This window comes from Belnapia sp. AC561, from assembly GCF_979252845.1.
Genome location: NZ_CEEDBP010000013.1, coordinates 1 through 109,944, shown reverse-complemented (window position 1 = coordinate 109,944; position 109,944 = coordinate 1). Strand labels below are relative to the sequence as shown.

Annotated in this window: 113 protein-coding genes and 1 tRNA gene (1 of these 114 only partly in view); 56 read left to right on the top strand and 58 right to left on the bottom strand. The window is 70.1% G+C overall.

Features of this window, described 5'->3' with window-relative positions; all coding sequences use genetic code 11:
* Positions 1–913, top strand: partial view of a M20 family metallopeptidase gene (locus AC0IW9_RS13255; RefSeq protein ID WP_471648730.1) — the 3' portion only. 218 nt of this gene lie to the left of the window's left edge; only the last 913 of its 1,131 coding nucleotides appear in the window; the start codon falls outside the window, past its left edge; it ends in the stop codon at positions 911–913.
* Here the strand turns inward: AC0IW9_RS13255 and AC0IW9_RS13250 are convergent, their stop codons facing one another.
* Positions 914–1,204: a hypothetical protein gene (locus AC0IW9_RS13250; RefSeq protein WP_471648729.1), complete on the bottom strand. Its 291-nt coding sequence runs from the start codon at positions 1,202–1,204 to the stop codon at positions 914–916.
* 53 nt (positions 1,205–1,257) lie between these two features.
* Here AC0IW9_RS13250 and AC0IW9_RS13245 point away from each other — a divergent pair, with 53 nt between their 5' ends.
* Both AC0IW9_RS13245 and AC0IW9_RS13240 read left to right on the top strand, forming a co-directional pair.
* Entirely contained in the window at positions 1,258–1,926 is a 669-nt protein-coding gene (locus tag AC0IW9_RS13245) for an SDR family NAD(P)-dependent oxidoreductase (protein ID WP_471648728.1), read from the top strand.
* Between the two features lie 251 nt (positions 1,927–2,177).
* A complete protein-coding gene (locus AC0IW9_RS13240) occupies positions 2,178–2,405 on the top strand; it encodes a hypothetical protein (protein ID WP_471648727.1) in 228 nt (75 codons plus the stop codon).
* Between the two features lie 45 nt (positions 2,406–2,450).
* On the opposite strand, the gene AC0IW9_RS13235 is transcribed toward AC0IW9_RS13240, so the two are convergent.
* Positions 2,451–3,335, bottom strand: coding sequence for a hypothetical protein (locus AC0IW9_RS13235; protein ID WP_471648726.1), 885 nt, complete (start codon positions 3,333–3,335; stop codon positions 2,451–2,453).
* Between the two features lie 240 nt (positions 3,336–3,575).
* Between AC0IW9_RS13235 and AC0IW9_RS13230 the strand changes: the two genes are divergently transcribed.
* From AC0IW9_RS13230 to coaBC, 9 genes are all read left to right on the top strand, one after another.
* The gene (locus AC0IW9_RS13230) at positions 3,576–4,484 is read left to right on the top strand and encodes a sulfite exporter TauE/SafE family protein (protein ID WP_471648725.1); all 909 of its coding nucleotides are present in this window, start codon (positions 3,576–3,578) and stop codon (positions 4,482–4,484) included.
* Positions 4,481–5,239, top strand: a complete 759-nt coding sequence (locus AC0IW9_RS13225) for a TIGR02186 family protein (RefSeq protein WP_471648724.1) — start codon at positions 4,481–4,483, stop codon at positions 5,237–5,239. Before AC0IW9_RS13230 ends, AC0IW9_RS13225 begins: the two co-directional genes overlap by 4 nt.
* Positions 5,239–5,739, top strand: a complete 501-nt coding sequence (locus AC0IW9_RS13220; RefSeq protein ID WP_471648723.1) for a universal stress protein — start codon at positions 5,239–5,241, stop codon at positions 5,737–5,739. Before AC0IW9_RS13225 ends, AC0IW9_RS13220 begins: the two co-directional genes overlap by 1 nt.
* A gap of 129 nt (positions 5,740–5,868) precedes the next feature.
* Positions 5,869–6,423 (top strand): TRAP transporter small permease, encoded by a 555-nt coding sequence (locus AC0IW9_RS13215; RefSeq protein ID WP_471648722.1) that lies wholly within the window; start codon positions 5,869–5,871, stop codon positions 6,421–6,423.
* Positions 6,423–7,700, top strand: coding sequence for a TRAP transporter large permease (locus AC0IW9_RS13210; RefSeq protein ID WP_471648721.1), 1,278 nt, complete (start codon positions 6,423–6,425; stop codon positions 7,698–7,700). The genes AC0IW9_RS13215 and AC0IW9_RS13210 overlap by 1 nt, the downstream gene beginning before the upstream one ends.
* Positions 7,701–7,711: 11 nt before the next feature.
* Positions 7,712–8,689: a TRAP transporter substrate-binding protein gene (locus AC0IW9_RS13205; protein WP_471648720.1), complete on the top strand. Its 978-nt coding sequence runs from the start codon at positions 7,712–7,714 to the stop codon at positions 8,687–8,689.
* Positions 8,689–9,588, top strand: a complete 900-nt coding sequence (locus AC0IW9_RS13200) for a TauD/TfdA dioxygenase family protein (protein ID WP_471648719.1) — start codon at positions 8,689–8,691, stop codon at positions 9,586–9,588. Before AC0IW9_RS13205 ends, AC0IW9_RS13200 begins: the two co-directional genes overlap by 1 nt.
* A gap of 77 nt (positions 9,589–9,665) precedes the next feature.
* Positions 9,666–10,544, top strand: a complete 879-nt coding sequence (locus AC0IW9_RS13195) for a TauD/TfdA dioxygenase family protein (protein ID WP_471648718.1) — start codon at positions 9,666–9,668, stop codon at positions 10,542–10,544.
* Positions 10,545–10,552: 8 nt separating this feature from the next.
* Entirely contained in the window at positions 10,553–11,758 is a 1,206-nt protein-coding gene (gene coaBC, locus AC0IW9_RS13190) for a bifunctional phosphopantothenoylcysteine decarboxylase/phosphopantothenate--cysteine ligase CoaBC (RefSeq protein WP_471648717.1), read from the top strand.
* A gap of 239 nt (positions 11,759–11,997) precedes the next feature.
* Here the strand turns inward: coaBC and AC0IW9_RS13185 are convergent, their stop codons facing one another.
* Genes AC0IW9_RS13185 through AC0IW9_RS13175 form a run of 3 tightly spaced genes read right to left on the bottom strand, consistent with a single transcriptional unit; the run spans position 11,998 to position 15,080 of the window.
* Positions 11,998–12,291, bottom strand: coding sequence for a hypothetical protein (locus AC0IW9_RS13185; protein WP_471648716.1), 294 nt, complete (start codon positions 12,289–12,291; stop codon positions 11,998–12,000).
* Between the two features lie 15 nt (positions 12,292–12,306).
* Positions 12,307–12,750, bottom strand: a complete 444-nt coding sequence (locus tag AC0IW9_RS13180; protein ID WP_471648715.1) for a DUF488 domain-containing protein — start codon at positions 12,748–12,750, stop codon at positions 12,307–12,309.
* Positions 12,751–12,758: 8 nt separating this feature from the next.
* A complete protein-coding gene (locus tag AC0IW9_RS13175) occupies positions 12,759–15,080 on the bottom strand; it encodes an NADP-dependent malic enzyme (RefSeq protein ID WP_471648714.1) in 2,322 nt (773 codons plus the stop codon).
* Positions 15,081–15,235: 155 nt separating this feature from the next.
* On the opposite strand from AC0IW9_RS13175, the gene mutS reads away from it, so the two are divergent.
* Genes mutS through AC0IW9_RS13160 form a run of 3 tightly spaced genes read left to right on the top strand, consistent with a single transcriptional unit; the run spans position 15,236 to position 21,095 of the window.
* Entirely contained in the window at positions 15,236–17,926 is a 2,691-nt protein-coding gene (gene mutS, locus AC0IW9_RS13170; protein WP_471648713.1) for a DNA mismatch repair protein MutS, read from the top strand.
* A 20-nt stretch (positions 17,927–17,946) separates the two neighbouring features.
* Positions 17,947–20,763 carry a [protein-PII] uridylyltransferase gene (locus AC0IW9_RS13165; protein WP_471648712.1) on the top strand — a complete coding sequence of 939 codons (2,817 nt, stop codon included), beginning with the start codon at positions 17,947–17,949 and terminating at the stop codon, positions 20,761–20,763.
* Positions 20,764–20,813: 50 nt separating this feature from the next.
* On the top strand, positions 20,814–21,095 hold the full coding sequence (locus AC0IW9_RS13160; RefSeq protein WP_471648711.1) for a hypothetical protein: 282 nt from the start codon (positions 20,814–20,816) through the stop codon (positions 21,093–21,095).
* A 16-nt stretch (positions 21,096–21,111) separates the two neighbouring features.
* Here AC0IW9_RS13160 and AC0IW9_RS13155 read toward each other — a convergent pair whose 3' ends face one another.
* From AC0IW9_RS13155 to AC0IW9_RS13145, 3 genes are read right to left on the bottom strand one after another with little or no spacing between them, the layout of a single operon-like run.
* Entirely contained in the window at positions 21,112–22,896 is a 1,785-nt protein-coding gene (locus tag AC0IW9_RS13155) for a chloride channel protein (RefSeq protein WP_471648710.1), read from the bottom strand.
* A 53-nt stretch (positions 22,897–22,949) separates the two neighbouring features.
* The gene (locus tag AC0IW9_RS13150; protein WP_471648709.1) at positions 22,950–23,171 is read right to left on the bottom strand and encodes a hypothetical protein; all 222 of its coding nucleotides are present in this window, start codon (positions 23,169–23,171) and stop codon (positions 22,950–22,952) included.
* Between the two features lie 14 nt (positions 23,172–23,185).
* Positions 23,186–23,932: a TSUP family transporter gene (locus tag AC0IW9_RS13145; RefSeq protein WP_471648708.1), complete on the bottom strand. Its 747-nt coding sequence runs from the start codon at positions 23,930–23,932 to the stop codon at positions 23,186–23,188.
* 80 nt (positions 23,933–24,012) lie between these two features.
* On the opposite strand from AC0IW9_RS13145, the gene AC0IW9_RS13140 reads away from it, so the two are divergent.
* Together AC0IW9_RS13140 and murJ are read left to right on the top strand one after the other, a co-directional pair.
* Positions 24,013–24,888 carry a LysR substrate-binding domain-containing protein gene (locus AC0IW9_RS13140; RefSeq protein WP_471648707.1) on the top strand — a complete coding sequence of 292 codons (876 nt, stop codon included), beginning with the start codon at positions 24,013–24,015 and terminating at the stop codon, positions 24,886–24,888.
* A 48-nt stretch (positions 24,889–24,936) separates the two neighbouring features.
* A complete protein-coding gene (murJ, locus tag AC0IW9_RS13135) occupies positions 24,937–26,484 on the top strand; it encodes a murein biosynthesis integral membrane protein MurJ (protein ID WP_471648706.1) in 1,548 nt (515 codons plus the stop codon).
* Here murJ and AC0IW9_RS13130 read toward each other — a convergent pair.
* The 5 genes from AC0IW9_RS13130 to AC0IW9_RS13110 form a co-directional block, all read right to left on the bottom strand.
* A complete protein-coding gene (locus AC0IW9_RS13130) occupies positions 26,481–27,305 on the bottom strand; it encodes a class I SAM-dependent methyltransferase (RefSeq protein ID WP_471648705.1) in 825 nt (274 codons plus the stop codon). The two genes, murJ and AC0IW9_RS13130, sit on opposite strands and share 4 nt — an antisense overlap.
* On the bottom strand, positions 27,298–27,807 hold the full coding sequence (locus AC0IW9_RS13125) for a hypothetical protein (protein ID WP_471648704.1): 510 nt from the start codon (positions 27,805–27,807) through the stop codon (positions 27,298–27,300). The genes AC0IW9_RS13130 and AC0IW9_RS13125 overlap by 8 nt, the downstream gene beginning before the upstream one ends.
* A 461-nt stretch (positions 27,808–28,268) precedes the next feature.
* Positions 28,269–30,884, bottom strand: coding sequence for an MMPL family transporter (locus tag AC0IW9_RS13120; protein WP_471648703.1), 2,616 nt, complete (start codon positions 30,882–30,884; stop codon positions 28,269–28,271).
* A 3-nt stretch (positions 30,885–30,887) separates the two neighbouring features.
* The gene (locus tag AC0IW9_RS13115) at positions 30,888–32,543 is read right to left on the bottom strand and encodes a copper resistance D family protein (protein ID WP_471648702.1); all 1,656 of its coding nucleotides are present in this window, start codon (positions 32,541–32,543) and stop codon (positions 30,888–30,890) included.
* Complete coding sequence (locus AC0IW9_RS13110; protein WP_471648701.1) at positions 32,544–32,960, bottom strand: copper resistance CopC family protein; 417 nt, start codon at positions 32,958–32,960, stop codon at positions 32,544–32,546.
* Positions 32,961–33,188: 228 nt separating this feature from the next.
* Between AC0IW9_RS13110 and ispH the strand changes: the two genes are divergently transcribed.
* From ispH to AC0IW9_RS13090, 4 genes are all read left to right on the top strand, one after another.
* Complete coding sequence (ispH, locus tag AC0IW9_RS13105) at positions 33,189–34,133, top strand: 4-hydroxy-3-methylbut-2-enyl diphosphate reductase (protein ID WP_471648700.1); 945 nt, start codon at positions 33,189–33,191, stop codon at positions 34,131–34,133.
* A gap of 11 nt (positions 34,134–34,144) precedes the next feature.
* Complete coding sequence (hpnH, locus tag AC0IW9_RS13100; RefSeq protein WP_471648699.1) at positions 34,145–35,320, top strand: adenosyl-hopene transferase HpnH; 1,176 nt, start codon at positions 34,145–34,147, stop codon at positions 35,318–35,320.
* A gap of 112 nt (positions 35,321–35,432) precedes the next feature.
* Positions 35,433–35,993 carry a NifU family protein gene (locus tag AC0IW9_RS13095; RefSeq protein ID WP_471648698.1) on the top strand — a complete coding sequence of 187 codons (561 nt, stop codon included), beginning with the start codon at positions 35,433–35,435 and terminating at the stop codon, positions 35,991–35,993.
* A 109-nt stretch (positions 35,994–36,102) separates the two neighbouring features.
* Complete coding sequence (locus tag AC0IW9_RS13090) at positions 36,103–36,687, top strand: malonic semialdehyde reductase (RefSeq protein ID WP_471648697.1); 585 nt, start codon at positions 36,103–36,105, stop codon at positions 36,685–36,687.
* A 6-nt stretch (positions 36,688–36,693) separates the two neighbouring features.
* Here AC0IW9_RS13090 and AC0IW9_RS13085 read toward each other — a convergent pair whose 3' ends face one another.
* Positions 36,694–37,413, bottom strand: coding sequence for a response regulator transcription factor (locus tag AC0IW9_RS13085; protein ID WP_471648696.1), 720 nt, complete (start codon positions 37,411–37,413; stop codon positions 36,694–36,696).
* 199 nt (positions 37,414–37,612) lie between these two features.
* Here AC0IW9_RS13085 and AC0IW9_RS13080 point away from each other — a divergent pair, with 199 nt between their 5' ends.
* From AC0IW9_RS13080 to AC0IW9_RS13070, 3 genes are all read left to right on the top strand, one after another.
* Positions 37,613–38,776 (top strand): GTP cyclohydrolase II, encoded by a 1,164-nt coding sequence (locus AC0IW9_RS13080; protein WP_471648695.1) that lies wholly within the window; start codon positions 37,613–37,615, stop codon positions 38,774–38,776.
* Positions 38,773–39,297 carry a L,D-transpeptidase family protein gene (locus tag AC0IW9_RS13075; protein ID WP_471648694.1) on the top strand — a complete coding sequence of 175 codons (525 nt, stop codon included), beginning with the start codon at positions 38,773–38,775 and terminating at the stop codon, positions 39,295–39,297. Before AC0IW9_RS13080 ends, AC0IW9_RS13075 begins: the two co-directional genes overlap by 4 nt.
* A 95-nt stretch (positions 39,298–39,392) precedes the next feature.
* Complete coding sequence (locus AC0IW9_RS13070; protein ID WP_471648693.1) at positions 39,393–39,566, top strand: hypothetical protein; 174 nt, start codon at positions 39,393–39,395, stop codon at positions 39,564–39,566.
* Between the two features lie 11 nt (positions 39,567–39,577).
* Here the strand turns inward: AC0IW9_RS13070 and AC0IW9_RS13065 are convergent, their stop codons facing one another.
* Positions 39,578–40,252 (bottom strand): YggS family pyridoxal phosphate-dependent enzyme, encoded by a 675-nt coding sequence (locus AC0IW9_RS13065; RefSeq protein WP_471648692.1) that lies wholly within the window; start codon positions 40,250–40,252, stop codon positions 39,578–39,580.
* Between the two features lie 46 nt (positions 40,253–40,298).
* On the opposite strand from AC0IW9_RS13065, the gene AC0IW9_RS13060 reads away from it, so the two are divergent.
* From AC0IW9_RS13060 to AC0IW9_RS13050, 3 genes are all read left to right on the top strand, one after another.
* The gene (locus AC0IW9_RS13060; RefSeq protein ID WP_471648691.1) at positions 40,299–40,889 is read left to right on the top strand and encodes a thiamine phosphate synthase; all 591 of its coding nucleotides are present in this window, start codon (positions 40,299–40,301) and stop codon (positions 40,887–40,889) included.
* A 245-nt stretch (positions 40,890–41,134) separates the two neighbouring features.
* Positions 41,135–42,523: a porin gene (locus AC0IW9_RS13055; protein ID WP_471648690.1), complete on the top strand. Its 1,389-nt coding sequence runs from the start codon at positions 41,135–41,137 to the stop codon at positions 42,521–42,523.
* A gap of 108 nt (positions 42,524–42,631) precedes the next feature.
* Positions 42,632–43,168: a DUF3576 domain-containing protein gene (locus AC0IW9_RS13050; protein WP_471648689.1), complete on the top strand. Its 537-nt coding sequence runs from the start codon at positions 42,632–42,634 to the stop codon at positions 43,166–43,168.
* A gap of 65 nt (positions 43,169–43,233) precedes the next feature.
* On the opposite strand, the gene AC0IW9_RS13045 is transcribed toward AC0IW9_RS13050, so the two are convergent.
* The gene (locus tag AC0IW9_RS13045; protein ID WP_471648688.1) at positions 43,234–46,380 is read right to left on the bottom strand and encodes an efflux RND transporter permease subunit; all 3,147 of its coding nucleotides are present in this window, start codon (positions 46,378–46,380) and stop codon (positions 43,234–43,236) included.
* Between the two features lie 230 nt (positions 46,381–46,610).
* On the opposite strand from AC0IW9_RS13045, the gene AC0IW9_RS13040 reads away from it, so the two are divergent.
* Together AC0IW9_RS13040 and AC0IW9_RS13035 are read left to right on the top strand one after the other, a co-directional pair.
* Entirely contained in the window at positions 46,611–47,294 is a 684-nt protein-coding gene (locus AC0IW9_RS13040) for an AzlC family ABC transporter permease (protein WP_471648687.1), read from the top strand.
* The gene (locus tag AC0IW9_RS13035) at positions 47,281–47,604 is read left to right on the top strand and encodes a hypothetical protein (protein WP_471648686.1); all 324 of its coding nucleotides are present in this window, start codon (positions 47,281–47,283) and stop codon (positions 47,602–47,604) included. The genes AC0IW9_RS13040 and AC0IW9_RS13035 overlap by 14 nt, the downstream gene beginning before the upstream one ends.
* Here AC0IW9_RS13035 and AC0IW9_RS13030 read toward each other — a convergent pair.
* Positions 47,596–48,018: a DUF1489 family protein gene (locus AC0IW9_RS13030; protein ID WP_471648685.1), complete on the bottom strand. Its 423-nt coding sequence runs from the start codon at positions 48,016–48,018 to the stop codon at positions 47,596–47,598. The genes AC0IW9_RS13035 and AC0IW9_RS13030 overlap by 9 nt on opposite strands.
* A 113-nt stretch (positions 48,019–48,131) precedes the next feature.
* Here AC0IW9_RS13030 and AC0IW9_RS13025 point away from each other — a divergent pair, with 113 nt between their 5' ends.
* Positions 48,132–49,091 carry an isocitrate lyase/PEP mutase family protein gene (locus AC0IW9_RS13025; RefSeq protein WP_471648684.1) on the top strand — a complete coding sequence of 320 codons (960 nt, stop codon included), beginning with the start codon at positions 48,132–48,134 and terminating at the stop codon, positions 49,089–49,091.
* Between the two features lie 4 nt (positions 49,092–49,095).
* On the opposite strand, the gene AC0IW9_RS13020 is transcribed toward AC0IW9_RS13025, so the two are convergent.
* On the bottom strand, positions 49,096–49,482 hold the full coding sequence (locus AC0IW9_RS13020; protein ID WP_471648683.1) for a hypothetical protein: 387 nt from the start codon (positions 49,480–49,482) through the stop codon (positions 49,096–49,098).
* Positions 49,483–49,588: 106 nt separating this feature from the next.
* Entirely contained in the window at positions 49,589–50,698 is a 1,110-nt protein-coding gene (locus AC0IW9_RS13015; protein WP_471648682.1) for a hypothetical protein, read from the bottom strand.
* Between the two features lie 124 nt (positions 50,699–50,822).
* Between AC0IW9_RS13015 and leuS the strand changes: the two genes are divergently transcribed.
* Genes leuS through holA form a run of 3 tightly spaced genes read left to right on the top strand, consistent with a single transcriptional unit; the run spans position 50,823 to position 55,013 of the window.
* The gene (leuS, locus tag AC0IW9_RS13010) at positions 50,823–53,453 is read left to right on the top strand and encodes a leucine--tRNA ligase (RefSeq protein ID WP_471648681.1); all 2,631 of its coding nucleotides are present in this window, start codon (positions 50,823–50,825) and stop codon (positions 53,451–53,453) included.
* A 19-nt stretch (positions 53,454–53,472) separates the two neighbouring features.
* The gene (gene lptE / locus AC0IW9_RS13005; protein WP_471648680.1) at positions 53,473–53,994 is read left to right on the top strand and encodes an LPS assembly lipoprotein LptE; all 522 of its coding nucleotides are present in this window, start codon (positions 53,473–53,475) and stop codon (positions 53,992–53,994) included.
* Positions 53,994–55,013 carry a DNA polymerase III subunit delta gene (gene holA / locus AC0IW9_RS13000; RefSeq protein WP_471648679.1) on the top strand — a complete coding sequence of 340 codons (1,020 nt, stop codon included), beginning with the start codon at positions 53,994–53,996 and terminating at the stop codon, positions 55,011–55,013. Before lptE ends, holA begins: the two co-directional genes overlap by 1 nt.
* A gap of 3 nt (positions 55,014–55,016) precedes the next feature.
* Here the strand turns inward: holA and AC0IW9_RS12995 are convergent, their stop codons facing one another.
* From AC0IW9_RS12995 to AC0IW9_RS12965, 7 genes are read right to left on the bottom strand one after another with little or no spacing between them, the layout of a single operon-like run.
* Positions 55,017–55,862 (bottom strand): ParB/RepB/Spo0J family partition protein, encoded by an 846-nt coding sequence (locus AC0IW9_RS12995; RefSeq protein ID WP_471648678.1) that lies wholly within the window; start codon positions 55,860–55,862, stop codon positions 55,017–55,019.
* Positions 55,859–56,638 (bottom strand): ParA family protein, encoded by a 780-nt coding sequence (locus AC0IW9_RS12990; RefSeq protein ID WP_471648677.1) that lies wholly within the window; start codon positions 56,636–56,638, stop codon positions 55,859–55,861. Before AC0IW9_RS12990 ends, AC0IW9_RS12995 begins: the two co-directional genes overlap by 4 nt.
* Before the next feature lie 7 nt (positions 56,639–56,645).
* Entirely contained in the window at positions 56,646–57,260 is a 615-nt protein-coding gene (gene rsmG / locus AC0IW9_RS12985) for a 16S rRNA (guanine(527)-N(7))-methyltransferase RsmG (protein ID WP_471648676.1), read from the bottom strand.
* A complete protein-coding gene (gene mnmG, locus AC0IW9_RS12980; protein ID WP_471648763.1) occupies positions 57,257–59,128 on the bottom strand; it encodes a tRNA uridine-5-carboxymethylaminomethyl(34) synthesis enzyme MnmG in 1,872 nt (623 codons plus the stop codon). The genes rsmG and mnmG overlap by 4 nt, the downstream gene beginning before the upstream one ends.
* Positions 59,129–59,167: 39 nt before the next feature.
* Positions 59,168–59,773 carry a DUF7986 domain-containing protein gene (locus AC0IW9_RS12975; RefSeq protein ID WP_471648675.1) on the bottom strand — a complete coding sequence of 202 codons (606 nt, stop codon included), beginning with the start codon at positions 59,771–59,773 and terminating at the stop codon, positions 59,168–59,170.
* Between the two features lie 2 nt (positions 59,774–59,775).
* Positions 59,776–61,083: a tRNA uridine-5-carboxymethylaminomethyl(34) synthesis GTPase MnmE gene (mnmE, locus tag AC0IW9_RS12970; protein WP_471648674.1), complete on the bottom strand. Its 1,308-nt coding sequence runs from the start codon at positions 61,081–61,083 to the stop codon at positions 59,776–59,778.
* Between the two features lie 13 nt (positions 61,084–61,096).
* Entirely contained in the window at positions 61,097–61,483 is a 387-nt protein-coding gene (locus AC0IW9_RS12965) for a (2Fe-2S) ferredoxin domain-containing protein (RefSeq protein WP_471648673.1), read from the bottom strand.
* 89 nt (positions 61,484–61,572) lie between these two features.
* Here AC0IW9_RS12965 and AC0IW9_RS12960 point away from each other — a divergent pair, with 89 nt between their 5' ends.
* Genes AC0IW9_RS12960 through AC0IW9_RS12950 form a run of 3 tightly spaced genes read left to right on the top strand, consistent with a single transcriptional unit; the run spans position 61,573 to position 64,032 of the window.
* Positions 61,573–62,100, top strand: coding sequence for a methylated-DNA--[protein]-cysteine S-methyltransferase (locus AC0IW9_RS12960; RefSeq protein ID WP_471648672.1), 528 nt, complete (start codon positions 61,573–61,575; stop codon positions 62,098–62,100).
* A complete protein-coding gene (locus tag AC0IW9_RS12955) occupies positions 62,097–63,065 on the top strand; it encodes a quinone oxidoreductase family protein (protein WP_471648671.1) in 969 nt (322 codons plus the stop codon). Before AC0IW9_RS12960 ends, AC0IW9_RS12955 begins: the two co-directional genes overlap by 4 nt.
* Before the next feature lie 58 nt (positions 63,066–63,123).
* Positions 63,124–64,032 (top strand): LysR family transcriptional regulator, encoded by a 909-nt coding sequence (locus AC0IW9_RS12950; protein ID WP_471648670.1) that lies wholly within the window; start codon positions 63,124–63,126, stop codon positions 64,030–64,032.
* Between the two features lie 11 nt (positions 64,033–64,043).
* Here the strand turns inward: AC0IW9_RS12950 and AC0IW9_RS12945 are convergent, their stop codons facing one another.
* The 9 genes from AC0IW9_RS12945 to hemE all read right to left on the bottom strand — a co-directional run bounded on the left by AC0IW9_RS12945 (position 64,044) and on the right by hemE (position 72,240).
* Complete coding sequence (locus AC0IW9_RS12945; protein WP_471648669.1) at positions 64,044–64,790, bottom strand: GNAT family N-acetyltransferase; 747 nt, start codon at positions 64,788–64,790, stop codon at positions 64,044–64,046.
* Positions 64,790–65,755: a tripartite tricarboxylate transporter substrate binding protein gene (locus AC0IW9_RS12940; protein ID WP_471648668.1), complete on the bottom strand. Its 966-nt coding sequence runs from the start codon at positions 65,753–65,755 to the stop codon at positions 64,790–64,792. Before AC0IW9_RS12940 ends, AC0IW9_RS12945 begins: the two co-directional genes overlap by 1 nt.
* Before the next feature lie 314 nt (positions 65,756–66,069).
* Positions 66,070–66,639 (bottom strand): HD domain-containing protein, encoded by a 570-nt coding sequence (locus tag AC0IW9_RS12935; protein WP_471648667.1) that lies wholly within the window; start codon positions 66,637–66,639, stop codon positions 66,070–66,072.
* A 52-nt stretch (positions 66,640–66,691) separates the two neighbouring features.
* Complete coding sequence (rho, locus tag AC0IW9_RS12930; protein WP_471648666.1) at positions 66,692–67,966, bottom strand: transcription termination factor Rho; 1,275 nt, start codon at positions 67,964–67,966, stop codon at positions 66,692–66,694.
* A gap of 301 nt (positions 67,967–68,267) precedes the next feature.
* Positions 68,268–68,720: a protoporphyrinogen oxidase HemJ gene (hemJ, locus tag AC0IW9_RS12925; protein ID WP_471648665.1), complete on the bottom strand. Its 453-nt coding sequence runs from the start codon at positions 68,718–68,720 to the stop codon at positions 68,268–68,270.
* A 4-nt stretch (positions 68,721–68,724) separates the two neighbouring features.
* Positions 68,725–69,333 (bottom strand): MORN repeat-containing protein, encoded by a 609-nt coding sequence (locus AC0IW9_RS12920; protein ID WP_471648664.1) that lies wholly within the window; start codon positions 69,331–69,333, stop codon positions 68,725–68,727.
* A gap of 11 nt (positions 69,334–69,344) precedes the next feature.
* Positions 69,345–70,007, bottom strand: coding sequence for an HAD family hydrolase (locus tag AC0IW9_RS12915; RefSeq protein WP_471648663.1), 663 nt, complete (start codon positions 70,005–70,007; stop codon positions 69,345–69,347).
* Positions 70,007–71,104, bottom strand: coding sequence for a ferrochelatase (hemH, locus tag AC0IW9_RS12910; RefSeq protein WP_471648662.1), 1,098 nt, complete (start codon positions 71,102–71,104; stop codon positions 70,007–70,009). Before hemH ends, AC0IW9_RS12915 begins: the two co-directional genes overlap by 1 nt.
* A 77-nt stretch (positions 71,105–71,181) precedes the next feature.
* Entirely contained in the window at positions 71,182–72,240 is a 1,059-nt protein-coding gene (gene hemE / locus AC0IW9_RS12905; protein ID WP_471648661.1) for a uroporphyrinogen decarboxylase, read from the bottom strand.
* 313 nt (positions 72,241–72,553) lie between these two features.
* On the opposite strand from hemE, the gene AC0IW9_RS12900 reads away from it, so the two are divergent.
* Both AC0IW9_RS12900 and AC0IW9_RS12895 read left to right on the top strand, forming a co-directional pair.
* Positions 72,554–73,459 carry a pyruvate, water dikinase regulatory protein gene (locus tag AC0IW9_RS12900; RefSeq protein ID WP_471648660.1) on the top strand — a complete coding sequence of 302 codons (906 nt, stop codon included), beginning with the start codon at positions 72,554–72,556 and terminating at the stop codon, positions 73,457–73,459.
* Positions 73,456–74,067 (top strand): Maf family protein, encoded by a 612-nt coding sequence (locus AC0IW9_RS12895; RefSeq protein WP_471648659.1) that lies wholly within the window; start codon positions 73,456–73,458, stop codon positions 74,065–74,067. Before AC0IW9_RS12900 ends, AC0IW9_RS12895 begins: the two co-directional genes overlap by 4 nt.
* 1 nt (position 74,068) lies before the next feature.
* Here AC0IW9_RS12895 and AC0IW9_RS12890 read toward each other — a convergent pair whose 3' ends face one another.
* From AC0IW9_RS12890 to AC0IW9_RS12860, 7 genes are all read right to left on the bottom strand, one after another.
* Complete coding sequence (locus AC0IW9_RS12890) at positions 74,069–74,440, bottom strand: helix-turn-helix domain-containing protein (protein ID WP_471648658.1); 372 nt, start codon at positions 74,438–74,440, stop codon at positions 74,069–74,071.
* The gene (locus AC0IW9_RS12885) at positions 74,437–75,009 is read right to left on the bottom strand and encodes a Smr/MutS family protein (protein ID WP_471648657.1); all 573 of its coding nucleotides are present in this window, start codon (positions 75,007–75,009) and stop codon (positions 74,437–74,439) included. The genes AC0IW9_RS12890 and AC0IW9_RS12885 overlap by 4 nt, the downstream gene beginning before the upstream one ends.
* Before the next feature lie 9 nt (positions 75,010–75,018).
* Positions 75,019–75,783, bottom strand: coding sequence for a LutC/YkgG family protein (locus AC0IW9_RS12880; protein WP_471648656.1), 765 nt, complete (start codon positions 75,781–75,783; stop codon positions 75,019–75,021).
* Between the two features lie 55 nt (positions 75,784–75,838).
* On the bottom strand, positions 75,839–77,260 hold the full coding sequence (locus tag AC0IW9_RS12875; protein ID WP_471648655.1) for a LutB/LldF family L-lactate oxidation iron-sulfur protein: 1,422 nt from the start codon (positions 77,258–77,260) through the stop codon (positions 75,839–75,841).
* Between the two features lie 49 nt (positions 77,261–77,309).
* On the bottom strand, positions 77,310–77,681 hold the full coding sequence (locus tag AC0IW9_RS12870; protein WP_471648654.1) for a low affinity iron permease family protein: 372 nt from the start codon (positions 77,679–77,681) through the stop codon (positions 77,310–77,312).
* A gap of 65 nt (positions 77,682–77,746) precedes the next feature.
* Complete coding sequence (locus tag AC0IW9_RS12865) at positions 77,747–78,619, bottom strand: phytanoyl-CoA dioxygenase family protein (protein WP_471648653.1); 873 nt, start codon at positions 78,617–78,619, stop codon at positions 77,747–77,749.
* Positions 78,620–78,693: 74 nt separating this feature from the next.
* A complete protein-coding gene (locus tag AC0IW9_RS12860) occupies positions 78,694–80,022 on the bottom strand; it encodes an ABC transporter substrate-binding protein (RefSeq protein ID WP_471648652.1) in 1,329 nt (442 codons plus the stop codon).
* A 112-nt stretch (positions 80,023–80,134) separates the two neighbouring features.
* Here AC0IW9_RS12860 and AC0IW9_RS12855 point away from each other — a divergent pair, with 112 nt between their 5' ends.
* Positions 80,135–81,382 carry an alpha/beta fold hydrolase gene (locus tag AC0IW9_RS12855; RefSeq protein ID WP_471648651.1) on the top strand — a complete coding sequence of 416 codons (1,248 nt, stop codon included), beginning with the start codon at positions 80,135–80,137 and terminating at the stop codon, positions 81,380–81,382.
* Positions 81,379–81,831: a GNAT family N-acetyltransferase gene (locus AC0IW9_RS12850; protein ID WP_471648650.1), complete on the top strand. Its 453-nt coding sequence runs from the start codon at positions 81,379–81,381 to the stop codon at positions 81,829–81,831. Before AC0IW9_RS12855 ends, AC0IW9_RS12850 begins: the two co-directional genes overlap by 4 nt.
* On the opposite strand, the gene AC0IW9_RS12845 is transcribed toward AC0IW9_RS12850, so the two are convergent.
* From AC0IW9_RS12845 to AC0IW9_RS12825, 5 genes are all read right to left on the bottom strand, one after another.
* Positions 81,803–82,621, bottom strand: coding sequence for a sugar phosphate isomerase/epimerase family protein (locus AC0IW9_RS12845; RefSeq protein ID WP_471648649.1), 819 nt, complete (start codon positions 82,619–82,621; stop codon positions 81,803–81,805). The two genes, AC0IW9_RS12850 and AC0IW9_RS12845, sit on opposite strands and share 29 nt — an antisense overlap.
* Positions 82,618–83,775, bottom strand: coding sequence for a dihydrodipicolinate synthase family protein (locus AC0IW9_RS12840; protein ID WP_471648648.1), 1,158 nt, complete (start codon positions 83,773–83,775; stop codon positions 82,618–82,620). Before AC0IW9_RS12840 ends, AC0IW9_RS12845 begins: the two co-directional genes overlap by 4 nt.
* A gap of 3 nt (positions 83,776–83,778) precedes the next feature.
* On the bottom strand, positions 83,779–84,933 hold the full coding sequence (locus AC0IW9_RS12835) for a Gfo/Idh/MocA family protein (protein WP_471648647.1): 1,155 nt from the start codon (positions 84,931–84,933) through the stop codon (positions 83,779–83,781).
* Between the two features lie 127 nt (positions 84,934–85,060).
* Complete coding sequence (locus AC0IW9_RS12830; RefSeq protein ID WP_471648646.1) at positions 85,061–85,696, bottom strand: TetR/AcrR family transcriptional regulator; 636 nt, start codon at positions 85,694–85,696, stop codon at positions 85,061–85,063.
* 15 nt (positions 85,697–85,711) lie between these two features.
* Entirely contained in the window at positions 85,712–87,400 is a 1,689-nt protein-coding gene (locus tag AC0IW9_RS12825) for an acyl-CoA dehydrogenase family protein (protein ID WP_471648645.1), read from the bottom strand.
* Positions 87,401–87,512: 112 nt separating this feature from the next.
* Here AC0IW9_RS12825 and AC0IW9_RS12820 point away from each other — a divergent pair, with 112 nt between their 5' ends.
* A complete protein-coding gene (locus AC0IW9_RS12820) occupies positions 87,513–87,947 on the top strand; it encodes a CBS domain-containing protein (RefSeq protein WP_471648644.1) in 435 nt (144 codons plus the stop codon).
* 66 nt (positions 87,948–88,013) lie between these two features.
* Positions 88,014–88,958 (top strand): SMP-30/gluconolactonase/LRE family protein, encoded by a 945-nt coding sequence (locus AC0IW9_RS12815; RefSeq protein WP_471648643.1) that lies wholly within the window; start codon positions 88,014–88,016, stop codon positions 88,956–88,958.
* Here AC0IW9_RS12815 and AC0IW9_RS12810 read toward each other — a convergent pair.
* Positions 88,930–90,207 (bottom strand): family 1 glycosylhydrolase, encoded by a 1,278-nt coding sequence (locus AC0IW9_RS12810; protein ID WP_471648642.1) that lies wholly within the window; start codon positions 90,205–90,207, stop codon positions 88,930–88,932. The genes AC0IW9_RS12815 and AC0IW9_RS12810 overlap by 29 nt on opposite strands.
* A gap of 30 nt (positions 90,208–90,237) precedes the next feature.
* On the bottom strand, positions 90,238–90,582 hold the full coding sequence (locus tag AC0IW9_RS12805) for an AtuA-related protein (RefSeq protein WP_471648641.1): 345 nt from the start codon (positions 90,580–90,582) through the stop codon (positions 90,238–90,240).
* A 124-nt stretch (positions 90,583–90,706) separates the two neighbouring features.
* Between AC0IW9_RS12805 and AC0IW9_RS12800 the strand changes: the two genes are divergently transcribed.
* Positions 90,707–91,060 carry a hypothetical protein gene (locus tag AC0IW9_RS12800; protein WP_471648640.1) on the top strand — a complete coding sequence of 118 codons (354 nt, stop codon included), beginning with the start codon at positions 90,707–90,709 and terminating at the stop codon, positions 91,058–91,060.
* Positions 91,061–91,083: 23 nt separating this feature from the next.
* Here the strand turns inward: AC0IW9_RS12800 and AC0IW9_RS12795 are convergent, their stop codons facing one another.
* Positions 91,084–92,457: an acyclic terpene utilization AtuA family protein gene (locus tag AC0IW9_RS12795; protein WP_471648639.1), complete on the bottom strand. Its 1,374-nt coding sequence runs from the start codon at positions 92,455–92,457 to the stop codon at positions 91,084–91,086.
* Positions 92,457–93,938, bottom strand: coding sequence for a glycerol kinase GlpK (glpK, locus tag AC0IW9_RS12790; protein ID WP_471648638.1), 1,482 nt, complete (start codon positions 93,936–93,938; stop codon positions 92,457–92,459). The genes AC0IW9_RS12795 and glpK overlap by 1 nt, the downstream gene beginning before the upstream one ends.
* A gap of 70 nt (positions 93,939–94,008) precedes the next feature.
* Here glpK and AC0IW9_RS12785 point away from each other — a divergent pair, with 70 nt between their 5' ends.
* Positions 94,009–95,181, top strand: a complete 1,173-nt coding sequence (locus AC0IW9_RS12785; protein WP_471648637.1) for a M20 aminoacylase family protein — start codon at positions 94,009–94,011, stop codon at positions 95,179–95,181.
* 44 nt (positions 95,182–95,225) lie between these two features.
* On the opposite strand, the gene AC0IW9_RS12780 is transcribed toward AC0IW9_RS12785, so the two are convergent.
* Positions 95,226–96,155 (bottom strand): 3-hydroxyacyl-CoA dehydrogenase family protein, encoded by a 930-nt coding sequence (locus AC0IW9_RS12780; RefSeq protein ID WP_471648636.1) that lies wholly within the window; start codon positions 96,153–96,155, stop codon positions 95,226–95,228.
* Between the two features lie 212 nt (positions 96,156–96,367).
* On the opposite strand from AC0IW9_RS12780, the gene AC0IW9_RS12775 reads away from it, so the two are divergent.
* Both AC0IW9_RS12775 and AC0IW9_RS12770 read left to right on the top strand, forming a co-directional pair.
* Complete coding sequence (locus AC0IW9_RS12775) at positions 96,368–96,817, top strand: hypothetical protein (RefSeq protein ID WP_471648635.1); 450 nt, start codon at positions 96,368–96,370, stop codon at positions 96,815–96,817.
* 7 nt (positions 96,818–96,824) lie between these two features.
* Complete coding sequence (locus AC0IW9_RS12770; protein WP_471648634.1) at positions 96,825–97,481, top strand: arylsulfatase; 657 nt, start codon at positions 96,825–96,827, stop codon at positions 97,479–97,481.
* On the opposite strand, the gene AC0IW9_RS12765 is transcribed toward AC0IW9_RS12770, so the two are convergent.
* Positions 97,478–98,299 carry a hypothetical protein gene (locus AC0IW9_RS12765; RefSeq protein ID WP_471648633.1) on the bottom strand — a complete coding sequence of 274 codons (822 nt, stop codon included), beginning with the start codon at positions 98,297–98,299 and terminating at the stop codon, positions 97,478–97,480. The genes AC0IW9_RS12770 and AC0IW9_RS12765 overlap by 4 nt on opposite strands.
* 172 nt (positions 98,300–98,471) lie before the next feature.
* Here AC0IW9_RS12765 and AC0IW9_RS12760 point away from each other — a divergent pair, with 172 nt between their 5' ends.
* The 7 genes from AC0IW9_RS12760 to AC0IW9_RS12730 all read left to right on the top strand — a co-directional run bounded on the left by AC0IW9_RS12760 (position 98,472) and on the right by AC0IW9_RS12730 (position 104,071).
* Positions 98,472–99,242, top strand: a complete 771-nt coding sequence (locus tag AC0IW9_RS12760; protein ID WP_471648632.1) for an MBL fold metallo-hydrolase — start codon at positions 98,472–98,474, stop codon at positions 99,240–99,242.
* Complete coding sequence (locus tag AC0IW9_RS12755; protein ID WP_471648631.1) at positions 99,243–99,857, top strand: hypothetical protein; 615 nt, start codon at positions 99,243–99,245, stop codon at positions 99,855–99,857.
* A 39-nt stretch (positions 99,858–99,896) separates the two neighbouring features.
* Complete coding sequence (locus AC0IW9_RS12750) at positions 99,897–100,904, top strand: methyltransferase (protein WP_471648630.1); 1,008 nt, start codon at positions 99,897–99,899, stop codon at positions 100,902–100,904.
* Between the two features lie 89 nt (positions 100,905–100,993).
* A complete protein-coding gene (locus AC0IW9_RS12745; protein ID WP_471648629.1) occupies positions 100,994–101,593 on the top strand; it encodes a metal-dependent hydrolase in 600 nt (199 codons plus the stop codon).
* Between the two features lie 74 nt (positions 101,594–101,667).
* A complete protein-coding gene (locus tag AC0IW9_RS12740; RefSeq protein WP_471648628.1) occupies positions 101,668–102,702 on the top strand; it encodes an NAD-dependent epimerase/dehydratase family protein in 1,035 nt (344 codons plus the stop codon).
* Entirely contained in the window at positions 102,699–103,661 is a 963-nt protein-coding gene (locus tag AC0IW9_RS12735) for a tripartite tricarboxylate transporter substrate binding protein (RefSeq protein WP_471648627.1), read from the top strand. The genes AC0IW9_RS12740 and AC0IW9_RS12735 overlap by 4 nt, the downstream gene beginning before the upstream one ends.
* 5 nt (positions 103,662–103,666) lie before the next feature.
* A complete protein-coding gene (locus AC0IW9_RS12730; protein WP_471648626.1) occupies positions 103,667–104,071 on the top strand; it encodes a nuclear transport factor 2 family protein in 405 nt (134 codons plus the stop codon).
* Here the strand turns inward: AC0IW9_RS12730 and AC0IW9_RS12725 are convergent.
* The 4 genes from AC0IW9_RS12725 to AC0IW9_RS12710 all read right to left on the bottom strand — a co-directional run bounded on the left by AC0IW9_RS12725 (position 104,028) and on the right by AC0IW9_RS12710 (position 107,539).
* A complete protein-coding gene (locus AC0IW9_RS12725; RefSeq protein WP_471648625.1) occupies positions 104,028–105,368 on the bottom strand; it encodes an MATE family efflux transporter in 1,341 nt (446 codons plus the stop codon). The two genes, AC0IW9_RS12730 and AC0IW9_RS12725, sit on opposite strands and share 44 nt — an antisense overlap.
* Positions 105,361–105,855 (bottom strand): winged helix-turn-helix transcriptional regulator, encoded by a 495-nt coding sequence (locus AC0IW9_RS12720; protein WP_471648624.1) that lies wholly within the window; start codon positions 105,853–105,855, stop codon positions 105,361–105,363. Before AC0IW9_RS12720 ends, AC0IW9_RS12725 begins: the two co-directional genes overlap by 8 nt.
* Before the next feature lie 310 nt (positions 105,856–106,165).
* Positions 106,166–106,816: a CoA transferase subunit B gene (locus AC0IW9_RS12715; RefSeq protein ID WP_471648623.1), complete on the bottom strand. Its 651-nt coding sequence runs from the start codon at positions 106,814–106,816 to the stop codon at positions 106,166–106,168.
* Between the two features lie 12 nt (positions 106,817–106,828).
* On the bottom strand, positions 106,829–107,539 hold the full coding sequence (locus AC0IW9_RS12710; protein WP_471648622.1) for a CoA transferase subunit A: 711 nt from the start codon (positions 107,537–107,539) through the stop codon (positions 106,829–106,831).
* Between the two features lie 143 nt (positions 107,540–107,682).
* Between AC0IW9_RS12710 and AC0IW9_RS12705 the strand changes: the two genes are divergently transcribed.
* The 3 genes from AC0IW9_RS12705 (at position 107,683) to AC0IW9_RS12695 (ending at position 109,448) form a co-directional block, all read left to right on the top strand.
* Positions 107,683–107,758: transfer RNA gene (locus tag AC0IW9_RS12705), tRNA-Ala, on the top strand.
* 86 nt (positions 107,759–107,844) lie between these two features.
* Entirely contained in the window at positions 107,845–108,045 is a 201-nt protein-coding gene (locus tag AC0IW9_RS12700; protein WP_471648621.1) for a hypothetical protein, read from the top strand.
* A gap of 293 nt (positions 108,046–108,338) precedes the next feature.
* Positions 108,339–109,448, top strand: coding sequence for an enolase C-terminal domain-like protein (locus AC0IW9_RS12695; protein ID WP_471648620.1), 1,110 nt, complete (start codon positions 108,339–108,341; stop codon positions 109,446–109,448).
* Position 109,449: 1 nt separating this feature from the next.
* Here AC0IW9_RS12695 and AC0IW9_RS12690 read toward each other — a convergent pair.
* A partial coding sequence (locus AC0IW9_RS12690) for an invasion associated locus B family protein (RefSeq protein ID WP_471648619.1) occupies positions 109,450–109,944 on the bottom strand: 495 nt, incomplete at its 5' end.

The window sequence follows — 109,944 nt, the reverse complement described above, 5'->3', positions numbered from 1 at the left end:
GCTGGTGGTCGCCGGCCATGTCGATACCGTCTGGGACCATGGCACCCTGGCCAAATCCATGCCCTGGCGGGTCGAGGGCGACCGCGCCCATGGCCCCGGCATCTACGACATGAAGGCCGGCAGCTTCTTCGCCTTCCACTCGGTGCGGGAGATCCTGCGTCAGGGTACGCGGACCAAGCGCCCCATCACCCTGCTGCTCACCCCGGATGAGGAAGTCGGCAGCCCCACCAGCCGCGCGCCCATCGAGGCCGCCGCCCGCGACGCCCGCGCCGTGCTGATCCCCGAGCCAGCCGGCGGCACCCAAGGCGCCTGCGTCACCGGCCGCAAGGGCACCGGTGGCTTCCGCGTCACCATCGAGGGCCGCAGCGCCCATGCCGGCGGCAACTGGTCGGAAGGCCGTAGCGCCGTCGTCGCCATGTCCCGGCTGGTGCTGGCGGTGCATGCGCTGACCGATCTCGACCGGGGCATCACCACCAACGTCGCCCCGGTCTGGGGCGGCACCCGGCCCAATGTCATCCCGCCCGAGGCCGGCTGCCGGATCGACTTCCGTGCCCCGAGCCTGGAAGCGGCCGAGGAGGTGGTCGCCGCCATCCGCGCCTTGGGAGTGGAGGAGGATGGCATCCGCATCACCCTCAAGGGCGGCCTGAACCGCCCACCCTTCCCGGAAACTCCGGCCGGGCTGGCGCTGTTCGAGACGGCGCGCGGGATCGCCGCCCGCCAGGGCTACAACCTGCCCAAGCAGCATCGCGGCGGCGGCTCGGACGGCAATTTCACCGCGGTCATGGGTATCCCGACCCTCGATGGCCTCGGTTGCACCGGCGCCGGGGCGCATGCACCGGAGGAGCATATCCGCTGGGCGGATCTGGCGCCGCGCTGCGCCACCCTGTGCGAGCTGTTGGAAACCCTGGACTAGCTAGAACAGGTCGACCTGATCCCGCGCCAGCAGCAGCGGATAGGCGCGGTCGGCCCGGTTGTTGCCATCCAGCCGGTCGGCGAGGCCATCCAGCCAGCCGGCAAACCAGGCCCGGCCGTAATGGCCGGTATTCGGCAGCGGGTTCTCCACCACGGAGGCGCCAGCCAGAAAGGCCGCCCGGCCCGCGGCATAAAGGTCATCCGTCACCCGGACATTCTCGGGATCGACGCTGATCGGCATGGTCATGTCCTGCTTGCTGGGGCCCCGCGCATCGCGCACCGTGGCCATCATGACACGTCCCGGGGCCGGAACTTTGTTTCCGGCGCCACTTGATGGAGATCGCCATGCCGAAAGCCCTGATCATCGGCGCCGGGGACGGGCTATCCGCATCCCTCGCCCGGCTGCTGTCCCGGAACGGCTATGCGGTGGCGTTGGCTGCCCGCGACACCGCCAAGCTCGCAGCCTTGTCGGCCGAAACCGGGGCCAGCCTGCACCGGACGGATGCGGCCGATGCCGCCGCCGTCGCCGCCCTGTTCGCCACGGAAGGCGATGCCGAGGTGGTGGTCTACAATCCCAGCTACCGTACCCGCGGCCCTATCGCCGAGCTCGATCCGGCTGAAGTCCAGAAGAGCCTGCAGGTGTGCGCCTTCGGAGCCTTCCTCACGGTGCGCGAGGCGGCCCGGCGCATGCTCGCGGCCGGGCGCGGCACCATCCTGCTGACCGGCGCCAGTGCGGGGGTGAAGGGCTTCCCTCTCAGCGCACCTTTCGCCATGGGTAAATTCGCCCTGCGCGGACTGGCCCAGTCGGCCGCGCGGGAACTGCATCCCAAAGGTATCCATGTCGCGCATGTCGTCATCGACGGCGGGATCCGCAGCAGCCGGCGGCCGGAAACCGGCGACGATAACCTGCTCGATCCTAATTCCATCGCGGAGAGCTACCTCCAGCTCATCCAACAACGGCGCGACGCCTGGAGCTGGGAACTGGAACTTCGCCCCTGGGTTGAGAAATTCTGATGCTGTCTCAAATACTCGCGATGACAGGTTTAGCCACCATGAAACGCTGTCAAGCGGGCTTTACCAAACGAAGATGGCCTCGATTTAATCAGTGGTAGAAGACCCCGCCGACTAAACATCGCAGGGATGAAACCCTGTCTGAATGCTAGAAACAGTGAGAAACACCGCAACCAACCAACGATTTCCGTGTTGCTGTCTTTGCCTGTCAATAGTATGTGTTTTGGCCAATCACGTTAGCTGGAGCCTGCGGGATGCGCGTCGCTATCGAGCCTTTCGAGGCTGAGGCTGACACCGAAAATGCTGACTACGCTGCGCTTCGCCTGATGCTGTCCTACGTCGAGGCCGAGTGCCTGCGCATCGGTGCCACGGATGCGGCACGCCATGCAGCTCTGGCCGCTTCGCTCATGCCGCAAACGGCCGCTCCGGCCGCCGCCCATCCTCCCTCGGTGACCCGTCCGCGCAGCGTCCGGCTGCACTGATAAATACATGGCAGCCCCCGGACCGGGAGCTGCCACCGTCAGCCTTCAGGCGTAGCGCCGCGTCGGTACCACCGTCCGCGTCCCCATGCGGGCACCCAGGACCGCCGCTACCGCCCCCAGCAACATCGCCGCGAAGGCCCAGTAGGCTGCCACGGCACCTGCCGTTGCCGCGGCATCGGCAGCCTCGCGCGCCTGCCGCTCGGCCGCCTGCGCCGTTTCCGTCGCCTGCTGCTCGACCTGCTGCAGCCGGCGGGTCGCCTCATCCGGGCTGATGCCATACTCGGCCGCCACCAGATGGCTCAACCGATCACGATCGGCCTGCGGCAAGTTGCCGTCCGTCACGCGGCGGGTCAGCAATTGCCCGATCTCGGCATTGCGCTGGTCGCTGTTCATCTGTGCCGGGTCACCACCGGTCCGCAGCGCCACCTGCGCCCGCTCGATCAGTTGCCGCGGATCCACCTGGCTGGCCATTTGCCCTGCCGGACCGGAGGCCGCGCCGACCGCCTCGCCCGCCGCCCGGGTCACGCCGCCCAGCACCGAGCCCGCGCCCTGCACCGCCGTGCTCGCCGTGCCGGCAACCACGTTGCCCAGCAGCACCGCCGAAAGCAGGTATCCGATCGCCCAGACCGATAGCCCGTGCAGCGCGCTATCCGTGCCATCCGCCGTGCCGGACAGCCGTGCCGCGACATAGCCGCCGGCCAGCAGGCCGATCAGGTTGGCAACCAGCAGCCAAGCCCCGGCGGCGATGCTGAAGTGGCCGGCCTCGGGCGTCGCCGCATGGGTGGCGTCGACCGCGCCGGCGCCGATCGCCACGCCCAGGATCGAGAGCATGGTCCCGACCGCCACGGCGACGACGCCGCCCGCGAGGACCGAGCCCCAGGACATGCGAGGCGGGAGGGCCGGGGCACCTTCAGGCAGGCCAGTGCCCATCGTGCTTTCCGTACCCATGGTTTGTATGGCCAAAGCTCGATCCCCCTTGTGGTTCGCGCAGGGGTGAACGCTGCGTCCCGAACACAGTTCGCGAGGCAAAGCGTGGCGCATCCGCTTTGTGCCTTGCTCCCGCCACACCCCCGGTTCAAACCCGCCCCGCGCCATGGCCCCGGCCTGCGCGTATCCCTTCGCTGAGCCCTTCCCCGGCCTTCCGGCCTTTCGTCTGATGCGGATCCCGCGATGCAGGTCTACCTGCCGATCGCCGAAATGTCGGTGGATGCCCTGTTGCTGGTGGGCATCGGTTTTGGCGTGGGTTGGCTCTCGGGCCTGTTCGGCGTCGGCGGCGGCTTCCTGCTGACGCCCCTGCTGATTCTCATCGGCATACCCGCCCCGGTCGCCGTCGCCTCCGGCGCCAACCAGACCCTGGGTGCTTCCGTCTCGGGTCTCATCGCCCAGTGGCGGCGCGGCAACGTGGACGCCAAGATGGGTGGTGTGCTGCTGGTCGGCGGCGTGCTCGGCTCCCTCGCCGGCGTCCAGCTCTTTGCCCTGCTGCGACGGGTCGGCCAGGTCGACCTGGCCGTCTCGCTGTTCTACGTCGTCGTCCTCGGCACCGTCGGTGCGCTGATGGTGATGGAAAGCCTGCGCGCCATCCTTCGCCGCCGCAGCGCGGTGAAGCGCAAGCTGCACGAGCATTTCTGGATGCACGGCCTGCCGCTGAAGATGCGGTTCCGCAAGTCGCGGCTCTATATCTCGGTCATACCGCCCTTCCTGGTCGGCTTCGGCATCGGCGTGCTCTCGGCCGTCATGGGTGTCGGCGGAGGCTTCATGCTGGTGCCGGCGATGATCTACCTGCTTGGCATGCCGACCTCGGTGGTCATCGGGACCTCGCTGTTCCAGGTCGTCTTCGTCGCCGCCAATGTCACCATGCTGCAGGCGGTCCAGCTCGGCACGGTGGATATCCTGCTGACCATGCTGCTGCTGCTGGGCGGCGTGGCCGGGGCGCAGTTCGGCGCCGCCATGGGGACCAAGCTGCGTGGCGAAGAGACCCGGGCCCTGCTTGGCCTGCTGGTCCTGTCGGTCGCGCTCAGCCTGCTCTGGGGCCTGTTGCGGACCCCGGCGAACCTGTTCAGCAGCGGCCCCGCGCTGTGATCCCCTGGGCGAGCCGCTGGCTCCTCGTCCTGCTGCTGCTGGCCGCTCCGGCCGGCCGGGCCGCCGCGCAGGATGCCCCGCTGGTGGTTGCCCTTTCGCAGACCGCGGTCGAGGTGACCACGGGCTTCACCGGCGCCTCCCTCATGGTCTTCGGCAGCACCGAGGCCCCGATCGGCCCGGGTGGCGACGAGATCCTGGTGGTCGCCCGCGGCCCGACCCGGCCGGTCGTCGTGCGCCGCAAGGTGCCGGTCGCCGGCATCATCTGGGTCAACGGCCCCTCCGCCCGCTTCGCGGAGGTGCCTGGCTTCTACTTCATCGCCGGCAGCCGCCCCGCCTGGCAGCTGCTGCCCGAGGAGGAGCGCCAACGGAACAGCCTCGGCCTGGATAGCCTGCCGCTGACCAGCACCGGCGCCCGCTCCCCGGCCTTCCGTGCCGCCTTGCTCGGCCTCGAAAGCACCAGCGGGCTCTGGCTGGAGGATACCTCCGCCATCGAGATCGCCGGCAGCCGCCTGTTCCATGCCCGGCTGCCGCTGCCCGCCGCGGTGCCGACGGGCGACTACAAGGTGGAAGTCCTGCTGGTCCGCTCCCGACGGATCGTCGCCCGACAGGAACTCGCCTTCCGGGTGGACCGGGTCGGCACCGCCGACCGCATCGCCACCGTCGCGGAGGACCTGCCTTTCGTCTATGGTCTGGCCTGCATCATATTCGCCGCGCTCGCCGGCTGGCTGGGCAGCGTCCTGTTCCGGAGGGGTTGATGAGCGAGACCAGGGAACAGCAGGAAGCCGCGAGCAAGCGCGACCGCGTCTTCCTGGTCATGGTGGACGACAGCCCGGAACGCGCCGTAGCGCTCCGTTATGCCTGCCTCCGCGCCCGCAACGGCGGCGGCCGGCTGATGCTGCTGCGGGTGATCGAACCCGAGGGCATGACCGAATGGGCCGGCGTCGGCGCCATGATGGCCGAGGAACGGCGGGAGGAGGCGGAGAAGCTGCTCTCCGGCCTTGCCGCTCAGGTGAACGAGGTGACCGGCGGCCTGCCGATCCTGATGATCCGTGAGGGCCAGGCGCGGGACGAGTTGCTGGCGCTGCTCGAGGAGGATCCGCGGATTTCCATCCTGGTGCTCGCCTCCTCCTCCACCGGCGGCGGGCCGGGGCCATTGATCGCGGCGCTGACCGGGCGCTACGCCTCGAGCGTACGGGTACCGATGACCATCGTGCCCGGCAATCTCGACGACAAGGAAATGGAACGCGTCACCTGACGCGCTGCCTCTGACGCAGGCAGCCAAGGCGGGGGGTGCCGGCGGCTTGGGCTGAACCGGCTTGGCAGCGCCTGGAACTGCGGCCATGGGCCTTGCATACGCCGCGCCCGGCCGGGCAGCCTTCGGTGCATGACCGAAGCAACCCTGCAGACGCCGACCCTGGCCCCGCCTGCCCTGCGCCTGGCGCGCGGCATGGTCGCCGGCCTGCGCCGGGTCGTCGATCTCACGCTGATCCTGCTGCTGGCGCTGATGGTCGGCATCGTCTTCGTCCAGGTCGTCGCCCGCTATGTCTTCAACCAGTCCATCCCCGGCGCGGATGAGGCGGCGACCTTCGCGCAGATCTGGATGGTGCTGCTCGGCGCCGGCTATGCCATGCGCCAGCGGCTGCATGTCTCCATCGAGTTGGTGATCGAGCGGTTGCCGGTCGTCATGGCGCGGCTGCTGCTGATCCCGGTCTCCGGCCTCTGCCTCTGGTTCCTCTGGGTGGTGTTCCAGGGCGGGCTGCAGCTGATGCAGGTGGGGTCCTGGCAGACCAGCCCCGGGCTGCAGGTGCCGATGGACATCCCCTATGCGATGATTCCGATCGGCTCGGCCTATTTCGCGCTGGAAGCCGGCCTGGCCTTCGGCGCGGTAATCCTCGGCCTGGAGAAGGTTACCACCGGCGGCGGCGTGAGGGTGGACTGATGGGTCTCACCTTCGGCTCCTTCACCCTACTGCTGGTCGCCGGCGCGCCGATGGTCTTCGTCCTCGGCGTCGCCGCAGCACTCACCCTGGTGGTCGCCACCGAGGTGCCGATGGTGGTGGTCGCCCAGCGGCTCTACAACGGGCTCGACAGCTTCCCGCTGATGGCCATCCCCTTCTTCATCCTCTCCGGCCTCATCATGGAACATGGCGGGCTGGCCAAGGCGATCGTCGGGCTGGCGGCGGCCCTGGTCGGCTGGGTGCGCGGCAGCCTGTTCATGGTGGCGACCGTCACCTCCACCTTCCTCTCGGGCATCTCCGGCAGCGGCAGCGCGGATACCGCCGCCGTCTCCTCGATATTACTGCCGGAAATGCGGCGGCGCGGCTACGACATCGACTATTCCGTCGCGGTGGTCGCGGCTGCCGGCGCCCTCGGGCCGATCATCCCGCCCTCCATCATCATGGTCGTGCTGGCCATGGTCTGCGACCTCTCGGTCGGCGCCATGTTCCTCGGCGGCATCATCCCGGGGCTGATCGCCTCGCTTGGGCTGATGGTGACCCACTACCTCTACGCCAGCCGCGACCCGGCCCGCTACACGGATACCCAGCCCTTCAGCCTGCCCCGGCTGCGCACCGCCTTCATCCAGGCGATCCCGGCGCTGGTGCTGCCGGTCATCATCGTCGGCGGCATCGTCGGCGGGGTGGTGACGCCGACCGAGGCGGGGGTGCTGGCGGTCGCCGCCGGCCTCGCCATCGACCTGCTGATCTACAAGGAGCTGAAGCTCTCGGCCCTACCGGACCTGATGCTGCGTACCGTCGGCATCTCGGCCGCGGTGATGATCATCGTCGGCACCTCCTCGATCTTCGCCTGGCTGGTCGCCATCCAGAACGTGCCGGAGATGATCGCCGGCTGGTTCGATGCCGCGGGCGGCAGCCAGGTGCTGTTCCTGCTGATGGTCAACCTGCTGATGCTGTTCGTCGGCATGTGCTTCGAGGAAATCTCGGCACTGCTGATCCTGATGCCGGTGCTGATGCCCGTCGCCATCAAGCTCGGCATCGACCCACTGCATTTCGGGCTGATCATGTCCATCAACCTCAGCATCGGGTTGGTCGCGCCACCCTACGGCATCTGCATGTTCGTCGCCTGCGCGGTGGCGCGGCGGCCGGTCGGCGCCGTGGCCCGGGTGATCTGGATCCCGCTGATCCCGCTCGTGCTGGTGCTGATGCTTTGTACCTACGTGCCTTCGGTCGTGCTCTGGCTGCCGCGGGCCTTGCTGTGATGGGGACAACCATGGACCGATTGACCCGCCGCGCCCTTGGCGCCGGCCTGACCGCCGCCTGGATCGCCCGTCCCGCAATGGCCCAGACCATGCAGCTGCGCGCCGCCCATACCAATGCGATCGGCGAGGTCCAGGACGAGGGCCTACGCTTCATGGACCGCCGGCTGCGGGAGATCACCGGCGGCAAGCTCGGCCTGCAAATCTTTCCCAATGGCCAGCTCGGCAACGAGCTCCCGATGGTCGAGGGCGTGGCGCTCGGCACCATCGACCTCGCCGTGCCCTCCCACGCCGCCTTCGCCAATTTCGTCAAGGAGTACCAGCTCCTCGACATGCCCTTCCTGATCCGCGACTACGGCCATCTGGCCCGCGTCGCCGGCACCCCGGCCATCGCCCAATTGGCGACGGCGGCCCAGGCGCGCGGCTTCCGGGTTCTCGGGCTCTATTCCTCCGGCGTGCGGCACCTGATGACCCGTGACGCGGTCACCACCATGGCCGAGCTGCGCGGCAAGAAGATCCGCACCCAGCAGAACCCGGTGCATGTCGCCGCCTTCAACGCCTTCGGCGCCAATGCCACGCCGCTGGCCTATGGCGAGCTCTACAGCGCCATCCAGGTCGGCGTCGTCGATGGCGCCGAGGCCGCCTATACCAACTTCGTCGCGCAGAAATTTTTCGAAGTCGCCAAGTACTGGACCACCGTCGGCTGGCTGAGCCTGACAGCGCCGGTTGTGCTGTCCGAACGCAAGTTTCAGTCGCTGACCCCTGACTTGCGCAATGCGCTGATGCAGGCCGGCGAGGAAAGCGCCGTCTTCGAGCGTCAATTCGTGGTGGACGGCGAGGCCAGGCTGGTCGAGGAGGTCCGCGCCCGCGGCGTCACCATCACCGACCCCGACAAGGCCCCCTTCCAGGCCGCAGCCCGCCCCCTCTATGACCGCTTCCTCCAGACCGCGGCCGACAAGGCCCGGCTGAAGCTGGTGCAGGAGACCGCCTGATGGGTGCCGGCCTCGCCTTCTGGCGCGCCGCCGCCGCGAACCGCGGCTTGGGCATCCGGGAGTTGGAACCGGCGATCGGGGTCGAGATCACCGGGCTGGACCTGATGGCCCCGGCCGATCCCGAGATCACCGCCATCCTCCGCGGCGCCGTGGTGGAACGCACCCTGCTGCTGATCCGCGGCCAGGACCATCTGACGCCGGCCGGCTACCTCGGCTTCGCCCGGCACTTCGGCGAGGACATGGATCTGCACAGCCGGCGCGACCTCTGCCACCGCGACCACCATGAGATCTTCGTCGTCGGCAACGTGGTGGAGGACGGCAAGCCGGCCGGTGCCCCCAAGGTCGGGCTTAACTGGCACACCGACCATTACCACCTGGAACACGCGGCGCTTTTCACCTTCCTCCATGCCATCAGCATCCCGCCGGTGGCCGGGGAGACGAAATACGCCAATGGCATCGCCGCCTATGAAGCCCTGCCGGAGGCGACCCGCCAGCGCATCGGCAGCCTCAAGGTCCTGCATAGCCGCGCCCGGCTGTACCGGGAGCTCTTCCCCGACGCCACCGAGGAGCAATGCCAGGCCGAGGCCGCCCGCTTTCCCGACGTGATCCACCCCCTGGTCCGCACCCACCCGGAATCCGGCCGGCGCGGCTTGTACCTGGGCGGCGAATGGGGATCCGAGATCCTCGGCCTGCCGCCCGAGGAAGGCCAGGCGCTATTCGCCGAACTGCTGGCGCATATGATCCAGCCGCCGTTCGTCCATGAGCACCACTGGCAGGCCGGCGACGTGCTGATGAGCGACAACCGCTGCAGCCTGCACCGGGCCACCGAATGGGACGAGGGCAAGTACAGCCGCCGTCTCCATAGGCTGATCCTGTTGGACGACCGCCGCCCGGAGTAGGCCGCCGCAGCAGGGCTTGGCGCCCGGGCCTCGGCGGGTTTAGCTTCCGGCCACGGCCTGGGAAGGAAAAACCGCCAATGTCCCTCAATGCCCTCAGCGGCCCCCGCATCAAGCAGCTCAGCGAGGCCGGCGCCCCCTACGAGACCATCCAGCTCGACAAGCTGACGCCGGTCATCGGCGCCGAGATCAGCGGCGTGAACCTCGGCGGCCCCATCTCGAACCGGCAGATGGACGAAATCCACCGCGCCCTGGCCGAGAACCTGGTCATCTTCTTCCGCGACCAGCACATGAGCCAGGAGCAGCATCTGGATTTCGGCCGCCAGTTCGGCCCGCTCCACCTGCACCCCGCCGCCCCGAGCGAGCCCGGCCACCCCGAGCTGATGATCATCAAGGCCGATGCCAATTCGGTCCGTGCCAATGGCGAGGGCTGGCATTCCGACGTTTCCTGCGACGAGGAGCCGCCGCTGGGCTCCATCCTCTATATCAAGGAATGCCCACCGGCCGGCGGCGACACGCTGTTCGCCAGCATGTACGCGGCCTATGAGGCGCTGTCGGACCGGATGAAGACCTATCTCGCCGGCCTCACCGCCGTGCATGACGGGGAGCACGTCTATCGCGGCATGTTCGCCAACGACGGCGTGGCGGACAAGGCGCGCTATCCGCGGGCGGAACACCCGGTGATCCGTACCCATCCGGTGACGGGCCGCAAGGCGCTGTACGTGAACAAGGGCTTCACCACCCGCATCCTCGGCATCCCGGTGGACGAGAGCGAGGGCATCCTCCGCTACCTCTATGAGCACATGGAAAACCCGCTGTTCCAGTGCCGCTTCCGTTGGCAGGCCAATTCGGTCGCCTTCTGGGACAACCGCTGCGCCCAGCACCGGGCGATGTGGGACTACTGGCCGAACCGCCGCTACGGCAACCGCGTCACGGTCAAGGGCGCCCGGCCGGTCTGACCCAGCCCATGCTCCTGACCCAGCCTGGGCTCACGGATCGCCGCATCCTGCTGATCGTCTCCGGCAGCATCAGCGCCTACAAGGCGCTGGAGCTGACCCGGCTGCTGCGCAAGGCGGGCGCCGCCGTCACCGGCGTGCTGACCGCCGGCGGTGCCCGCTTCGTCACCCGCGAAGCCCTGGCCGGCATCACCGGCCAGAGGGTGCATGACGACCTCTGGGCCGCGGAAGCCGAGATCGGCCATATCCGCCTGGCCCGGATGCCGGATGCGGTGGTGGTCGCCCCCGCCTCCGCCGACCTGCTGGCCAAGATGGCGCATGGGCTGGCCGATGACCTGGCGAGCACCATCCTGCTGGCGACCCGTGCCCCGGTGCTGGTGGCGCCGGCGATGAACCCCGCCATGTGGGACCACCCGGCGACACGGGCGAATATGGCCGCGCTACGCGCCCGTGGCGTCGCGGTGGTCGGCCCCGGCACCGGTGCCATGGCCGAGCCCGAAAGCGGCCCCGGCCGGCTGGCCGAACCCGACGAGATCTTCGCCGCCGTTGCCAGCCTCCTGACCCCGGCGTCCCGCCCCCTGGCTGGCCGCCACGCCCTTGTCACCTCCGGCCCGACGCATGAACCGATCGACCCGGTCCGCTACATCGCCAATCGCAGCAGCGGCAAGCAGGGCCATGCGATCGCCGCCGCGCTGGCCGCGCTGGGCGCCAAGGTCACCCTCGTCTCCGGCCCGGTGACCGTGCCGGACCCACCGGGCGTGACCGTCAGGCGCATCGAATCCGCGCGGGAGATGCTGGCCGCCTGCGAAGCCGCCCTGCCGGCCGATATCGCGATCATGGCCGCCGCCGTCGCGGATTGGCGTGTCGCCCGCGAAGCCACGCAGAAGCTGAAGAAGGAACCCGGGGCCGATGCGCCGACCCTGACCATGGCGCTGAACCCCGATATCCTCGCCGCTCTGTCCCGCCATGCCCAGCGTCCCGGCCTCGTCGTCGGCTTCGCGGCGGAGACGGAAAAGGTGGTGGAACATGCAACGGCCAAGCGTCTCCGCAAGGGCTGCGACTGGATCGTCGCCAACGACGTCTCGGGCGATGTCATGGGCGGCGACGTGAACCGGATTCATCTCATCACCGCCGCCGGGGTGGAGGATTGGCCGGAAATGCCCAAAGGCGCCGTGGCCGAACGCCTTGCCACCCGCATCGCGGCAGCCCTGGGCTGAGACGCAGTCGTCTCAAAAAGTCATGGGCCGCCATGGCGAAAGGAACAGGAAACACTTATCCGCGAGTTTGGCTTCAGCGCGGGACCCATTCCGGTAGAAATGGTTAACCCCACGCCCCCGCCCGAAGCCCTCGCGCCGGAAGCCTGTTTCATGGTCCAGTTGCTGGTTACCCGCCTTCGCCGTTGGCTGACCTATCGGCCGGAACGCCGATACATGCGCGGCCGCGCCTGAGCCAGACCTCAGTCCTCCAGCATATCCCGCATCCAGGTCTCGCCTTCGGCCGGCAGGTTGTGCCAGGCGGCATCGGCGGACACGCGCGTGACGGTCAACACCACATCGGGTGCATCTTCCTTCTTCAGCGCCCGCAGCAGGTGGTCGCGCAGGTAGCTGGGGGAGACCCCGGTCGCCACCATTGTGGCTCTGGGGGTAATCGGCCAGTGCTCGGGGGCGATCTCGAAGATCGCCTCAAAGAACACCTTCTCCGCCGCCGCCGGCGCAGTGCCGAGGTCATGCAGGACGAGGCAGAGCGACATCGCTTTCAACGCTCCTTAAACCGGATGCAGATGGCTGACCGCAGCACCGGTTTCCGCGGCTACCGCTTCGGCGACCAGGGTCCGATGACAGTGCTGCGGATCCGCCTCCAGGCATAGCAGACAGATTGTTTCACGTCCCGTACGTTCAGCCAGCCCTGCCAAGGCCGCCTGCGCTTCCAGGCCGGTGAGATGAGCGCCGAAGATGCGCCGCATCTCGGCCGGGCGTCCAGCCCGTACCGCCGCCCTGCCCTCGGCGGGCGTGCCCAATGCCTTCAGATGCGCATAGCCGATCCCCGCTTCCGCCAATGCGGCGGAAAGCGCCGTCTTGGCAAAGCCGGGTCGCCGGCTATTCGCCAGCGCCCGGACATCCACCAGGGTCGCCACACCCGCCTCGCGCAGGGTCCCGATCAGCCGCGCCGGCGTCGCACCTTCGTAGCCGATGGTGAACAGTGGCGGCACCACCAGGCTCAGCGCGCGATCGCGGCATGCGCCGCCAGGCAGGCCATGTCCATCAACTGCGTCACGCTGGCATCCATCGGCACGATCTGCACCGGCCGGGACAGCCCCATCAGCAGCGGCCCGATCGCCGTGCCGCTGGTCAGCCGCGGCACCGCCTTGGTCAGGATATGGGCGGCATGCAGGCCCGGCATGATCAGCACGTTGGCTGGTCCGGTCAGCCGGCAGAAGGGATAGAGCCGCGCCCGCAGCTCCGGGTCCAGCGCCACGTCGGCCGCCATCTCGCCGTCGTACTCGAAATCGACCTTGCGCTCGTCGAGCAGCTTCACCGCCTCCCGCAGGCTGCCCGGGATATGGCCCTTGGGGTCGCCGAAGGTGGAGAAGGACAGGAAGGCGACCCGCGGCTCATGCCCCAGGCGGCGGGCGGCGGCGGCGGATTGCACCGCGATCTCCGCCAGGGTCGCCGCGTCCGGCCGTTCATGGATGGCGGTATCCGCCACGAAGACCGTTCCCGAAACCCGCGCCAGCAGCAAGGTCAGCCCGAACATCACCCCATCCGGCGCCGGGTCGATCGCGGTGGTGATCCCCTCCAGCGCCACCGCATAGCTGCGGGTCACGCCGGTGACGACGGCATCGGCATCGCCCAGCGCCAGCATGCAGCCGGCGAAGACGTTGCGGTCCTGGTTCACCAGCCGCTGGCAGTCCCGCAGCAGGAAGCCCTCGCGCTGCCGGCGGGCATAAAGGTATTCGGCGTAGCGGCGGTTGCTGTCCGAATTGCGCGCGTTGCGGATGGTGATCCCCTCCGGCAGCGGCACGCCGAGCGTCAGCAGCGTCGCGCGGATCCGATCCTCCCGCCCGACCAGCACGGGCGAGCCGTAGCCCGAATTGTGGAAGGCGATGGCGGCGCGGATAACCTTCTCCTCCTCGCCCTCGGCGAAGACCACGGTGCGCGGATTGGCCCGCACCCGCTCGGTGATCAGCTCCATCGCATTGGCCGTCGCATCCAGCCGTCCGGCCAGGGCGCGGGCATATTTGCCGAGGTCGGCGATCGGCTTGCGCGCCACGCCGCTGGCGATGGCCGCCTTGGCCACGGCGACCGGCACGCGGGAGATCAGCCGGGGGTCGAAGGCATTGGGAATGATGTATTCCGGGCCGAAGCGCAGCGAGGTTCCGGCACCGGCGCCGGCGGTATTCACCTCCTCCGGCACATCCTCCCGCGCCAGCATGGCCAGGGACTCGGCCGCAGCCACCTTCATCGCGTCGTTGATGGTGCTGGCCCGAACGTCCAGCGCGCCGCGGAAGATGAAGGGGAAGCCAAGGACGTTGTTCACCTGGTTCGGGTAGTCGCTGCGGCCCGTCGCGATGATGCAGTCCGGCCGCACCGCCTTGGCTTCCTCGGGCGTGATCTCGGGGTCCGGATTGGCCATGGCGAAGATGATGGGCTTGTCGGCCATCGCCCGCAGCATCTCGGGCGTGACGGCGCCCTTCACCGAGAGGCCGAAGAAGCAGTCGGCGCCGGCCAGCGCCTGGGACAGGGTGCGGGCTTCGGTATCGACCGCATGGGCCGACTTCCACTGGTTCATGCCCTCGGTGCGGCCGCGATAGACCACGCCCTTGGTGTCGCACATGATGACGTTGCGCGGCGTCACGCCCATCGCCTTCATCAGCTCGGCGCAGGCGACCGCCGCGGCCCCGGCGCCGTTGATGACGATGGTGGTGTCCTTCAGGTTGCGCCCGGTCAGGTGAACCGCGTTCAGCAGCCCGGCGGCGGCGACGATGGCGGTGCCATGCTGGTCGTCATGGAAGACCGGGATGTCCATCATCTCGCGCAGCCGCTGCTCGATGACGAAACACTCGGGCGCCTTGATGTCCTCGAGGTTGATGCCGCCGAAGCTCGGGCCGAGGTAGCGGACCGCATTGACGAAGGCGTCCACGTCCTCGGTGTCGATGCAGAGGTCGATGCCGTCCACGTCGGCGAAGCGCTTGAAGAGGGCGACCTTGCCCTCCATCACCGGTTTGCTCGCCAGCGCGCCCAGGTTGCCGAGGCCCAGCACCGCCGTGCCATTCGACACCACAGCAACGAAATTGCCCTTGGATGTATAGTCATAGGCCAAGGACGGATCGCGGGCGATATGCAAGCAGGGCTCCGCCACCCCGGGCGAATAGGCGAGCGACAAATCGCGTGCGGTGATCAGCGGCTTGGAGAGCCGGATCTCCAGCTTGCCAGGCCGCCCTTCGGCATGCAGTGCCAGCGCCTCCTCCGGGGTGACCCGCGCGGTGCGCACATCCGCCAGCGAAATTGGGGGCATGGTGCCCTTGTGCGCGTCGTCCATACTCGTCTTCGTCCCTTCGGTCGGTCCTGGCGGCGCGGGGCCTGCCTTCGGTAAACCGCCAGTGTCGCAGCCATGCGACAAATGGGAAAGACTGCGGCTTCGCGGCTGCGAAGGGGTAGGTGGAAGCGGCAGCGATCCAGGCTAGGTTGTCCCGGATGGCCAGCCCCACCGAACATCCGCCCGCCCCGCTTCCGATGACGGCCGAGGGCGCCTCCCCCGCCATGGCCCAGTGGTTCGCCGCCAAGGCGGAGAATCCCGATGCCCTTCTCTTCTTCCAGATGGGCGATTTCTTCGAGATGTTCTTCGCCGATGCCGAAGCCGCATCGGAAGTGCTCGATATCGCGCTGTCGCACCGTGGCGAACACCAGGGCCGCCGCATCACCATGTGCGGTGTTCCGGCCCATAGCCATGAAAGCTACCTCGCCCGGCTGATCCGCCGCGGCTTCCGAGTGGCGATCTGCCAGCAGATGGAAACGCCGGAGGAAGCCAAGCGCCGCCGTGCCCCCGCGGTCCATCGCCAGGTCGTCCGCCTCGTCACCCCCGGCACCGTCACCGAGGAAACCCTGCTGGAGGCTGCCCGCCCCGCCTGGCTCCTCGCCCTCGCCCCTGCCGAGGCCCCCGGTGGCGATAGGCTTGGCGCCGCCTGGCTCGACCTCTCGACCGGCGCCTTCGAGACCGAGGCCCTGGCCCTGGCCGACCTGCACGCGCTGATCGCCCGGCTGGAGCCGGCGGAGGTCCTGGCCCCCGCCAGCCTCGGCCTCGCCGGGGCGGTGGAGACGCCGATGCCGCGCGACGGTACCCGCCGCGTGGCGGAGGCCTATGGTCTGGCGACGCTCGATGGCTTCGGTGAATACCACCCGGCCGAGATCGCCGCCGCCGCCATGGCGCTGGACTACGTGAAGGCCACCCAGAAGGCCGGCGCGCTCGCCCATCTGTCGCGGCCGGTGCCGCGCGGCAGCCAGGGCGTGCTGCAGATGGATGCCGCCACCCGCCGCAGCCTCGAAATCCTCCGCCCCGAACGTGGCGGCGCACGGGACTGCCTGCTGGGCGCGGTGGACCGCACGATGACCGCGGCCGGTGGCCGGCTGCTCGCCGCCCGCCTCGCCTGCCCCCTGGCCGAGCCGGCCCCCATCCTCGCCCGGCACGATGCGGTCGCCACCTTGCTCGCCGCGCATCCGCTGCGCGCCGCCCTGCGCGGCACCTTGAAGGGCACCCCGGACATGGCCCGGGCCCTGGCCCGGCTGGCGCTCGACCGCTTCGCGCCGCGCGACCTCGCCGCCATCCGGGACGGCCTCGCCCGCGCCGCCACGGTGGCGGAAGCGCTGGAGCACCCGGATGGCCTCGCTGCCATCCCCCCCTTGCTGCGGGATGCCGCGGCGGCGCTCCGCCCCAGCTCGGACCCCGCGCCAGAGCTCGCCCGCGCCCTGGCGGAAACCCTGCCCGCCCGGCTCGACGATGCCGGGATCATCGCCACCGGCTACGATGGCCAGCTCGATGGGCTGCGCCGGCTGCGGGACGATGCCCGCGGCGCCATCGCCGCCCTGCAGCTCGATCTCTGCCAGGCCTGGGGCGTCGCCGCGCTGAAGATCCGCCACCACCAGCAATTCGGCTACCTCGCGGAGCTGCCCGCCGCCGCCGGGGAGAAGCTGCTGCGCGATGCCCCGCCCAAGGCGAGCGGCGAATTCGCCCCGATCCATCGCCAGACCATGGCCAATGGCCACCGCTTCACCTGCGCCGCGCTGGCCGGCCTGGACCGCCGCCTGGCGGATGCCGCCGAGCAGGCAGCCCGGCGGGAGAAGCTCATCACCCGCCACCTGCGCGACCTCTGCCTCGCCGCCGCCGCCGGCATCACCCGGGCCGCCGAGGCCCTGGCCGAGGTCGATATCCACGCCGCCAGCGCCGAGCTGGCCAGCGGCGGCGGCTGGTGCCGGCCGGAGCTGACCGAGCGGCCGGACTTCGCCATCGCCGGCGGCCGCCATCCCGTTGTCGCCGCGGCGCTCGCCCGCAACCGTTCGGGAGCTTTCGTCCCGAACGACTGCGACCTTTCGCCCGGCCGCCGCATCTGCCTGCTGACCGGCCCCAACATGGCCGGCAAATCCACCTTCCTGCGGCAGAATGCGCTGTTTGTCGTACTGGCCCAGGCCGGGCTCTTCGTCCCCGCCGAGACCGCCCGGCTCGGCCTGACCGACCGGCTCTTCTCCCGCGTCGGCGCCGCCGACGACATCGCGGGCGGCCGCTCCACCTTCATGGTCGAGATGGCCGAGACCGCCGCCATCCTGAACCTCGCCGGCCCCCGGTCCCTGGTGGTGTTGGACGAGGTCGGCCGCGGCACCGCGACGTGGGACGGGCTCGCCATCGCCTGGGCGGTGCTGGAAGCGCTGCACGACCGCACCCGCTGCCGGACCATCTTCGCCACCCATTTCCATGAGCTGACCGCACTGGCCGGCAAGCTGCCCGAACTGGTCCCGGCCACCATGCGGGTCCGCGAGTGGAAGGGGGAGGTCGTCTTCCTGCACGCCGTCGGCCCCGGCACCGCGGAAAAGAGTTGGGGCATCCATGTCGCCAAGCTGGCCGGCGTGCCCCGCGCCGTGCTGCAGCGCGCCGGACAGGTCCTCAATTCCCTCGAGGCCCGGGCCCGCGGCCTCGACCCGCTCTCCGATGAGCTGCCGCTCTTCTCGCGCACGTCCTCCGACCCCTCCCCAGGCCCGGCACCCGTTGCGGTTGAACAACACCCGGTGCTCGAAGCCCTGTCTGCCCTCGATCCGGACAGTTTGTCGCCGCGGGAGGCACAAGAGATGATTTATCGTCTCCGCAGTCTCATGGATGGCGCTGTCAACGGCGCATGAGTGGCGTTAGGCTCAACCATATGACAGCCGCGGCGACCTATCCCGCCCGGGGCTCGGCCCCACGCCCCACCGCGTTGGCCGATGCGCCCGGGGTTATTCCCGATCTGATCGCCGACCTCCTGGCGGGGCCGATCCGCCGCGAGGCGGCGCTCGACCTGTTGCGCAGCCATCTCGGCCGGATCCAGGGCCGGGTGCAGGAAGCCTTCGAGACCCAGGAACTCCCCGGCCTGCCCGCCGCCCGTTGGCTGGCGGCGCTGACCGATGGGGTGATGCTGGCGATCCAGAGCTATGCCCTCGCCATGGTCCCGCCGCGCAGCCCGGCGGAGGAGGCGGAAGCGCCCTTCGCCCTGGTCGCCACAGGCGGCTATGGCCGCGGCGTGCTGGCGCCCTATTCGGATATCGACCTGCTCTTCCTGACGGACCAGCAGGCCGGGCCGCGCACCCAGCGCGTGGTGGAGTTCATCCTCTACCTGCTCTGGGATCTCGGGCTGAAGGTCGGCCACGCCACCCGCAGCATCCGCGATTGTATGGAGGAAGCCGGGCGCGACGCGACCGTGCTCACCGCCCTGGTCGATGCCCGGTTCCTGGTCGGCGAGAAGCCGGTCTTCGAGAGGTTCCTGGTGGTCTTCGACAAGGCCCGGAAGGACCGCGGCCTTGCCCCCTTCCTTTCAGCCAAGCGGACCGAGCGCGCCGGCCGCCACGCCCGCTACGGCGACAGCCCCTTCCTAGTCGAGCCGAACGTCAAGGAAGGCCGCGGCGGGCTACGCGACCTGCAGACCCTCTACTGGCTCGCCCGCTACGCCTTCGGCACCCAGCGCATGCCGGAACTGGTGGGCGCCGAAAGCCCCGGCGGCGGCCTGCTGACCGAGCACGAGGCGCGGGCCATCCGCCGGGCCTGGAACTTCCTTTGGACCGTCCGCTTCCACCTGCACTACGTCGCCGGCCGGGCGGAGGAACGCCTGACCTTCGACTTCCAGCCGGTGGTCGGCGCCCGCATGGGCTATACCCCGCGCGGCCGGCAGGACGGTGTCGAGCGCTTCATGAAGCACCTGTTCCTGACGGTGCGCGACGTGCTCCGCCTGACCCGGGTGCTGGAACCGGCCATCGAACGCGCGGCGCTCGGCCCCCCCGCCGTCCGCCGCCAGGGCGATGCGGCGCTGGCCGAGGCCGGGCTGGCGCTCGCCGACGGCAAGCTGGTCGCCGCCCCGCCCAACCGGGACTTCTCCCGCGAACCCGTCCTCATGCTGAGCATCGTCAAGGCGGCGCGCGACCGCAAGATCGATATCCATCCGCTGGCCATCCGCGCGCTGATCCGCAATGCGCACCATGCCGCGGAACTGCGCGGCCAGGCGGAGGCGAATACCCTCTTCCTCGATATCCTGACGGGCCGCGACGCCGCGCTCTGGCTGCGGCTGATGAACGAGACGGGCTTCCTTTCCCGCTTCATCCCCGACTGGGCCCGCATCGTCGGGCTCATGCAATTCGATACCTATCACGTCTTCACCGTCGACGAGCACACCATCGAGGCGATCGGCGTCCTGCAGCAGATCGAGCGCAACGAGCTGACCGAGGTCGCCCCGGTCGCCAGCGAGCTCATCGGCCAGCTGCAATCCCGCCGTGCGCTGTACATGGCGGCGCTGCTGCACGACATCGCCAAGGGCCGGGGCGGCGACCATTCGGAACTGGGCGCCCGCATCGCCACCGAACTCTGTCCCAAGCTCGGCCTGAACCCGGAGGAGACGGAAACCGTCTCCTGGCTCGTCCTCCACCACCTGCTGGTGAGCCAGACCGCCTTCAAGCGGGATATCGAGGACCCCAAGACCATCCTCGACATCGCCGACCTGGTGCAATCGCCCGAACGCCTGCGGCTGCTGCTGGTGCTGACCGTCTGCGACATGCGGGCGGTCGGGCCGCGGGTCTGGAACGGCTGGAAGGCGACGCTGCTGCGGGAAGTCTATTGGCGCGTCGCGGAGGTGCTGGCAGGGGGCCTCTCCGTGCCGGAACGCGACGTCCGCGTCGCCCGCGCCCGGGATGCCGCCGGCGCCATGCTGGAATCCTGGCCGGCGACGGAACGCGCCAAATTCCTGTCCCTCGGCTATCCCGGGTACTGGCTTTCCTTCGATGCCGAGACCCATGCCCGCCATGCCTCGATCATCCGCGACGCGGAAGCGGTCGGCGCCCCGCTCACGGTCCGCACCCGGGTGCTCGAATCCCGCGCGGTCACCGAGATCACCGTCTATGCGGCGGACCATCCCGGCCTTTTCAGCCGCATCGCCGGGGCACTCGCCGTTGCCGGCGCCTCCATCGTCGACGCCCGCATCCATACGCTCACCAACGGCATGGCGCTCGACACCTTCTGGGTGCAGGACGCCGCCGGCGGCGCCTTTGAGCAACCCCACCGCCTCGCCCGTCTCTCCGTGCTGATCGAGCAGGCGCTCTCGGGCCGCCTCCGCCTGCGCGACGAGATCCGCAAGGTGCGCCGCGAGCCGGCCCGGCTGCGCGCCGTCACCGTCCCGCCCCGCGTCGTCTTCGACAACCACGCGAGCAATACCTACACCGTCATCGAGGTGAATGGCCGCGACCGGCCGGGCCTGCTGCATGACGTGACGGCCGCGATCAGCGACCAGGGGCTGCAGATCGCCAGCGCGCATATCACCACCTATGGCGTGCGCGCGGTGGACGTCTTCTATGTGAAGGATGTCTTCGGCCTGAAGGTCGAGAACGAGCGCAAGCTGCATACCCTACGGGAGGCGATGGAAGCGGCGCTGAACCCGCCGGGCGGCGAAGGCGGCGGCGGCATTTCCACGGCTCCGCGGGCAGTGGCCGATCCTGCCTAAACCTTGCGGCAGGCCGCGGCGTTGTCCCCCCGAACAGGGAGACATATGCCATGCCCGCTGATCCCAAGACGAACGTCGAGCCCTATGAGAACCTGACCAGCAGCCAGGGCCCCCATGCCCCCGAGCGGGACAAGACGCCGGAGCACCAGTACAAGCCCTCCCCCGGCGACAACAACAACCGGACCGATGCCAAGGCGCCCGGCGGACCGGTGAACATCAAGGTCAAGGGCGGCGCGCCGGATGACAGCGGCCCGCAGGCCGCCGGCCAGGGCGAGGACAAGGCCACTGGCAAGGGTGGCCGGGATTCCAGCGCCGGTCTCGCCCAGGAATAGACCAGGACGCTTCGGTTCAGGCCGAGGCGATCCCGCTTTCCTCGCGCCGCCGCTTCTCGACTTCCTCACCGTAGCGGCGCAGCAGATGGGCCTCGGTCACCAGCCCGATGGGTTTGCGGCCCGGCCCATCGACGACGGCCATGGCTTCGGCCTCCGCCGCCTCGAAGGCGGCCATGGCGACCCGGGCGTTCATGCTCGGCAACAGCACCCGGTCGTTCAGATGCAGCAGCTCGGTGAGCGACCCGCCCTCCAGCGGCGCCGCATGCACCTCCGGCACGGAGGCCAGCCCGGCATAACGCCCGGCCTCATCCAGCAACACCACCCGCGCCACGGCGCCCAGCGGGAACCGCTGGCGAAAACTGGCGAGGTCCAGCGAGACCGAGGCGGTCGGCACCTCCCGCCGCATCAGGCTGCCGACCGTCAGGTCGTTGATCCAGCCGATGTCATGCGCGCTGCGGATGGTCTCCCCGCGCAGGTGGAAGCGCCAGGTGGCGAAGGAATAGCCGAACAGCCGCCGCACGATCAGGCCGGAGACCGCGACGGCCGCCAGCACCGGTCCCGCCACCGCGAGGCTGCCCGTCGTCTCCAGTGCCAGGAAGGTCATCGCCAGCGGCGCCCCGATCACCGCCGCGCCGAAGGCACTCATCCCGATGATCGCCATCAGCAGCGGGTCCGGCCCCGGCGCCAGCCATAGGGCCAGCAGCCCGGCGAACAGCTTGCCGCCCAGCGCCCCGATCAGCAGCGAGGCGAAGAACAGGCCGCCCCGGAAGCCGCTGCCCAGCGACACGATGGAGGAGGCCGCCTTCACCAGCAGCAGCGCCAGCACCGGCCAGGCCGGTGCTTCGGTCATGAAGGCCAGATGCAAGGCCCCATGCCCCGCCGAAAGCGCCACCGGCGAGATCAGCGCCAGCCCGCCCACCGCCGCCCCACCCAGGACCAGCCGCAATGCCGCCGAGGGTATGGCCCGCACCAGCAGCGACTCGGTCAGCCCGACCCCACGCATCAGGACGATGCCCGACAGGCCGCAGAAGGCGCCCACGATCAGCGCCAGCGGATAGGTCCCGAAATCCACCACGCTCGGCGCGGCGCTCTCGACGATATAGGTTCCCGCCTGCAGCCCACGCGCCACCAGCACCGCCGTCACCGCGCTGGCCACCACCGGAAACAGCGCGGCGATGCTATAGGTGCCGATCACCAGCTCGAAGGCATAGAAGGCGCCGGTCAGCGGCGCATCGAAGGCCGCGCCGATCGCCCCCGCGGTGCCGGCTCCGACCAGGATCCGCAGATCACCCCGCCGCAGCGAGAAGGCGCGGCCGAGGCGGGAGGCGATACCGCCGCCGACCTGGGTATAGCCCGCCTCCAGCCCGACCGAGGCGCCTACCCCGTTGGACAGCACGGTCTGCGCCCCGACCACCAGGCCATCGGTCAGGGAGAGCCGGCCGCCATGCATGGCATTGGCCTCGATGGGATCGATCGGCGACTTAGGCCGCCAGCGGGCGATCAGGCGGTTCAGCCCGGCCAGCGCCAAGCCGCCCAGCGCCGGCACCAGCAGCAGTTGCCAGACCGGCAGGCGCGTCGCCGCGGAAAGCCGCAGATGTGGCTCCAGGTCATAGAGCAGGCGCTGCAGCCCATGCGCCAAAGTCCCCATGCCCCAGGCGAGCAACCCGACCGCCGCCCCGACCAGCACCGCCAGGGCGACTACCGCCACCTCGCTGCTGCGGACCCAGCCGCGCAACTGGGTGGCAAGCCGCGCGCCGCGCCGCAGCAGCAGGACCCGGCGTCGGAGAGCAGAAGTTTCCATGCGCCCTGCTGCTTGCCGCAGCCACCGGCGCTTGGCGAGACACCTTGTGGTGGTCAGCGCGGCAAAAGCGCCCGGCCCCGTTCCGTCGCCACCACCTGCAAGCCGCCCGCACCGCTGCCGGTCACCGCGACGAAGCCGCCATCCACCGCATCCTCCCAGACCGTCAGCCGCGGGCAGGATGTCCGCCAGGCTTCGAGCACCTCCGGATAGGGACGCGGCCCGGCCGCGACGGAAGCCACCAGGTCGCGGATCAGCGGGGCGATGATATCGGACATCGAAGCCTCCTCCCTCACGGCGCCACCACCAGCAGGTAGCTGCCATAGGTTATGTAGTAGCCGGCGATCACCGCGATCAGCCGGTCGGTCCAGCGGCGGTACTGCACATCCGTCATCGCCTCGAGGATCCGCCGCGCCAGGCTGGTGCCGAGCATCGAAGATAGGACCGCCGCCCCCGCCACCGTCAGGTCGAGCCCCGCCGCCTGGTCCACCAGCCCGCTGAAGTAGACCAGCTTGGCCGCATGACCGAGCACCTGGCAGGCCGCCTTGGTGGCGACGATCTGTCGCCGGTCCAGTCCTCCCCCCAGGAAGAAGCGGTCGATCAGCGGGCCGGATACGCCGGTCAGCAGCATCAGCGACATCGCCAACCCGCCATAGGCCAGCCCCTGCACCGGGTTGTTGGGGTCGGGCGCCAACCGCGCCGGCATCAGCTTCACCAGGAAGGGCGTGAGGCCCAGCGCCAGCAGCGCCACCGGCTTGTCCGGCACCCAGCGCACCAGGCTCCAGGCCAGCATCGCCAGCGCGAAGCCGCCCGAGATCGCCAGGACCGGCCGCCGCAGGATGTGCTTCCGCCACAGCCAGCCGCGCCAGCCGTTGGAGGCCATCTGCGTCACCGCATGCAGCGCCATCGCCTCCGGCAACGGCAGCACCACCAGCAGCACGCCGATCAGGACCAGCCCACCGGCCATGCCGAAGATGCCGGAGAGGAAGGCGGTGCCGACCATGACGATGCAGAGCAGCAGGATCGTGAGGGGTGCCATGCCTGACGCTGTGCGCCCGTTGGTCCTTCGTCACAAACCGAGATATGCTGCGCTTACCATCAGCTTTCCTGAGGCTCCGCATGCGCCGGCTGCCCTTCCTGAACGGAATTCGCGCCTTCGAAGCCGCCGGTCGCAGCGGCAGCATCGCCGCCGCCGCCGCGGAACTGCATGTCAGCCCCGCTGCCGTCAGCCGCATGGTGAAGCTGCTGGAAGCCCGGCTCGGCGTGGCGCTGTTCGAACGCCGGGCCAATCGCCTGACCCTGACCGCCGCCGGCAGCCGCTACCGCAGCGGCCTGACCCTGCTGCTGGACAACCTCGCCAGCCTCACGGAGGACGTCGCCGGCCTCGCCGGCCGCCAGGTGCTGACCCTCGGCGTCGGCCCCACCTTCGCCATCCGCTGGCTGATCCCCCGGCTGGCCGATTGGCAGCGCCGGCAGCCCGGCATCGATGTCCGCATCACCACCGGCGGCGCCGCCGCGCCCTTCGCCGAGGATTGGACCTGCGGCATCCGGCTCGGCGACGGCCGCTGGCCCGGCCTGCTGGCGCAACCCCTCTTTGCCGCGGATCTCACCCCGGTCTGCGCCCCGGCCCTCGCCCGGCGGCTGCGCCGGCCAGGGGATCTCGCTCCGGGATGCCTGCTCCGCGTCACCCATGCGGCCGAGGACTGGCCCCGCTGGCTGGAGGCTGTCGGCCTCGCTGGCCTGCCCGCCCAGGGCCCGCAATTCGACTTCTACGGCCAGGCGCTCCAGGCCGCCGCCGATGGCCTCGGCGTCGCCATGGGCATCCGCCCCTATATCGACGACGACCTCGCCGCCGGCCGGCTGGTGGCGCCCTTTCCGCAGTCGGTCTCCAAGGGCAAGGGATGGTACCTGGTCCACCAGCCCTTCCGCACCGCCGAGCCCGCCTTCGCGGCCTTCGCGGAATGGATCACGGATGCGGCGCATCGCATTCCATGAGGCGACGCCACCTCGCCGCCGCCACCATTCCAGGCTAGAGGGCGCGCCATGCTCAAAGGCGTCCTCACCGTTGGCGGCTGGACCATGGCCAGCCGCGTGCTCGGCTTTGCCCGGGACATGTTCATCGCCGCCCGGCTCGGCGCCGGGCCGATCGCGGATTGCTTCTTCGTCGCGCTGAAGCTGCCGAACCTGTTCCGCCGGCTGTTCGGGGAGGGTGCCTTCAACGCCGCCTTCGTCCCCGCCTTCGCCGGGACCCTCGCGGTGCAGGGGCCGAAGGTGGCGCAGCAGCTCGCCGAGCGGATGGCGGCGCTGATGACGCTCTGGCTCTCGCTGCTGGTGGTCATCGGCATCATCATCATGCCGCAGCTCATGCAGGTGCTGGCGCCGGGCTTCTCCGACGACCCGGCCAAATTCGCCCTGGCCATCGAGCTGACCCGGATCACCTTCCCCTACCTGCTGCTGATCTGCCTGACCGCGCTGGTCTCGGGCGTGCTGAACGGGCTGGAGCGCTTCGCCGCCGCCGCCGCCGCGCCGATCTTCTTCAACCTGCTGTCCATGGCCTCGCTGCTGGTGCTCACGCCCTATGTGGCGACGCCGGCGCATGCGCTGGCCTGGGGCGTGGTCGCCTCCGGCGCGGTGCAGCTCGGGCTGGTGCTCTGGGCCTGCGCCCGGGCGGGCATGGCGCTGCGGATCCTGCGGCTGCCCAGCCTCGCGCCCGAGGTGCGGCAGGTGCTGCGGCGGATGATCCCGGGCATCCTCGGCGCCGGCGTGACCCAGCTCAACCTCGCCATCGACGTCATCATCGCCAGCTTCCTGCCGGCCGGCGCCGTCTCCTACCTGTACTACGCCGACCGGGTCGGACAATTGCCGCTCGGCGTCATCGGCGCCGCGGTCGGCACCGCCATGCTGCCGCTGCTCTCGCGCCAGGTCCGCGCCGGCGAAAGCCTCTCGGCACACCGGACCATGAACCGGGCGGCCGAGATGTCCCTGCTGCTCTGCCTCCCGGCCGCGGTCGGGCAGGCGGTCGTCGCCTGGCCCATCGTCGCCGTGCTGTTCCAGCGGGGCGCCTTCGGCCCGGCCGAGGCCGCCGCCACCTCCGCCGCGCTGGCCGCCTATGCCATCGGCCTGCCGGCCTATGTGCTGGTGAAGATCTTCGCCCCCGGCTTCTTCGCCCGCGGCGACACGGCGACGCCGGTGAAGGTCGGCTTCGCCGCCGTGGCGCTGAACCTGCTGCTCAACCTCATCCTGACGCGGTACCTCAGCCATGTCGGCGTGGCGCTGGCGACCGCGCTCTCGGCCTGGTTCAATGCCCTGGCGCTGGGCGCGCTGCTGCTGCGGCGCGGCCAATTCGTGCCGGATCGCCGGCTACGCCGGCGGATGCCGCGGCTGCTGCTGGCCGCCGCGGTCATGGGCATGGTGCTCTGGGTACTGCAGGGGCTGCTGTTCCCGGCCGCACCGGGCCTGCGCTTCATCGCGCTCGGGGTGCTGATCACCTCCGGCTGCGTCGCCTATTTCGTGGCGGCACATCTGCTGCGGGCGGTGGACCTGCGGGAAGTGCGCGGGATGCTGCGGCGGCGGCGCAAGAAGGCCGCCTAGCCGAAGCGGGTCCGCACCAGGCTCGGCAACTGGTTCCGCAGCAGCGGCGCCCCCTGCAGGAACGGGCCGAGAAAGCCCGGCACGCTGCGCGGCAGCGCATAGGGCAGCAGCTCCACCGGCCCGATCCCCGGGCACCAGCGCCGCAGCGTCGGTCCGATCTCGTCCCGGGCGATGCCCCAGGGCATCGGCGGCAGGCGGTAGCGCGGCGTCTGCTGCAGACCGCGCAAAGTCATGCGGGACAGCCAGGGCGGCACGGTATCGAAGACCAGACTGGCCCCCGGCAGCCCGGCCGCGATTCCGGCCAGCAGTCCCCGCACCGCCTCCGGCGCTAGATACATCAGCAGTCCCTGGGCCACGACGAAGACCGGAGCGGACTGGTCCAGCGCTGCCATCCAGCCCGGGTCGAGCGCGCTCATCGCCAGGTGCCGGAAGCGCGGCGTGGGTGCCAGGAAGCGCTCCCGCAAGGCGATCGCCTCCGGCAGGTCCACCGACAGCCAGCGCATCGTCCCGTTGTCGACCCGGCGGGACTGCGTCTCCAGCCCTTCGCCCAGCGAGACCACCTGGCCATCCGGATGATCCCGCAGCCAGTCGCGCAGCGCCCCGTCGATCGCCGCCGCCCGCGCCGCGAGCGACCCGCCCGAGACCCCGAAATGCCCGGCGAAATCGTAGTCCAGCGCCTGCATGATCCGCAGGCTCTCCGGGTCCTTGAGCACGCCATCCGGCCGCCGCGTTTCCATCGCGCGGTGATAGAGCGGCCAGAGCATCGTCTCCGGCACGCCCTGCAGCGCCGGTGGCTGCTTCCCCGGCACCGGTTCAGACACGGAGGCGGGTGACATTGCCGGTGGCCGCCCGATGGATCGGCGCCAGGGCGGCACCCTGGGCCTCCAGGGCCAGCAGGCACATGGCGCCGGACTGCGCTGCCATCCGCCCGATCCAGGCCATGGTGGCCTGGGCCTGGGCCGCCATCATGCCGCCGGCATGGCCGCTGGCCATCACCGAACCCGCAGCCTTCGCCATGAAGGCGGATTCCTCGACCAGGTAGCGCGCCATGGCCTCTCCCATCCGGGCCGACTGGCTGGCCAGGGCGGTGCCGGCATCGGTGAAGGCCTTGGCCTTCTCCGGCACCATCCGGGCGAATTCGGCATGGTCCGCCGCAGCGGGATTGACCATGGCGAAGCCGCCCAGCGTCATCCGCCGCAGCACCACCTCGGCCGCGGCCATGGCCAGCTCGCCGGTCTGGGTGGAATTGCGGCTGGCGGAGGCCAGCATATCGGTCGCGGCGGTCACACTCGGCTTCACGTCGGACATAAATGTTTGATCCATCGGATTTTGCTGCATCGCAGCATGACGCATTGCCACGCCGGATGCACCGCTATTCACGCATCCCAGCCATCACGCGTCCTGCGGCTTCGTCGCCAGCAGCGAATAGGCGAGCGGCAGCCAAGGCTGGGCCGGCCCAACGCGGGATCTCCGGCAGCCAGCACAGGCCCCCCCAGGTGACGAACACCCTGTCGAAGCCATGCCGCGAGGGTTACCGCCTGCAAGGCGCCATGGACATCCGCCTCGACGAAGCGCGCCCGCGCCGCCAGCGGCGGCAACTCGGCGTCCTCCATCGGGGTCAGCCGGCCCCTGCCCGCCCGCAAAACGCCGAGGTCATGGTCACGCGGGCCGAGGTGGATGCCGACCCACTCCTCCCAGACCGCATGGTTCGCCTGCCACCAGTCCGGTCTTGCCACCCGCGCAACCCTCCGCCGGGCAAGGCTGCGCCGGCGGCAGGCCGGACATCAATCGCATTCGCCGCCCCGCCGCCCGTGGTCCGGCGCCAGGGCATGCAGCAGGGCCGGCAGCGCCAGCAGCACCGCCGCCAGGGTTGCCACCAGCGACATGGCCAGCAGCACGCCCATGCTGGCGGTCCCCGGATGCGGCGACAGCGCCAGGGTGCCGAAGGCGCTGCCCGTGGTCAGCGCGCTGAACAGCACCGCCCGGGTCAATGCCGTCGGCAGCAGCGCCCGCTGCCCGGCCCGCCAGGCCACGACGAAGTAGATATCGAAGGCGACACCGATTCCGAACAGCAGCGGCAGGGCGATGATGTTCGCCAGGTTCAGCGCCGGCCCGAAGATCGCACAGGCCGCCAGCGTCACCAGGCCCGCCAGCAGCAGCGGCGCCAGCGCCAGCAGCGCCAGCCGCAGGCTGCGCAGCGCCGCCAGCAGCAGCAGCGCCGTCCAGCCCAGCCCGAGGCCGCCCGCCAGGATGAAGGCCGAACGGATGGTTGCCGAGGAGGCCTGGATGGAGATCGCCATGCCATTCGCCCCCGGCACCACCGATTGCACCGCATCGGCGAAGCGCCGCAGCGCCGCATTGTCGTCCGACAGGTCGCGCGGCCAGGCCTCGATCCGGGCCCGGCCATCGGCCGCCACCCAGTCCCGCGCCAGCTCCGGCGGCAGGTCGGCCAGGGTGACCGGTGCCGCCTGCAGCGCCTCATTCAGTTGCGCCAGGGTTCCGGCCAGCCCGGGCAGCAGCGCCGCCGCGAGCCGGCTGCGGCCCTCGGCCGGCAGGGCGGCCAGTGCCGCGGCCAGCCGGCGGGCATCCGTGGCGGCCGCGCCATCCGCCTCGCCCGCCTCCCGCCGCAGCGAGGCCGCCAGCTCGGCCAGCGCCGCCGCCACCATGGCATCGTCGGGTGCCGGCGCCACCGCCGGCGGTGCCAGGGTCAGGCCCAGCAGGTCGGCCGCATCCTGGATCAGCGCCAGCTTGGCCGGCTGGCCCTCGGGCACGAAGCTCGCCAGGGTCATCACCCGCGCCACCTCGGGCAGCGCCTCCAGCCGCGCCGCCAGGGGCTGCGCCGCCGCCAGGGAGGGCGCCAGGACGCTCAATGTATTCGGCGTGGTCTCGGCCGAGCCCATCAGGTCGCGGAAGGTCGCCACCGCCTCGGACTTCGGGTCGCGCAGATTCAGCGGGTTGAAGTCGAAGACCAGCAGCGGCAGCACCGCCGCCGCGGCCAGCGCCAGCAACCCCAGCCCGGCAGTCACCCCACGGGCCCGGCGCGCCAGCCAGCCCTCCAGCGGCGCCAGGGCGGCCCAGCCCACCTCCACCGCCTCGGCCGGTGGCGAGGTCAGCCGCAGCAGCGCCGGCAGCAGGGTCAGCGAGAGCAGCGCCGCCACCAGCATCCCGAAGCCGGCGATGGCCCCGAGCTCGGAAACGCCACGATATTCCGTCGGCAGGAAGGCGAGGAAGGCCCCGGCGATCGCCAGCGCCGCCAGGGCGATGCCCGGTCCCGCCACCTCCCCGGCCGCGGCGATCGCGGCGGCGAGGTCGTCGAAGCGCTGCCGCTGTTCCCGGTAGCGGACCGCGAGCTGGATGCCGAAATCAACCCCGAGGCCGATGAACAGCACGGCGAAGGCGATGGACAGCGGATTGAAGGCCCCGACCGCCGCGGCGCCGAAGGCCGCCGTCACCAGCAGCCCGAGCAGCAGGGTCGCCAGCACCGGCAGGATCAGCCGCCAGGACCGCAACGCCAGCCAGAGCAGCAGCGCCACCAGCCCGAGCGAGAGCAGCGTGTTCCGCACCGCGCCATCGGCCACGCTGGCGAATTCCTCATCCGCCATCGGCACCTCGCCGGTCATGCGGATACGTACGCCCGGCATCTCCAGCTCGCGTGCCGCTTCCCGGATCGCCTCCGCCGCCGTCGCCCCCGGGCTCAGCGCCGAGAAGTCGAGATGCGGTTGCACCAGCACGAAGCGGCGCAGCTCCATCGGCTCCGGCGCCCGGCCGGTGAACAGCCGGCCCCAGTCCGGCGGCGCCACCTGCCCCGCCACCGCCGCCTCCGCCGCGCCAGCCAGCGCGGCCAGCGGCGCGGCGATGCTCTCGAGCGTCGCCTCGCCCCGCTCCACCCCGGTCAGCACCAGGCCGAAGGCGGTGGCGATGCCGCGCAGGCTCGGGTCCGCCGCCAGCGTGCCGAGCAGCGGCTGGGCGGCGATCACCCGCTCGGTCGTCTCCCGCACCGCCGCCTCGTCGAGGAACAGCAGGCCGTTGCGGCGGAAGAATTCCAGCCCATCCGGCCGCTGCACGCTGCGGAACAGGTCGCTGCGGCGCCCGAGCGCCGCGGCCAGCCCGGCCGCCGCGCGGTCCGCCGCATCGCCGGTCGGGCCATCGACCACCACGGCGATCACCTGCTCCCGCTGCGGGAAGGCCTCCGCCATGCGCCGCTCGGTCAGCCGCCAGGGCAGGTCGGCCGGAAACAGCGCATCGGTATCGGTATTCATCTCGAAGCGCTGGGAGACGATGGCGCCGGCCAGCAGCGCCGCCCCCAGCGCCAACGTCAGTACCACCCGCGGCCAACGGGCGCAGATCCCGGCCAGCGCGCCGCAGCCGCGCGCCAGCGTCCCGACAGCCGCTTCAGCCAAGGCTCAGGATTCCCGGTACAGCAGCAGCAGGATGCCGATCATCACCAGGCAGAGCGGCCAGAGCCAGCGGGCCACCCGCGCCAGCCCCTCCGGCCCGCGCAGCTCGATCCAGCGGGCGCAGCCGCCGATGACGGCGAAGACCGCCAGCGGCAGGTGCGACAGCTCGATGAGCTGGGCTTCCTTGATGTTCGAGATCGCATGGGTGTGCGCCAGCAGCAGCACGCCGCCGGCCAGCATCGCCACCGGGAAGACGAAGCGCACCTTCCCCCGCAGCAGCCCCAGCCGGACCGACCATTCCGACAGCGCGAAGCCCACCACCAGCAGCGAGGCGATCTTGTGCTGCACCACCTCCGGATCCCGCAGGCTGTCGAGCAGCCCGATATCGCCGAGCGGCCAAGCCTCCGGATCCGAACGCACCAGCAGGAAGCCGGCGAGGCCGAGGAAGACCAGCGGCCAATGCCGGGCGATGGGCACCCGCCCGGTCGCATCCAGCAAGGCCGCCAGCCCGACCAGCAGCACCATGATGCCGGCCCAATGGTGGTTGTACTCGCTCCAGGCGATGTCGGTGGCGTTGCGCGGCGGCAGCAGCCCCTCGCCCGGGGTGAAGGCCTGCGGCCGCTGCGCCGCCTGGCGCTGCTGCCATTCGGCATCGAGCTGCGCCTGCAGCGCCGGGATGGCGAGATCGGCGTGGTCCGGGCTGCTCAGCCGCGGCAATTCCGGCGTGAAGCGCTCGGTGATCTCGGCCCAGGTGACGCGGTCGTCCGGCAGGTCGGCCGCCGGCGGGACCGAGGTGAGGGAGGCGGCGACGGCCAGCACCGCGATGCCGATCGCCATCTCCGCCTCGATGAAGCGGCGCAGCCGCGGCAGGCCCTGGCCAATCGCCGTCACGCCATGCAGCGCCCGGAAATTGGCCGCACCCAGCAGCAGCAGCAGGCCGAGCATGATGAGCTTGGTTGCTGCCATGGAGCCGTAGGCGGTGCCATAGACCGCCTCGATCGCCCCGATATAGCCCAGCCAGAAACCGGCGCTGCCGAGCAGGATCAGCCCGACACCCCCCGCCGCCAGCCAGGAATAGCGCTGCCCGACCAGCCGGGCCGAGGCCGGCGTCAACCGCAGCGCCGCCAGCAGGCAGGGCAGCCCGCCCAGCCAGAAGGCGGCGCCGGCCTGGTGCAGCCCGGTCGCCAGCAGCAGCATCGGCCGCTCCTCGGTCCGGGCGATGGCATGGCTGCCGAAGGTCACCGCCAGCAGCACCGCCGCCGCGGCGCCCAGCAGGGCCCAGCGCCGCCGCGGCCCCGGCACCCCGGGCACGGACGCCAGGACCAGCACAGCCAGCATCGCCAGCAGCGCCAGCCCGGTCAGCGCGATGAAATCCGCGCCGATCAGCGCGCCGGCCGTCAGCTCCAGTGTCGCCGCCAGCGCCGCCAGGCCGAGCAGGCCGCCCAGCAGGGTGGTGGCGAGGGCGGCCACCGCCGCCAGCCGCACGGCACGGCGGGCGATCCCATGCAGCCGGTCCGCATCGCCGGGCGGCATCAGCCGCCCCGCCGGAACCGCCAGCAGTATCCAGAAGACCACGCTGCCGAGCAGCACCGTGCGCGCCACCAGCTCCGCCGCATGGATGACCACGCTGGCGAAGCCATAGAGATCGAGGAGTTGTTCCACCTAGCGCCCCTGGAGGCTGAAGGGGATATCGCCGCGGGTGATATGCCCATCCACCGCCAGCACCTGCCAGCGCAGCCGCCAGGCGCCGGGCGTGAGGCCGGCGACCGGCGCCTCCAGCACCGTCGGCTCGCTGTCCGCGCGGATGGCCAGGGTCTGCTGGGCCCCATCGGCACCGATCAGCAGCAGCCGGCTGCGGCCATGGTCCAGGCGGCTATTGAAGCGAATTGTAACCTGAGCCGGCGCCGCCGGCAGCGCCGCCCCCGCGATGGGGTCGGAGGTCACGACCACGGCATGCGCCGCGGCCGGCCGGGCGGCCAGCAGTGCGAAGGCCAGGGCGAGCAGCCCCGGCAGGATGCGGCGGCGGATTGTCCAAGACAGGGACGCCGTCTTCGAGAAAGTCGGCAGAGACTGGCGCACGATGGCCTCCGGTCGGGATCGGGCCGCGGCGGTTACGCCGCGGAACCACTCCCCGGTTGCAAGGTGGCGGCAAAGTGCAGCAAAACACACGGGGCGCAAGATGCTGCGATGCAGGACGGACCGCCACGCCGACAGGGCCGGGGGGCGCCCTTCCGGCGGCAACCACCAGCAGCCCGATGGGGGCGGAACCACGCGGCAACCAAGGGCGGTCAGGCAGGGGGCGTGCTGATGCGGATCATTCTGGCGCAGCCAAGGGGCTTCTGCGCCGGCGTCGTGCGGGCGGTGGATATCGTCGAGCGGGCGTTGGACAAATACGGGGCGCCGGTCTTCGTCCGGCATGAGATCGTGCACAACCGCCGGGTGGTGGAATCGCTCCAGGGCAAGGGCGCCCGCTTCGTCGAGGAACTGGATGAGGTGCCGAGCGGCGCCGTCACCGTCTTCAGTGCCCATGGCGTCTCCCGCCGGGTGGAGGCGGATGCGGCCATCCGCGGCCTGCCGGTGCTGGATGCGACCTGCCCGCTGGTCTCCAAGGTGCATACCGAAGGCCGCCGCTACATCGCCCAGGGGCGTGCCGTCATCCTCATCGGCCATGCCGGCCATCCGGAAGTGGAAGGTACCCTCGGGCAGATCCCGGGGGAGGTGCATCTGGTCGCGAGCCCCGCCGCCGTCGCCGCCCTGCCCCTCGCGCCCGACCGGCCATTGGCCTATGTCACCCAGACCACGCTCTCGGTCGATGATACGAAGGCGGTGATCGAGGCCCTGCGGGACCGCTTCACGGATCTCGTCGGGCCTGATACGCGGGACATCTGCTATGCCACCCAGAACCGCCAGACCGCCGTTCGCGAATTGGCTAGGCGGGTGGACCTGTTGCTGGTTGTAGGCGCCGCCAACAGTTCCAACTCTAACCGCCTGCAGGAGATCGGGTCGGAACAGGGGGTACCCTGCTACCTGATCCCGGATGCCGCCGCCCTCCGGCCGGAGTGGCTGCGGGGGGCGGAAACGGTGGGAATCACGGCCGGGGCTTCCGCCCCGGAGAGCCTGGTGCAGGAGGTGATCGCGGCGCTGGGCCGGCTTGGCCCTGTCGAGATCTCGACCCTGCCCGGCCTCGTCGAGGATGTGTCATTCAAGCTACCGGCAGCGCTGGTGGAACCGGAAGCCAGCGCGGCTTCGTAGGGGGACGGATTATGGGTATTCCGCTGCGGCAGCAGATCAAGGTCGGCGCCTACGTGGTCAAGCAGCATCTGGCCGGGCGCAAGCGCTACCCGCTGGTGCTGATGCTGGAGCCGTTGTTCAAGTGCAACCTGGCCTGTTCCGGCTGCGGCAAGATCGACTATCCCGATCCCATCCTGAACAAGCGCCTCTCGGTCGAGGAATGCCTGGACGCGGTCGACCAGACCGGCGTGCCGGTGGTCGCCATTGCCGGCGGCGAGCCGCTGCTGCACAAGGAGATGCCGCAGATCGTCGAGGGCATCCTGGCCAAGGGCAAGGTGGTCATCCTCTGCACCAATGCCCTGCTGCTGGAGAAGCGGATCGAGCAGTACAAGCCGCATCCGAATTTCACCTGGGACATCCACCTGGACGGCGACAAGGACCACCACGACTGGGCGGTGAGCCAGAAGGGCGTCTATGAGCGCGCCGTCGCCGCGCTGAAGGACGCCAAGGCCCGCGGCTTCCGCGTCGCCATCAACGCGACCCTGTTCGACAACGCCGAGCCCGAGCGCATGGCGAAGTTCTTCGACGACGTCACCGCCATGGGCGTCGATGCCATCATGGTCTCCCCCGGCTACGCCTACGAGCGGGCGCCGGACCAGCAGCACTTCCTCAACCGCAAGAAGACGAAGGAGCTGTTCCGCGGCATCTTCTCCCGCGGCAAGGACAAGGGCTGGAAGATCGGCAACTCGCCGCTGTTCGTCGATTTCCTCGCAGGCAACCAGACCTACCACTGCACGCCCTGGGGCAACCCGACGCGCAACATCTTCGGCTGGCAGCGCCCCTGCTACCTACTCGGTGAGGGCTATGCCAAGACCTTCGCCGAGCTGATGGACAGCACCGACTGGGACAAGTACGGCGTCGGCAACTACGAGAAATGCGCCGACTGCATGGTCCATTCGGGCTTCGAGGCGACCGCGGTCATCGACAGCGTGAAGCACCCCTGGAAGGCCATCGCCCGGCAGATCACCGGGCCGAAGACCACCGGCGAGATGGCGCCCGAGATCGACCTCTCGAACCAGCGCCCGGCGGATTACGTCTTCAGCCGGCATGTCGAGCAGACCATGGCCGAGATCGCCCACGAGCCGCCGCCGGCCAAGAAGACCCGCGGTGCCAAGCATGGCGGCACCCCGGCCGTGGCTGCCGAATAGGTTGGGCCGAGTAACCGGGGCCGATTGAGCAGGGTGGGTTGCATCCCGGTCTAAAGCCGACCACGTTAGTACGGATATAACCCACCAGCCGCTTTGGCAGGACACCGCTCCCATGTTCATCGAAACCGAAGGCACCCCGAACCCCGCCACCCTGAAATTCCTGCCCGGGCGGGACGTGATGGGCACGGCCGGAACGGCCGACTTCGCCTCCGCAACCTCGGCCGCCCGCAGCCCGCTCGCTACCCGCATCTTCGCGCTCGGTGGCGTGGCGCGCGTCTTCCTCGGCGGCGACTTCATCACCGTGACGCAGACCGATGACGCCGAGTGGTTCACCCTGCGCCCGCAGGTGCTCGGCGCCATCATGGACCACTTCATGGCCGGCCAGCCGGTGCTCGAGAGCGACGGCGAGGCGGAGGACGAGGAATTTGATCCGGCCGATACCGAGATCGTCGACCAGATCAAGGAATTGCTGGACACGCGGGTGCGCCCGGCCGTTGCCGGCGATGGCGGCGACATCGTCTTCCGCGGCTTCCGCGATGGCGTGGTGAAGCTGCACCTTCAGGGTGCCTGCTCCGGCTGCCCCTCCTCGCGCGCCACGCTGAAGCACGGCGTCGAGAACATGCTGCGGCATTATGTGCCGGAAGTCGTGGCGGTCGAACAGGTCGACGCCTGATCGGTTCGCCACCATCACCTTTGGTGATGGTGGCAATCCCGGTACGTCATTGGCGTACCGGGCCTATAAGGCGATATCGGTGGCTGAACGACAACCGGAGTCCGCCCCGATGACCCTCGAAGCCCCTGTCCTCGACCAGCTGTTCCGCGAAGCCCGCACCCATAATGCGTGGCAGGATCGCACCGTGCCGGATACCAAGCTGCAGGAACTTTACGACCTGCTGAAATACGGCCCGACCAGCGCCAATAGCTCCCCCGCCCGCTTCGTCTTCATCCGCACCGCGGAAGGCAAGGCCAAGCTCAAGGGCGCGCTGTCCGAAGGCAACATCGCCAAGACCATGACCGCCCCGGTTACCGTCATCGTCGCCCACGACACGAAATTCTACGACGAGCTGCCCAAGCTCTTCCCGCATGCCGATGCGCGGTCCTGGTTCGCCGGCAACGATGCCCTGGCCGAGGTGACGGCCTTCCGCAACGGCACCCTGCAGGGCGCCTACCTCATACTGGCCGCCCGTGCCGTCGGCCTGGATGCCGGCGCGATGAGCGGCTTCGACAATGCCAAGGTGGATGAGGCCTTCCTGGCCGGCACCAGCTGGAAGTCGAATTTCCTGGTCAACCTTGGCTACGGCGACGAGAGCGGCCTCTTCCCGCGCAGCCCGCGGCTGAGCTTCGACGAGGCCGCCCGCCTGGAATAGGCCGTCTCAGCCCGGGCCGTTGGCGCCGGCTGCCGGGTCAAGCCGGTAGCCGCCGCCCTCGGTCAGCAGCAGCCGCGAATTCGCCGGATCCGGCTCGATCTTCTGCCGCAGCCGGTAGATATGCGTCTCCAGCGTATGCGTGGTGACGGCGCTGTTGTAGCCCCAGACCTCGTTCAGCAGGATCTGCCGGCCCACCGGCCGGCTGCCGGCGCGGTACAGGTACTTCAGGATCGCGCATTCCTTCTCCGTTAGCCGGATCTTGCGGTTGCGCGCCTGTTCCAGCAGCAGCTTGGCGGAAGGCCGGAAGCTGTAGGGGCCGATCAGGAAGACCGCATCCTCGGAGTTGTCGTAGACGCGCAGCTGCGCCCGCAGCCGGGCCAGCAGCTCGTTCAGTCGGAAGGGCTTGGCGATATAGTCGTTCGCTCCGGCATCCAGGCCCCGGACGACATCCTGCTCCGCATCCGCGCCGGTCAGCATGATGATGGGGATCTTCACCCCCTGGCGCCGCAGCTTGGTGCAAAGCTCCCGCCCGTCGCCATCCGGCAGCCCGATATCCAGCAGTACGGCGTCGAACCGGCTGGAAACCTCGGACAGCATCCGCTCGGCCTCCTCGGCCGTCGTGGCTTCAGCGGGTTCGAATTCGCCATCGAGCGAAAGCTGCTCCGCCAAGGTCGCCCGAAGGGCGACGTCATCATCCACGATCAACAATGGGCGCGGACCGGCCATGCCATCTCCAGGGAGCGATGTCGTACTTGTGGTAGCACTAAAGGGCGCACGTGGCGAAGCTGTGGCGGGGTGTCAAGCGATACCTCGGCCGCAGGCAACCGTATTGCAAGCGTGATCAATATTTCGGTCATCCTCCTGTCAGCCGCCGTTTCCACGCCACATTCGGGGGGCGCTATGCGGCTCGGATGGACCTAGACTGATGATCATGCCCCTTTCGATCGCTCCCGGCCCGAATGTTGCCGGGCTTCCGGATGCCGCCACCCTTGCCCTGCGTGCCGTGCATCGCGCCGCTTCCGAGCTCCGGCGTGGCACGCCCGTGCTGCTGCGCGGCGGCGACCACGCGCTGATCCTCGCCGCCGCGGAATCGGTCGGTGCATTGGGCCTCGCCGAGCTCACCGGCCTTGCCAAGGGTCCCGCGGTGCTGCTGCTGGCCGCCAGCCGGGCCGCCACGGTTGCACCGCCCCCCGCATTGCGCCCCGTGCCGGATATGGAGGATGCCGAAGTCGCCCTTCGCCTGCCCGCCAGCCTGCTGGACCCGGCCCTGCTGCGGTCCCTGGCGGACCCCACGGCGGACCGCCTGCCGGATGGCCAGCGCAGCGAAAGGGTCGCCGCACCGCCGCTCGCCGCCGCCGCCCTGGCCCTCGCCAAGCTTGCGCGCCTGCTGCCCGCCGTCATCGCCGCGCCGCATGCCCTGCTGGCCCGCGACGGCCTGCTCACGGTCGAGGCCCAGGATGTGCTGGCCTATCCGGTCCAATCGGCCACCTCCCTTCGCAAGGTGGCGGAGGCCGCGGTGCCGCTCGATGGTGCGCCCGATAGCCGCATCGTCGCCTTCCGCGCCGCCGATGGCGGCATCGAGCATCTGGCCATCCTGGTCGGCCGGCCGGAAGCCATGGCCGCCGAGGGTGAGGCCCCGCTCGCCCGCATCCATTCCGAATGCTTCACCGGCGACCTGCTGGGATCGCTGCGCTGCGACTGCGGCCCGCAACTGCGCGGCGCCATCCATCGCATGGGCGAAGCCGGCGCCGGCGTCCTTATCTATCTGGCGCAGGAAGGCCGCGGCATCGGCCTGGTGAACAAGCTGCGCGCCTATACCCTGCAGGATGCCGGGCTCGACACCCTGGATGCCAACCGCGCCCTCGGCTGGGGCGCCGATGAGCGCAACTTCATGGTCGCCGCCACCATGCTGGAACAGCTCGGCATCGGCCGGGTGCGGCTGCTGACCAACAATCCGGACAAGCTGGCGGCGCTGGCCGCCTGCGGCATCGGCGTCGAGGGCCGCGAGGCACATGCCTTCGCCCCGAACGGGGTGAACGACCACTACCTCGAGACCAAGGCCCGCCGCTTCGGCCACCTCCTCGCGTGAGCGGGGATCCCGCGGCCGGCCATGCCCTGGTGCGGCCGGACGGCCTGCTGCGCTTCGCCGGCCAGACCTGGCGCTGCGCCCTGGGCAAGGGCGGCATCCGCCGGGACAAGCGGGAGGGTGACGGCGCCACGCCCGTCGGGCTGCTGCCCCTGCGCCGCGTCTTCTACCGCGCGGACCGGCTGGCCGCGCCCACCTGCCGCGTTGCGGTGGAGCCCATCGCGACGACGGATGGCTGGTGCGACGACCCCACCCACCGCGACTACAACCGCCGCATCACCCTGCCGCATGACGCGCGGCATGAGGTCTTGTGGCGCGACGACAGCCTCTACGACCTCATCGGCGTGCTGGGCTGGAACGACGGCCAATCCGGCGAGCCGATCGCCCGCGGCCGCGGCAGCGCCATCTTCCTGCATCTCGCCCGGCCCGACCTCGCGCCGACGGAAGGCTGCATCGCCCTGCCGGAGGCGGCGCTGCGGACCCTGCTCGCCAGTGGCCTGACCGCGATCGAGGTTACCGATTAATTTCCTGCTGGACATAATTCGTCCAGCTCCGACAAAATCCGCTCGTTGCAATCAAGGATCCCGGGGTTCACCCGGGACAACGGGAGGACGCAGTCATGTCGGATATGTTCAGTGCCATCCTTGCCAAGCCCTGGGCTGCCATCGGCGCCCTGCTGGCCGTCGGCGCCATTCTTGGCATCCTCGGCCTCGGCACGCCCGGAGCGGCGCTGATCGGCCTCGCCGGCATGCTCATCATGTATGTATCCGCCAAGGGCCCCGTCGCCGGGTAACCGATCCCGGCCTACCCCCGGGCGCCGAAGATCGCCGAGCCCACCCGGACATGGGTGGCGCCGCAGGCGATCGCCGCCTCGAAATCGGCGCTCATCCCCATGCTCAGCACTGGCAGGCCATGCCGGGCCGCCAGTTCCGCCAGGAACAGGAAATGCGGCCGCGGGTCCACCTCGGCGGGCGGGATGCACATCAGCCCCCGCACCGTCAGGCCCCAGTCCTCCCGGCAGGCGCGGAGGAAATCCTCCGCCTCGGCGCGCGGCACCCCGGCCTTCTGCGGCTCGTCCCCGGTATTCACCTGCACCAGCAGCTCCGGCGCCCGGCCTTCCTTGGCCATGGCCTCGGCGATCGCCACGGCCAGCTTCGGCCGGTCCAGGCTCTCGATGACATCCGCCACCCGCACCGCGTCGCGCGCCTTGTTGGTCTGCAGCCCGCCGATGATATGCAGGCGCAGCCCGGGCCAATCGGTCCGCAACGCGGGGAATTTCCCCGCCGCCTCCTGCACCCGGTTCTCCCCATAGACCATCTGGCCGGCGGCCAGGGCGGCGGCCACGGCCTCGGCGGGGTTGGTCTTGGACACTGCCACCAGGGTCACCGCCCCATCCGGGCGATTGGCGCGGGCGATCGCTTCGGCGATCCTGGCCCGGATCCGGGCGAGGTTATCCGCGATGTGGGAAAATTCGGTCATGCGATGCGAAGGCTAAAGCATAGCCGGCCGTGGCGGAATCGCCCGAATGCGTAATTGGGCGCGGCCACACTGTGGCTGTCCTGCACTCTATCTGTTCAGCGACCCCCAGCGCCTGCCGGACCCGGTACCGGCCGCGGCTCGCCTGCCCGCCGGGGCCGCCGTCGTCGCCCGCGGCCTGGCGCCGGCAGTCCTGCTGAGGCTGGTGGCCACCGTCCGCCGGCATCGGCTGCGATTGCTCGTATCCGGGGACGGACGGCTGGCCTTGCGTCTCGCCGCCGGGCTTCACCTGCCGGATCGTCGCGGAACGGCGGGACTGCTGCCCTTCCTGCTCGCCCGCCGGCGGAGCCCGCACCTCCGGCCGCTGACCGTCGCGGCCCATGGCAGGGCCGGCCTTTCCCGCGCCCGTCGGCTGGACGCGACGGCCATCATCCTCTCGCCCGTCTTCCCGACCCTCAGCCATCCCGGCGCCCGGGCGCTCGGTCCCCTGCGGTGGGCGGCGCTGGCGGCCCGGGCCGGCCGGCATCCGGTGGTCGCGCTCGGTGGGGTGACACGCGCCAATGCCGCCCGATTGCCGCCGCGCGCTGCCGGGATCGCCGCCATCGGCGGGTTATCCGGCGGCCCCACCAGGGGCCGGTAGCCGGGTAACAATTGTCGCTCACGGGCATGTGGCGCCAGCGCCACAGTGTCTCAGGGAAGTCGCGTTATGCCCCGTTGCACGGTTGCCCGGCTTCATTGCGCTGGATCATAGTCCCGTGCGGACCCAGCCATGTCCGGCCGCCGGTGTATGCCGGGCCGGATATGGCACCTGTCAAAGCAGCTAACCCTGCGGGGGGGCGGTGGGTCGAGGGAACAGCCAGGCGTGCTGGCGAGTGAGGAGGTTTTATGATGCGCAAGATTCTGCTGGGCACGACCGCGGTGGTCGGCGCGGCGCTCCTGGCCCCGGCAGTTGCCGTGGCGCAGGAAGCCCCGACCGTCCGGATTGGTGGCTTCTTCCGGGCTTACTACGGCAATACGCAGCAGTCCGGTCGTAACTCGACCACGCCGACCACCCTGGCGACCAACACGGCCCCCGCCACGGGCAACCTGCCCCCCGACGGCTCGGGCATCGCCCGTCTGTCGAAGAACGACTTCAGCACCGACGCCGAAGTCCATGTCTTCGTGAACGGCAAGACCGCCAATGGCCTCAGCTACGGCGCCGTGGTCGAGATCGCCTTCAACCAGCAGGAAGGCCGCAACATCGTCCAGCAGCGGGCCAGCACCGGCAAGACCACCGCGAGCATCGACGAATACTACGCCTTCATCGCCTCCCCCACCTTCGGCCAGATCCGCTTCGGTGACGAAGACGGCCCGGTCGGCGGCCTGATGAACAGCGGCGTCATCACCAACTTCGGTACCGGTGGCGTCTACGGCGACCGTGAGTCCTTCATCGTCCGCCAGGCGAATGCCCGCACGATGGCCTCCCCGGGCGCCCTCGGCGACAACACCAAGATCATCTACCTGTCGCCGCAGTTCTTCGGCTTCGACTTCGGCGCGTCCTTCGCGTTCAACTACAACGAAGGCGAAGACACGGGCTGCTCGACCAACGCCGCCTCGGGCTTCTGCGACGCCGCCTATGCCTTCACCGGCGCCAGCAACTTCGGCGTGGCCGCGGCCGGTCCGAACATGGCGGTCCGCCGCAACGAATACCAGGCAGCGCTCCGTTGGCGCGGCAGCCTGGCCGGCGTCGGCCTGGCCGTCACCGGTGGCTATGTCGGCGCCGGCGCAGCCAAGGAACTGTCGATCGTTGGCGTGCAGCAGCGGGTGTTCAATGCTCTGAACGTCTTCCAGGTGGGTGCCCAGGCCTCGGCCTATGGCTTCACCGTCGGCGCGCAGTATGAGCATGGCGATGCCAACTTCTTCTGGGGCAACTCCATGCGCGGCGACCGCCCGATGGACCAGATCTTCGTGGGCGCCAGCTACACCGCCGGTCCGTTCACCTTCGGCGGCAACTACGTCATCATGACCAACGAAGGCGCGAGCCGGACCAACTACGCCTACAACGCCGCGAACGTGCTGACCCGCACGCCGAATGCGGCCGGTGCTGCTCTCCAGCATCGCGTCGCCTGGGGCGTCGGCGGCAACTACCGGCTGGCGCCGGGTCTCGACCTCGTGGCCGAGTTCAGCAGCTTCACCGTTGCCGAGCGTGGCCGCGATCTCGACCCCCAAAACGCTGGCGTCCAGGACAAGTCGACCACGAAGGTGCTCATCGTCGGCACCCGCCTGGCCTTCTGATCTTCGGACCTGCGAAATGGGGGCAGCAGGGCAACCTGCTGCCCCTTTTTCGTTATTAACCCATTTGTGGCTTGATCCCGCAGGGAACCCGCCTATCGTGCGGGCGCCATGAAACCTGCCCTCCTCGCCCTAGGCGTGCTGCTCCCCCTCGTCTCCGCCTGCGGTGGCAACAACCAGCGTCTCGTGCAGAACGACGAATACGGTGATTGGCGGAATGGCGCGGCCCGCAACCGGCCCCTCGGCGCAAGCGCCGGCCTCGTCGTCTTCGGCGTGGACAAGGACCGCGAAGCACGGGAAGTCGCGGCCAGTGGCGGCGGCAGCGGCCTCAGCGTGAATGCCTATCTCTGGCGTGCCACGCTCGATACCCTCTCCTTCATGCCGCTTGCCTCGGCGGATCCCTTCGGCGGCACCATCATCACCGAATGGTATACCCCGGCCAGCGCCAACAACGAGCGCTTCCGCGCCCAGGCCTATGTCCTCGGCCGCCAGCTCCGTTCGGATGGCGTGCGCGTGCAGGTCTTCCGCCAGACCCTGGACCGCGGCCAATGGGTGGATACCCCGGTTTCCGCCGCGACGAATTCCGATCTCGAGGACAAGGTCCTCGCCCGTGCCCGCGAGCTGCGGAGCCAGTCGGCCTCCCGCTGAGGGCAATCCTGCGCTGAGCGCCAAAAAGGGCGGCCGGAGCGATCCGGCCGCCCTTTTCGCATGCGCTACTCCGCCGCCACGCCGCGCACCGGCGCCGGCTGCCGCAGCGCCCGCGGCCGTCCCAACAGGTCGATCATCGCCGGGAAAACCACCAGGATGAAGACCGGCAGCAGGGTCGTGCCGCCCACCACCACCACCGCCAGCGGCTTCTGCAGGTCGGAGCCGATGCCGGTCGCCACCGCCGCCGGCAGCAGCCCCACCATGGCCGCCAGGCAGGTCATCATCACCGGCCGCATCCGGTCCACGCCCGCCTGATCCAGCGCCTGCCGCCAGGGCATCCCGTTGTCCCGCAGCCCGTGGAAATGGGACAGCAGGATGATCCCCTCCATCACCGTGATGCCGAACAAAGCCAGGAAGCCGATCGCCGCCGGGACGCTGAAGTGCAGCCCCATCGCATCCAGCGCCGCCACCCCGCCGATGCAGGACAGCGGCAGCAATCCGAAGATCAGCAGCGTATCCCGCAGGCTGTTGAACTGGACGTAGAGCAGCACCGCGATCAGCGCCAAGGCCGCCGGCACCACCACCTTCAGCCGGGCGATGGCATCCTGCAGGTTACGGAATTCGCCCACCCATTCCAGCCGATAGCCGGGCGGCAGCGGCACGTTCGCCGCCACCCGCGCCTGGGCTTCCTCCACGGTCGACTGCGCATCGCGCCCGCGCACGCTGAACTTCACCGGCACGTAGCGCGCCGCATCCTCGCGGTAGATGTAGCTGGCGCCCGAGACCAGGCGGATATCTGCCACGTCCCGCAGGGTCGCGCCCGATTGCGGGCTCACCGGTACCCGGCCGATCGCATCCAGGCTGTCGCGATAGGGCGCATCCAGCCGCACGGTGATGGGGAAGTTGCGATCGCCGCCATCCTCGTACAGCCGCGCCGCCTCCTGCCCACCGACCGCGGCCTGGATGACCTGGTTGATGTCGTTCATCGCCAGCCCGTAGCGGGCCGCCCGCGCCCGGTCGATGCGGATGGAGATGGTCGGCTGCCCCAGCGTCCGGAAGGCGGCGAGGTCGGCAATCCCCTCCACCTTCTCCATCTCGGCGCGCAGCTGCTCCGCCAGCCGCGCCAGCACGTCCAGCTCCGGCCCGATCACCTTCAGCGCATTGGCGCCCTTCACGCCGGAGGACGCCTCCTGCACGTTGTCCGAGATATACTGCGAGAAGTTGAAGTCCACGCCGATGAACTCGCGGGCCAGCCGGGCCTGGATGATGGAGACCAGCGCATCCTTGTCATGCGCCGTGGTCCATTGGCCCATCGGCTTCAGCGGCACGAAGAATTCGGCATTGAAGAAGCCGGCGCTATCCGTACCGTCGTCCGGTCGCCCCTGCTGGGAGGTGATGGTGATCACCTCGGGGAACTCCATCATGATGGTGCGCATGCGGTTCACCGCCGCATTGCCCTCGGCGAGCGAGATGGTCGCCGGCATGGTGGCGCGCATCCAGATGCTGCCTTCCTCCAGGGTCGGCAGGAACTCCCCGCCCATCCGGCCGAACTGCAGCACCGCGATCAGCAGCAGCACGCCGGAAACGCCCAGCGTCGCCAGCCGCCGCCGCATCGCCAGCGCCTGCAGATACTCGTGCGCGCGGCTGAGCCAGCGCACGATCGGCATGATCTTCTCCTCGGTCTCGTCCTTGAACAGCGCGCCGGCCAGGGCCGGGGCGACGGTGAAGGTCGCCAGCAGGGCGCCGCCGATCGCATAGGCATAGGTCTTGGCCATGGGTCCGAAGATCCGCCCCTCGATCCCGCCCATGGTGAACAGCGGGATGAAGGCGGCGACGATGATCAGCGCCGAGAAGAAGATCGCGGTCGAGACCTCGCCCCCCGCCCGCAGCACGATCAGCGGCACCCCGGACAACCCGCGCGCCGCCACCGCCGGATGCGGCAGCCGCCCGGTGCGGTGCTGCGCCTTGTGCAGGTGCAGGTGGCGGTAGACGTTCTCCACCAGGATCACCGTCGCATCCACCAGCAGCCCGAAGTCCAGGCTGCCGAGCGACAGCAGGTTCGCGCTCTCGCCCCGCAGCAGCATGGTGATGACGGCCACGAAGAAGGCGAAGGGGATGGTGGCGCCGACCACGATGGCGCCGCGCAGGTCGCCAAGGAACAGCCACTGGATGAAGACCACCAGGAAGATGCCCATGATGATGTTCTTCACCACATGGTGGGTCGTCACCTCGACCAGGTCCTTGCGGTCGTAGATCGGCACGATATGGACGCCGGGCGGCAGCACGCCCCCGGCATTGATCGTCGCCACCTCCCGCTCCACCGCGCTGATGGTCGGCTGGGTCTGCTCGCCGCGCCGCATGAGCACGACGCCCATGACCACGTCGTCATCCGCCTCCTGTCCCGCGATGCCGAGGCGCGGCAGGCTGGCGACCTCGACCCGCGCCACGTCGGAGAGCAGCACCGGCACGCCGGCGGCGGAGCCGAGCACCACGTTCCGCACGTCGTCCATGTTGCGGATCAGCCCGACGCCCTGGACCACCGCGGATTGCGGCCCGATGTCGATGATGCCGGCGCCGACCGTCGCATCGCCATTGCCGATCGCCTGCACCACCGCCGGCAGGCTCAGGCCGAAGGCGTTCAGCTTCGGCAGGTCGATGATGACGTTGTAGGATTTCGTCGGCCCGCCATAGGCGGTGACATCCACCACGCCCGGCACCCGCTTGAAGCGCCGCTGCAGCACCCAGTCCTGCAGCACCCGCAGATCCGTCAGCGCGAAGCCGGGCGGGCCGACGATGCGGTAGCGCAGGATCTCGCCGATCGGGCTCCAGGGGCTGATGCTGGGCTGCACGCCGGAGGGCAGGTTGATCTGCGTCAGCCGGTTCAGCACCTGCTGCAGGGATTGGTCGTAGTTGTAGGCGAAGGTGAACTGCGCCGAGACCACGGAAAGCCCGAACAGCGAGGTGGACCGCACCTTCGACAGGTTCGGCATCCCCGACAGCCCCACCTCGATCGGGATGGTGATGTAGCGCTCGATCTCCTCCGCGCTCTGCCCTGCATTCTGGGTGATGACGACGACGGTGGGCGGCACCGGATCCGGATAGGCCTCGATGTTCAACTGCCGGAAGCCGGCGAAGCCGAGCCCCATGAAGGCGAGGAACAGCAGGATCACCAGGGCCCGCTTCTCCAGGGCGAAGGCGACGAGATGGCGCATGCGGGCTCCTAGGCGGACACGCGTCGGCGCGCCCGGGCATTGGCTCGGGGGGTCGGGGAAGGGCGCCGTGGGACAGCATCGGGCGCCTGCCGGTATTTCGCATGCGGGCACTTACCGCTGCCGCGCACCGCGGCTTAAAACATTGCCATCCCAGGGCCTTGCAGCCTTACGGCTTGGCCATCCTGCCGGGGTGCCAGGGTCGCCGTGCCGTGCCAGGATGCGGGGCCCTGATGTCCCCGATACACTCCCTCCGCCCGGGCGCCGCCGCTGCCCTGGGCGCCCCCGCCATCGCCATGGGTGCCACCTTCCTGGCCTTCGGCGCCGCCGTGGCGGCGGCCGGGCTCGGCCTGGGCTGGGCGCTCGGGGCCTCGCTGCTGGTCTATGGCATGGCGGGGCAGCTGGTGCTGCTGCAGCTCGGCGGCGCCGGAGCATTGCCGGCGGCGCTCGGCGCGACGGTCGCCAATGCCCGCTTCCTGCCCATGGCCCTCGCCATCGCCCCCTGGCTCGGCCGGGGATGGCACCGCTGGCTGGCATTGCCCTTCATCGCCATCACCCCCTGGGCGGCGGCCATGCGGGTGCTGCCGGGCCTGCCGGAGGGCCAGCGGCTGCCCTGGTTCCTCGGCTTCGCCCTGGTCTCCTGGCTGGTCGCCGGCCTGGCCACCGCAGCCGGGCATCTGGCGGCGCCGCTGCTGGACCCGCTGGTCCTCGCCGCGCTGCTCTTCACCAACCCGCTCTACTTCGCCCTGCTGCTCGCCGCCGACCTGCGCCTGCCCGGCCCGCGCCGGGCCATCCTGGCCGGGGTGCTCGCCGCCCCCGCCGCGCTGCTGCTGCCACCCGCCTGGGGCCTGCTGGCGGCCGGCATCCTGGGGGGGACCCTGGCCTTCCTGATCGGCTGGCACCGTGCCCGCGGCTGACCAATCCCTGCTGCTCGCCGCGGCCGCGATGCTGCTGCTGCGCGGGCTGGGCCTGCTGGTCGCCGGCGCCCTGCGGCCGGACCATCCGCTGATCGCCTGGGCCGCCGCAGTCTCCCAGGCGACCCTTGCCGCCTTCGTCGCCCTGGCCGTGGTGGCACCCAGCGGCGCCGTGGCCAGCATTCCCCTGGCGGCGCGGCTCGCTGGGCTGGCCGGCGGCCTGCTCGGCTATGCGGCGCTGCGCGGCCGGCTGCTGCCCTCGCTCGGGGCGGGGCTGGCGGCGCTGCTGGCGGTGCGTGCCCTGCTACAGTAGGCCGAGCGCCCGCAGCTCGGCCCGCAGCTTCTCCGGCATCTCGGCCGCACCCAACGCCTCGCTGCCCGCCACCACATCGGCCGGCGCCGCCTCCGGCGCCAGGTAGCGCCAGCCCTGGAAAGCCTTCACCTGCCGCGCCGCCACCGGCACCAGCTCGGGGTCCAGCACCAGCCCGGCGCAGCGGGTCCCGTCGTCCCAGGCATCCTCGGTGACATCCAGGATGCGTTGCCGCACCTGGATGAAGCCGGCGACGACCCAATAGATCGAGCCACCCTCGGTCAGCTCCGCCGCCCGCTTCGGCATCATCCGGGTCTGATGGCGCAGCGGCGGATCCACCATCGCGCGCCGCGCCTGGATATTCCGCAACTGCCCCACATCCTTGGGGCCGACCGACAGTTTGAGAAGGTGCAGCACGCCTCCGCATGTACCCCTGGCACGCCACGCCGCAAGGGCCTTTCGTCAGCCATGCTTGACCCCACGCCGCAGCGGCCGAGACTGGCGCCAACGTCCCCAGGGGAAACTCCACCATGCGCCTCGGCCAAGGCTCCGCCCGCCCGACTACCCGCTTCCGCGCCCTGCTGGCGCGCGGCACGCCCCTGGTCCTGCCCGGCTGCTACAACGCGCTGACCGCCCGCATCCTGGAACATGCGGGGCACGAGGCGATCTACATGACCGGCTACGGCACCTCGCTCAGCCTGCTCGGCCTGCCCGATGCCGGGCTCATCACCCTGACCGAGATGGTAATGAATGCCCGCCTCATCGCCGGTGCCATCACCGCCCCGCTGATCGCCGATGCCGATACCGGCTTCGGCAATGCCATCAACACCGTCCGCACGGTGGAGGAATACATCCGCGCCGGCGTCGCCGGCATCCATATCGAGGACCAGGTCGCCCCCAAGCGCTGCGGCCACGTGGCGGGGCGGGAGGTGATCGACCGCGAGGAAGCCGTGGCCAAGATCCGCGCCGCCAGCGAGACCCGCAACGCCCTCGACGCCGATTTCACCCTGATCGCCCGCACCGATGCCCGCGGCGCCCATGGCGGCTCGCTCGAGGAGGCCATCACCCGTGCCAACCTCTTCCTCGAGGCCGGGGCCGATCTCGCCTTCGTCGAGGGCCCGGCCAGCAAGGCGGAAATTGCCGAGGTCTGCCGCCAGGTGAAGGGGCCGGTCTTCTACAACCAGACCGGCATCTCGCCCCGGCTGTCGGAGGCCGACATGGTGGAGCTCGGCATCGCCGTGACCATCCTGCCGGGCGCGGTGCTGCGCCAGACCATCATGGCGGTGCACGACCTGGCCGTCGCCATCAAGCAGCAGGGCTCGATGGCCGAGGCCGAGGTCGATGCCCGCACCAAGACCCATCCCCTCGGCAACGTCCATCTCTTCGCCGGCTTCGACCGCATCCGTGCGCTGGAGGAGGCCTACCTGCCCGCCTCCGCGCAGGAGAAATACGAGGGTACCCTCGGCCACATGCCCGAGGCCAAGGGCTGAAGCCTCAGCGAACCCGGGCGAGATCGATGGCCGGTTCCGGCTGCGCCGAGGACGGGGCCGTGGCCGGCGCCGCCGGCGGCGTGCTGACCGGCCCGGCGCGATATTCCGGGGACCGGTTGCAGCCCGGCTCGATCGGGCGCCAGTCCATGGTCCGGCACTGCCGTCCACCCTGGCAGTAGCCGACGACCTGGCCTTCCGTATTCACCAGGGTGCCCACCGCGCAGGCGTTGCGCATCAGGGCGGGATGCACCCGCATTTCCGACCAGCTCAGGCTGGGACCGGACATGGTGACCTGGCGCACGGCAGCCAGATCGGCCTCGGCCGGACCTTGCGGATCGGCAGTGGCACAAGCGGCAAGGGCGAGTACCGGGAACAGGAACAACAAACGCATGGGGCGAACCTCCTGGACCCGAATTAAGCGAAGGGCTTAGAAGGATCGCGCAACTATTCCGAGAGGTAACGGCTCCGTTCATCACAAGGACGCTGCCGCCCGGACCTCATCCGCCGCCGCAGGCCGCCCGCCGCAGCCCACGCGGTGCAGCCGCCGCCGGCGCCTCCACCAGCGTCAGGAGGCAGGCGCCATAGAGGGCGGTGAAGCGCCAGTCACCGGCACCGCCATGGCCACGGATGGGCAGCGGCCCCGGTCCCTGCGGCCATAGCGCCAGGGTCGGTGCCTGGCGGTCGCGTGCCAGGGCTTCCAGCATGGCGGCGCGCCGCTCGGCATCGGGGTCGAAGACATCGCCGTCGAAGAGCACCACCGCCAGCCGCGGCCCCGTGGCCGGCAGCCCAGCCAGCAGCCGGCGGAAGTCGTCCAGCCCCGCCAGCAGGTTGTTCGCCCGGCTCGCCTCGCCATGCGCCGCCGGGGCGGTGGCGATCACCGCATCCACCAGCTCCGGCCGGGCACTCGCCGCCATGATGGCCTGCCACCCGCCCCGCGACTGCCCGCCCAGCACGAGCTGCCGGTACCCCGCTGCCCGCACTGCCGCCAGGCCCTCCGCCAGCCGCGGCAGGCTGGTGAAGAGCGCATCGTCGCCGGGGTTGCGGTCGAAGCGCAGCACGTCCCAGCCGGCATCGTTGAGGATGGAGACGAAGCCGGGTGCCGTCGCATTCCGCAGGTCCCGGTCCGCCCCGGCATAGCCATGCGCCCAGATCACCACGCCCTTCGCCGCCTGCGGCCCCCGCCGCAGGTGCAGCGGGCTCCAGCGGAAGGGGCCGAGGCTGCCCGTCGCCAGGGGCATGGCGGCCGGGGCGGGATCCGGGCCCACGGCATCCAGGTTGCGCAGCAGGATGCGGCATTCCGCCTGCAAGCCATTGAGGGACCCGCGGCAGCGATCGAGCGCCGCCGCCTCGGCCAGTGCCGGCGTTGCGGCCCCGCCGGCATAGCCCCAGGCGGACCGCCCGGTGGCATCCCGCGCCACTGCGAAGGCCGCATTGGGCACCAGACCTCGGTAGGTCAGGCTGAAATTCGTGACGAGCCCGGCCGAGGGACGTGGCTGGCCCAGCGCATCGAGGCTGAAGACGCCCCGATAATTGGCCTCCGCTGTCTCAGCCAGGACAGGGCAGGCAGCCCCCGAGAGCAGCAGCAGCACGACCAGAATCAGGCGCATCGGCAATCCGCGACAGGAACAACCAGTTTGCGCCCGCCGAGGCCGCCGCGGCAACGGCTTCGGGCCTTCCCTCGCGGCGGGGCTCGGCTTATTCCCTTGGGCACATCAGGTTCAATCGATACCCATGAGCGACGCCAGCACCCCCAGCCGCACCGAACCCCGCCCCGAAACCCGGCCCGAGCTTCGGCATGATTTCGCCGCCGCCGAGCCGCGGTGGCAAGCCGAATGGAACCGCCGCGCCTGCTTCGTGGTGCCGGACGTGCCGGATGGCAGCAGGCCCAAGTACTACGTACTGGAAATGTTCCCTTACCCCAGTGGCAAGATCCACATGGGGCATGTGCGGAACTACACGCTGGGCGACGTGGTCGCCCGCTACAAGCGCGCCCGTGGCCACCAGGTCATGCATCCCATGGGCTGGGACGCCTTCGGCCTGCCGGCCGAGAATGCCGCCCGGGAACGCGGCATCCACCCGGGCAAGTGGACCTACGACAACATCGCCAATATGCGCGTCGAGCTGAAGCGCATGGGCCTCTCGCTCGACTGGGCCCGCGAATTCGCCACCTGCGATGTCGAATACTACGGCAAGCAGCAGAAGCTTTTCCTCGACTTCCTCGCCGCCGGCCTGGTCGAGCGGAAGGAGAGCTGGGTCAACTGGGACCCGGTCGATGGCACCGTGCTGGCCAATGAGCAGGTGATCGACGGCCGCGGCTGGCGCAGCGGTGCGCTGGTGGAGAAGAAGCAGCTCTCCCAGTGGTTCTTCGCCATCACCAAATTCGCGCCCGACCTGCTGGAGTCGCTCGGTGACCTCGACCGCTGGCCGGAGCGGGTGAAGCTGATGCAGGCCAACTGGATCGGCCGCAGCGAGGGCGCCCGCGTCCGCTTCACGCTGCAGGACCGCGCCGAGGAAGTGGAGGTCTTCACCACCCGCCCGGATACCCTGTTCGGGATGAGCTTCCTCGCCGTCGCCGCCGAGCATCCGCTGGCCGCCGCGGCCGGTGCGAAGGACCCTGCCGCCGCCGAGTTCATCGCCGAATGCCGTCGCATGGGCACCAGCGAAGTGGCGATCGAGCAGGCGGAGAAGCGCGGCTACGATACCGGCTTCCGCGTCGCGCATCCCTTCATCCCCGGCGCCAGCTTCCCCGTCTGGATCGCCAATTTCGTGCTGATGGAATACGGCACCGGCGCCATCTTCGGCTGCCCGGCGCATGACCAGCGCGACCTCGACTTCGCCCGCAAATACGGCCTCGGCGTCACCCCCGTGGTGCTGCCGCCGGGTGCCGACCCGGCCAGCTTCGCGGTCGGCGACGTGGCCTTCACCGACGATGGCCTCAGCTACAATTCCGAATTCCTCAACGGGCTGGACGTGACCACGGCCAAGCGCGCGGCCATCGCGCGGCTGGAGGAAACCGGGCAAGGCGTCGGGGTCGTCAATTGGCGCCTGCGCGATTGGGGCGTGTCCCGCCAGCGCTACTGGGGTTGCCCGATCCCGGTCATCCACTGCGAGGCCTGCGGCGTACTGCCGGTGCCCGCAGCGGACCTGCCGGTGAAGCTGCCGGATGACGTGAATTTCTCCAGGCCCGGCAATCCGCTGGACCACCACCCGACCTGGAAGCACGTCGACTGCCCCGCCTGCGGCAAGCCGGCGCGGCGCGAGACGGATACCTTCGACACCTTCGTCGACAGCAGCTGGTACTTCGCCCGCTTCTGCTCCCCCCGCGCCGAGGCACCGGTGGTGCATGACGCCGTCGATGCCTGGCTGCCGGTCGACCAGTATATCGGTGGCATCGAGCATGCGATCCTGCACCTGCTCTATAGCCGCTTCTTCACCCGCGGCATGCGCGAGACCGGCCACCTGAAGCTGGCGGAGCCCTTCGCCGGGCTCTTCACCCAGGGCATGGTGACGCATGAGAGCTACAAATCCGCCGAGGGCCAGTGGCTCTATCCGGAGGAGGTGGAGTTCAACCTCGCCACCGATGGCAGCCGCACCGCTACGCTGAAGGGCGGCAATGCCCCGGTCACCATCGGCCGGGTCGAGGCCATGTCCAAGTCCAAGCGCAATACGGTGGACCCGGGCCATATCATCGCCAAGTACGGCGCCGATACCGCCCGCTGGTTCATCCTCAGCGACAACCCGCCCGAGCGGGACATAGAATGGACCGAGAGCGGCGTTGCCGGTGCCTTCCGCTTCACCCAGCGGGTCTATCGGCTGGTGGCCACGGCATTGCCGAGCCTGCCCCCTGCCGGCACCTCCGCCGAGGATGCGACCGGTGCGGCCCGCAAGCTGCGCCAAGCGACGCACCGGACGATCGCCTCGGTGACCGAGGCGCTGGAAGGCTTCGCCTTCAACGTCGCCGTCGCCCGCATCCATGAATTCGCCAATACTATCGGCGATGCCGCCGGCGACCTGGGCGCGGCGAGACGGGAGGCGCTGGAGGCATTGGCCCGGCTGGCGAGCCCGATGATGCCGCATCTGGCGGAGGAGCTCTGGTCCCTGCTGCAGCCCGGCGCGGATATGCTGGTGGCCGAACTGCCCTGGCTCGAGGCCGATCCGGCACTGTTGAAGGCCGAGACGGTGACCCTGGCCCTGCAGGTGCTCGGCAAGTTGCGCGGCACGATTGAAGTGGCGGCCGATGCCGACGAAGCTACGATCTTCTCCCTGGCGGAGGGTGATGAGAACGTGCAGCGTTCCATCGCCGGTCGCCCCATCCGGAAGCGCATCCATGTCCCGGGACGAGTCGTCAATTTCGTGGTCTAGGCCCTGGGCCAGGCGGGGCTTGCTGGGCGGGCTGCTCGGCCTGTCCGGCTGCGGCTTCCGTCCGCTCTACGGACCGATTGCCGCAGCCGATGGCAGCACGCAGGATCTGCAGACGGAGCTCGCGGCGGTCCGGATCGGGCCGCAATACGACCGGACCGGGCAGCTGCTGCGCCGCAGCCTGCAACGCCGCTTCGAGGACAGCCTGCCCGGCACGCCGGCGCGCTACATGCTCAATGTCAGCTTCGACCTGGGCTCGGAAATCCTCGGCTATCGCCAGGATGGGGCGATCACCCGAGTCCGCTTCACCGTGGCTGGCAACTGGAACCTCACCACGCTGGGGGTGCCGCCGCAGCGCCTTGCCGCCTCGGCTATTCCCTTCCGGGAACTGGACTCCTTCAATATCCCCGATCTCCAGTTCTTCGCCGCGGACTCCTCGCGCGACGCCGCGCTGGAACGGCTGATGGATGGCATCTCGGAGGAAGTGTCCCGGCAGGTGGCGATGGAACTGCGCCGCCGGAAGGAAGCCTCGGCAACCGGCTGATGGCGAAGCTGGATGCCCGCCGGCTCGGCGCCTTCCTGGCCGATCCGGGATCGTGCCGCGTGGTCCTGCTGCATGGCGACGACCCCGGCCTGATCCGCGAAAGGGCCGAGGCCCTGGTTCGCAGCGTCACCGCCGGCGATAGCCTCTGCCTGGTCGAGGTCGGCCGGGACGGCCTGCGCAATCCCGGCCTGCTGGCCACCGAGGCTGCCAGCCCCCCATTGACCGGCGGCCGCTGCCTTGTCCGGGTCCGCGACGTCGGCGATGGTGTTTCCCCGGCCAATGCCGCAAAGGCCGCCCTGGCTGGCCCAGGCCCCGGTGTGGTGGTGCTGGAAGCGCCCGAGCTGCGCACCAGCGCCGCCCTCTACAAGGCGGTCGAATCTTCCCCCCAGGGCGCCGTCATCGCCTGCTACCGGGAACGCGGCACGGAGCTGTCGGCCTCGATCGGGCGCATCCTGCAGGAGCTAGGCGTGACCGCGGAGGCCGCAGCCGTCGAATGGCTCGCCCAGCGGCTCGGCGAGGATCGCATGCTGCTGCGACGGGAGTTGGAGAAGCTGGCCCTGTTCGTTGGGAACGGCGGCAAGGTCACGCCCGAGGCCGCAGTCGCCTGCGTCGCGGAAGGCTCAGCCCTGGACCTGGAGGAGGCGCTGATGGCGGCCCTGGCCGGTGACGTCGCCGTTGCCGACAAGGCGCTGAACACCGCCTTCGCGGAAGGTGCCAATGCGGTGCAGGTGGTCCGGGCCGCCCTTCGCCACATCCAGCGGCTGCAACTGGCAGCCCTGGCCGTGGCGGGTGGGGCAGCACCCTCGGCCGCGGTCGAAGGGCTGCGGCCACCGGTCTTCTTTCGCCACAAGCCGGCTTTCGAGAAGGCGCTGCGGCTCTGGCGACCGGAAGCCCTGGAGGCTGCCGGTGCGGCCCTGCTGGAAGCGGAGCGCCGGACCAAGACAACCGGCATCCCCGCCGAGGTCATCGCCCGCAACACCGTCACCAGCCTTGCCCGACAGGCTTTCGCCCGCCGCTGAGAATCAGCCGCCCTGCAGCAGCCGGATCACGCCGTCGAGCTGATCCAGATCGCGATAGCCGATGGTGACCTGGCCGCCACGGCCACTGGTGCGGATTGCGATCCGAAGTCCCAGACGCTCCGACAATTCGCGCTCCAGGGCCTTCACTTCAGGCTCGGCCCGCGCTGGCTTCGGCGTGGCCTCCCGAGGCTTCGCCGCGACCAGCGCCTCCGCCTGACGGACGTTCAGCCCGCGGTCCACCACCTGCAGGGCCAAGCCCACCGGATCGGACGCGGTCAGCAAAGCCCTGGCATGGCCGGCCGTCAGCGCACCGTCCCGCAGTAACTCCCGCACCCGGTCCGGCAGCGCCAGCAGCCTCAGCGTATTCGCCACGTGGCTGCGGCTTTTCCCGACGGCCTGGCCGAGCTTATCCTGCGTCAGACCGAATTCCTCGAGCAGGCGTCGGTAACCCTCTGCCTCCTCCAGGGCATTCAAATCCTGTCGCTGAAGATTCTCGACAAGCCCCGCCGCCATGGCTTCCCGATCGCCGAATTCGCGGATGACCACAGGCACCTCGTGCAGCGGCACCAGTTGCGCCGCACGCCAACGCCTTTCGCCACCGATGATCTGATAATGCCCCGGTGTCCCAGGCTTCTGCCGCACGAGGATGGGCTGCAGGACCCCATGCTCCCGGATGCTATCGGCCAGTTCCTGCAGGGGGGCAGAGTCCATCGGCCCCCGAGGCTGGAAAGGCCCCGGCTCCAGCATCTCGATGGGAACCGTACGCAGGCCTTCGCCCTCGGTAACCGCGCCCGCTGGCGCGTCACCCAGCAGGGCGGATAGGCCTCGGCCCAGACGCGGCGGCTTCATGCGCTGCGGGCCCGTTCACGCGTGCGGAATTCGGTAGCCAGGGCGGCATAGGCCTGTGCCCCCGGCGACCGCGGATCGTAGAGATTCACTGGAAGCCCATGCGACGGCGCTTCGCTCACCCGGATGTTCCGCGGAATCACTGTCTCGAACACCTTGTCCTTGAAGAAGCCGCGGACATCCTGCGCCACCAGCTCGGACAGGTTGTTCCGCCGATCATACATGGTCAGCACGATCCCTTCGAGCGATAGGCCCGAATTCATGGCCCGCCGCACACGCTCGATCGTCTTGGTGATCTGGCTGACGCCTTCCAGCGCGAAGAACTCCGTCTGCAAGGGCACCAGCACCCCATCCGCCGCCACCAGCGCATTCAGGGTGATCAACCCCAGGGAGGGTGGGCAATCGAGGAAGACATAGTCGTAGTCGCCAATGCCCGGTGCCGCCGTCAGGATACGCCGCAGCCGCTTCTCCCGGTCATCCAGGGCGACCAGCTCGATCTCCGCCCCCGCCAGATCATTATCCGCCGGCACGAGGCTGAGGTTCGCTGCCGGCGTCGCTCGCGTCACCTCCGCCAACGGGCGGTCCTCGATCATCAGCGCATAGGATCCAGCGACGCGATCCGAACGGTCGACGCCGAGGCCGGTCGAAGCATTGCCCTGCGGGTCGAGATCGATCAGCAGTACCCGGCTTTCCTTCGCCAGGGCCGCGGCAAGATTGATGGCGGTCGTGGTCTTTCCCACGCCGCCTTTCTGATTGGCTAGGGCGATGACACGCGGCATGCCGCGGTCAGGCAGGGGCACTGACAGGATGGATCTCACTGAGCCGGAGGATGGTGGAATCAGGATCGGTCACGCTGGGAAACCGCTCGACCTGCATAGTCCAGTCCGCGGCCGCTGCCGTCAATTCCTGTGCGGCGGTTCGGCCTTTCGGGAATAGCGCAATGCCATCCGGCGCAAGAATGCGGTCAGCGTAGCGTAGCAGCTGCGGCAGCGGCGCCAGGGCCCGCGCGGTCAGCACTTTGGCCTTGGGCAGCACCGCCGCTTCGATTCGAAGGGGATGCACCGTCACATCCTTCAGCACAAGCAGCCGTGCCACTTCCTGCAGAAAAGCACATTTCCGCTTATCGGCTTCGACCAGATGCGTCACGCGACCGCTGGCGGCTGCGAGGACCAACCCCGGGAAGCCGGCACCGGAGCCCAGATCTACCAGCGGCCCTTCGGTCTCTGGCAGCAGGGGCAGCATCTGCAAGCTGTCCACAACATGCCGCCGCCAAAGCGTGTCGGGATCGGCGTCAGCAACCAGGTTGATCCGTGCGTTCCAGCGGATCAGCAGCATCAGGTAGGCATGCAGCTTCTCGGCTGTTTCACGTGAAACACCGAGGGCACTGTCCGGGTGTTTCACGTGAAACGCGCCGGGGTGCGACGAAGATGGACCGCAAGGGCGGCCAGGGCGGCTGGCGTTATCCCAGGGATCCGCCCTGCACTCCCCAGCGTCGCTGGACGAGACGCCGCCAAACGCTGCCGCATTTCCGCAGAAAGCCCCGAGACTTCCGCGAAGTCCAGAACCGACGGAATCGCAAGCTTCTCTTCCCGCTCCAAGATTCGCAGTTCGGAGGACTGACGCTCCAGGTAAGGCGCATACAGCGCCCGCGCTTCCAGCTCGGCCCGCACCTTGGGTGATAAATCTCGCAGCCAGGGGAAGATCCGCTCCGCCGCATCCACGGCCATTGCCGGCAAGGCCAAGGCCTCCAGCGCATGGCGCCAGCGGCCATCCTGATTCACGGCAACGCCTTCGGCCAGATATTGAGCCGGCGTTCGCCCATCCTGCCGCGCCCTGGCCAATGCATCCTCCACGGCAGTGCTGAAGGCCAGGTGCATCGCCGCACGATCCGGACCCACGCAACCCCAGCTCATCCCCTTCGTCATCAGGCGAAGCCCAGCGTTGTCGGCCCGCAAGGCCAGTCGAAATTCGGATCGCGCGGTCAGCATGCGATACGGCTCAGTCACCCCCTGCAGCACCAGGTCGTCCACCAGAACACCGGTATAGGCCTCGCCCCGCGTCAGCACCCGGTCCGGCACTGCCCCTGCCGCACGGCAGGCCGCATTCAGCCCCGCCATCAACCCCTGGGCCGCCGCTTCCTCATACCCCGTCGTTCCATTGATCTGCCCGGCGAGGAACAGCCCAGGGGCCACCCGAACCTCCAGAGTCGGCAACAAGGACCGAGGATCGACGTGATCGTACTCGATCGCATAGCCAGGCCGCAGGATCCGCGCCCGCTCCAGCCCGGGGATGGAGGCGACCACCGCCGCCTGAACCTCCTCCGCCAGACTGGTCGAGATGCCATTCGGATAAACCGTGTCATCCTCCAACCCCTCCGGCTCGAGGAAGATCTGGTGTCGCTCCCGCGCAGCGAAGCGCACAACCTTGTCTTCGATCGAGGGGCAGTACCGCGGCCCGACCCCAGCGATCTGTCCGCCATAGACCGCACTGCGGTGCAGATTGGCCCGGATCAGCGCATGGGTCGCTGGCGTCGTCGCCGTGATGCCGCAGGCCACCTGACGATTGGTGATGCGCTCCGTCATCCAGGAGAGCGGCTCCGGCGGGTCATCCCCCCGCTGCGTCTCCAGCGAGGCCCAGTCGATCGTCCTGCCATCCAGCCGCGGCGGCGTCCCGGTCTTCAGCCGTGCCATCGGCAGCGCGAGGCGTCGCAAGGTGGCAGCCAGCCCCAGCGACGGCGCCTCACCGACCCGCCCCGCCGGGGTCCGGGTCTCGCCGATATGGATCTCCCCCCGCAGGAAGGTGCCCGTGGTGATCACCACCGCCCCGGCCCCGATCCGCTGCCCGCTGGCCGCCACCACGCCGCCAACCCGGCCCTGGCCATCCACCACCAGATCCTCGGCCGCATCGGCCTGGATGCTCAGCCCCGGCGTCGCCCGCAGCAGCGCCTGCACCGCCTGCCGATACAGCGCCCGGTCCGCCTGCGCCCGCGGCCCGCGCACTGCCGGCCCCTTGCTGCGGTTCAACAGCTTGAAATGAATGCCGGCCGCATCCGCCGCCCGCGCCATGATCCCATCCAGCGCGTCGATCTCCCGCACCAGATGCCCCTTGCCCACCCCGCCGATCGCCGGATTGCAGGACATCTCGCCCAGTGTCTCGAGCCTATGGGTCATCAGCAGGGTCCGCGCCCCGCACCGCGCCGCCGCAGCCGCCGCCTCGCAACCGGCGTGGCCGCCGCCGATCACCACAACATCAAAGATCGCGTCGAACATGTCGGCGGTATAGCCCGCCGCGTGCCGCAGCGCCAAAACTCAGAAGCCCAGCGCGCGCCGCCAGATGCCCTCGATGAAGCGCGGCTCACCGGCCAGATCGCCCAGGGCTACGCCGCCGCGCTGTGCCGCCCCACGAATACCGGCCAGCGCATCCTCGTCCAGCACGGCGGTGACACCGCAGGTGATGGCATAGCCAGCCACCCGCCCCAGCCGCGTTGCCACCACGGCGCCCAGTTCCGCGACCTCGCTCAGCCCCTCGTCCACCACCCAGACCTCACCGCCGAGTAGCGCATCCTCCAGCACCAGCCCGCCATCCGGATGGAACCCGATCACCTGGAATACCGAGAACCAGGCCGAGCTCAGGGCATTCAGCACCAGCACCGCCTCCCCCCGCAGCTTGGCATGCTGGCGTACCACGCGGTCGATCGCCCGGCTCCGCCCTGGCGGCGCCGAGTAGATCGCCAAGTCGAAGGCATAGGCCAGTTCAGCCTCTCCCACCTGCGCCATCTCCTGGTCCACCGGCATCCCCAGGCGCTTGGCATGCTCCATCACCTTCGCCGGCGGCATCGCGCGCAAGGCCATCTCCTGGAAACGCTGCCGGGCCGCCGCATGCCGTTGCCAGGCGTCTTTCAGCTCGTCGTTCATGCTCACTTCCCGATGCAGAATTGGGAGAAGACGGAATCCAGCACCGCCTCGACCCCCACGCGTCCCGTGATGCGTCCCAGCGCCCGCACGGCGGCCCGCAGCGCCTCCGCGCGCAACTCCGGCAGCACCGCCACCTCCAGCTCGCCCAGCCAGCCCATGGCCTCCTGCAGGGCCGCCCGGTGCCGCGGCCGGGTCAGCAGCGTCTCGCCCGCGCCACCGGCCCGCGCCGAGGCCTCCGTCTCCAAGCGCCGCCGCAAGTCGTCCAGTCCCTCACCGGTCCGGGCCGAAACCCTCAAACCCTCCGGCCTATCCGCCGCTGCCGGCAGATCCACCTTGTTCACCACCGCCAGAGCAGCGGGCGTCAGCCAGCCCAGAGTCTCCGCATCCGGCTCCTGATCCGCCGCGAAGACCAGCAGCAGCAGATCCGCCTCCTCCGCCCGCCGCCGGGCACGCCGCACCCCCTCGGCCTCGATCTCATCCACCGCGTCGCGCAGTCCCGCGGTATCCGCCAGCGTCACCGGCACGCCCCCCAGGTCGAGCCGCGCCTCCACCACATCCCGCGTCGTCCCAGCCCGGGCCGAGACGATCGCCGCCTCCCGTCCCACCAGCGCATTCAGCAGCGAGGACTTCCCGGCATTGGGGGCCCCAAGGATCGCCACCAGCAATCCCTCGCGCAGCCGCTCCCCCCGCCCGCCATCCGCCAGGTGCCGCCTGATCTCATCGCGCAAACCCGCCGCCGCCTGGCCCACGGCATCGTCCAGCCCCGGCGGCAGATCCTCGTCCTCGAATTCGATGAAGGCCTCCTGCCGCGCCAGCAGCGCGGTCAGGCGCCCGGCCCAGCCGCCGTAGAGCCCGGCGAGGGCGCCTCCCGCCTGCCGCAGGGCCTGACGCCGCTGTCCCGCCGTCTCCGCCTCGATCAGGTCGGCGATGCCCTCGGCGGCCGTCAGGTCGAGCCTGCCGTTCAGGAATGCCCGTCGGGTGAACTCGCCCGCTTCCGCCGGCCTGGCGCCCGCAGCGACAAGCGCCTCCGCCACCCCGGCCACCACCGCCGGTCCGCCATGCAGCTGCAGCTCGGCGCTATCCTCCCCGGTATAGCTCCCCGGCCCGGGAAACCAGAGCACCAGCGCCTCATCCAGCACCTCGCCGCTGGCGGGGTGCCGCAGCCGCCGCAGGCTGGCCATCCGCGGGTTCGGCAGGCGCCCGGCCAGCGCCCGCACCACCTCCCCGCTTCCCGCACCCGAAAGCCGCAGCACCGCCACCGCCGCTCGCCCGGCGCCCGAGGCCAGGGCGAAAATCACATCACTATTCATCGGATAGCGCTGCTCAGCGCTTCGGTGGCGGCACATCCTTTTCCGTCAGCATCAGCCGCGGCACCCGGCCACCCGCCTGCAGATGTGCCGACAGAATCTCATCCACATCCGCCGGCGTCTCCGGCCGGTACCAGACGCCCTCGGGATAGATCACCAGGGTCGGCCCGAATTCGCAGCGGTCCAGGCACCCCGCTTGGTTCACCCGCACGCCCTTCAGCCCCAGCTCCTTCGCCCGCACCTTCATGTAGTCCCGCAGCTTCTCGCTGCCCCGCGCCGCGCAGGACCCGCGCGGATGCCCATCCGGCCGGCGGTTGCAGCAGACGAAGACATGCGCCTGGAAATACGGCGGGGGATCGGCGGTTTCGGCCACGGCTTGCGTCTCCATAGGGTCTTCTTCCATGTAGGCTTCCGCCCCCCCAGCGGCCAGCGCCGCCGCACCACAGCAAACGCTTGACGAAACAAGGCCAGGGGTGTGCCATCCGCCGCCCCATGCCCCATCTCACCCTGCATACCCCGCTCGGCGAACTCACGGTCTTCGAGGATGAGGGGGCGATCGTGGCCCTCGACTGGGGCCGCGGCTATGGCGCCGAGCCCGCCCCGCCGACCGCCCTGCTGCAGGCCGCGGCCGCGCAGCTGCACGACTACTTCGACGGCACGCGCGCCACCTTCGACCTCCCGCTGAACCCGCAGGGTACCGAGTTCCGCCGCAAGGTCTGGGCCGCCCTCTGCCGCATCCCTCCCGGGGAGACGCGCTCCTATCTCGATATCGCCCGCGAGATCGGTTGCCGCTCGCCCCGCGCCATCGGCCAGGCCAATGGCTCGAACCCCATCCCCATCATCATCCCCTGCCACCGCGTCGTCGCCGCGAATGGCGCGATCGGCGGCTATTCCGGCGGTGAGGGCATCGCCACCAAGCGGCACCTCCTGGCCCTTGAAGCGCGCGCCCTTTCGCGTCAGGAAGCCGCATCGCTCCCCCTCTTTCGCCCCCCAGCCATCGCCCAAGGAACCCCCCGATGAACCATGCCATCCGCGTCCATGAACACGGCGGCCCCGAGAAGCTGGTCTGGGAGGAAGTCCCCCTGCCCGACCCGAAGCCCGGCGAGGTTCTGGTGCGGCACAAGGCGGTCGGCCTGAACTATATCGACGTCTATTTCCGCACCGGCCTCTACAAGGCCCCCTCCATGCCCGTCACCGTCGGCATGGAAGGCGCCGGCATCATCGAGGCCGTGGGCGATGGCGTGACCGACCTCAAGGTCGGTGACCGCGTGGCCTATGCCGGTGCCCTCGGTGCCTATGCCGAAGCCCGCTGCGCCCCCGCCGACCGCCTGGTGAAGCTGCCCGAGGGCATCGACTTCACCCAGGGCGCTTCCATGATGCTCCAGGGCATGACCGCGCAATTCCTGGTCAAGCGCACCTATGCCATCAAGCGGGGCGATACCATCCTGGTCCATGCCGCGGCCGGCGGCGTCGGCTCCATCGTCGTGCAATGGGCCAAGCACCTCGGCGCCACCGTCATCGGCGTCGTCTCCACGCCGGAGAAGGCCGCCCTCATCACCAGCCTCGGTGCCGACCACGCCCTGCTGACCAGCGAGGACATCCCCGCCCGCGTGCGGGAGATCACCGGCGGCGCCATGTTGCCCGTTGTCTACGACAGCGTCGGCAAGGACACCTTCATCACCTCGCTCGACTGCCTGGCGCCGCTCGGCCTGATGATCAGCTACGGCAATGCCTCCGGCCCGGTCACCACCGACCTCGGCATCCTCGCCGCCAAGGGCTCGCTCTACGTCACCCGCCCGACGCTCAATACTTATACCGCCAAGCGCGCCGACCTCGTCGCCACCGCCAACGACCTGTTCGAAGTGGTGAAGTCCGGCGCGGTGAAGATCAACGTCAACCAGTCCTTCGCCCTAAAGGACGCCGCCGAGGGTCACCGCGCCCTCGAAGGCCGCAAGACCACCGGCAGCACCGTCTTCATCCCGTAACATCCATGGATGACGCCACCATGAGCCGGAAAGCTTCCCGCAGGAAATTTTCCGGCTGATGGACCGGCTGCAGCAGCTCACGGTTTTCCGCCGCGTGGTGGAGACCGGGAACATCACCCGGGCCGCCCGGGACCTGGCAATGAGCCAGCCCAGCGTCTCCCGCATCATCGCCGAGCTGGAACAGCGGCTCGGCGTCCCGCTGCTGCTCCGCTCCCCCCGCGGCCTGACCGCGACCGAGACCGGCCAATCCTTCCACCTCGAGGCCATCCGCATCCTCGACAGCCTCGAGGAGGCGGAGGCGAATGCCCGCGGCGCCCAGGCCGCGCTGACCGGCAATGTCCGCGTCGCCTGCGTCGCCGCCTTCTTCAATGCCGTGGTGCTGCCCTGGCTGCGGGACTTCCTCCTGGCCAATCCCGGCCTCACCCTGGAAGCCAGGCTCGACCCGAAGCCCGTGGACCTCACCGAGGATGGCATCGACCTCGCCATCCGCTTCGGGCCGATACGCCAGCAATCCCTCATCGCCCGCCGCCTCGGCCGGATCGACTTCGCGCTCTTCGCCTCGCCCGACTACCTCGACCGCCACGGCATGCCGGAGACGCCCGAGGAACTTGCGAACCACGACTTCTGCCGCCTCACCGTCACCCGTCCGAACGGCTCCCTGACCCTGGACGGGCCGGATGGCCGCACCGTCACCGTCGAGACGCATGGCCGCTTCGGCGCCGATAGCGTGGATACCACCCACCTCGCCGCCCGCGCCGGCCTCGGCATCGCCCTGCTGGCGCCCTGGGCGGTCATGGAGGAGATCACCGCCGGCCAATTGGTCCCGGTGCTGCCCGGCTGGCGGGCCGAACCGCGGGATGTCCATGCCGCCTGGACCGGCGGCCATGCCCTGCCGCGCCGGGTCCGCGCCGTGCTCGACCTGCTGGTGGAAAAAGCCGCCGGCGAGCCGCGGCTGAGGGCTCGCTGATCGCCTGCGGCTCAAGTCACGCTGATGGCCTTCACCAGATACCGGTACCGATAGACCTCCCGCAGCCCCATCCGCCGCTGCAGGGCCAGCGAGGCCGCATTGGTCGTCGCCACCTGCGCCCAGAGGATCTCGGCCCCCGACCCTGCGGCCCAATGCGCCGCCGCGCCGATGATCCGCTCGCCGAGGCCCCGCCGGCGGAATTCCGGCCGCGTTGCCAGGTCGAAGATCCCGCAATACCGCCCATCCGCCACCGCGAAGAGGCAGGCGGCATCCACCCCCTCCTCCCGCAGCAGCAGCCAGGCTCCCGATGCCGCCAGCAGGTCGGGGTTGCGCAGCTTCTCGGCGCGCCGCTTCTCGCTCTGGTACTCGGCGGTCGCCACCACCGCCATCCAATCCGGCTCCGGCCCGTCCAGCCGCCGCACCGCCGGATCCGCCACCGGCCGCAGCGGGCCGGCATGCACGATCGTCTCCTCGCCATCGGCATAGCCACGCGCGCGCAGCAGCGCTTCCAGCCCCGGCGGGTCCAGCGGCGTCAGCCGGAAGCGGCATGGCAGGCCCAGCCTGGCATAGGCCTGCTCGATCCGCCCGACCCGCGCCGGCAGTTCCGGGTCCGGCGCCGGATCGGTCGAGCAGACCGCATTCGCCCGCCCCGTCCCGCCGAGGAAGGCCTTCATCACGAAGGGCCCGTCGAAGCCATGGCGCGGCGCCGGCAGCGCCGTCAGGCAGGCGCGCTCCAGCGCGACAATCTCGGCCTGCATCAGCCGGCGGTCAGTTTCAGCCGGCGGATCAGCGCCTCCTCCCGCGCCACCGTCTCCCGCAGCAGCACGCCATAGGCGGCGCTGTCGCGGTATTCGTCCGGCATGTCGTAGCGGGTCAGCATGGCGCGGAATTCGTCGGAGCGGGCCGAGGCGGCGAAGGCATCGTGCAGCACCTTGGTCACGCCCGGATCCATGCCGGCCGGGCCGACCAGCCCGAAGGGCGTAGTGACCACCATGTCGTAGCCCAGCTCCCGCAGGGTCGGCGCCTGCGGCCAGCGGGCCAGCCGCTCCGCGTTCCAGACATGCAGGAAATCCGCCGCCCCGCCGTCGACCAGCGCCCCGAGCCCGGAGCCGCCCGCCATGATATCGATATGCCCGCCGAGCAGCGCCTGGGACCCATCCGCATCGCCGCGGAAGGGGACATGGATGGCATTGATGCCCTCCTTCTCCGCCAGCTCCGCCAGGGTCACGTGCGGCGTCCCATTCGCCCCGGTGGAGCCATAGGAGAGCTCACCCGGCCGCCGCTTCGCCTCGGCGATGAAATCCGCCCAGCCGCGCGGAAAGCGCCCGGCCTTGGCGATGGTCATGAAGGTATAGCCGGTGACGCAGAGCACCGGGCTGAAGTCGCGCAGCGTGTCATAGGCCAGCTTCTGCAGCAGCTGCACGCGGATGGCGGAGGCCGGCATCTGCGTCAGCAGATAGCCATCCGGCCTGGCCCGGGCGACCATCGCCGCGCCGAGGGTATTCGCCGCGCCCGGCCGGTTGTCCACCACCACCTGCTGCTGCAGATGGCGGGACGCCCCTTCGGCCAGGGCCCGCAGGGTGACATCCGTGGTGCCGCCGGGCGGGAAGGGAATGATCATCGTAATCGGCCGGTTCGGGAATCCGGCCTGCGCCCGCGCCACCCAGGGCGCAGCCACCGCCATCCCTGCCGCCGCACCCATCACCAGGCGTCGGCCCGGCATGGCATCACTCGGTTTCACCATCACTGTTCCCCGTCTCGGCGGCGCACCATGCCGCCGGGGACCGGCCCTGGCCAGTGATGTTGCGTATGGGGCGACGAGGCTGAGGGAGGCGGCCCCGCGGTCGCGCACATGTTGTGGCTGCCATCGCGGATGTCATGGCCTTGGTGCTCCCCTGGCGCCGCGGACTGTGCCATCATCTCCCCACGGGACGCTGGCTGCGCACCCCCGGTCGCATCCCCCCCTCCTGGCGACCGTGGGGACCCCCCCCAAGCCGGCCAGCGTCCCGGGTTCAATCCCATCCTTCAGCCTGTCGCTCAGTCCTCTGCGGCAAGCCGCGTGACCGCCTCGCGGTAGGTCGCCTCGAACAGCGCATCCAGCCGCGGGTTCACCCCCTTGGCCCCGGCCGCGACCCGCCCGGCCCAGCCGACATATTCCAGGCGCCGCGCATGGCCCCAGCCGGCCGGCGGGCTCGCCACGATGGTCCGCAGGTTGGAGATCTTGTCGGCCAGCTTCACCTGCTTCGCCGCGGCCGAGGCCTTGGCGGCATGCCGCACCTGCAGGCCCTTGCGGACCTCCTTCGGCAGCGACTTGTCATCCGAAACCTCGGCCACGATCCCCGCCACCTCGGCGCCGAATTCCGCCTCGATCCGCGCCAGGGTGACCGGCTCCGGATCGGCGTCGCTATCCTCGACCGTGTCGTGCAGCAGCCCGGCGACGATGGCCGCCAGCGGCGCGTCCTGTGCGGCCAGGATCTCGGCCACCTCCAGCACATGGTTCACATAGGGCTCGGCCGCCGCGCCCTTCCGCCGATGGGTGGAATGCACCCGCGCGGCGAAGGCGGCAGCCCGCAGGGTCAGGGCAAGCGGAGCCTCTTCCTGGGCCATTCGGTCTCCTTGGGTCTCGACATGGAAAGGGGGGCTTTCGCCCCCCGGTCGTCTAGGTATTCATCGCGTCGAAGAAGTCCTGGTTGGTCTTGCTGTACTTCAGCTTGTCCAACAGGAACTCCATCGAGTCCTGCGTGCCCATCGGGTTCAGGATCCGCCGCAGCACCCACATCTTCGCCAACGCGGCACGGTCCACCAGCAGCTCTTCCTTGCGGGTGCCGCTCTTGGTGATGTCGATCGCCGGGAAGGTCCGCTTATCGGACAGCTTGCGGTCCAGGATGATCTCCGAGTTGCCGGTGCCCTTGAACTCCTCGAAGATCACCTCGTCCATGCGGCTGCCGGTATCGATCAGCGCCGTGGCGATGATGGTCAGGCTGCCGCCTTCCTCGATGTTCCGCGCCGCGCCGAAGAAGCGCTTCGGCCGCTGCAGCGCATTGGCGTCCACGCCGCCGGTCAGCACCTTGCCGCTGCTCGGCACCACGCTGTTGTAGGCACGGCCGAGCCGGGTGATGGAATCCAGCAGGATCACCACGTCCCGCTTGTGCTCGACCAGGCGCTTGGCCTTCTCGAGCACCATCTCCGTCACCTGCACGTGCCGCGTCGCCGGCTCGTCGAAGGTGGAGGCGACCACCTCGCCACGCACGGTGCGGGCCATGTCGGTCACTTCCTCGGGCCGCTCGTCGATGAGCAGCACCATCAGGAAGACTTCCGGGTGGTTGGCGGTGATGGACTTGGCGATGTTCTGCAGCATCACCGTCTTGCCGGTGCGCGGCGGCGCCACGACCAGGGCGCGCTGGCCCATGCCGATCGGCGCGATCAGGTCGATGATGCGGTGGGTGTAGTCCTTGGTCGGGCCCTTGCCGACCGCCTCCGCCTCGGCATTCTCCATCTTCAGCCGGCGGTTCGGATAGAGCGGCGTCAGGTTGTCGAAGTTGATCCGGTGGCGCAGCGCCTCCGGCGGCTCGAAGTTGATGGCATTGACCTTCAGCAGCGCGAAGTAACGTTCGCCATCCTTCGGCGCGCGGATCTGGCCCTCGACGGTATCGCCCGTCCGCAGGCCGAAGCGCCGCACCTGGGCGGGGCTGATGTAGATGTCGTCAGGCCCGGGCAGGAAATTCGCCTGCGGGCTGCGCAGGAAGCCGAAGCCATCCGGCAGGATCTCCAGCGTGCCTTCGCCGAAGATCGCCTGGTCGTTTTCCGCCAGTTGCTTGAGGATCGCGAACATCATGTCCTGCTTGCGCAGGCTGGATGCGTTCTCGATCTGCAACTCCTCGGCGAAGGAGAGGAGGTCGGCGGGGCTCTTGGCCTTCAATTCGGAAAGATGCATGGCGCGGTGCGTCCGGATGCGAGGGGACAGGACGGTCCCAATGAGGCCGGGTCTGCGCAGCAGGCTGCGCCTTTGGACCGGCCCTTCCGCCTGGGCCACGAACACGGCCCGCATGCGGGCCGGGGCCAATGGCCGGCGATGTCCCAAGGAAGGAGGAGGGAGGGAGGTGAACCGGCGCTGATCGCGCTGCCCACCCCGAGGAAGCGACGGGACCCTAGGGACCGGACCGCTGGCCGTCAACCCGGCAGTTGGCAAGACCCCACGTTATAGTCAAGCCTGAGTGCCGGAAAACACGCGGTTGTCAGAAGGGCTTCACGATCACCATCAGCACGATGACGATCATCAGCACCGTCGGCACCTCGTTCATCGCCCGCCAGTGGCGCTCGGTCTTCGGCCGCCCATCCGCCAGGAAGCCCTTGCGGGCCTTGGCCAGGTACATATGGAAACCGGTCATGAGCACCACCGAGAGCAGCTTCAGGTGCCACCAGCCGCCGTGCCAATCGACCGCCCCCGGGGTCAGAACCAGGGTGATCCCCAGCAGCCAGGCGACGATCATGGCCGGGTTCATGATGGCCCGCAGCAGCCGCCGCTCCATGACCTTGAACAGCTCGCTCTCCGGCCCGCCGACCGCGACCTGGGAGTGATAGACGAAGAGCCGCGGCAGGTAGAACAGCCCGGCCATCCAGGCGATCACCGCAATCAGGTGGAAGGCCTTGGTCCAGGGATAGGCAGCCGCCAGCACGTCCAGGGTCATCGCCTCAGGTATCCTGGCCGGCGCAGCTCTCGACCGGCCGGGTGAAGGCGACCCAGCCATCCCCCTGCGGCAGGCAGCCATTCGCCCAGTCGCCCTGGAAGACCCGGCCCCGCACCGTCAGCCGGCCCTGCCCCTGCGGATGCCCGGCCCGCAGCTTGCCCTCGAACTCGATGCCCAGGCGGGGCAGCGCCATCCGCCCATCGACCAGCCGGTCATCCCGGAACAGGCCTTCCTCCTCGCTGACCACCGAGTCTCCCTCGGAGATGGTCAGCTTGCCGCGGCCGTCGTTCTTGCCGCGGACGATATCGCCCAGGTAGTCCATCCGCCGCACCTCGCCGCGGCTGCGCCAGGTGACCACCGCGCGCCCGGGGCCCTCGGCCGGCCCCTCCGGGCATTTGCCGTTCCAATCGGCGACGATGTCGCTCGCCCCCGGCTCGATCCCGCCGGCCCAGAGCCAGCAGCCGCTCGCCGGATCCGCGACCCAGCCGGCCCGGCCGCCCGGCACCATCCGCTCCGCCTCGGGCGGCTCGCCCGCCGCCATCAGCCCCAGCGCCAGCACGGCGACCAGCAACCCGCTTCCGATCCGTCCCCCGACTCGCCCAACGTCCCGCATGGTCCTGCTCCTCATCCGGCAATGCCAAGAAGACCCGGCAATTCCGCCATGCTGGCGAAGGGGACGGCGCCCACCGCCGCCAGCACCCTGGCATCGGTATCCCGCGCGAAGCCCATGACCCGGCAGCCGGCCGCGATCCCGGCCCTTGCGCCCAGCAGGCTGTCCTCCACCACCACGCAATCCCGTGGCAGCGCCCCGCAGGCCTCGGCGGCCGCCAGATACATGTCCGGCGCCGGCTTCGGCCGCGGCACATCCTGGTAGCTGAAGACCCGATCGCCGAAGAAGGCCGTCAGTTCCAGCCGCTCCAGCTTCGCCGCCAGCTCGCCGCGGGTGGAATTGGAGGCGACCGCCAGCGGCAGCCCTGCCGCCGCCACCGCCCGCAAGGCCGCCACGGCGCCGGGGATGGCCTCCACCCCGTCATGCAGCGCCTGGGCGATCCGCCGGGACAGCGCTGCGCCCCAATCCGCCGGCAGGGTGCCGCAGCGGGCGCGGATCATCGGCATCATCTCCGGCAGCGCCATCCCGAGGAAGGTCTCCCGCGCCTGTTCCGGCGTCAGCCGCCAGCCGCGTTCAGTGAGGTCCAGCGCCACCATGCGGTTCACCAGCCCCTCGCTATCGGCCAGCACCCCGTCGCAATCGAACAGCACCGCCGCCGGGCGCACGGGCATCGTCATCAGGCCATTTCCTTCGCACGGGCCGGCGCCTTGGCATGCGGGCAATCGCCGAAGGGCTTCGGGCATTGCCGCGCCCCGGCGAAGCTGCACAGCCGCCGGCTGCCCGCCACCGCGCCCTTCACCAGCACGCCCAGCGCGCCGATGAAGCCGGGGTCGCTGTTCTGCGCCGGCACCCGGAAATACCCTGGCACGCCCAGCCGCTCGGCCTCCTCGCGGTATTCCACATCCAGCTCGACCAGTGTCTCGGAATGCTCGGAAACGAAGGCGATCGGGCAGACCAGCACCGCCACCTTGTCATGCCCGGCCCGCTCGAGCTCCAGCTCGGTGCTCGGCCCGATCCACTTCTGCGGCGTGACGCGGGATTGGTAGCAGACCACGTGGTCCAACTCGGGGATCGCCAGATGCCCGACCACCGCGGCCACCGTCTGCTCCACCTGCCACTGGTAGGGATCGCCGCCCTTCACGATGCTCTCCGGCAACCCATGCGCCGAGAACAGGATCCGCAGCTTCACCTCGGGCGGCAGGCTCGCCCGGGCCCGGCAATAGGCCGCTTGCACCTCCGCCGCCGTCGCCGCGGCGAAGCCGGGGTCCGAATGGTAGCAGCAGAGCGTCGTGGTCGGCACCTTCAGCCCGATCTTGGCCGCGGCCTGGTCCCAGGCCGCCACGCTGCTGCCGGTGGTGGTGGTGGAATACTGCGGATAGAGCGGCAGAAGCACCACCTGGTCCGGCCCCCAGGCCTGCACCGCCCGGGCCGCTGCGTCGCTCATCGGGTGCCAGTAGCGCATGGCGGTGAAGCAGCGGTACTGGGCCTCCCCGCCATCCCGGTTCAGCAGCGCTTCCAGGTTGCGCCCCTGTTCCTCCGTCAGCTCCAGCAGCGGCGACTTGCCGCCGATGATGGCGTAATTCTCGCTGGCCGCCTTGGTCCGCCGCTTGGCGATGAATTTTCCCAGCCAGGGCCGGATGAAGCCCGGCACCCGCAGGATGGCGGGGTCGGTGAACAGGTTCTCCAGGAAGGGCCGCACGCTTTCCGGCGCATCCGGCCCCCCGAGGTTGAACAACACCACCGCCACCCGCTGCATCGAAATCCCTCGGCCCATCGGTTACGCCAATTTGGCGGTTACGCAGATTTGGCCGCGCCGCAGCGGATCAAGCCAGAACTTGCACGAGGCGGGGGTTAGCCCGTCCGCACCAGTCGCACCAGGGCCGAGACGTGATCCGGCGACGTCACCTTCTCGATCCCATGCCCCAGGTTGAAGATGAAGGGCCGCCCCCGCATCGCGCCGAGGATCGACCGCGCCTCCGCCTCTAGCGCCATCCCGCCCGTCACCAGCGACAGCGGGTCGAGGTTGCCCTGCAGCGTCATCCCCTCGGGCACCACCGAGGCGGCGAAGCGCAGGTCCATGCTGGTATCGATGGCGCAGCACTGCACCCCGGTCCGCTGGGCATATTCCGCCAGCATCGACCCGGCCAGGCGGGGGAAGCCGATGATCGGGATGTCCGGCTGCCGCTTGCGGATCGCCCGCACCAGGGTCGCGGTCGGCTCGATCACCCAGCGGCGGAACTGGCTGGGGGAAAGTAGCCCGGCCCAGCTGTCGAACAGCATCAGCACCTCGGCCCCCGCCTCCGCCTGGGCCAGCAGGTAGTCCGTGGTCGCCTCGATCAGGGTGCGGATCAGTTTCCCGAACAAGGCCGGGTCGGCATAGGCCATGCCCCTTGCCGCGGCGAAGTCCCGGCTGCCATGGCCTTCCACCATGTAGCAGGCGACGGTGAAGGGGCTGCCGGCGAAGCCGATCAGCGTGGTCTTCGGTGAGTCGGCGTCGAGCGCCGCCCGCACCAGCCGCACCGTTTCCATGATCGGGGCCGCATTGGCCGCGCAGACCGTGGGATCCAGCCGGCCGATCGAGGCCGCATCCCGGACCGGCTCCAGCACCGGCCCCTCGCCCTCGGCGAAGCGCAGCGGCTGCCCCATGGCCCAGGGCACCATCAGGATATCGGAGAAGAGGATGGCGCCATCCATGCCGTAGCGGCGGATCGGCTGCAGCGTCACCTCGGCCGCCATCTCCGGTGTGGTGCACAGCGCGATGAATCCACCGGCCTGGGCCCGGATCTCCCGGTACTCCGGCAGGTAGCGTCCGGCCTGGCGCATCAGCCACATCGGCGGCGGCCAGACGGCCTCCCCGGCCAGGGCCCGCAGGATCGGTTTCGCAGTCTGATTGGCGGTTTGGCCGGACATGTCGCTCTCCATCGCGCCTATCCCTCGCAAGAAAACAAGATTCTTGAAAGGTTGTTGTAGCGGTAGGGCCTGTGGATGATGTGGACGCAATTACTCAGGCGTCCATCCACAGGCTTGTCCACCGTTCGGCTGAGTCGGATGTGCCGCTGAGTCATGGACCGACTCGGAGGCATCCCCGAGTCACCCGACTCAGCACGGGAATCCCATACCGCCCGTCGGATCGAATTGGACTCAGGCACCCGACTCACAATTCGCCGCCCCGGACGCGGAGTTTTCCCGGTTATCCCCCGCGCCTTCACGCTATCCTCACCGGATGTCCCACCGATCCATCAACCTCCACCTGGTCTCCGACAGCACGGGCGAGACGTTGAACTCGATCACCCGAGCCACCCTCTCGCGCTTCGAGGACCACCATGTCGTCCACCATCGCTGGAGCCTCATCCGCTCCCGCCTGCAGCTCGACCGGGTGCTGGAGGGCCTGACGCATGAGCCCGGCCCGGTCCTCTTCACCCTGGTGGACCGCAGCCTGCGCCTGGCGCTGGAGGAGAGCTGCTCGCGCCTCGGCGTGCCCTGCCTCTCGGTGCTCGATGAGGTGATGGACCTGCTCCAGGGCCAGCTCGGCGCCCGCGCCAAGGAAAAGCGCGCCGCCCAGCACGTCATGGATGCCGATTATTTCCGCCGGATCGATGCCATGCACTACGTGCTGTCGCATGACGACGGCCAGGGCACCGCCGGCATCCATGAGGCCGATGTCTGCCTCGTCGGCGTCTCCCGCAGCAGCAAGACCCCGACCTGCTTCTACCTGGCCAATCGCGGCATCAAGGCCGCCAATGTCCCGATCGTGCCGAATTCGGAACTGCCGCCCGAACTCGGTGCCCCGCCCTGCCCGGTGGTCGGCCTCACCATCGAGACCAATGCGCTGATCGAGATCCGCCGCCACCGGCTACGGCTGATCGGCGCCGATGGCGTCCGCCAGGACACCAACGACTATATCGACCATGACAGCGTGAAGGCCGAGATCCTCTCCGCCCGCCGGCTCTGCAACCAGCATGGCTGGCCGGTCATCGACGTGACCCGCCGCAGCATCGAGGAAACCGCCGCCACGGTCCTCCAGCTCATGGAAGCCTGGCACGCCCGCCGCAGCGCCATGCCCGAACCGGCGCAGCCCGGCCATGGCCCCACCGATCCGGCCGCCGCGGTGCTCGGCGGCAAGCCGTGATCCAGCGGCCCGAACCCACCCTCATCCTCGCCACCGCCAGCACCGCCCGCCGCGCCGTCCTGGCCGCCGCCGGCCTGCAATTCACCGCCCAGGCCGCCGCGGTGGACGAAGCCGCCATCAAGGAAAGCGCCCAGGCCGAGGGCCTGCCCGCCACCGAGGCCGCCATGCTGCTGGCCGAGGCCAAGGCGCAGCGCATCGCCCGCCGCAACCCGGAAGCCCTGGTGATCGGCGCCGACCAGATGCTGGTCTGTGACGGCCGCTGGTACGACAAGCCGCCGGACCTCGCCGCCGCCCGCACCCAGCTCCTCGCCCTGCGCGGCCGCCCGCATGAGCTGGTGACGGCCATGGTCTGCTGGCGGCAGGGCCAGCGCATCTGGCAGCACCTCGCCCGCCCCAAACTGGTGATGCGGGATTTCTCCGAGGAATTCCTCGACGCCTATCTCGCGGCCGAGGGCGAGGCGGTGCTCGGCTCGGTCGGCGCCTATCGGCTGGAGGCGCTGGGCGTGCAGCTCTTCGCCGCCATCGAGGGCGAGCACAGCGCCATCCTCGGCCTGCCGTTGGTGCCGCTGCTCGGCTTCCTGCGCGGCCACGGCGTGCTGCTGGCCTGACCTACCGCTCCGCCGGTGGCACCACCGCATCCAAGGTCCGGCCCAAGGCCGCGATCGCCTCCGGCGTCAGCCGCCGGATCTCCTGCGCCAGCCGGTTGGCCAGGGCCGTCGCCTCCGGGCTCAGCCCCGCCGTATCCAGCACCACCCGCGGGTGGGAGACCCGGGCGAGCCGGACCATCTCCTCCGCATCGTCCCAGATCAGGCCGAAGAACTCGTTCACCTGATGGATCAGCCCCGGCGAGGGCCGTCCCCGATGCCCATGCTCCAGCGCCGAGAGATAGGCCGGCGAGACATGCAGCGCCGCCGCCAGCGAGGCCTGGCTCACCCCATGCGCCTCCCGCAGCCGCCGCAGCCGGGTACCGAAGGGGGTCATCCCCGCTTGCGCAGCAGCAGGTGCACCGCGCCGGGATTGCTCGCATGCGGATGCGCCGCCCCCAGCACCAGCGGCCGAAGATCGGCCATGTTCAGCCAGAAGGGCAGCTCCCGCCGCAGTACGCCGCCCTCGAGCGTGGAGCCCTTGCCGGTGACGATCGCCACGCAGCGGCAGCCATCCGCCTGGGCCTCGTGCAGGAAGCGCCGCACCGCGCCATGCGCCTCATGCGCCCGCCGCCCGTGCAGATCGAGCGTCCGCTCCGGCCGGGTGCGGCCGCGCCGCAGCTCCTTCCAGCGCTTGCCGTCGATCCCCGGGGGCGGCGCCCCGACCTGGATCTCCGTCACCCCGCGATGCACGCCCAGCGCCGGCCGCGGCGCGGCAGGGGCCGCCGGTGCCGTGGCGGCGGGCGCGACCTCCGGCGGCTTCGCCTCGGCCGGCGGCGGCGCCAGGGCCTTGCCCGGCATCGGCGCCACCTGGGCATGCGCGGTCCAGGCCTGCCACAGCAGCTTGTCGACCTCCGTCAGCCCCCGGCGGGGCCGCTTCGCCGGCGGCACCAACCGCATGGCCATGGCCGGCGATCAGTCCCCGGGCGCGGGCGGGCCGTCCGGCACGGCGACCGGCGGCGGCACCGCCACGTCGCCCATCGGCAGCGCCGCGGGGTCGTCATCCACCAGGATCACGTGCAGCCGGCGTGGCCCATGCGCGCCGAGCTCCAGCGTCTGCTCGATATCCGCCGAGCGCGAGGGCCCGGTGACGAACATGATGTTGCGCGGCATGAAGCCGCCGCTGCGCGCATCCCGGTTCTCCGCCCGCAGCAGGTCCCAGGCTTCCTCATAGGCGCCGACGACGCGGCTGGCGCGCAGCACCACCACCTCCGTCTCGACCAGCAGGTTCAGGGTGGTCGGCCGCTCGGGCGCCGAGGGCAGCATCAGCGTCCCGGTCTCGGCCACCGCGGCATAGCCGTGCTGCAGGCTGACCTGATCCGTCGCCTGCGCTCGCCGCTGCTCGAAGGCCAGCAGCGGCCGCGCCGCCCAGGGCACCGCCGTTAGCTCCGGATGCGGCGCCATGACGAAGCGGGAGGGCAGGTTCTGCGCCGCCAGATACTCGCCCATCGCCGCGGGGATGGCGGCATGGTCCGGCACCCGCTCGACCGTGCCGAACTCCTTCTCCACGTTGCGAATGAACAACGCGACCTGCTCCGGCCGCGGCAGCCGGGACCGCTGCGGGATCAGGTGGCGCGGATGGGTCGCCAGCCGCCCGCCCAGCATCGCCTGCTGGTCCGCCGGCAGCGAACCGCGCTTCAGGCCGCGCCGGATGGCGCCGAGGATCGCGTCTTTGGTCATGCCTTAGCCTTATGCCCTTTGGCCTTATACCCTGGGGAGGTGCCGCGGTAGCGCCTCACCGCCGCCGCCGGGTCTTGGCGTATTGCGCCATGAAGGTGCCGCCCTGCGGCACCGGCAGGTCACGCCCCGCGGTCCAGCCCCCGGCCAGCGGCATCGACCTGAAGGCCCCCTTGCCCCGCCCGAGCAGCCCGAGCACCCCCGTCGCCGCCCGCGTCGCCAGCCGGTACAGCGCCGGCCGCTTGGCGAACCAGGCCCAGAGGGCGAGGTTGCTCCGCGCCGCCGCCGGCGTCAGGTGGCGCTCGAACTCCCGCTCCCGCCAATGCCGCATCATCTTCGGCAGCGGGATCTTCACCGGGCAGACGGCCTCGCAGCGGCCGCAGAAGGTGCTGGCATTGGGCAGCATCCCGGTCTTGTCGATGCCGACCAGCGACGGCGTCAGCACGCTGCCCATCGGCCCCGGATAGACCCAGCCATAGGCATGGCCGCCGACCGCGCCATAGACCGGGCAGTGGTTCATGCAGGCGGCGCAGCGGATGCAGCGCAGCATCTCCTGGAACTCGGTGCCGATCATGTTGGACCGGCCGCCATCGACCAGCACCACATGGTACTCCTCCGGCCCGTCCAGGTCCGCCTCGCGCCGCGCCGCGGTGCTGAAGGTCGTGTAGACGGAAAAGTCCTGCCCGGTGGCCGAGCGCGCCAGCAGCCGCAGCAGGCTGGTCGCGTCCTCCAGCGTCGGGACCACCTTCTCGATGCTGGCCAGCGCGATATGCACCCGCGGCAGGGTTTGGGTCAGGTCGCCGTTGCCCTCGTTCGTCACGATGACGCTGCTGCCGGTCTCGGCGATGAGGAAATTGGCGCCGGTGATCCCGACGTCGGCCGCGAGGAAGCGGTCCCGCAGCCGGGTCCGCGCTTCGGCCAGGATGTCCCGCCGTTCGTGGAAGACGCGGTCCTGGGGCAGGTCGGTGTGCAGCCGGCGGAAGTCGGCTTCCCAGTCCTCCCGGTTCAGGTGGAAGGCCGGGGCGATGATGTGGCTCGGCGCCTCCCCCCGGAGCTGGAGGATGTATTCGCCCAGGTCGGTCTCGACCGGCTGGATGCCATGCGCTTCCAGATGGTGGTTGATCCCGAGTTCCTCGGAGATCATCGACTTGCCCTTGGTGACCGTCTTCGCCCCGGCCGCCTTGCAGATCTCGAGCACCACCGCCCGCGCGTCATCCGGCGTCGAGCACCAATGCACCTTGCCGCCGGCGGCGATCACCTTCTGCTCGAAGGCCTCGAGGTAGAAGTCGAGATTGGCGAGGGTGTGGTTCTTGATGTCGCGGCCGATGTCCCGCAGCCGCTCGAATTCCGGCAGGTTGGCAACGGCCGTGGCGCGCCGTTGCAGGAAGGCGCCCTTGGCGGTGCCGAGCGCCTTCTGCAGCCCGGGGTTCGCCAGGGCGCGGGCGGAATTCTCCTTGAAGGCGGGGGAAGTGACGTGCACGGGGCAAGGCTCCTGTCTGCCCCCTATGTAGCGTCTTCAGGCCCCTTGGTCAGGGGGAGATGCGCTCCTCCGCCCCCGCCAGCTCCCGCATCGCCTCCCGCGCCTGCTCCAACTCGGCCTCGCCCTGGTTCTCCAGCGCCATCAGGCTGTTCTGCGCGCCGCGGGTGGCCCGGATCAGCTCGTCCAGCTTGAGCTGGATCGCCTGGGTATCCCGGTTCTGCGCATTCTGGATCAGGAAGACCATCAGGAAGGTGACGATGGTCGTCCCGGTATTGATCACCAGCTGCCAGGTATCGGAGAAGCCGAAGACCGGCCCGGTGACGGCCCAGGCCACCACCACGGCGACGGCCAGCATGAAGGCCCAGGACCGGCCGGCCTGGTTGGAGGCCCAGTGGGCCGCGTGGGCGAAGAGTTCCGACATCCCCTGGCAACGCCATCGGACCAGGATCGATGCGTTGGCGGTCGATTAAACCACCGCCATGCCGCTTATTCCGCCGCTGCCTGGAAGAACTTGTTCTTCAGCCCCTTCTGGTTCTCGTAGATCGAGCCCTGGGCATCCGCCGGCGGCAGCGGCAGCCGCACCGGCACCTGCGTCAGCCGCGGCTCGATCCCCGCCTTTCCCGCCACCATCAGCGCGTCATAGGCCTCGAGCGTGCCGGGGAAGCCCAGCAGCGGCCAGGCATCCGCCGCCCGGAATTGGAACAGCAGCAGCCGGCGCTCCTTGTTCGATGTATTGGGCGCCGAGCCATGGATCGCCCGCACGTGGTGCACGGTGATCGACCCGGCCTTGCCCGTCAGCGCCACCGCCTTCGCATAGTCGATATCCCCCTTGGTCGGGTCCATGGCACCGCAGAAGCGGCCCTCGGCATGGTGGTCGTGGACCGGGCCCTTGTGGCTGCCGGGGATGATCAGCAGCGGGCCGTTCGCCGGCTCCATGTCGTCCATCATCACGCCGACGGCGGCGAGGTCGTCGTTGGTATGCGGGTAGAAGGCCCAGTCCTGGTGCCACTCCACCGCCGCGCCGTAGCCGGCCGACTTCATGTTCAGCTTGGCCGTATCGAAGCGGATGTCCGGCCCCCAGAGATCCTGCAGCACCGCGACGATCTTCGGGTGGTTGACCAGCGCCGCATAGGCCGGGTCGTGCAGATGCGGCGACTTGATCCGGCGGACCCGCGGCATGGCCGGCGTGTGGCTGTCCTCCAGGTCGTATATCGCGTCATGCGCCGCGACCTGCCGCGCCCGCTCGACGAAGCTGTCGGTCACCCGCCGCAGCTCCGCCAGCTCGGCCGGGGTGAGCACATCGGGGACGACGATGGCGCCGACCCGCTCGTATTCCGCCTTCTGGGCTTCCGTGAGCATTCCTGGTTCCTCCCTAAAAAGCGGCGTGCCGATCCAGGCCTTCGCGCCCTGCGGCGCTGCGGCCATCGGGCCGCCTACCGGTACCAGCGCCTGGCGGCGCGCACCGCTTCCCGCAGGCTGTCGGCCGGGCTGGACGCCCCGGTGGCGACGCGGGCGAACATGTCCACCAGCACCCAATTCTCGGCGACGGCCCCGGCCGCGGGGGTGATCGGCCCGCGATAGCCCTCGTAGAAGGGCGTATCCATGGCGCTGCGATAGACCGCCAGCTTGGGGTCCGAGGCCCAGACCGCGCTCTCCCCATAGGCCTTCAGCGGCTGCGACCAGTAGCCGAGGCATCCCGTAAGCCAGGGGTCGTACTGCTCCACCTCCATCATGAAACGGAGGTACTCCTTCGCCGCATTCGGCGCCCGGGTATAGCGCGGCACCATGCCGGTCAGGGTCAGCGCCGTCTCCGGCGCCTTGGTCGCCAGCCCATAGGGCATCTCGGCATGGTCGGTATCCGCGGCGATCGCGTTCTGCGCCGCATCCTGCGCCGTCTTCAGCGCGTAGTAGACCGAGACGCCGTTCTGGGTCAGCCCGACCTCGCCGCCGATGAAGGCGCGGTTGTTGCTGACGCCGCTCCAGCCCATGGTCCCGGCGATCATCGTCTCCTGCATCGCCCGCGAGTACTCGAGCGCCCGGAGCGTCGAGGGCTGGTCGAGCGCGATCTTGCCCTCCTCGTCCACCAGCGACCCGCCATGCGACCAGAGCAGCCAATTGGCATAGCCCGGCGCATCCCCCGGCGCATGGCTGAGGGCGAAGCCGCAGGGATGCCCGATCCGCTTCAGGGCCTGGCACAGCCGCAGGAATTCGTTGAGGTCGTTCGGGATGCCGCCGAACCCCGCCTCCTTCACCCAGGAGGTGCGATAGACCACCGGCCCGGTGGTGCCGCCCATCGGCAGGCCCATCCAGGCCTCGGCCTTCCACTTCCGGCCATAGACCTTCGCCAGGTCGTACCAGCCGCCGTACTTGGCGCCGAGGTAGTCGGCGAGATCGGTCAGCTCCAGCAGCTTGTCGGCATAGATATGCGCATCGGCACCGAAGCCGATGATGACATCCGGCCCCTGCCCGGTATTGGCGGCGACCGCGACCTGCACCGGCATGTCCGGCCAGTTCACGTAGTCGACCCGCACCTCGATGCCGGTGGCTTCGGTGAAACGCTTCGTATTGGCGTTGAAGATCGCCTCGTCGGGATCGATGTACTTGGCCGGGCGCAGCACCCGGAGGCGCGCGCCGCGTTCCGGGGTGAAGCGCAGCGGCGGCACCTCCGCGATGGGGATGGCCGCCCGGGCTGGCAGTGCCGCCGCCGCCAAAGCCCCAACCCCGAGCGCGATCGCCTGGCGCCGTCCGATGATCGGTTGCATGACCGTCTCCATCCCCACGGGTGTCTCCCCGCCTGGATCGAAGCCTATGGGCAAGGGGCTGCCGTCGTCGAGCCCGATCCGGCTATGATCCGGCCAAACGGAGGAAACCCACATGCATCGCGCCATGGAAGCCTGGCCCGCCCGCGTCGCCGCGGCGGCCGACGTGCCCCGCTGGGGCCGCCATTTGACGGCCGAGGTCCTGCTGGAGATCGGTGCGCAATCCTGGCTGCTCAGCCTGCACGAAGGCCGGATCGTCACGCTGCAGCCCGGCCCCTTCACCATGCCCCGCTTCGCCCTGGCGCTGCGGATCGAGGCCGAGGGTTTCGCCCGCTTCCTGTCCTCCACGCCGCAGCCCGGCTGGCACGACCTGCTGGCGCTGCGCCGCCAGGGCGCGCTGCGGATCGAGGGCGACACCGCCCTCTTCTTCGCCCACCTGCTGTGGTTCAAGGGCGCCCTTGCCCTGCTCGGCGACCGCCCGGCACCCGTGGCCGCCCCCGCCACCCCCTTCGGCGACGTCACCGTCGAGCCCATCACCGGCCGCTACCTGCGGATGGACATCGAGGGCCGCCCCCACCGCGTCTATGTCGAGGAAGCCGGCGAGGGTACGCCCCTGCTGCTGCTCCACACCGCCGGCAGCGACGGCCGCCAATGGCGGGACCTGCTGAACGACCCCGACCTCACCCGCCGCTTCCGCTGCATCGCCTTCGACATGCCGCGCCACGGCAAGTCCAGCCCGCCCCCCGGCTGGGAATCCGAGGACTACCGCCTGACCACCGCCGGCTATACCGGCCTCGTCATGCGCATGATCGAGGCGCTGCGGCTCGACCGACCCATCGTCATGGGCTGCTCCATCGGCGGCCGCATCGTGCTGGACCTGGCGGCGGAACACGCGGCCGCGCTGCGCGGCGTCATCGGTCTGCAGGGCAGCGCCTTCACCGGCAGCTACTACGACCTCTCGGTGCTGCACCACCCGCATATCCATGGCGGCGAGGTCTGCGGCGCCCTGGTCTCCGGCCTGGTCGGCCCCGGCGTGCCGGAGGCGGCCAAGTGGGAGACCCTGTGGCACTACATGCAGGGCGGCCCCGGCATCTTCCGCGGCGACCTGCATTTCTACGCCGAGGAAGGCGACCTCCGCCCCAAGCTGGCGAAGATCGACACGGCGCAATGCCCCGTCGCCCTGCTGACCGGCGAGTTCGACTATTCCTGCCGGCCGGAGGATACGCGCGCCACCGCCGCCGCCATCCCCGGCGCGACCGCCGTCATGATGCCCGGCCTCGGCCACTTCCCGATGAGCGAGAACTACCCGGCGCTGAAGCCCCACCTGCTGCCGGTGCTGGAGGCGATGGCCGCCCGCGCATGATCCTGCGCCTAGCGACGGCAGCGGATATCCCGGCGATCTTCGCCATCCGCACCGCGGTCCGGGAGAATGCCATGACCATGGCCGCGCTGACGGCGAACGGCGTCACGCCCGAGGCCGTCGCCGGCATGCTGGCCACCACCGCCGCCGGCTGGATCGCCGGCGCGGGGGAAGGCTTCGCCATCGCCGATGTCGAGGATGGCAACCTCTTCGCCCTGTTTGTCCACCCGGACCACGAGGGCCGCGGCCTTGGCCGCGCCCTGCTGCGCCTGGCCGAATCCTGGCTGGCGTCCCAGGGCTGGCAGGAGGCCTGGCTCTTCACCGGCGCCGATCGCCGCCTGCGGGCCCAGGGCTTCTACCGCGCCCATGGCTGGCACCCGTCCGGCTGGGCGCCGGCGGGCGAGGAACGGCTGGTGCGCGCCCTCAGCACGCCGTCGCGTGGCGTTCCTTGACCAGCCGCAGCACCGTCTCCGGATCCTCCGCCCACCAGCGGCGGGACAGGATCTCCACCTCGCAGGGACCGGCATAGCCGGCCGCCTCCGCCATCGCCCGGATTGCCGGGATATCGATGACGCCATCGCCCATCATGCCGCGGTCGAAGACGAGGTCGCCGGTCGGCACCAGCCAGTCGCAGGCATGGAAACCGGCGATCCGCCCCTTGGCCCGCGCCACCTGCCGGGCGAGGTCCGGGTCCCACCAGACATGATAGACATCGAGCGCGATGCCGACGCCCTCCCCGAACGCGTCGCAGAGGTCGAGCGCCTGCCCCAGGGTCGAGAGCACGCTGCGGTCCGCGCAGGTCATCGGATGCAGCGGCTCCAGCGCCAGGGTCAACCCCGCCGCCCGCGCCGCCGGCAGCACCTCGGCCAGCCCGTCATGGAACATCGCCCGCGCGCCCGGCAGATCCTTCGACCCCGCCGGCAGCCCGCCGCCGAGCACCACCAGGCAGGCCGCCCCCAGCGCATGCGCCTCCTCGATGGCGCGCAGGTTGTCCTCGATCGCCGCCCGCCGTCCTGCCGCATCCGCCGCCGGGAACATCCCGCCGCGGCAGAGGCCGGAGACGAAGAGCCCCGCATCGCGGATCTGCCGCGCCGCCTGCGCCACCCCGAGTTCCGCCACCTTGTCCCGCCAGGGCGAGATGCCGGGGATGCCATGCCGCGCGCAGCCCTCGATGCATTGCGCGAGGCTCCAGCGGTCCCGCACCGTGACGGTGTTGAGGGACAGCGGCCCGGGGCTGGTCACGCCACCCCCTGCGTCGCCAGCAGCGCACGCATCCGCGCGACGGCCATCTCCGGGTCGGCCAGCAGCCCCGCCGCATCGGCCAGCCGGAACAGCTCGGACAGATGCTGGATGCTGCGGGTCGATTGCTGCCCGCCGACCATGGTGAAATGCCCCTGGTGCCCGTTCAGCCAGGCCATGAAGACCACGCCGGTCTTGTAGAAGCGTGTCGGTGCCTGGAAGATATGCCGGCTCAGCGGCACCGTCGGCGCCAGGATCGCGTGGAACTGCGTCAGGTCGTTGTGCGAGAGCGCCGCCAGCGCACCCCCCACCGCCGGCGCGATCGGGTCGAAGATGCCGAGCAGCGCATCCGAATGGCCCTGGGCATCGCCCGCGATCAGCTCCGCGTAGTTGAAGTCGTCGCCGGTATACATGCGCACGCCGCCGGGAAGGCGCCGCCGCATGGCGATCTCCTTCTCCTTGTCGAGCAGCGAGATCTTCACTCCATCCACCTTGGCGGCACTGGCCTCGATGACGGCCAGCGCCGTCTCCATCGCCAGGTAGTGGTCGCCACTGCCCCAGTAGCCATCGAGCGCCGGGTCGAACATCTCCCCCAGCCAATGGATGATCACCGGCTGCGCCACGCCGCCGAGGATGCGGGCATAGACCCGTTCGTAATCCGCCGGCGATCGCGCCGCCTTGGCCAAGGCGCGGGACGCCATCAGGATGATGCGCCCGCCCATCTTCTCGATGGCCTCGCATTGTTCTTCGTAGGCGCGGATCACGTCGTCCACCGTCACCTCCGGCCCCGGCGCGAGGTGATCCGTCCCCGCCCCGCTCGCCATGACGGCGCCCGGCACGTCCTGCATCGCGTCGAGGCTGCGGCGGATCAGCTCCTGCGCCGCCACCCAGTCGAGGCCCATGCCGCGCTGCGCCGTATCCATCGCCTCGGCCACGCCGAGGCCGAGCGACCAGAGGTGCCGGCGGAAGGCGATGGTCCGGTCCCAATCGACCTTGGCATCCAGCCAGGGGTCCTGCTCCGCCAGTGGGTCCGCCACCACATGCGCCGCCGCCAGCGCCACCCGCGGAAAGGGCGGCGTCGCCTTGGGGAAGACCCGCGACGCACTGGTGGTGAAGGCCTCGATCCGGTTGCCCTTCGGCAGGTTGATGCTGGGCATGGTTCAGCCCTCCAGCGCCGGGATGTCGATCCAGCGCCGCTCCCGCCAGCTGCGCAGCCCGGCCTCGGCGAGCTGCACGCCCTTTGCCCCCGCCATCAGGTCCCAGGGAAAGCTGTTGGTCTCGCCGGCCAGGTAGCGGAGGAACATCTCCCACTGCACCCGGAAGCCGTTGGGATAGTCCTGGCTGTTCGGCACCTCCTGCCAGCCGGCGAAGAAGTCGATCGGTTGCGGCACGTCGGGGTTCCACACCGGCTTCGGCGTGGCGACGCGGCTCTGCGTCCAGCACTTCTGCAAGCCGGCGATGGCGCTGCCATGGGTGCCGTCCACCTGGAAGGTCGCCAGGTCGTCCCGCCGCACCCGCGTCACCCAGCTGGAATTAATATGCGCGATGATGCCACCCTTGAGCTGGAAGGTCGCATAGGCCGCATCGTCGACATCGGCCGTGTAGGGCTTGCCGTCCTCGCCGATGCGGGTCGGGATATGCGTCGCACCCAGGCAGGAAACGCTCTCGACTTCCCCGAACAGGTTATCGAGCACGTAGCGCCAGTGGCAGAGCATATCGAGGATGATGCCGCCACCCTCGGCCGCCTTGTAGTTCCAGCTCGGCCGCTGCGCCGGCTGCAGGTCGCCCTCGAAGACCCAGTAGCCGAACTCGCCCTTCACCGCGCAGATGCGGCCGAGGAAGCCGCTGTCGATCACCATCTTCAGCTTGCGGAGACCCGGCAGGAACAGTTTGTCCTGCACCACCCCGTGCTTGATGCCGGCGTCCTTGGCCAGCTTCGCCACCCGCAGCGCATCCGCCAGGTTATCGGCGGTCGGCTTCTCCACATAGATATGTTTGCCCGCCGCGATTGCCTGCTCCACCAGCCCGGCGCGAAGCTGCGTCGTCGCCGCATCGAAAAACAACTCATCCTTCGGATCCGCCAGGCAGGCATCGAGGTCGGTGCTCACCCGCGCCACGCCATGCGACTTGGCCAGCGCCTCCAGCTTCTCCCGGTTGCGGCCGACCAGGATGGGGTCCGGCATCAGCCGGTCGCCATTCGCCAGCCGCATGCCGCCATCGGCGCGGATGGCGGCGATCGACCGGATCAGGTGCTGGTTGGTCCCCATGCGGCCGGTCACGCCGTTCATGATGATGCCGATGCGGCGTTCCGCCATTCTCCGTTCCTCCCTCGGTGCGCGTCAGCCCCAGGCGGAGTGTTTCACGTGGATCAACCGCCCAGCCGGATGCAGGTAACTGCCCGGTTACTCTGCGCCGGCGGTGGGCCAAGTCAAGGACCCGGTGTCAGGGACGGAGGTACCCCAGCACCACCGCCACGCTATGCGCCTCCCGCGCCCGCAGCGCCGCCTCGGACTCCAGCCCGGCGCCGAAGATGGTCGAAAGCGTATGGATATTCGCCAGGTAGAAATGCCCAAGCGCGACGATGGTCACGTAGAGCTGCATCGGATCGACGCCCTCGCGGAAGAGCCCCGCCGCCACGCCCCGTTCCAGCACCGCCCGGATCTGCTCCAGCAGCGGTGAATACATCGCGGGCACCTGCGCCGAGCGCTTCAGATAGGCCGCCTGGTGGATATTCTCCTGGTTCAGCAGGGCGACCAGTTCGGGATGCGCCGCGGTGTAGCGCAGGTTGAACTCCACCAGCCGCTGCATCGCCGCCGCCGGCGGCAGCGCATCCACCTGCAACGCCCGTTCCTCCGCGCGCTTGGCGGCATAGGCGCCTTCCAGCACCACCAGCCAGAGCTCCTCCTTGCTGCCGAAATGCGCGTAGAGCATCCGCTTGTTGGCACCCGCCCGCAGCGCGATCTCATCGACCCGCGCCCCGGCCAGCCCCTTCGCGGCGAACTCTCCCAGCGCCGCGTCGAGGATGCGCTGCCGCGTCGCCGCCGCCCGCGCCGAGAGTGCGGGGCTAGACCCGTCCACGCCCCGCCTCCCCGCTCATGCCGCCAAGGCCTTGGCGAGAATTCGCGCCGGCAGGTCCTCGTCGCTGTCCTCCAGCGGGTCCCGTGGCAGCACGCGGTGCCGCAGCACCAGCCGGGCCAGCGCCAGCCGATCGGCATCGCCCAGCCGCTCCGCCTCCCAGGCCATCGCGGCCGCACTCGTCACGTGATAGAGCGCGCTCGCCGCCTGCCGGGCCAGGGCCGGATTCTCCTGCGCCCGCAGCGCCAGCGCCGCCGCCCGGTCGAAGGCCGGCAGCGCTTCCGGCAGCGCCGCGCCATTACCCAGCAGCCCATGCACATGCGCCCGCAGCACCGGCAAGGATCCCTCCCGCTGCGCCGCCCGCAGCACATCGAGGGCCACGATGTTGCTGGTGCCTTCCCAGATGCTGCCGAGGTGGCTGTCCCGCACCAGCCGCGGATCCGCCCATTCCTCGATATAGCCGCAGCCCCCGCGCACCTCCATCGCATCGCCCGTCACCCGCCGCGCATCGCGGCAGGCGCGGAACTTCAGCAACGGCGTCAGGATGCGTAGCAACGCATAGGCGCCCTCCTCCCCGGCGTCGCTGCGCCGCAGCGCCTCGGCCGCCTGGAAGACCATGCTGCGCGCCTGCTCCATCGGCACCACCAGCTTGCCGAGCTGCCGCCGCATCAGCGGCATCTCCACCAGGGTCCGGCCGAAGGCGACCCGCCGGCGCGCGACATACATCGCCTCCGTCACCGCCCGCCGCATCAGCCCGGCCGCGCGCATCCCGTTCGAGAGGCGGGAGGCATTGACCATGTCGGCCATCTGCTTGAACCCCGCCTCCGGTTCCCCGACCAGGAAGGCCGTCGCCCCCTCCAGCCGGATCTCGCCCGAGGCCATGGAGCGCGTCCCCAGCTTCTCCTTCAGCCGCACGATCCGATAGACATTGGGCGTTCCGTCCGGCCGCTCCCGCGGCAGCAGGAACAGCGAGACGCCGCGCAGCCCACCCGGCCCACCGGCGCGCCGTGCCAGAACCAGCGCCATGCCCGCATCGGCATTGCTGCAGAACCACTTGTCGCCGGTCAGCGCCCAGCTGCCATCCTCGCGCGGCTCGGCCAGCACCGCCGTGGCCGAGATGTCGGAGCCCGCCCCCTGCTCCGTCATGAACATCGCGCCCTGGCGCAGCGCATCGAGGTCGGTCTCGATCAGCCCCGGCAGGTAGCGCGCGACCAGCGCCGGGTCGCCGAAGCGCCGCAGCGTCCGGGCCAGCGCATCCGTCATCGACAGCGGGCAGCAGAGGCCGAATTCCGCTTGCACGAACAGGTAGCTCAGCGCGTATTTCGCCGCCGGCGGCATCGGCTTCGGCCAGCCCAGCACGCCGCCCCGGTGCGACATCGCCGCCAGCCCGAACTCGGCGAAGGCCACCCGCTCCAGCTCCCGGTAGGCCGGGTGGTAGTCGATCCCCTGGGCATCCTCGCCGCGCCGGTTGCGATGCACCAGCACCGGTCCGTTGCGGTCCGCCACCCCCGCCAGCTCGTCCAGCCGGCCACCCGCCAGGGCGCCCATCCGGTCCAGATGCGGCGTCAGATGTGCCAGCAGGTCGCCCGGCAGGTACAGGCCGAGCAGCGGCGCCAGCCAGGGATCGGCCCGGTAGAGGTTCAGCCCCCGGCTATCGGGGACGGCATCGGCCCCGGTCGGGGCCTGCAGGCTCGGCAGGATGTCCATCGCCGCAGCATGCCGCGTCCCGCCCCTGCCAGTCCACCGGCCCCACCAAGGTCGTTGCGGATACCCGCCCCGGCCCACTAGGCTTGGCCAAAATCAACAGGGAGAAACAACCATGACCATCGCCGCCGTCATCAGGGAAAAGGGCCGCAACGTCGTCTCGGTCGCACCCGACGCGGGCATCGCCGAAATCGCCGCCATCATCGCTTCCCGCCGGATCGGCGCGGTGATGGTGCTGGCCGACCACGGGGGCCTCGCCGGCATCGTCAGCGAGCGCGACGTGGTCAAGGCCCTGGCCAAGCACGGCACCAAGGTGCTGGAACTCACCGCCAGCGACCTGATGACCCGCAACGTCACCACCGTCGACATGCATACCTCCGTCGACCATGCGACGGAGATCATGGACGCCGGCTATTTCCGCCACCTGCCGGTGATGGATGGCGGCGAGCTCGCCGGCATCGTCAGCATCCGCGATCTGGTGAAGCACCGCATCACCATGCACCAGCGGGACCTGGAACAGCTGAAGGCCGCGGTGCAGCGCCCCGGCTGAGCCCCCCGCTAGACGCTGCCGCCCGGCCCCGGCAGGATCGCCCCGAAAATTGGGGGCAGAAACACCATGACCGACCGCTGGCAACCGAGCGAGCGCTACCCGGACCCGTCCATCGTCGCGCTCGATCCCGCCTTCAAGAAGTACCACCTGGGGCTCTCGGCGGTGGAGCGGCTCTGGACCGGCTCCCGCTGGGGCGAGGGCCCGGTCTGGCTCGGCGATACCCGCTGCCTGCTGTGGTCCGACATCCCCAACAACCGCGTGCTGAAATGGGACGAGACCACCGGCGCCGTCAGCGAGTGGCAGAAGCCCTCGAACAACGCCAATGGCCACACCCGGGACCGCCAGGGCCGCATCATCGCCTGCGAGCACGCCGGCCGCCGCATCGTCCGCTTCGAGTACGACGGCAGCACCACGGTGCTGGCCGACAGCTTTCAGGGCAAGAAGCTCAACAGCCCGAACGACGTCATCTGCAAGAGCGACGGGTCCATCTGGTTCACCGACCCGCCCTTCGGCACCTATGCCTTCTACGAGGGCATCAAGCTCGAGGCCGAGCTGCCGCATACCAACGTCTACCGGATCGATGGCCAGACCGGCGCCATCACCTGCGTCGCCGACGACGTGGACCATCCCAACGGCCTCGCCTTCAGCCCGGACGAGAGCATCCTCTACATCATTGAAAGCCGCAGCAACCCGCGCAACATCCTGGCCTTCGACTGCGCCGGCACCACGCTGTCCAACCGCCGCGTCTTCGTCGAGTGCGGGCCGCAGGAAACGCCGGACGGCTTCCGGGTCGATATCGACGGCAACCTCTGGTGCGGCTGGGGCATGACGCCGGAGCTCGACGGCGTCCGCGTCATCAACGACGCCGGCGCCTCTATCGGGCACATCCATCTGCCGGAACGCTGCGCCAACCTCGCCTTCGGTGGCCTGCACCGCAACCGCCTCTTCATGTCCGCGGCGCAGTCGCTGTTTTCGCTCTACGTCAATACCCAGGGGGTGGCGGGAGGCTAGGGTCCCTCCCCTCTCCCTCCGGCCAGCCGTCGCGGTCCCGCAGCATGTGCACCGGCACCTGCAGGCACAGGCTCTGGGCCGGCAGCACGTCCCGCCAATCCGCGATCAGCTTCTTGTAGGCTGATCCGACGCGGCGGATCTTGCGGTCGAGGTCGAAGAGGCCGAGGTGGTTGGCCCGGCCGTTCTTCTCCCGCAGCGCGGTATCCCAGTCCATCTGGTCGGTCAGCGAATACCAGGTGAAGCCGACCACCGGCATGCCGTCGTTGCGGACGCGCAGCACATTGGCCCATTGCTTCCACAGCCACTGCACGGATTCCATTCCCGTCGGCCCTTCGACCAAGTTGGTTTCCGTATGCATCACCGGCAGCCGGTAGCGGTCGTGGTACTGCCGGGTGATCGTCGCATAGCCGAAGATCTCCCCGGCCGCCCGTGTCCGCCCATCGGCCGAGACCAGATGCTCGTTGGTGACGTAGTAGTCGTTGCCCATGATGCACCAGCGCTTCAGCCGGTGGCGCATGAAGAAGCCGTACTCCTCCTTCGTCATGCCGTTGTCGAGCAGGTAGTCGTACATCTCGGAATCGACGCGGCGGCCGTAGTTCAGGTCCAGCGACAGGAAGCGCTCGGCATTGCGGATCTCCGCCGGCCCGATCGCCGCCGGGCTGTCGGCATGGAAATACTCCGAGGATTCGCTCTGGATGAAGATCGCATCCGGCCGCACCTCGAGGATCGCCTCCATCGCCAGCACATTGGCCTTGGCCAGGTGCTTCAGCGCGGTGACGAAGCCGCGGTCCGAGGACATCTGCTCGTTCCACCAGCCGTAGCGGGCGCTGAACAGCGCCGTCACGTACATCTCGTTCACCGGGGTATAGAGCTGCACCCAGGGGAAGCGCGCGGCAAAGGCCCGAGCGTAATCGGCGAACAGCGCCGGGAAGGCCGGGTTCTGGAAATCGCCGATCCAGTCGGGCACGCCGAAATGGCAGAGATCGACGATCGGCACGATCCGCAGCCGTCGCAGCTCGGCGAAGGCCTGGTCCGCATACTCCCAGTCGTGCCGCCCATCGGCGAGCAGCGTCCTGTGCAGCGGCGGCCCGATGCGGAGGAAGCCGCAGCCGATCTCGGCCACCAGCGCGAAATCCTCGCGCCAGCGGGCGTAGTGCCCGCATTCCTCCATCTGGTCGCGCCGCACCCGCCCGCCGCCGATGGTCGGGTTGCTGTTCTCGATGCCCGTGGCGAACATGAAATAGGTCACGCCATCGCAACGCGCGACGGCGCCGCCGGTTCAGGCCGGCAACAATTCGCGCGGCACCGTCACCGTCAGCGACAGCAGGCGGAAGCTCTGCGTCTTGCCATGGCCGTCGAGGTTGAGGCTGCCGTTCACCCCACCCTCCAGCACGTCGTCGATCACGAAGTTGAAGGCCTGCAGCCGCGGCAGGTCGTAGCGCGTGCAGCGCGTCGCCCCCCGATGCGCAAACAGGGCCAGCACCTGCGCCTCCGTCACCTGCGCCGCCAGCAGCGGATAGAGCGCCGCATCATAGGGGATCAGCGAGATGTTGCTGCGGTTGCCCTTGTCGCCGGCACGGGCATGCGCGACCGCGTGCAGCGGAACCTCAACCTCTGACATCATATGCACCCCTGATGGAACCTTTAACATGAACCGAAGTTAATGTGGCTGTCATGTTCGAGCCGGGGCGACATCGGGTCGCCGAGGAACCGGACATGCGCAACGAACCAGGAGACACAGTCCCACCATGGCCCGCACCAGCCTGCTTGCCACCGCCCTCGGCCTCTCGATGAGCCTTGCGGCCCTGGCTGCGCTGACGCCCGCCCAGGCCGCCCCGAGGATCTCGGGCGGCGGAACGGAAACCACCGTCACCTACGGCGCCATCCCCGGCGACACCATCGTCGGCGGCGCCCATGCCACCATCAGCGGTGGCGGCAACAACATGGTCTATACCGCGCAGCCCGGCGGCCAGGCACGCGAGGGCCGCATCGGCACGCCGGTCGGCGGCGGCCGCGACCAGCGCGTCGTCTACGAGGATGGCCGTCCGCATGGCTGGGCCGGCACCCCGGCCGATATCGACGACCGCGGCCACCGCGGCTGAGGCTGCCCGCCGGGGGGATGGCGTCACGCCATCTCCTTGGCGGAACGCACCCGCACCGTCGTCGGCACCCTCTCCCGCAGCACCAGGTAGCTCCGCGTCAGGATGCGCGGCGTCAGCCGCCAGCGCGCGCCGCCGGTCCCCGCGGTGCCGCAGCAGAGCATCGCCAGCACCTCCCGCGCCGCTTGGTCGACGTTGTCGCGGTCGGCCCCCTCGGCCGCCAGCCGGATCCGCACCTCCGGCGGCTCCGGCCCCTCATAGCCGCGCCACAGCGCGCCATCGTCGCTGTCGAGCACGCTGGCGATGCCGATGAGATCCACCCGCGCCCGCACGCCGAGCTGGCGCATCTCCAGCCGCCGCAGCAGCACGTCGGCCGTCGCCTTCGCGCGCGCCAGCGCATTCGGCCCGGCAACGGAAACCTCGCCCTCGCCCAGCCAGCTCCCCTCGAAGCTCGCCGTCACCTTCAGCGTCTCCGGCCGCGCCCGCCCGCGCAGTCCGTGGATGGCGACGCGATCTTTGCCTACCTGCTCCACCTGGCACTGGGAAATATCCAGCACCACGTCGGGCGTGATGTAGTGCGCGGGATCATGCAGCTCGTACAGCAGCTGCTCCTTGATCGTCCGCAGGTCGACGATGCCGCCGGTGTCCTCCGGCTTGGTGATGACCAAGCCCCCGTCCGCCGTCACCTCGGCGATCGGGAAGCCGATGTTCGCCGGGTCCGGGATGTCCTTGCAGCCCGGGTCCCAGAAGACGCCGCCCGTCACCTGGCTGCCACATTCCAGCAGATGCCCGCAGGCCGCACCGACCGCCAGCTTCTCCCAGTCCTCGAAGGACCAGCCGAAGTGGTGCACCAGCGGCGCGATCGCCAGCGCCGGGTCCGAGGTCCGCCCGGCCACCACCACGTCGGCGCCGAGCCGCAGCGCCTCCACCAGCGGCTCCGCGCCGATATAGGCATTGGCCGCGACCAGCCGCGCCGATTTGGTGTCGATGCTGCCATCCGCCTCATGCACCGGCAGCTGGTCCAGCGCGATGCTGCCCATCACGTCGTCGCCGCCCACGACCGCGATCTTGAGATCGGGCAGCCCCAGCCGCAGCGCCAGCCGTGCCACCAGCCGCGCCGCCGCCGGCGGATTGGCCGCGCCGAAATTGCCGAGGATCGGGATGCGCGCCCGGAAGCAATCCGCCAGGATCGGCTCCAGCAGCCGCTCCAGCATCGGCTCGTAGCCCAGCTCCGGATCGCGCCGCCGCTCGAGCTGTGCCAGCGCCACGGTGCGCTCGCCCAGCGTCTCGAAGAACATCGCCGCCGGCAGCCCGCGCGCGACGAGACTCCGGACTACAGGGATCGGCGCATCCACCCGATCGCCGGAAAACCCGCCGCCATTGCCCACCAGAAAGGTCATCAGTTACTCCTCGTGCGGCGCACCGCATCCAGCCAGCCATCGTGCCGCCGCTTCGCCTCGCTCGCCGCCATCTGCGGCAGGAAGCGCCGTTCCAGCCGCCAATGCGTGCTGGCCGCGCCGGGGGCTGGGAACATCCCCGCCTGCAGCCCGGCCAGCCAGGCCGCACCCAGCGCCGTCGTCTCCATCACGCTCGGCCGGTCGACCGGCGCCCCCAGCACATCCGCCAGGAACTGCATCGTCCAGTCGCTGGCGACCATGCCGCCATCGACCCGCAGCACGGTCTCGCCCATGTCCGGGCAATCCGCCCGCATCGCATCCAGCAGGTCCCGCGTCTGGAAGGCCACGCTCTCCAAGGCGGCGCGGGCGATCTCCGCCCGGCCGCTGTTGCGCGTGAGGCCGAAGATCGCCGCCCGCGCCTCCGCATCCCACCAGGGCGCGCCGAGCCCGACGAAGGCCGGCACGAGATAGACCTGCTGCGCCGGATCGGCCTGCGCCGCCAGCGCCCCCGTCTCCGCCGCCGTGCCGATGATGCCCAAGCCGTCCCGCAGCCACTGCACCGCCGCGCCGGCGATGAAGATCGCCCCCTCCAGCGCATAGGTGCGCTTGCCGTCCAGCTGCCAGGCGATGGTCGTCAGCAGCCGGTGCTTGCTGAACACCGGCACGTCGCCGGTATTCAGCAGCGCGAAGCAGCCGGTGCCATAGGTCGATTTTAGCATCCCCGGCGCGAAGCAGGCCTGCCCCAGCGTCGCCGCCTGCTGGTCCCCCGCCATGCCGCGGATCGGCACCGTGCCGCCCAGCAGGGTCGTTGTGCCGAACTCGGCGGCGCAATCCCGCACCTCCGGCAGGATCGCCGCCGGGATGTTGAACAGCCGCAGCATCTCCGCGTCCCAGCAGCCGCGGGTGATGTCGAACAGCAGGGTCCGCGCCGCATTGCTCGCATCGGTCGCATGCACCCGGCCACCGGTCAGCCGCCACAGCAGGAAGCAGTCCACCGTGCCGAAGGCCAGCTCGCCCCGCTCCGCCTGGGCCCGCGCGCCCGGCACGTGGTCCAGCAGCCAGGCCAGCTTGGTCGCCGAGAAATACGGGTCCGCCAGCAACCCGGTCCGGGCCGAGATCACTGCCTCCTGCCCCGTCTCCCGCAGCCGCGCGCAGACCGCCGCCGTCCGCCGGTCCTGCCAGACGATGGCGCGATGCACCGCCCGCCCGCTGGCGCGGTCCCAGAGCACCACCGTCTCCCGCTGGTTGGTGATGCCGATGCCGGCAACCTGCCGCGCCTCCACCCCGGCGGATGCCATCGCCCCGCGCAGCACCGCGAGCGAGCCCTGCCAGATATCCTCCGGCTCATGCTCCACCCAGCCGGGCGCCGGGAAATGCTGCGGCAATTCCTGCTGCGCCACGGCCAGCGGCAGCAGTTCCGGCCCGAAAACGATGGCGCGCGTGGAGGTGGTGCCCTGGTCGAGGGCCAGCAGGACGTTTCCCATCGGCCCAGCGTGCCCCCTCGACAAGCGCCACGGCAAGGGCAAGTGTCCGCCGCACCCGAGGAGCCCCGCCATGCCGATCATCAACCGCATCGCCGATTTCGCGCCCGAGATGACCGAGTGGCGCCAGGACCTGCACCGTCACCCCGAGCTCGGCTTCGAGGAGCACCGCACCAGCGACATCGTCGCCGCCAAGCTCGCCTCCTGGGGCATCGAGGTGCATCGCGGCATCGCCACCACCGGCCTCGTCGGCACCCTCCGCAACGGCAGCAGCACCCGCAGCATCGGCCTCCGCGCCGACATGGACTGCTTGGCGATGGAGGAGCAGACCGGCGCGCCCCATGCCTCCACCATCCCCGGCCGCATGCATGGCTGCGGCCATGACGGCCATACCGCCACCCTGCTCGGCGCCGCGAAATACCTGGCCGAGACCCGGAATTTCGACGGCACCATCCACTTCATCTTCCAGCCGGCGGAGGAAGGCGGCGGCGGCGGCCGGGTGATGGTCGAGGAAGGCCTCTTCGAGCGCTTCCCCTGCGACCAGGTCTACGGCATTCACAACGACCCGAGCCTGCCGCTCGGCGAATGCTCGGCCGTCCCCGGCCCGGTGCTGGCCGCCTCCGACCGCGTCGCCATCACCATCCGCGGCATCGGCGGCCATGCCGCCAAGCCGCACCTCGCGGTGGACCCGGTGATGGTCGGCGCCCATGTCCTGGTCGCGCTGCAGGCCATCGTCGCCCGGCGCGTCGATCCGCTGCACAATGCCGTGCTCAGCATCACCCAGTTCCACGCCGGCAGCGCCAGCAACGTCATCCCCGACGTGGCCGAGCTGAAGGGCACCGTCCGCACCCTGCTGCCCGAGGTGCGCGACCAGATGGAGCGCCTGATCGCCCAGGTCGCCACCAGCACCGCCGCCGCGCACGAGGCGACCGCCGAGGTGGTCTATTCCCGCCTCTATCCGCCGACGGTGAACCATCCGGAGGAAGCCGTCCGCGCCGCCCGCGCCGCCGCGACGGTGATGGGCGAGGCCCGGGTCCACACCGACCGCCCGCCGGTTATGGGCGGCGAGGATTTCAGCTTCATGCTGAACGCCCGCCCCGGCGCCTTCGTCTTCATGGGCCAGCACGGCGCCGACAAGGGCGGCGTGCCGGTGCACCACCCGAAGTACGATTTCAACGACGACATGCTGCCGATCGGGGCGAGCTACTTCGCCGCCCTGGTCGAGCAGGAGTTGCCGCGCGGCTGAAAGAAAGGTCGGGGGAGAAGGTATTCTCCCCCGAGCCCCCTCATCTATTTTTCATCTTTAAGCAAAGCCAGGGCGGCCAGCAGCATCGCTTCGTACTTCGCCTTGGCGGCCGCCGTGCTCTCGGGCGTCCAGGCCCAGAAGCCCTGGCCGGTCTTCGGCCCCAGCTTGCCCTCGGCCACCAGCCCCCGCAGCGTCGGCCCGGGCGAATCCCGCGTGCTTAGGCTGGGGTAGATCGTCGTCGCCGCGGCGAGCTGCGTCTCCAGCCCGGCCAGCTCCTTCTGCAGGATCGGCCCCGCCCCCATCAGCCGCATGCCGAAGGTATAGCGGACCGCCTTGTCCACATCCTCCGGGCTCGCCAGCCCCTCGTCGATCGCATTGAAGGCCTCCCGCACCATCGCATGCTGGATGCGGTTGGCCAGGAACCCCGGCACGTCCCGCGCCACCCGGATGGCGACGCGGCCGAGGCTCTCCATGATTTCCGCCAGCCGGTCGCAGACGGCGGGGTCGGTATGCTCGCCCCGCACCACCTCGACGCCCGGGACCAGATGCGCGGGGAGGAAGAAGTGCAGGTTCGCCATCCGCGCCCGCGTCGCGCAGCCCTCGCTGATATCGGTGATGCGGAAGCCCGAGGCATTGCTGGCGATCGGCACGCCCGCCGGCACCATCGTATCGAGCGCGGCGAAGACCGCCCGCTTCATCTCCAGCCGCTCCGGCACCGCCTCCACCACCACCGCCACGTCGCCGAAGCCGACATCCTCCAGCGCCGCCACCAGATCCAGCGCCGCGATAGGGCCTTCCCCGGCGCCGAGCTGCGCCAGCGAGGCCGCGACGCGGTCCATCCGCGCCGGCCAGCTCGCCCGGTCCGGCTCCACCGCCGTCACCCGCCAGCCGCCGGCCAGGAAGATCGCCGCGATGTCGCAGCCCATCAGCCCGGAGCCGATGATCGCCGCCTGCTTCTGCATGCCCTGGTCCATGTGGTCTCCCCCGTTGCTTCCCGTCTATTCCGCGCTGCGCGGCACCATGGCCCGCCTCATGCATCAGCGAACCGGAAAACACCATCGCGCCTCCCGGTCGGCGGTCAGTCGCGGCCTGGGCCGCATGGGGGGAACCACGGCGCCCCGCCAGCCTTTGGTTTCCCCTGGCAGGCGCGCTACAACCCTGCCCCACCCTGGTTGGAGATTTCCGCATGCGGCGTCGGGCCCTCATTCTCACGCTGCCGCTGGCCGCGCCCTTCATAGCGCGCGCCCAACCCCGCCAGGGGCCGCCGCATGAATGGGTCTTCGGCGCCTGGACCGGCGGGCAGTACCCGCCGAACGACTGGGACAGCCTGGCCTGCTTCGGCAGCCCCACCGTCATCTTCACCCGCGACCTGGTGATGCGGGCGACGGCACTCGACACCGCCTATCGCCAGCGCACCATCGAGACCGTGGCGCTGCAGCCGAATGGCCTCGAATTCCGCTTCACCCCGGTCCAGCCCATGGCCGGCCCGCTCGGCGCCCGCATGCCGCCCGACGTCGGCTTCGGCTGCGGCGGCAATCCCAACGTGCTGCGCGTCGAACGCCGCGGCCCGGACGAGATCGTCTTCCCTGGCTGCAACGAATTCCCCTCCGCCCTGCGGCGCTGCGTGAAGGGCTGAGGCCGCCATGCGCATCGCCCTGATCCACGCCCTCCGGCATTCCCCGCCGCCGATCGAGGCCGCCTTCGCCCGCGCCTGGCCGGAGGCGGTGCTGATGAACCTGCTGGACGACAGCCTCTCCGCCGACCTCGCCCGGAAGGGTTCGCTGGACCAGGCGATGACCGAGCGCTTCCTCACCCTCTCGCGCTATGCCGTCGGCACCGGGGCGCAGGGCATCCTCTTCACCTGCTCCGCCTTCGGCCCCTGCATCGATGCCGTCGCCGCCGAGCAATCCCCGATGCCCGTGCTGAAGCCGAACGAGGCGATGATCGACGAGGCGGTGGCCGAGGCCCGCCGCCTCGCGCCCGCCGGCCGCCGCCCGCGCATCGGCCTGCTCGCCAGCTTCCAGCCGACGCTGGATACCATGCCCGCCGAATTCCCGGAGGACGTGGAGGTGGTCTGCCAGCTCGCCACCGGTTCGCTCGCCGCGCTGGACGCCGGCGATGCGGCGGAGCACGACCGGCTGGCCGGCCTCGCCGCACGGTCCCTGGCGAAGTGCGACGTGGTCGCCGTCGCCCAGTTCAGCCTCGCCCGCGTGGCGCCGGCGGTGGAGGCCACGACCGGCCGCCCGGTCTTCACCACGCCGGACAGTGCCGTGCGCAAGCTGAAGGCGCTGCTGTCCTAGTACCGGTACCAGAGGCTGCCGAATACCGCCTGGCCCAGCGCGACCCGGCGGCCGTCGATCTCCCGCATGTAGCCGACCGCGATGGAATGCCGTTCCGTCAGGTCGTGCACGACCGAGAACTGCACCTTGTTCACCGCGTAATCCGCCCCGCCCGGCGCATTGTTCCGCATGCCGAGCGTCGAGAAGCTCTGCGCGATCACCATCCAGCGCGGGATCGGCCGGAAGCCCACCGTGGCATCCAGGCGCAGCTCATCCGCCGCATTGCCGGGCCTGTAGCGATAGCCGGCCTCGAAGGCGGCGAAGGCGGACATGCCGCGTGGCAGCGGCAGGCCGATGCCATAGGCCAGGCTCATCGCCAGGCTCGGATGCGGCTCGGCGATGCGCAGCCGGTTGCTGTCGTTGGCGACGCCCGGCGTATTGACCGTGCCCTGGATCGAGAGGCTGTCGTAGTCGCCCTTGTAGATCCGGTAGCGGGCGAAGGTGCCCAGCTCCGCCAGGCCCTGGCTGGCCGTGGTCCGGTGGTTCACCCGGTCGTCCAGCCAGGCCGCCTGCAGCCGCGGCGCCAGCCCCACCGTCCAGCGCGGGCTGAGCCCATGTTCCCAATAGGCGCCGGCATCGCCGCGATAGAGCTTGCCGATGCCCGTGGTCCGGCCCCGGTCATCCGTGCCGTTCACGTCGGAGCCATAGGGGCCGGCCTGGAGGATGAGCTGCCCATGGCCCTCGTCCTGGGCCCAGGGACCGGCCGCGGCGCCGCCGGCCAGCAGCACCCCCGCCGCCAAGGCGAAACACCCGCCCGATCTCGCCCTGCGCGGTCCCATGCCTGTCCACCACCCGCGGCCTGCGGGGCCACGCCTCGCCTCTGGCGCACCAGGCGCCCGCCTCGTTCTATTTTCGGTATAAGTTGCGTGAAAAACAATCCCTTCCTGCCAGCCGATTGACGAAGGCCGGCGGCGACCCGAGGCTGCGGCAAACCGGAGAGGATGCTGCGCCATGTACCAGATCGATGTGCTGATCCAGGGCTATCCCGGAAAGTCGCTCTGCCACGGCGGGCTGGGCTGGAGCACCATCGCCCTGCTCCGCGGCACCCATTCTTCCACCCTGGGCCGGACGATCCTCATCGATGTCGGTGCCTTCGCCGTCCGTCCCGAATTCGGCAAGCAGCTCGCCGCCGCCGGCGTCGCGCCGGAGGAAGTCACCGACGTGGTCCTCACCCATGCCCATTGGGATCATTCGGTGAACTACACGCTCTTCCCCAATGCCGCCGTCTGGATCGGCAAGGTCGAGATGGACTGGGCCACCAGCGTCCCGCCCGGCTTCAACCCGCTGCCCGAGCTCTATGTCGCCGACCTGGCGAAGCACCCGAAGCTGCATCTGCTGGAAGACGGCGAGCGGTTCCTGGATGGCTTCACCGCGCATCTCTGCCCCGGCCATACCCCGGGCTGCCTGGTCTACCGGCTCGAGGGCAACGAGGTCCCGGTCGTCTTCAGCGGCGATGCCGCGAAGAACCGCGCGGAGATGCTCTCGCTGGCGACCGACATGACCATGGATGCCGCCGCCAGCCGGTCCAGCCTCGACCTCATCTGGTCGCTGTGGAAACAGGTACCCGGCACCCTGCTCATCCCCGGCCACGACCTGACCATGCGGCTCGATGCCGCGGGGCAGCCCGAGTTCATCGGCCAGCGCCGCGCCGGCATCAAGGCCTGGTTCTCCGAGGACCTGGAGGTGATGCAGGAATTCGACATCACCGAGCCGCGCTTCTGAATGGCCCCAAGGGCCACGCCGTCGCGCGCCTGGATCCGGCTGCCCTCCGGGCGCCGGCTCGACCTGCTTTCCCCCACCGCCTTCGACTGGTCGGAGGAGGATCTCGCCATCGGCCTGTCCCGCACCTTCCGCTGGGGCGGGCATTCCATCTGGCCCGGCGCGCCGCTCTCGGTCGCGCAGCATTCGCTCGCGGTGCTGGCGCTGCGCCGGTCCCGGGCGGTGCTGAACCCCGGCCAGGCACGGCGGGAGCTGCTGCATGATGCCGAGGAAGGGCTGATCAACTTCGACTGCATCTCGCCGCTGAAGCCCTTCCTCGGCCCCGGCTTCGCCGAGCTGCAATCCCGCCTGCAGGAGGTCGTCGCCCTGCGCTACGGCCTGCCGCCCTGGACGGCGGAGGAGAAGCGTGCCCACAAATCCTGCGACATCGCCATGGCCGCGGCCGAGGCGGTGCATGTCGCCGGCTGGACCGCGGCCGAGGTGCGCGGGACGCTCGGCATCCGCGCCGGCGTCATGGCGCAGGACCCGCTGGTGCCGATCTACGGCGGCGAGGCCTGGCGCCCCTGGCCGCCCGAGCTTGCCGCCGAGCGCTTCCTGGCGGCCCTGGCCCTCACCTGACCTTGCCCCTCACCTGACCCTGCCCGGAGGAAGAACGGCATGACCCCCGATGCGATCCTGCAACTCGGCCTGGGCTTCTGGGGCTCGAAGGTGCTGCTCAGCGCGGTCGAGCTCGGCCTCTTCACCACCCTGGCCGAGGCGGGGCCGCAGGAGGCCGCGGCCATCGGCGCGCGGCACGGGCTGCATCCACGCGCGCTCCGCGACTTCCTCGATGCGCTGGTGGCGCTGCGGATGCTCAGCCGCGATGCCGCAGGCCGCTATGCCAATACGCCGGAGACCGCGGCCTTCCTGGTGCGCGGCCAGCCCGGCTATGTCGGCGGGCTGCTGGAGATGGCCAATGCCCGGCTCTACCCCTTCTGGGGCCGGCTGACCGAGGCGCTGCGCACGGGCCAGCCGCAGAACGAGGCACGCGACGGCGGCCCCGATCCCTTCGCGGCGATCTATGCCGAGCCCGCCGTGCTCGCCGGCTTCCTCGGCGCGATGACGGGGGTGAGCCGGCCGAATGCCGCCGCCATCGCCCATGCCTTCCCCTGGGCAGGGCGCCGGACCGTCGCCGATATCGGCTGCGCCCAGGGCGGCTGCCTCGCCGAGATCCTGCGGGCGCATCCCCAGCTGACCGGCATCGGCTTCGACCTGCCGCCGGTCCAGCCGGTCTTCGAGGCCTTCGCACGGGACCAGCGACTCGGGGACCGCATGCGCTTCGTCCCCGGCGACTTCTTCGCCCAGCCCATGCCCGGGGCCGAGGTGCTGGTCATGGGCCATATCCTGCACGACTGGGACGCGGGGCAGAAAGTCGAGCTGCTGCGCCGCGCCCATGCCGCCCTGCCCGAGGGCGGCGCGCTGATCGTCTACGACGGGATGATCGACGACGACAGGCGGGAGAATGCCTTCGGCCTGTTGATGAGCCTCAACATGCTGATCGAGACGCCCGGCGGCTTCGACTACACCGGCGCCGACTGCCGTGGCTGGATGCTGCAGGCCGGCTTCCGCGAGGCGCGGGTGCAGCCATTGCAGGGCCCTTATTCGATGGCGATCGGCCTCAAGTAGTCTTGCTGCGAAAAACGGTGGACATTCCGCAGGTTACGCTGGATTTTTGAGGCTTCGCTCCAGCACCCTCGGACAGGACCTTGCACGCCATGATGGCGGGCTCCCATGTTGCCCTGGGCGTCGCCGCCTGGATGGCCGCGGCGCCGCATTTCGGCCAGCCGGCGCTGGAGCCGGTGCCGCTGGCGCTGGCGGCGCTCGGCGGGCTGCTGCCCGACGTGGACCATCCGAAATCCTGGGTGGGCAAGCGGCTGCGGCCGGTCTCCGACATGATCGCCGGCCTCTTCGGGCATCGCGGCGTCACCCATTCGCTGCTGGCGGTGGTGGGTTGCTGGTGGGTGCTGCGGCATCACGCGGTGCCGGCGGAATTGGCCGCGCCGGTGGTGGTCGGGTACCTCAGCCACCTGTTCGGGGACCTGCTGACGCCGGGCGGCCTGCGGCTCTCCTGGCCCTTCAAGGGCACCTGGGCGCTGCCGGTCTGCCGCACCGGCTCGGCCTTCGAGCCGCTGGTGGTCGCCCTGCTGATCGCCGCCGCGCTGGCCACCGTGCCGGACCGGCCGGACCCGCGGGCGGCGCTGGAGAAGCTCGGCTTCTGCTGGAATTGCGAGGCCCTGCCCCTGCCCCCGGCGCGTCCGCCGCGGCCGCCGAAGCGCAAGCTGGCCGATCAATCTCCGCGCGGCGCCCGCGGATAATCCGGCCCGGCCCCTTGGCCTGGAACGCCGGAGGCGCTTGGATGCGGCCAACGATACTCGGGAGTTGAAACCGCATGTCCGCCTCCGTTTCCGTCAGCGGCTCCGCCGCAGTTCCCATCAGCGGCAATCGCTTCGTCATCGTCGGCGGCGCCAGCCTGGTCGGCTCCGCCACCGCCGGGGAGCTGCTGGACCATGGCGCCTCCGAAGTGGTGCTGTTCGACAATTTCGCCTTCGGCTCGGAAGCCGCCATCGCCCATCTGAAGGATCATCCGCGCCTCAAGCTGGTGCGCGGCGACGTCATGCGCATGGCCGACCTGCTGCGGGTGACGGAAGGCGCGGCCGGCGTGCTGCAGCTCGCCGCCTACATGACCCTGTCGATGGACCGCGATCCCTGGGCCGGGCTCGATGTGAACATCCGCGGCGTGCAGAATGCGCTGGAGGCCTGCCGCGCCAACAAGGTGGCGAAGGTCGTCTTCGCCTCCTCCAACGCCACCTACGGCTACGGGCCGGGCGTGGCGGGGGAACTGGTCGAGAGCACGCCCTTCCACAGCGTCGGCGCGCCGCCGGCCGCCATCCTCTACGGCGCCAGCAAGATCATCGGCGAGCAGCTCTGCCGCGACGCCTACCGCAAGTGGGGCCAGGACTACGTCGTGCTGCGCTATTCCACCGTCTACGGCGAACGCCAGCACTACCGCGCGGCGAACGCGCTCTACATCATCGAGACCATCGACAAGGTGAAGCGCGGTGAGGCGCCGCAGGTCTTCGGCGACGGTTCGGAGACCAAGCATTTCGTCTATGTCGGCGACCTCGCGCGGGCCAACCGCATGGCCTTCGAGAGTGCGGCGACCGATGTCGCGGTGAATACCTCCGGCCCGGCGCCGGTGACGACGCTGCAGCTGGTCGAGCTGGTGACCGAGCTGGCCGGCGGCGGCGCCAAGCCGGAGTTCGTCGGCAGCGACGGCAAGGTGCGGCTGACCAGCGGCGGCGCCTTCCGCATCGCGCATGAGGCGGCGAAGGATGCCATCGGCTGGGCGCCGGAAGTCGACATGCGCGAGGGCCTGCGCCGGCTGATCGAATGGCGCGAGGGCAACGAGGGGAAGGGCCAGTGAGCACCTCTCGTCGCGGCCTTCTCGGGGCGGCGCTCGCGGCGCCGGCCTTCGCCCCGGCGCTGGCGCAGACCAACCGCTTCCCCGACCGGCCGATCGAGATCCTGGTCGGCTTCAGCGCCGGCGGCGGCACCGACCTCGATGCCCGCACCTATGGCCGGGCGCTGGAGCAGAAGCTCGGCGGCACCGTCGTCGTCACCAACCGCACCGGCGCGGGCGGCGAGCTGGCCCTCGGCGCCACTGCCCGGGCCAAGCCGGACGGGCATACGCTGGGCACCACCAACTACCCCGGCCTGCTCACCATCCCGATCGAGCGGACGGGGCAGTTCAGGCTGGACAGCTTCGCGCCCATCGCCAACCTCGTCACCGACCCGAGCGCGATCACCGCCCAGGCCGATGGTCCCTACAAGACGCTGAAGGACGTGCTCGACGCGGCAAAGGCGGCGCCGGAAACGGTGACCTTCGCCTCGCCCGGCATCGGCACCGACGACCACCTGCAATTGGTGCTGCTGCAGGAACTCACCGGCGTGCGGCTGACGCATGTGGTCTTCGCCGGCGATCCGCAATTGCGCACCGCGGTGCTGAGCAAGCAGGTCGACCTCATGGGCCTCAACCTCGGCGCCGTCACCGCGGCGCCGGAGGGCTTCCGCATCCTGGCCCAGGCCGGCGCCACCCGCAGCCGCTTCTGCCGCGACGTGCCAACGTTGAAGGAACTGGGCTATCCCGTGGAGATGGCCTCGGAGCGAGGGGTGGTGGCGCCGGCGGGGGTGCCGGCCGGCATCCTCGGCAAGCTGCGCGAGGTGACGGAGGAGATCGCCAGGGACCCCGAATTCGTCAAGGCGCTGGAATCCCGCTTCACCGAGCCGGCCTTTGAGCCCGGCGAGGCCTGGTTCACCCGGCTGCGGCGGCAGGAGGCGGATTACCGCGGCCTCTGGCAGCGGACCCCCTGGGTGCAGAAATAGCCGCCATGCTGCCGGCGGAAGCGATCCGCGCCCTGCTCGCCGCCAAGTCGGCGGCGCTGCGCGGGCGCGACGCCGATGCGCTGACGGCGCTGCTGGACCCGGACTTCCTCTACGTGAATGCGTCCGGGCGGCGCTTCGACCAGGCCGGCTACGTCGATGCCTATTGCACCTCCGGCCAGGTGGTCTTCCTCGAACAGGTGGTGGAAAGCCTGCAGGTCACCAGCTTCGGCGGCTTCGCGGTCGCCGACTTCATCCTGCACGACCGCTTCTCGGTGGCGGGCGAGGTGCAGGATGCGCGCTACCGCTCGCTCGGCGTCTTCCGGGACGCGGCCGGCGGCTGGCTCTGGGTCGCCGGCCAGACTATGGCTACCGCGCCGACCAGACCCCCGGCCGGACCGAGAGGGCAGTGACGATGCCATAGGCGCTGATGCCCAGCGCCACGGCGATGAACTGGCCCTGCAGCCCCATCCCCAGCCAATCCCCCAGCACCCAGCCGCCGCCCACCGCGAGGGTGATGCGGGAGATCGCGGCGATCGCCGGCCAGACCATCCGCCCCGCGCCCATGCTGGCGAAATACAGCGCCATGCCGACGCCGAAGCCCGGCAGGGCGAAGCCGATCACCGCCAGCGCCTGGGTGGCGATGGCGACCACCTCCGGGTCGCGGCTGAAGGCCGAAGCGGTCCAGCCCGGGAAGACCGAGACGAAGACGCCGACCACCAGCGTGACGCCGAGCGCCATCAGCCCGCCGGCCCAGGCGGTGCGCCGCGCCGTCAGCCAATCCCCGGCGCCGACCGCGCGGCCGACCAGCGCCGTCAGCGCCGAGCCGACGCCGAAGGCCAGCGGCACCATCAGGAATTCGATCCGCGCCGAGACGCCGTAGGCGGCCACCGCCGTCGCCCCATAGGCGGCGATGCGGGCGGTCACCAGGATGGTGGTGAGGTTGGCGATGGTCGCCATGGCGCAGGCCACCAGCCCGACCGAGAGGATGCGGGAGAAGAGGCTCGCCTGCAGCTTCACCCGGAGCGTGGGCGAGAAGCCGGCGCCGCCGGCCAGCACCACCGCGGCCATGCCGATGCTGGCCGCCGTCATCATCACCGCGAAGGCGATGCCGGCGCCCTTCAGCCCCAGTCCGGCCCGCTCCATCAGCGCCCAGGCCAGTGGCGGGTAGCCGAGCCAGGCGAGCAGCAGCACGCGGGAGGCCAGCGCATGCCGCCCCCCGCCGCGCAGGACGGAGGCGAGGGTATTCGCCAGCCAGGCCGGGATCGCCCCGGCGCCGAAGAGCCAGGCGCAGTAGGAGGCGGCGGCGGCGGCGACCTCCGGCCCGCCGATGGCATTGAGGATCTCTGCCGGGAAGCCGGCCAGCAGCACCATGAAGACCAGCGCGAAGCCGATCGAGATGACCAGCGCATGGAGCACCAGCGCCGAGGCTTCCTCGCGCTTGCCGGCACCCAGCGTGCGGGCGATGGCGGAGACCACGCCGCCGCCCATGGCGCCCGCCGACATCTGCTGCATCAGCAGGGCGAAGGGCAGCACCACCGCCCAGCCGGCCAGCGCCGCGGTGCCCTGGCGGGAGGCCAGGACGGGCTCCACCAGCTGGCAGGCGGACTGGATGGCGGAGACCGCGGTGGTGGGCGCCGCCAGGGCCCAGACGCGCCTCAGAAGCACGCCGAGCGGGGTGGGCGCGAGGACTGCGGTGCCATCAGCCATGCGGGTCGGTTTCCGCCGCGGCGAAGCGGCTGCGGGTGGCGGCACCGGCGCCGGGGCCGGGCAGGACGCGGACATCCTCCGGCCGCAGCGGCGTGCCGGCCGAGGACAGGGTCTGGGCGGGGGCGATGGGCTGGCCGGTGGCGCGGTCCTCCAGCACCACCAGGGGGCCTTCGGGGCCGGTCATCCAGCGGTCCGCCCAGCCCTTCAGGGCGACATAGGCGGGGAAGAAGTCGCGGCCCTTCTCGGTGAGGATGTAGTCGTGCCGGCCGGAGCCGGCGGGGGTCTTGGCCAGCAGGCCATGCGCCGTCAGCTCCCGCAGGCGGGCGGAGAGGATGTTCGGGGCGATGCCGAGGTTGCGTTCGAATTCATCGAAGCGGGTGGTGCCGTAGAAGCATTCGCGCAGGACCAGCATGGCCCAGCGTTCGCCCAGCACCGCCATGGAGCGGGCGACGGGGCAGCGCATCTGGGTGAAATCGGTACGGACCATGGCGGGCGGACCCCGGGTGACTTGCGCGATGCAAGCACCCTGGCTTGCGTGATGCAAGCCGGATCAACGCTGCTAAATCCTGCTCAATTCGACTAAATTCCGTAAAATTCGCCTCAATTCCTACCAATTCCATTTATTTTTTGGCGTCCAAACCATTGGAATGATTGGATTTCGGCCGAGGAATTTTAGAATTTCAGGGCCTGGGCGCCCGATCGCCGGACGCAGCGACGTCTTCGGCAAATATTCCTATAAACCGATCCGCCTGCCGAAGCAAGGCCGGCGCGGCCGGGTGGGCCGCGCCGGGATGCCCTCAGGCCTTGCGCAGCGCCACGGTGAAGGGGGCCTCGGTCTTGGCCGTGATCTCCTCCAGCGTCACCTCGGGCGCCAGCTCGACCAGCTTCACGTCGGTCTCGCCGCGGCGGGCCAGCTCGAAGACGCCGAGCTCGGTGATGACCATGTCCACCACCCGGGCGCCGGTCAGCGGCAGGTTGCAGTCCTTCAGCAGCTTGGGCTTGCCGCCGGCGGTATGCTCCATCAGCACCACCACCTTCTTCACCCCGGCGACCAGGTCCATGGCGCCGCCCATGCCCTTCACCATCTTCCCCGGGATCATCCAGTTGGCGAGGTCGCCATTCGCCGCGACCTGCAGCGCGCCGAGGATGGAAAGGTCGATGTGCCCGCCGCGGATCATGGCGAAGCTGTCGGCGCTGGAGAAGTAGCTGCTGGTCGGCAGGGCGGTGATGGTCTGCTTGCCGGCATTGATGAGGTCCGGGTCCTCCTCCCCCTCATAGGGGAAGGGGCCGAGGCCGAGCATGCCGTTCTCGCTCTGCAGCTGGACGTTGATGTCGGAGGGGACGTGGTTGGCCACCAGCGTCGGGATGCCGATGCCGAGGTTCACGTAGAAGCCGTCCTCAAGCTCGGCGGCCGCGCGGGCGGCCATCTGGTCACGGGTCCAGGGCATGGTCGGTCCTCCTCAGGCCATCAGCTGCTTGCGGGTGGTGCGCTGCTCGATCCGCTTCTCGAAGCCGGGGCCGACCTGGACCAGCCGCTTCACGAAGATGCCGGGGGTGACGATGTGGTCCGGGTCGAGGTCGCCGCACTGCACCAGGTGCTCGACCTGCGCGACGGTCAGCTTCGCCGCGGTCGCCATCATCGGGTTGAAGTTCCGCGCGGTGCGGCGATAGACGAGGTTGCCCTCCTCGTCGCCCTTCCAGGCATGGATGATGGCGAGGTCGGCGACGAGGCCGCGTTCCTGCACATAGGTCTCGCCGTCGAATTCGGCGGTGGGCTTGCCCTCGGCCACCTTCGTGCCGACGCCGGTCTTGGTATAGAAGGCCGGGATGCCGGCGCCGCCGGCGCGGATGCGCTCGGCCAGCGTGCCCTGCGGGTTGAACTCGATCTCCAGCTCCCCGGCGAGGAATTGCCGGGCGAAGGTCGCGTTCTCCCCCACATAGCTGCTGATCATCTTCCGCACCTGCCGGGTCTGCAGCAGCAGGCCGAGCCCGGCATCGTCGATGCCCGCGTTGTTCGAGACGATGGTCAGGTCGCGCACGCCGCTGTCGCGGATCGCCTCGATCAGCAGGGAGGGGATGCCGCAGAGGCCGAAGCCGCCGGACATGATCATCATCCCGTCGCGGAGTGCGCCGCTGAGGGCGTCCTTCGCATCCCGGTACACCTTACCCATGGGTCGAAGCTCCCTGGCACAATTCCGCCGGCAACCTAATCGGCCAGGGGGAATGGCGGAAGGGGCCGGATGCCGTGCCAAATAGTTGCCGGGGGGGTATTGCGCGGCCTGCGGGGCACGGCTATACGGCGCCTCCTTCCTGGGGGGCCATAGCTCAGTTGGGAGAGCGCTTGAATGGCATTCAAGAGGTCGGCGGTTCGATTCCGCCTGGCTCCACCAAGATTTCAAAGGGCCTGATCGCGGAAGCGGTCAGGCCCTTTTTCTTTGCGCCCGGCCCGCGCCCGGATAACCCAGGCTTGAAATGGATGCGGAGATCTTTCGCCCGGATGGCGGCGTTGCGCCGGTCTCGGATCGAGAAGGATGCCGCCATGCAGACCCAGGCCACCCCGCAAGCCAAAGCCGCGCAGCCCCGGCCGGACCAGGGCTTCGACGACTGGCTGAAGCGCGCGATCCAGCAGGCCTTCGCCACCCCCAGGACCGAGGGGCCGCAGCGCCTCGCCGCCTGAGGCCGCCGGCTGCTTTCCAATCACCGCCCGGCTTTTCACAGGCCGGATATTCACCGTTTCGCCATGGGCAGCCCCCTGGCGCGACCCCCATCCTTGCGGCAGGAAGACGGCATGATGAGCAAGACCGAACGACTGATGGCGGTGGCCGGCCTGGTGCTGCTGGCCGTCACCGTGGCCCTGGCCAGCAACCGCGCCGCCTTCCTCAGCGCCCTCACCTGAGGCCGCGGCGGCCCGCCCTTGCGGCCGCACCCGGCCCGTCCCTACCCTCCCCGCCAAACGGGAGGGATGCACCGATGAAGATCACCCATGTCTCGCTGACGCTCTTCGCCTGGGACGACATCCCGCCGACGCGCTACCACGCCGCGGCGCGGCTCGAATCCGGCTCCTCCGCGCTCGGCCTGCTGAAGATCGGCACCGATGCGGGCATCACCGGCCATGCCTTCCTCGGCTCCGCCACCCATACCGCGGTGAACGACGGGCCGGGGCTGATCCGCTTCCTCAAGCCGATCCTGATGGGCCAGGACCCGCTCGACCGGGAAAGGCTGAATGCCGCGCTCTGGCCCTGGTCGCGGGTGATCTCGGTGCGGTCCATCGGCGCGGTCGACGTGGCGCTCTGGGACATCGCCGGGCAGGCCGCCGGCATGCCGATCCACCGGCTGCTGGGCACCACGCGGCATTCCATCCCGGCCTATGCGTCCTCGGCCATGCTGCCCTCCGCCGAGGCCTATGCCGAGGAGGCGTTGGCCTTCCGCGACGCCGGCTGGGCCGCCTACAAGATCCATCCGCCGCAGCAGTGGAAGACCGACATCAAGGTCTGCCAGGCGGTGCGCGAGGCGGTCGGCGAGGACTACACGCTGATGCTCGACAGCACCTGGTGCTACGACTTCCCCGCGGCGCTGCGCGTCGGACGCGCCATCGAGGAGCTCGGCTTCCTCTGGTACGAGGACCCGCTGCACGACCAGGACATCACCAGCTACGTGAAGCTGCGGCAGAAGCTGGACATCCCGATCGTCGCCACCGAATACCCGGCGACGGGGCTCGAGAGCTATGCGCCCTGGATCATGCTGCAGGCGACCGACTACCTGCGCGGCGACGTGGCGGTGAAGGGCGGCATCACCACGCTGATGAAGACCGCGCATCTCGCCGAGGCCTTCCGCATGAACTACGAGGTCCACCACGGCGGCAATTCGCTGAACAACGTCGCCAACCTGCATGTCTGCTGCGCCATCCGCAACACCACCTACTTCGAGGTGCTGCTGCCCGACGGCGCGCACAAGTACGGGCTGGCGCAGGACATCGTGGTCGGCCGCGACGGGCTGGTCCATGCGCCGGAGAAGCCCGGCCTCGGCGCCGAGATCGACTTCGCGCTGATCGCGCGGAAGCAGATCGCGGTGCTGGAGTGAGCTACTCGGCTTCCTTCGCCAGCGCGTCGTAGGCCGCGCCGAAGCCGCGGAAGGAGACCGGGATGGCGGTCTCCGCCCCGGCCGCATTGCGCCATTCCAGGCGGCCGGCGGCATCGGCCGGGCGGGCGCGCAGGCGGCGCAGCAGCGCATCCTCGCGCAGCTCGACATCGGCGAAGCAGCCGTTCGGGATGCAGTGGCGGAAGGGCAGGGGCACCGGCGGCTCGGTCCGGCCGGGGATGTCCAGCGCGAGGCGCGCGCCCGGGCCCGGCTGCACGTTGACCGGCACCTGGGCGACCAGCCGCAGCGGATCGCCCTTGGTCTGGCGGCCGATGGCGAGCACGGCGACGGGCTGCTGCCGCTGGTCGGTGGTGGTCTGCGCCATCTCGCAATTGCGCCCGGCCGGGGCGGTGGCGGTGGCGGCGCGGCCCTCGCAGCGGACCACCCAGTCGCCGAAGACGGCCATGGTGCGTTCCGGGGACTCGGCGGGGGCGGGGGC

Coding starts and splice junctions, on each gene's coding strand:
- AC0IW9_RS13250 (WP_471648729.1), bottom strand. CDS start 1,204: ATGATGGCCACGGTGCGCGATGCGCGGGGCCCCAGCAAGCAGGACATG.
- AC0IW9_RS13245 (WP_471648728.1), top strand. CDS start 1,258: ATGCCGAAAGCCCTGATCATCGGCGCCGGGGACGGGCTATCCGCATCC.
- AC0IW9_RS13240 (WP_471648727.1), top strand. CDS start 2,178: ATGCGCGTCGCTATCGAGCCTTTCGAGGCTGAGGCTGACACCGAAAAT.
- AC0IW9_RS13235 (WP_471648726.1), bottom strand. CDS start 3,335: ATGGGCACTGGCCTGCCTGAAGGTGCCCCGGCCCTCCCGCCTCGCATG.
- AC0IW9_RS13230 (WP_471648725.1), top strand. CDS start 3,576: ATGCAGGTCTACCTGCCGATCGCCGAAATGTCGGTGGATGCCCTGTTG.
- AC0IW9_RS13220 (WP_471648723.1), top strand. CDS start 5,239: ATGAGCGAGACCAGGGAACAGCAGGAAGCCGCGAGCAAGCGCGACCGC.
- AC0IW9_RS13215 (WP_471648722.1), top strand. CDS start 5,869: ATGACCGAAGCAACCCTGCAGACGCCGACCCTGGCCCCGCCTGCCCTG.
- AC0IW9_RS13210 (WP_471648721.1), top strand. CDS start 6,423: ATGGGTCTCACCTTCGGCTCCTTCACCCTACTGCTGGTCGCCGGCGCG.
- AC0IW9_RS13205 (WP_471648720.1), top strand. CDS start 7,712: ATGGACCGATTGACCCGCCGCGCCCTTGGCGCCGGCCTGACCGCCGCC.
- AC0IW9_RS13200 (WP_471648719.1), top strand. CDS start 8,689: ATGGGTGCCGGCCTCGCCTTCTGGCGCGCCGCCGCCGCGAACCGCGGC.
- AC0IW9_RS13195 (WP_471648718.1), top strand. CDS start 9,666: ATGTCCCTCAATGCCCTCAGCGGCCCCCGCATCAAGCAGCTCAGCGAG.
- coaBC (WP_471648717.1), top strand. CDS start 10,553: ATGCTCCTGACCCAGCCTGGGCTCACGGATCGCCGCATCCTGCTGATC.
- AC0IW9_RS13185 (WP_471648716.1), bottom strand. CDS start 12,291: ATGTCGCTCTGCCTCGTCCTGCATGACCTCGGCACTGCGCCGGCGGCG.
- AC0IW9_RS13175 (WP_471648714.1), bottom strand. CDS start 15,080: ATGGACGACGCGCACAAGGGCACCATGCCCCCAATTTCGCTGGCGGAT.
- mutS (WP_471648713.1), top strand. CDS start 15,236: ATGGCCAGCCCCACCGAACATCCGCCCGCCCCGCTTCCGATGACGGCC.
- AC0IW9_RS13165 (WP_471648712.1), top strand. CDS start 17,947: ATGACAGCCGCGGCGACCTATCCCGCCCGGGGCTCGGCCCCACGCCCC.
- AC0IW9_RS13160 (WP_471648711.1), top strand. CDS start 20,814: ATGCCCGCTGATCCCAAGACGAACGTCGAGCCCTATGAGAACCTGACC.
- AC0IW9_RS13155 (WP_471648710.1), bottom strand. CDS start 22,896: ATGGAAACTTCTGCTCTCCGACGCCGGGTCCTGCTGCTGCGGCGCGGC.
- AC0IW9_RS13150 (WP_471648709.1), bottom strand. CDS start 23,171: ATGTCCGATATCATCGCCCCGCTGATCCGCGACCTGGTGGCTTCCGTC.
- AC0IW9_RS13145 (WP_471648708.1), bottom strand. CDS start 23,932: ATGGCACCCCTCACGATCCTGCTGCTCTGCATCGTCATGGTCGGCACC.
- AC0IW9_RS13140 (WP_471648707.1), top strand. CDS start 24,013: ATGCGCCGGCTGCCCTTCCTGAACGGAATTCGCGCCTTCGAAGCCGCC.
- murJ (WP_471648706.1), top strand. CDS start 24,937: ATGCTCAAAGGCGTCCTCACCGTTGGCGGCTGGACCATGGCCAGCCGC.
- AC0IW9_RS13125 (WP_471648704.1), bottom strand. CDS start 27,807: ATGGATCAAACATTTATGTCCGACGTGAAGCCGAGTGTGACCGCCGCG.
- ispH (WP_471648700.1), top strand. CDS start 33,189: ATGCGGATCATTCTGGCGCAGCCAAGGGGCTTCTGCGCCGGCGTCGTG.
- hpnH (WP_471648699.1), top strand. CDS start 34,145: ATGGGTATTCCGCTGCGGCAGCAGATCAAGGTCGGCGCCTACGTGGTC.
- AC0IW9_RS13095 (WP_471648698.1), top strand. CDS start 35,433: ATGTTCATCGAAACCGAAGGCACCCCGAACCCCGCCACCCTGAAATTC.
- AC0IW9_RS13090 (WP_471648697.1), top strand. CDS start 36,103: ATGACCCTCGAAGCCCCTGTCCTCGACCAGCTGTTCCGCGAAGCCCGC.
- AC0IW9_RS13085 (WP_471648696.1), bottom strand. CDS start 37,413: ATGGCCGGTCCGCGCCCATTGTTGATCGTGGATGATGACGTCGCCCTT.
- AC0IW9_RS13080 (WP_471648695.1), top strand. CDS start 37,613: ATGATCATGCCCCTTTCGATCGCTCCCGGCCCGAATGTTGCCGGGCTT.
- AC0IW9_RS13070 (WP_471648693.1), top strand. CDS start 39,393: ATGTCGGATATGTTCAGTGCCATCCTTGCCAAGCCCTGGGCTGCCATC.
- AC0IW9_RS13065 (WP_471648692.1), bottom strand. CDS start 40,252: ATGACCGAATTTTCCCACATCGCGGATAACCTCGCCCGGATCCGGGCC.
- AC0IW9_RS13060 (WP_471648691.1), top strand. CDS start 40,299: ATGCGTAATTGGGCGCGGCCACACTGTGGCTGTCCTGCACTCTATCTG.
- AC0IW9_RS13055 (WP_471648690.1), top strand. CDS start 41,135: ATGATGCGCAAGATTCTGCTGGGCACGACCGCGGTGGTCGGCGCGGCG.
- AC0IW9_RS13050 (WP_471648689.1), top strand. CDS start 42,632: ATGAAACCTGCCCTCCTCGCCCTAGGCGTGCTGCTCCCCCTCGTCTCC.
- AC0IW9_RS13045 (WP_471648688.1), bottom strand. CDS start 46,380: ATGCGCCATCTCGTCGCCTTCGCCCTGGAGAAGCGGGCCCTGGTGATC.
- AC0IW9_RS13040 (WP_471648687.1), top strand. CDS start 46,611: ATGTCCCCGATACACTCCCTCCGCCCGGGCGCCGCCGCTGCCCTGGGC.
- AC0IW9_RS13025 (WP_471648684.1), top strand. CDS start 48,132: ATGCGCCTCGGCCAAGGCTCCGCCCGCCCGACTACCCGCTTCCGCGCC.
- AC0IW9_RS13020 (WP_471648683.1), bottom strand. CDS start 49,482: ATGCGTTTGTTGTTCCTGTTCCCGGTACTCGCCCTTGCCGCTTGTGCC.
- AC0IW9_RS13015 (WP_471648682.1), bottom strand. CDS start 50,698: ATGCGCCTGATTCTGGTCGTGCTGCTGCTGCTCTCGGGGGCTGCCTGC.
- leuS (WP_471648681.1), top strand. CDS start 50,823: ATGAGCGACGCCAGCACCCCCAGCCGCACCGAACCCCGCCCCGAAACC.
- holA (WP_471648679.1), top strand. CDS start 53,994: ATGGCGAAGCTGGATGCCCGCCGGCTCGGCGCCTTCCTGGCCGATCCG.
- AC0IW9_RS12995 (WP_471648678.1), bottom strand. CDS start 55,862: ATGAAGCCGCCGCGTCTGGGCCGAGGCCTATCCGCCCTGCTGGGTGAC.
- AC0IW9_RS12990 (WP_471648677.1), bottom strand. CDS start 56,638: ATGCCGCGTGTCATCGCCCTAGCCAATCAGAAAGGCGGCGTGGGAAAG.
- mnmG (WP_471648763.1), bottom strand. CDS start 59,128: ATGTTCGACGCGATCTTTGATGTTGTGGTGATCGGCGGCGGCCACGCC.
- AC0IW9_RS12975 (WP_471648675.1), bottom strand. CDS start 59,773: ATGAACGACGAGCTGAAAGACGCCTGGCAACGGCATGCGGCGGCCCGG.
- mnmE (WP_471648674.1), bottom strand. CDS start 61,083: ATGAATAGTGATGTGATTTTCGCCCTGGCCTCGGGCGCCGGGCGAGCG.
- AC0IW9_RS12965 (WP_471648673.1), bottom strand. CDS start 61,483: ATGGAAGAAGACCCTATGGAGACGCAAGCCGTGGCCGAAACCGCCGAT.
- AC0IW9_RS12960 (WP_471648672.1), top strand. CDS start 61,573: ATGCCCCATCTCACCCTGCATACCCCGCTCGGCGAACTCACGGTCTTC.
- AC0IW9_RS12955 (WP_471648671.1), top strand. CDS start 62,097: ATGAACCATGCCATCCGCGTCCATGAACACGGCGGCCCCGAGAAGCTG.
- AC0IW9_RS12950 (WP_471648670.1), top strand. CDS start 63,124: ATGGACCGGCTGCAGCAGCTCACGGTTTTCCGCCGCGTGGTGGAGACC.
- AC0IW9_RS12945 (WP_471648669.1), bottom strand. CDS start 64,790: ATGCAGGCCGAGATTGTCGCGCTGGAGCGCGCCTGCCTGACGGCGCTG.
- AC0IW9_RS12940 (WP_471648668.1), bottom strand. CDS start 65,755: ATGCCGGGCCGACGCCTGGTGATGGGTGCGGCGGCAGGGATGGCGGTG.
- AC0IW9_RS12935 (WP_471648667.1), bottom strand. CDS start 66,639: ATGGCCCAGGAAGAGGCTCCGCTTGCCCTGACCCTGCGGGCTGCCGCC.
- rho (WP_471648666.1), bottom strand. CDS start 67,966: ATGCATCTTTCCGAATTGAAGGCCAAGAGCCCCGCCGACCTCCTCTCC.
- hemJ (WP_471648665.1), bottom strand. CDS start 68,720: ATGACCCTGGACGTGCTGGCGGCTGCCTATCCCTGGACCAAGGCCTTC.
- AC0IW9_RS12920 (WP_471648664.1), bottom strand. CDS start 69,333: ATGCGGGACGTTGGGCGAGTCGGGGGACGGATCGGAAGCGGGTTGCTG.
- AC0IW9_RS12915 (WP_471648663.1), bottom strand. CDS start 70,007: ATGACGATGCCCGTGCGCCCGGCGGCGGTGCTGTTCGATTGCGACGGG.
- hemH (WP_471648662.1), bottom strand. CDS start 71,104: ATGGGCCGAGGGATTTCGATGCAGCGGGTGGCGGTGGTGTTGTTCAAC.
- hemE (WP_471648661.1), bottom strand. CDS start 72,240: ATGTCCGGCCAAACCGCCAATCAGACTGCGAAACCGATCCTGCGGGCC.
- AC0IW9_RS12900 (WP_471648660.1), top strand. CDS start 72,554: ATGTCCCACCGATCCATCAACCTCCACCTGGTCTCCGACAGCACGGGC.
- AC0IW9_RS12890 (WP_471648658.1), bottom strand. CDS start 74,440: ATGACCCCCTTCGGTACCCGGCTGCGGCGGCTGCGGGAGGCGCATGGG.
- AC0IW9_RS12885 (WP_471648657.1), bottom strand. CDS start 75,009: ATGGCCATGCGGTTGGTGCCGCCGGCGAAGCGGCCCCGCCGGGGGCTG.
- AC0IW9_RS12880 (WP_471648656.1), bottom strand. CDS start 75,783: ATGACCAAAGACGCGATCCTCGGCGCCATCCGGCGCGGCCTGAAGCGC.
- AC0IW9_RS12870 (WP_471648654.1), bottom strand. CDS start 77,681: ATGTCGGAACTCTTCGCCCACGCGGCCCACTGGGCCTCCAACCAGGCC.
- AC0IW9_RS12865 (WP_471648653.1), bottom strand. CDS start 78,619: ATGCTCACGGAAGCCCAGAAGGCGGAATACGAGCGGGTCGGCGCCATC.
- AC0IW9_RS12860 (WP_471648652.1), bottom strand. CDS start 80,022: ATGCAACCGATCATCGGACGGCGCCAGGCGATCGCGCTCGGGGTTGGG.
- AC0IW9_RS12855 (WP_471648651.1), top strand. CDS start 80,135: ATGCATCGCGCCATGGAAGCCTGGCCCGCCCGCGTCGCCGCGGCGGCC.
- AC0IW9_RS12850 (WP_471648650.1), top strand. CDS start 81,379: ATGATCCTGCGCCTAGCGACGGCAGCGGATATCCCGGCGATCTTCGCC.
- AC0IW9_RS12840 (WP_471648648.1), bottom strand. CDS start 83,775: ATGCCCAGCATCAACCTGCCGAAGGGCAACCGGATCGAGGCCTTCACC.
- AC0IW9_RS12835 (WP_471648647.1), bottom strand. CDS start 84,933: ATGGCGGAACGCCGCATCGGCATCATCATGAACGGCGTGACCGGCCGC.
- AC0IW9_RS12825 (WP_471648645.1), bottom strand. CDS start 87,400: ATGGACATCCTGCCGAGCCTGCAGGCCCCGACCGGGGCCGATGCCGTC.
- AC0IW9_RS12820 (WP_471648644.1), top strand. CDS start 87,513: ATGACCATCGCCGCCGTCATCAGGGAAAAGGGCCGCAACGTCGTCTCG.
- AC0IW9_RS12815 (WP_471648643.1), top strand. CDS start 88,014: ATGACCGACCGCTGGCAACCGAGCGAGCGCTACCCGGACCCGTCCATC.
- AC0IW9_RS12805 (WP_471648641.1), bottom strand. CDS start 90,582: ATGATGTCAGAGGTTGAGGTTCCGCTGCACGCGGTCGCGCATGCCCGT.
- AC0IW9_RS12800 (WP_471648640.1), top strand. CDS start 90,707: ATGGCCCGCACCAGCCTGCTTGCCACCGCCCTCGGCCTCTCGATGAGC.
- AC0IW9_RS12795 (WP_471648639.1), bottom strand. CDS start 92,457: ATGACCTTTCTGGTGGGCAATGGCGGCGGGTTTTCCGGCGATCGGGTG.
- glpK (WP_471648638.1), bottom strand. CDS start 93,938: ATGGGAAACGTCCTGCTGGCCCTCGACCAGGGCACCACCTCCACGCGC.
- AC0IW9_RS12785 (WP_471648637.1), top strand. CDS start 94,009: ATGCCGATCATCAACCGCATCGCCGATTTCGCGCCCGAGATGACCGAG.
- AC0IW9_RS12780 (WP_471648636.1), bottom strand. CDS start 96,155: ATGGACCAGGGCATGCAGAAGCAGGCGGCGATCATCGGCTCCGGGCTG.
- AC0IW9_RS12775 (WP_471648635.1), top strand. CDS start 96,368: ATGCGGCGTCGGGCCCTCATTCTCACGCTGCCGCTGGCCGCGCCCTTC.
- AC0IW9_RS12770 (WP_471648634.1), top strand. CDS start 96,825: ATGCGCATCGCCCTGATCCACGCCCTCCGGCATTCCCCGCCGCCGATC.
- AC0IW9_RS12765 (WP_471648633.1), bottom strand. CDS start 98,299: ATGGGACCGCGCAGGGCGAGATCGGGCGGGTGTTTCGCCTTGGCGGCG.
- AC0IW9_RS12760 (WP_471648632.1), top strand. CDS start 98,472: ATGTACCAGATCGATGTGCTGATCCAGGGCTATCCCGGAAAGTCGCTC.
- AC0IW9_RS12755 (WP_471648631.1), top strand. CDS start 99,243: ATGGCCCCAAGGGCCACGCCGTCGCGCGCCTGGATCCGGCTGCCCTCC.
- AC0IW9_RS12750 (WP_471648630.1), top strand. CDS start 99,897: ATGACCCCCGATGCGATCCTGCAACTCGGCCTGGGCTTCTGGGGCTCG.
- AC0IW9_RS12745 (WP_471648629.1), top strand. CDS start 100,994: ATGATGGCGGGCTCCCATGTTGCCCTGGGCGTCGCCGCCTGGATGGCC.
- AC0IW9_RS12740 (WP_471648628.1), top strand. CDS start 101,668: ATGTCCGCCTCCGTTTCCGTCAGCGGCTCCGCCGCAGTTCCCATCAGC.
- AC0IW9_RS12730 (WP_471648626.1), top strand. CDS start 103,667: ATGCTGCCGGCGGAAGCGATCCGCGCCCTGCTCGCCGCCAAGTCGGCG.
- AC0IW9_RS12725 (WP_471648625.1), bottom strand. CDS start 105,368: ATGGCTGATGGCACCGCAGTCCTCGCGCCCACCCCGCTCGGCGTGCTT.
- AC0IW9_RS12720 (WP_471648624.1), bottom strand. CDS start 105,855: ATGGTCCGTACCGATTTCACCCAGATGCGCTGCCCCGTCGCCCGCTCC.
- AC0IW9_RS12715 (WP_471648623.1), bottom strand. CDS start 106,816: ATGCCCTGGACCCGTGACCAGATGGCCGCCCGCGCGGCCGCCGAGCTT.
- AC0IW9_RS12710 (WP_471648622.1), bottom strand. CDS start 107,539: ATGGGTAAGGTGTACCGGGATGCGAAGGACGCCCTCAGCGGCGCACTC.
- AC0IW9_RS12700 (WP_471648621.1), top strand. CDS start 107,845: ATGCGGAGATCTTTCGCCCGGATGGCGGCGTTGCGCCGGTCTCGGATC.
- AC0IW9_RS12695 (WP_471648620.1), top strand. CDS start 108,339: ATGAAGATCACCCATGTCTCGCTGACGCTCTTCGCCTGGGACGACATC.